Source organism: Serratia sp. C2(1) (assembly GCF_036352655.1).
In the GTDB taxonomy this organism is placed as follows: Bacteria; Pseudomonadota; Gammaproteobacteria; order Enterobacterales; family Enterobacteriaceae; genus Serratia; species Serratia inhibens.
The window spans coordinates 1-113517 of the sequence record NZ_JAZFBA010000007.1 but is presented as its reverse complement, the minus strand read 5'-3'; the positions used below and the strand labels follow the sequence as shown (position 1 = coordinate 113517).

General features: G+C 56.5%; 105 protein-coding genes and 1 riboswitch. Of the genes, 46 read left to right on the top strand and 59 right to left on the bottom strand.

Going from position 1 to position 113517, the window contains the following annotated elements; all coding sequences use genetic code 11:
- Positions 1–22: 22 nt before the first annotated feature.
- The 3 genes from glnG to glnA all read right to left on the bottom strand — a co-directional run bounded on the left by glnG (position 23) and on the right by glnA (position 4090).
- Positions 23–1435 carry a nitrogen regulation protein NR(I) gene (gene glnG, locus V2S86_RS24390; RefSeq protein ID WP_330764494.1) on the bottom strand — a complete coding sequence of 471 codons (1413 nt, stop codon included), beginning with the start codon at positions 1433–1435 and terminating at the stop codon, positions 23–25.
- Positions 1436–1443: 8 nt separating this feature from the next.
- Positions 1444–2493, bottom strand: a complete 1050-nt coding sequence (gene glnL, locus V2S86_RS24385; protein ID WP_330764493.1) for a nitrogen regulation protein NR(II) — start codon at positions 2491–2493, stop codon at positions 1444–1446.
- A gap of 187 nt (positions 2494–2680) precedes the next feature.
- The gene (gene glnA / locus V2S86_RS24380; protein ID WP_004953429.1) at positions 2681–4090 is read right to left on the bottom strand and encodes a glutamate--ammonia ligase; all 1410 of its coding nucleotides are present in this window, start codon (positions 4088–4090) and stop codon (positions 2681–2683) included.
- Between the two features lie 370 nt (positions 4091–4460).
- Here glnA and typA point away from each other — a divergent pair, with 370 nt between their 5' ends.
- The 5 genes from typA to fabY all read left to right on the top strand — a co-directional run bounded on the left by typA (position 4461) and on the right by fabY (position 9390).
- Entirely contained in the window at positions 4461–6284 is a 1824-nt protein-coding gene (gene typA, locus V2S86_RS24375; RefSeq protein ID WP_126486128.1) for a ribosome-dependent GTPase TypA, read from the top strand.
- Positions 6285–6454: 170 nt separating this feature from the next.
- Positions 6455–7045, top strand: coding sequence for a glucose-1-phosphatase (gene yihX / locus V2S86_RS24370; protein WP_311995451.1), 591 nt, complete (start codon positions 6455–6457; stop codon positions 7043–7045).
- A 49-nt stretch (positions 7046–7094) separates the two neighbouring features.
- Positions 7095–7985, top strand: coding sequence for a virulence factor BrkB family protein (locus tag V2S86_RS24365; RefSeq protein ID WP_330764492.1), 891 nt, complete (start codon positions 7095–7097; stop codon positions 7983–7985).
- Positions 7982–8419, top strand: a complete 438-nt coding sequence (gene dtd, locus V2S86_RS24360) for a D-aminoacyl-tRNA deacylase (RefSeq protein ID WP_330764491.1) — start codon at positions 7982–7984, stop codon at positions 8417–8419. Before V2S86_RS24365 ends, dtd begins: the two co-directional genes overlap by 4 nt.
- Positions 8420–8442: 23 nt before the next feature.
- The gene (gene fabY / locus V2S86_RS24355; RefSeq protein WP_330764490.1) at positions 8443–9390 is read left to right on the top strand and encodes a fatty acid biosynthesis protein FabY; all 948 of its coding nucleotides are present in this window, start codon (positions 8443–8445) and stop codon (positions 9388–9390) included.
- Positions 9391–9428: 38 nt separating this feature from the next.
- Here fabY and V2S86_RS24350 read toward each other — a convergent pair whose 3' ends face one another.
- Positions 9429–11090: an AsmA family protein gene (locus V2S86_RS24350; RefSeq protein ID WP_330764489.1), complete on the bottom strand. Its 1662-nt coding sequence runs from the start codon at positions 11088–11090 to the stop codon at positions 9429–9431.
- Between the two features lie 131 nt (positions 11091–11221).
- A complete protein-coding gene (locus V2S86_RS24345; RefSeq protein WP_330764488.1) occupies positions 11222–12622 on the bottom strand; it encodes a nucleobase:cation symporter-2 family protein in 1401 nt (466 codons plus the stop codon).
- Between the two features lie 241 nt (positions 12623–12863).
- Between V2S86_RS24345 and gltS the strand changes: the two genes are divergently transcribed.
- The gene (gltS, locus tag V2S86_RS24340; protein ID WP_330764487.1) at positions 12864–14075 is read left to right on the top strand and encodes a sodium/glutamate symporter; all 1212 of its coding nucleotides are present in this window, start codon (positions 12864–12866) and stop codon (positions 14073–14075) included.
- A 57-nt stretch (positions 14076–14132) separates the two neighbouring features.
- On the opposite strand, the gene recG is transcribed toward gltS, so the two are convergent.
- Genes recG through gmk form a run of 5 tightly spaced genes read right to left on the bottom strand, consistent with a single transcriptional unit; the run spans position 14133 to position 19995 of the window.
- Complete coding sequence (gene recG / locus V2S86_RS24335; protein WP_330764505.1) at positions 14133–16214, bottom strand: ATP-dependent DNA helicase RecG; 2082 nt, start codon at positions 16212–16214, stop codon at positions 14133–14135.
- Positions 16211–16906 carry a tRNA (guanosine(18)-2'-O)-methyltransferase TrmH gene (gene trmH, locus V2S86_RS24330; RefSeq protein ID WP_330764486.1) on the bottom strand — a complete coding sequence of 232 codons (696 nt, stop codon included), beginning with the start codon at positions 16904–16906 and terminating at the stop codon, positions 16211–16213. Before trmH ends, recG begins: the two co-directional genes overlap by 4 nt.
- A gap of 5 nt (positions 16907–16911) precedes the next feature.
- Positions 16912–19023 (bottom strand): bifunctional GTP diphosphokinase/guanosine-3',5'-bis pyrophosphate 3'-pyrophosphohydrolase, encoded by a 2112-nt coding sequence (gene spoT / locus V2S86_RS24325; protein WP_006320163.1) that lies wholly within the window; start codon positions 19021–19023, stop codon positions 16912–16914.
- A gap of 18 nt (positions 19024–19041) precedes the next feature.
- Positions 19042–19317, bottom strand: a complete 276-nt coding sequence (gene rpoZ / locus V2S86_RS24320) for a DNA-directed RNA polymerase subunit omega (protein ID WP_004953385.1) — start codon at positions 19315–19317, stop codon at positions 19042–19044.
- Positions 19318–19371: 54 nt separating this feature from the next.
- Entirely contained in the window at positions 19372–19995 is a 624-nt protein-coding gene (gene gmk, locus V2S86_RS24315; RefSeq protein WP_199637537.1) for a guanylate kinase, read from the bottom strand.
- Positions 19996–20307: 312 nt separating this feature from the next.
- Here gmk and ligB point away from each other — a divergent pair, with 312 nt between their 5' ends.
- Complete coding sequence (gene ligB, locus V2S86_RS24310) at positions 20308–21984, top strand: NAD-dependent DNA ligase LigB (protein WP_330764504.1); 1677 nt, start codon at positions 20308–20310, stop codon at positions 21982–21984.
- 7 nt (positions 21985–21991) lie between these two features.
- Here the strand turns inward: ligB and V2S86_RS24305 are convergent, their stop codons facing one another.
- The gene (locus V2S86_RS24305; protein WP_330764485.1) at positions 21992–23545 is read right to left on the bottom strand and encodes an MFS transporter; all 1554 of its coding nucleotides are present in this window, start codon (positions 23543–23545) and stop codon (positions 21992–21994) included.
- 116 nt (positions 23546–23661) lie between these two features.
- Here V2S86_RS24305 and V2S86_RS24300 point away from each other — a divergent pair, with 116 nt between their 5' ends.
- Complete coding sequence (locus tag V2S86_RS24300; protein WP_330764484.1) at positions 23662–24555, top strand: LysR family transcriptional regulator; 894 nt, start codon at positions 23662–23664, stop codon at positions 24553–24555.
- A gap of 6 nt (positions 24556–24561) precedes the next feature.
- Here V2S86_RS24300 and V2S86_RS24295 read toward each other — a convergent pair whose 3' ends face one another.
- Entirely contained in the window at positions 24562–25179 is a 618-nt protein-coding gene (locus V2S86_RS24295; RefSeq protein WP_330764483.1) for a trimeric intracellular cation channel family protein, read from the bottom strand.
- Positions 25180–25471: 292 nt separating this feature from the next.
- Between V2S86_RS24295 and V2S86_RS24290 the strand changes: the two genes are divergently transcribed.
- Complete coding sequence (locus V2S86_RS24290; RefSeq protein WP_330764482.1) at positions 25472–25906, top strand: DUF3574 domain-containing protein; 435 nt, start codon at positions 25472–25474, stop codon at positions 25904–25906.
- A 30-nt stretch (positions 25907–25936) separates the two neighbouring features.
- Here the strand turns inward: V2S86_RS24290 and V2S86_RS24285 are convergent, their stop codons facing one another.
- Both V2S86_RS24285 and V2S86_RS24280 read right to left on the bottom strand, forming a co-directional pair.
- Positions 25937–27121, bottom strand: a complete 1185-nt coding sequence (locus V2S86_RS24285) for a NupC/NupG family nucleoside CNT transporter (protein WP_006328931.1) — start codon at positions 27119–27121, stop codon at positions 25937–25939.
- A 419-nt stretch (positions 27122–27540) separates the two neighbouring features.
- Complete coding sequence (locus V2S86_RS24280) at positions 27541–28404, bottom strand: YicC/YloC family endoribonuclease (RefSeq protein ID WP_330764481.1); 864 nt, start codon at positions 28402–28404, stop codon at positions 27541–27543.
- 126 nt (positions 28405–28530) lie between these two features.
- Between V2S86_RS24280 and rph the strand changes: the two genes are divergently transcribed.
- Both rph and pyrE read left to right on the top strand, forming a co-directional pair.
- Entirely contained in the window at positions 28531–29247 is a 717-nt protein-coding gene (rph, locus tag V2S86_RS24275) for a ribonuclease PH (RefSeq protein ID WP_004953365.1), read from the top strand.
- A 98-nt stretch (positions 29248–29345) separates the two neighbouring features.
- Positions 29346–29987, top strand: a complete 642-nt coding sequence (gene pyrE, locus V2S86_RS24270; RefSeq protein WP_004953362.1) for an orotate phosphoribosyltransferase — start codon at positions 29346–29348, stop codon at positions 29985–29987.
- 47 nt (positions 29988–30034) lie between these two features.
- Here pyrE and slmA read toward each other — a convergent pair whose 3' ends face one another.
- From slmA to coaBC, 3 genes are all read right to left on the bottom strand, one after another.
- Positions 30035–30631 carry a nucleoid occlusion factor SlmA gene (slmA, locus tag V2S86_RS24265; protein WP_006320137.1) on the bottom strand — a complete coding sequence of 199 codons (597 nt, stop codon included), beginning with the start codon at positions 30629–30631 and terminating at the stop codon, positions 30035–30037.
- Positions 30632–31081: 450 nt separating this feature from the next.
- Entirely contained in the window at positions 31082–31540 is a 459-nt protein-coding gene (gene dut, locus V2S86_RS24260; RefSeq protein WP_330764480.1) for a dUTP diphosphatase, read from the bottom strand.
- A complete protein-coding gene (gene coaBC, locus V2S86_RS24255) occupies positions 31518–32735 on the bottom strand; it encodes a bifunctional phosphopantothenoylcysteine decarboxylase/phosphopantothenate--cysteine ligase CoaBC (RefSeq protein WP_330764479.1) in 1218 nt (405 codons plus the stop codon). The genes dut and coaBC overlap by 23 nt, the downstream gene beginning before the upstream one ends.
- A 181-nt stretch (positions 32736–32916) precedes the next feature.
- On the opposite strand from coaBC, the gene radC reads away from it, so the two are divergent.
- The 4 genes from radC (at position 32917) to mutM (ending at position 35168) form a co-directional block, all read left to right on the top strand.
- Complete coding sequence (radC, locus tag V2S86_RS24250) at positions 32917–33600, top strand: RadC family protein (RefSeq protein WP_311995433.1); 684 nt, start codon at positions 32917–32919, stop codon at positions 33598–33600.
- Positions 33601–33863: 263 nt separating this feature from the next.
- Positions 33864–34100: a 50S ribosomal protein L28 gene (gene rpmB, locus V2S86_RS24245; RefSeq protein ID WP_004931195.1), complete on the top strand. Its 237-nt coding sequence runs from the start codon at positions 33864–33866 to the stop codon at positions 34098–34100.
- An 11-nt stretch (positions 34101–34111) separates the two neighbouring features.
- Positions 34112–34279 carry a 50S ribosomal protein L33 gene (rpmG, locus tag V2S86_RS24240; RefSeq protein ID WP_002208990.1) on the top strand — a complete coding sequence of 56 codons (168 nt, stop codon included), beginning with the start codon at positions 34112–34114 and terminating at the stop codon, positions 34277–34279.
- 79 nt (positions 34280–34358) lie between these two features.
- Positions 34359–35168 (top strand): bifunctional DNA-formamidopyrimidine glycosylase/DNA-(apurinic or apyrimidinic site) lyase, encoded by an 810-nt coding sequence (gene mutM / locus V2S86_RS24235; protein ID WP_330764478.1) that lies wholly within the window; start codon positions 34359–34361, stop codon positions 35166–35168.
- Here the strand turns inward: mutM and coaD are convergent, their stop codons facing one another.
- The 3 genes from coaD to waaA are packed head-to-tail and all read right to left on the bottom strand — an operon-like array spanning position 35169 to position 37709.
- Positions 35169–35654 carry a pantetheine-phosphate adenylyltransferase gene (gene coaD / locus V2S86_RS24230; protein WP_330764477.1) on the bottom strand — a complete coding sequence of 162 codons (486 nt, stop codon included), beginning with the start codon at positions 35652–35654 and terminating at the stop codon, positions 35169–35171.
- Between the two features lie 3 nt (positions 35655–35657).
- Positions 35658–36431, bottom strand: a complete 774-nt coding sequence (locus V2S86_RS24225; RefSeq protein WP_330764476.1) for a glycosyltransferase family 2 protein — start codon at positions 36429–36431, stop codon at positions 35658–35660.
- Positions 36432–37709: a lipid IV(A) 3-deoxy-D-manno-octulosonic acid transferase gene (waaA, locus tag V2S86_RS24220; protein ID WP_330764475.1), complete on the bottom strand. Its 1278-nt coding sequence runs from the start codon at positions 37707–37709 to the stop codon at positions 36432–36434. It abuts the gene before it with no gap.
- A gap of 125 nt (positions 37710–37834) precedes the next feature.
- Between waaA and V2S86_RS24215 the strand changes: the two genes are divergently transcribed.
- Positions 37835–38848, top strand: a complete 1014-nt coding sequence (locus V2S86_RS24215; protein WP_330764503.1) for a glycosyltransferase family 9 protein — start codon at positions 37835–37837, stop codon at positions 38846–38848.
- Positions 38849–38880: 32 nt separating this feature from the next.
- On the opposite strand, the gene V2S86_RS24210 is transcribed toward V2S86_RS24215, so the two are convergent.
- Genes V2S86_RS24210 through rfaQ form a run of 3 tightly spaced genes read right to left on the bottom strand, consistent with a single transcriptional unit; the run spans position 38881 to position 42187 of the window.
- Positions 38881–39978: a glycosyltransferase gene (locus tag V2S86_RS24210; RefSeq protein WP_330764474.1), complete on the bottom strand. Its 1098-nt coding sequence runs from the start codon at positions 39976–39978 to the stop codon at positions 38881–38883.
- A gap of 2 nt (positions 39979–39980) precedes the next feature.
- Positions 39981–41108 (bottom strand): glycosyltransferase family 4 protein, encoded by a 1128-nt coding sequence (locus tag V2S86_RS24205; RefSeq protein ID WP_330764473.1) that lies wholly within the window; start codon positions 41106–41108, stop codon positions 39981–39983.
- Entirely contained in the window at positions 41105–42187 is a 1083-nt protein-coding gene (gene rfaQ / locus V2S86_RS24200) for a putative lipopolysaccharide heptosyltransferase III (protein WP_330764472.1), read from the bottom strand. Before rfaQ ends, V2S86_RS24205 begins: the two co-directional genes overlap by 4 nt.
- Positions 42188–42399: 212 nt before the next feature.
- Here rfaQ and V2S86_RS24195 point away from each other — a divergent pair, with 212 nt between their 5' ends.
- Together V2S86_RS24195 and V2S86_RS24190 are read left to right on the top strand one after the other, a co-directional pair.
- Positions 42400–43356: a polysaccharide deacetylase family protein gene (locus tag V2S86_RS24195; protein WP_330764471.1), complete on the top strand. Its 957-nt coding sequence runs from the start codon at positions 42400–42402 to the stop codon at positions 43354–43356.
- A 1-nt stretch (position 43357) separates the two neighbouring features.
- The gene (locus V2S86_RS24190; RefSeq protein ID WP_330764470.1) at positions 43358–44449 is read left to right on the top strand and encodes a glycosyltransferase family 9 protein; all 1092 of its coding nucleotides are present in this window, start codon (positions 43358–43360) and stop codon (positions 44447–44449) included.
- Positions 44450–44457: 8 nt separating this feature from the next.
- Here V2S86_RS24190 and V2S86_RS24185 read toward each other — a convergent pair whose 3' ends face one another.
- Genes V2S86_RS24185 through rfaD form a run of 6 tightly spaced genes read right to left on the bottom strand, consistent with a single transcriptional unit; the run spans position 44458 to position 50843 of the window.
- On the bottom strand, positions 44458–45441 hold the full coding sequence (locus V2S86_RS24185; RefSeq protein ID WP_330764469.1) for a glycosyltransferase family 2 protein: 984 nt from the start codon (positions 45439–45441) through the stop codon (positions 44458–44460).
- Between the two features lie 5 nt (positions 45442–45446).
- Complete coding sequence (locus V2S86_RS24180; protein WP_330764468.1) at positions 45447–46685, bottom strand: O-antigen ligase family protein; 1239 nt, start codon at positions 46683–46685, stop codon at positions 45447–45449.
- Between the two features lie 21 nt (positions 46686–46706).
- On the bottom strand, positions 46707–47876 hold the full coding sequence (locus V2S86_RS24175; RefSeq protein WP_330764467.1) for a glycosyltransferase family 4 protein: 1170 nt from the start codon (positions 47874–47876) through the stop codon (positions 46707–46709).
- Entirely contained in the window at positions 47873–48838 is a 966-nt protein-coding gene (gene rfaC / locus V2S86_RS24170) for a lipopolysaccharide heptosyltransferase RfaC (protein WP_330764466.1), read from the bottom strand. The genes V2S86_RS24175 and rfaC overlap by 4 nt, the downstream gene beginning before the upstream one ends.
- Before the next feature lie 6 nt (positions 48839–48844).
- The gene (gene rfaF, locus V2S86_RS24165; RefSeq protein ID WP_330764465.1) at positions 48845–49891 is read right to left on the bottom strand and encodes an ADP-heptose--LPS heptosyltransferase RfaF; all 1047 of its coding nucleotides are present in this window, start codon (positions 49889–49891) and stop codon (positions 48845–48847) included.
- A gap of 22 nt (positions 49892–49913) precedes the next feature.
- On the bottom strand, positions 49914–50843 hold the full coding sequence (gene rfaD / locus V2S86_RS24160) for an ADP-glyceromanno-heptose 6-epimerase (protein WP_330764464.1): 930 nt from the start codon (positions 50841–50843) through the stop codon (positions 49914–49916).
- 240 nt (positions 50844–51083) lie between these two features.
- Between rfaD and kbl the strand changes: the two genes are divergently transcribed.
- Both kbl and tdh read left to right on the top strand, forming a co-directional pair.
- Complete coding sequence (gene kbl, locus V2S86_RS24155) at positions 51084–52280, top strand: glycine C-acetyltransferase (protein WP_004953277.1); 1197 nt, start codon at positions 51084–51086, stop codon at positions 52278–52280.
- A 9-nt stretch (positions 52281–52289) separates the two neighbouring features.
- Entirely contained in the window at positions 52290–53315 is a 1026-nt protein-coding gene (gene tdh, locus V2S86_RS24150; protein ID WP_004953275.1) for an L-threonine 3-dehydrogenase, read from the top strand.
- A 34-nt stretch (positions 53316–53349) separates the two neighbouring features.
- On the opposite strand, the gene V2S86_RS24145 is transcribed toward tdh, so the two are convergent.
- The 3 genes from V2S86_RS24145 to gpmM are packed head-to-tail and all read right to left on the bottom strand — an operon-like array spanning position 53350 to position 57206.
- Positions 53350–54315 (bottom strand): divergent polysaccharide deacetylase family protein, encoded by a 966-nt coding sequence (locus V2S86_RS24145; RefSeq protein WP_330764463.1) that lies wholly within the window; start codon positions 54313–54315, stop codon positions 53350–53352.
- A gap of 2 nt (positions 54316–54317) precedes the next feature.
- Positions 54318–55652 (bottom strand): murein hydrolase activator EnvC, encoded by a 1335-nt coding sequence (envC, locus tag V2S86_RS24140; RefSeq protein WP_330764462.1) that lies wholly within the window; start codon positions 55650–55652, stop codon positions 54318–54320.
- Positions 55653–55661: 9 nt separating this feature from the next.
- Entirely contained in the window at positions 55662–57206 is a 1545-nt protein-coding gene (gene gpmM, locus V2S86_RS24135; protein WP_330764461.1) for a 2,3-bisphosphoglycerate-independent phosphoglycerate mutase, read from the bottom strand.
- Positions 57207–57503: 297 nt separating this feature from the next.
- On the opposite strand from gpmM, the gene V2S86_RS24130 reads away from it, so the two are divergent.
- The 5 genes from V2S86_RS24130 (at position 57504) to cysE (ending at position 60752) form a co-directional block, all read left to right on the top strand.
- Positions 57504–57938: a rhodanese-like domain-containing protein gene (locus V2S86_RS24130; RefSeq protein ID WP_004953261.1), complete on the top strand. Its 435-nt coding sequence runs from the start codon at positions 57504–57506 to the stop codon at positions 57936–57938.
- 28 nt (positions 57939–57966) lie between these two features.
- Entirely contained in the window at positions 57967–58215 is a 249-nt protein-coding gene (gene grxC, locus V2S86_RS24125; protein ID WP_006317728.1) for a glutaredoxin 3, read from the top strand.
- A gap of 59 nt (positions 58216–58274) precedes the next feature.
- The gene (gene secB, locus V2S86_RS24120) at positions 58275–58745 is read left to right on the top strand and encodes a protein-export chaperone SecB (RefSeq protein WP_006317729.1); all 471 of its coding nucleotides are present in this window, start codon (positions 58275–58277) and stop codon (positions 58743–58745) included.
- Positions 58745–59764: an NAD(P)H-dependent glycerol-3-phosphate dehydrogenase gene (gpsA, locus tag V2S86_RS24115; RefSeq protein ID WP_330764460.1), complete on the top strand. Its 1020-nt coding sequence runs from the start codon at positions 58745–58747 to the stop codon at positions 59762–59764. Before secB ends, gpsA begins: the two co-directional genes overlap by 1 nt.
- Before the next feature lie 166 nt (positions 59765–59930).
- Positions 59931–60752, top strand: coding sequence for a serine O-acetyltransferase (gene cysE, locus V2S86_RS24110; protein ID WP_330764459.1), 822 nt, complete (start codon positions 59931–59933; stop codon positions 60750–60752).
- 64 nt (positions 60753–60816) lie between these two features.
- Here cysE and V2S86_RS24105 read toward each other — a convergent pair whose 3' ends face one another.
- The 5 genes from V2S86_RS24105 to cpxR all read right to left on the bottom strand — a co-directional run bounded on the left by V2S86_RS24105 (position 60817) and on the right by cpxR (position 65037).
- Positions 60817–61488: a DUF3313 domain-containing protein gene (locus V2S86_RS24105; protein ID WP_330764458.1), complete on the bottom strand. Its 672-nt coding sequence runs from the start codon at positions 61486–61488 to the stop codon at positions 60817–60819.
- A gap of 131 nt (positions 61489–61619) precedes the next feature.
- Positions 61620–62369, bottom strand: a complete 750-nt coding sequence (locus V2S86_RS24100) for a CHAD domain-containing protein (RefSeq protein WP_330764457.1) — start codon at positions 62367–62369, stop codon at positions 61620–61622.
- Between the two features lie 62 nt (positions 62370–62431).
- Positions 62432–62905: a tRNA (uridine(34)/cytosine(34)/5-carboxymethylaminomethyluridine(34)-2'-O)-methyltransferase TrmL gene (trmL, locus tag V2S86_RS24095; RefSeq protein ID WP_006317734.1), complete on the bottom strand. Its 474-nt coding sequence runs from the start codon at positions 62903–62905 to the stop codon at positions 62432–62434.
- Positions 62906–62968: 63 nt separating this feature from the next.
- Positions 62969–64342: an envelope stress sensor histidine kinase CpxA gene (cpxA, locus tag V2S86_RS24090; protein ID WP_330764456.1), complete on the bottom strand. Its 1374-nt coding sequence runs from the start codon at positions 64340–64342 to the stop codon at positions 62969–62971.
- Complete coding sequence (gene cpxR / locus V2S86_RS24085; RefSeq protein WP_004953234.1) at positions 64339–65037, bottom strand: envelope stress response regulator transcription factor CpxR; 699 nt, start codon at positions 65035–65037, stop codon at positions 64339–64341. The genes cpxA and cpxR overlap by 4 nt, the downstream gene beginning before the upstream one ends.
- A gap of 148 nt (positions 65038–65185) precedes the next feature.
- Here cpxR and cpxP point away from each other — a divergent pair, with 148 nt between their 5' ends.
- The 4 genes from cpxP (at position 65186) to V2S86_RS24065 (ending at position 69071) form a co-directional block, all read left to right on the top strand.
- Positions 65186–65680, top strand: coding sequence for a cell-envelope stress modulator CpxP (gene cpxP, locus V2S86_RS24080; RefSeq protein WP_330764455.1), 495 nt, complete (start codon positions 65186–65188; stop codon positions 65678–65680).
- Between the two features lie 117 nt (positions 65681–65797).
- Entirely contained in the window at positions 65798–66700 is a 903-nt protein-coding gene (fieF, locus tag V2S86_RS24075; RefSeq protein WP_330764454.1) for a CDF family cation-efflux transporter FieF, read from the top strand.
- A gap of 232 nt (positions 66701–66932) precedes the next feature.
- On the top strand, positions 66933–67895 hold the full coding sequence (pfkA, locus tag V2S86_RS24070; protein WP_037425599.1) for a 6-phosphofructokinase: 963 nt from the start codon (positions 66933–66935) through the stop codon (positions 67893–67895).
- A gap of 186 nt (positions 67896–68081) precedes the next feature.
- A complete protein-coding gene (locus V2S86_RS24065) occupies positions 68082–69071 on the top strand; it encodes a sulfate ABC transporter substrate-binding protein (RefSeq protein ID WP_330764453.1) in 990 nt (329 codons plus the stop codon).
- 66 nt (positions 69072–69137) lie between these two features.
- Here the strand turns inward: V2S86_RS24065 and tpiA are convergent, their stop codons facing one another.
- Both tpiA and V2S86_RS24055 read right to left on the bottom strand, forming a co-directional pair.
- A complete protein-coding gene (tpiA, locus tag V2S86_RS24060) occupies positions 69138–69905 on the bottom strand; it encodes a triose-phosphate isomerase (protein WP_004953219.1) in 768 nt (255 codons plus the stop codon).
- Positions 69906–70032: 127 nt separating this feature from the next.
- Complete coding sequence (locus V2S86_RS24055; RefSeq protein ID WP_330764452.1) at positions 70033–70623, bottom strand: DUF1454 family protein; 591 nt, start codon at positions 70621–70623, stop codon at positions 70033–70035.
- Positions 70624–70823: 200 nt separating this feature from the next.
- Between V2S86_RS24055 and V2S86_RS24050 the strand changes: the two genes are divergently transcribed.
- Positions 70824–71249, top strand: a complete 426-nt coding sequence (locus tag V2S86_RS24050) for a DUF805 domain-containing protein (RefSeq protein WP_330764451.1) — start codon at positions 70824–70826, stop codon at positions 71247–71249.
- 10 nt (positions 71250–71259) lie between these two features.
- Here V2S86_RS24050 and fpr read toward each other — a convergent pair whose 3' ends face one another.
- Both fpr and V2S86_RS24040 read right to left on the bottom strand, forming a co-directional pair.
- Entirely contained in the window at positions 71260–72006 is a 747-nt protein-coding gene (gene fpr, locus V2S86_RS24045; protein WP_330764450.1) for a ferredoxin--NADP(+) reductase, read from the bottom strand.
- A gap of 3 nt (positions 72007–72009) precedes the next feature.
- Complete coding sequence (locus tag V2S86_RS24040) at positions 72010–72633, bottom strand: helix-turn-helix transcriptional regulator (protein ID WP_330764449.1); 624 nt, start codon at positions 72631–72633, stop codon at positions 72010–72012.
- A gap of 296 nt (positions 72634–72929) precedes the next feature.
- On the opposite strand from V2S86_RS24040, the gene emrD reads away from it, so the two are divergent.
- Positions 72930–74114, top strand: a complete 1185-nt coding sequence (gene emrD / locus V2S86_RS24035; RefSeq protein ID WP_330764448.1) for a multidrug efflux MFS transporter EmrD — start codon at positions 72930–72932, stop codon at positions 74112–74114.
- Between the two features lie 32 nt (positions 74115–74146).
- Here the strand turns inward: emrD and glpX are convergent, their stop codons facing one another.
- From glpX to V2S86_RS24020, 3 genes are all read right to left on the bottom strand, one after another.
- Positions 74147–75157 carry a class II fructose-bisphosphatase gene (gene glpX, locus V2S86_RS24030; RefSeq protein ID WP_126486037.1) on the bottom strand — a complete coding sequence of 337 codons (1011 nt, stop codon included), beginning with the start codon at positions 75155–75157 and terminating at the stop codon, positions 74147–74149.
- 130 nt (positions 75158–75287) lie between these two features.
- Positions 75288–76796, bottom strand: a complete 1509-nt coding sequence (gene glpK / locus V2S86_RS24025) for a glycerol kinase GlpK (protein WP_330764447.1) — start codon at positions 76794–76796, stop codon at positions 75288–75290.
- A 43-nt stretch (positions 76797–76839) separates the two neighbouring features.
- On the bottom strand, positions 76840–77685 hold the full coding sequence (locus V2S86_RS24020; protein ID WP_004953195.1) for an MIP/aquaporin family protein: 846 nt from the start codon (positions 77683–77685) through the stop codon (positions 76840–76842).
- A 540-nt stretch (positions 77686–78225) separates the two neighbouring features.
- Here V2S86_RS24020 and zapB point away from each other — a divergent pair.
- Positions 78226–78465, top strand: coding sequence for a septal ring assembly protein ZapB (gene zapB / locus V2S86_RS24015; RefSeq protein ID WP_330764446.1), 240 nt, complete (start codon positions 78226–78228; stop codon positions 78463–78465).
- Between the two features lie 57 nt (positions 78466–78522).
- Here zapB and rraA read toward each other — a convergent pair whose 3' ends face one another.
- The 7 genes from rraA to priA all read right to left on the bottom strand — a co-directional run bounded on the left by rraA (position 78523) and on the right by priA (position 86634).
- Entirely contained in the window at positions 78523–79008 is a 486-nt protein-coding gene (rraA, locus tag V2S86_RS24010; RefSeq protein WP_126486031.1) for a ribonuclease E activity regulator RraA, read from the bottom strand.
- A gap of 75 nt (positions 79009–79083) precedes the next feature.
- Positions 79084–80001: a 1,4-dihydroxy-2-naphthoate polyprenyltransferase gene (locus V2S86_RS24005; protein ID WP_330764445.1), complete on the bottom strand. Its 918-nt coding sequence runs from the start codon at positions 79999–80001 to the stop codon at positions 79084–79086.
- A 93-nt stretch (positions 80002–80094) separates the two neighbouring features.
- Positions 80095–81429 (bottom strand): HslU--HslV peptidase ATPase subunit, encoded by a 1335-nt coding sequence (gene hslU, locus V2S86_RS24000; RefSeq protein ID WP_006317752.1) that lies wholly within the window; start codon positions 81427–81429, stop codon positions 80095–80097.
- Positions 81430–81441: 12 nt separating this feature from the next.
- Complete coding sequence (gene hslV / locus V2S86_RS23995; protein WP_004953184.1) at positions 81442–81972, bottom strand: ATP-dependent protease subunit HslV; 531 nt, start codon at positions 81970–81972, stop codon at positions 81442–81444.
- 102 nt (positions 81973–82074) lie between these two features.
- Positions 82075–83055, bottom strand: coding sequence for a cell division protein FtsN (gene ftsN / locus V2S86_RS23990; RefSeq protein ID WP_330764444.1), 981 nt, complete (start codon positions 83053–83055; stop codon positions 82075–82077).
- 65 nt (positions 83056–83120) lie between these two features.
- Positions 83121–84149, bottom strand: a complete 1029-nt coding sequence (gene cytR, locus V2S86_RS23985; RefSeq protein WP_006317754.1) for a DNA-binding transcriptional regulator CytR — start codon at positions 84147–84149, stop codon at positions 83121–83123.
- 289 nt (positions 84150–84438) lie between these two features.
- Entirely contained in the window at positions 84439–86634 is a 2196-nt protein-coding gene (priA, locus tag V2S86_RS23980) for a primosomal protein N' (protein WP_330764443.1), read from the bottom strand.
- Positions 86635–86835: 201 nt separating this feature from the next.
- On the opposite strand from priA, the gene rpmE reads away from it, so the two are divergent.
- The gene (gene rpmE, locus V2S86_RS23975) at positions 86836–87051 is read left to right on the top strand and encodes a 50S ribosomal protein L31 (RefSeq protein WP_004953176.1); all 216 of its coding nucleotides are present in this window, start codon (positions 86836–86838) and stop codon (positions 87049–87051) included.
- Positions 87052–87129: 78 nt separating this feature from the next.
- Here rpmE and metJ read toward each other — a convergent pair whose 3' ends face one another.
- Entirely contained in the window at positions 87130–87447 is a 318-nt protein-coding gene (gene metJ / locus V2S86_RS23970) for a met regulon transcriptional regulator MetJ (protein WP_006317756.1), read from the bottom strand.
- Positions 87448–87764: 317 nt separating this feature from the next.
- Between metJ and metB the strand changes: the two genes are divergently transcribed.
- The 4 genes from metB to V2S86_RS23950 all read left to right on the top strand — a co-directional run bounded on the left by metB (position 87765) and on the right by V2S86_RS23950 (position 93252).
- Complete coding sequence (gene metB / locus V2S86_RS23965; protein ID WP_330764442.1) at positions 87765–88925, top strand: cystathionine gamma-synthase; 1161 nt, start codon at positions 87765–87767, stop codon at positions 88923–88925.
- Between the two features lie 2 nt (positions 88926–88927).
- Complete coding sequence (locus tag V2S86_RS23960; RefSeq protein ID WP_330764441.1) at positions 88928–91363, top strand: bifunctional aspartate kinase/homoserine dehydrogenase II; 2436 nt, start codon at positions 88928–88930, stop codon at positions 91361–91363.
- Between the two features lie 234 nt (positions 91364–91597).
- Positions 91598–92491 (top strand): methylenetetrahydrofolate reductase, encoded by an 894-nt coding sequence (metF, locus tag V2S86_RS23955; protein WP_330764440.1) that lies wholly within the window; start codon positions 91598–91600, stop codon positions 92489–92491.
- Positions 92492–92619: 128 nt separating this feature from the next.
- Positions 92620–93252, top strand: coding sequence for a LysE family transporter (locus V2S86_RS23950; protein ID WP_330764439.1), 633 nt, complete (start codon positions 92620–92622; stop codon positions 93250–93252).
- On the opposite strand, the gene V2S86_RS23945 is transcribed toward V2S86_RS23950, so the two are convergent.
- The 3 genes from V2S86_RS23945 to argE form a co-directional block, all read right to left on the bottom strand.
- Positions 93249–94037 (bottom strand): AraC family transcriptional regulator, encoded by a 789-nt coding sequence (locus V2S86_RS23945; protein ID WP_330764438.1) that lies wholly within the window; start codon positions 94035–94037, stop codon positions 93249–93251. The genes V2S86_RS23950 and V2S86_RS23945 overlap by 4 nt on opposite strands.
- Positions 94038–94112: 75 nt before the next feature.
- Positions 94113–96749 (bottom strand): phosphoenolpyruvate carboxylase, encoded by a 2637-nt coding sequence (gene ppc, locus V2S86_RS23940; RefSeq protein WP_330764437.1) that lies wholly within the window; start codon positions 96747–96749, stop codon positions 94113–94115.
- A 387-nt stretch (positions 96750–97136) separates the two neighbouring features.
- Positions 97137–98282 carry an acetylornithine deacetylase gene (argE, locus tag V2S86_RS23935; RefSeq protein ID WP_006317763.1) on the bottom strand — a complete coding sequence of 382 codons (1146 nt, stop codon included), beginning with the start codon at positions 98280–98282 and terminating at the stop codon, positions 97137–97139.
- A 216-nt stretch (positions 98283–98498) separates the two neighbouring features.
- On the opposite strand from argE, the gene argC reads away from it, so the two are divergent.
- The 4 genes from argC to argH all read left to right on the top strand — a co-directional run bounded on the left by argC (position 98499) and on the right by argH (position 103124).
- The gene (gene argC / locus V2S86_RS23930; protein ID WP_330764436.1) at positions 98499–99503 is read left to right on the top strand and encodes an N-acetyl-gamma-glutamyl-phosphate reductase; all 1005 of its coding nucleotides are present in this window, start codon (positions 98499–98501) and stop codon (positions 99501–99503) included.
- A gap of 29 nt (positions 99504–99532) precedes the next feature.
- On the top strand, positions 99533–100306 hold the full coding sequence (gene argB, locus V2S86_RS23925) for an acetylglutamate kinase (RefSeq protein ID WP_004953149.1): 774 nt from the start codon (positions 99533–99535) through the stop codon (positions 100304–100306).
- A gap of 25 nt (positions 100307–100331) precedes the next feature.
- Complete coding sequence (locus V2S86_RS23920; RefSeq protein ID WP_004953146.1) at positions 100332–101552, top strand: argininosuccinate synthase; 1221 nt, start codon at positions 100332–100334, stop codon at positions 101550–101552.
- Between the two features lie 198 nt (positions 101553–101750).
- Positions 101751–103124, top strand: coding sequence for an argininosuccinate lyase (gene argH / locus V2S86_RS23915; protein ID WP_330764435.1), 1374 nt, complete (start codon positions 101751–101753; stop codon positions 103122–103124).
- Positions 103125–103187: 63 nt separating this feature from the next.
- On the opposite strand, the gene V2S86_RS23910 is transcribed toward argH, so the two are convergent.
- The gene (locus V2S86_RS23910; RefSeq protein WP_330764434.1) at positions 103188–104636 is read right to left on the bottom strand and encodes a dihydrolipoyl dehydrogenase; all 1449 of its coding nucleotides are present in this window, start codon (positions 104634–104636) and stop codon (positions 103188–103190) included.
- A gap of 75 nt (positions 104637–104711) precedes the next feature.
- Positions 104712–105443, bottom strand: coding sequence for a glutathione peroxidase (locus V2S86_RS23905; RefSeq protein ID WP_311995386.1), 732 nt, complete (start codon positions 105441–105443; stop codon positions 104712–104714).
- Between the two features lie 150 nt (positions 105444–105593).
- Here V2S86_RS23905 and oxyR point away from each other — a divergent pair, with 150 nt between their 5' ends.
- On the top strand, positions 105594–106511 hold the full coding sequence (gene oxyR, locus V2S86_RS23900) for a DNA-binding transcriptional regulator OxyR (RefSeq protein WP_013814983.1): 918 nt from the start codon (positions 105594–105596) through the stop codon (positions 106509–106511).
- Here oxyR and sthA read toward each other — a convergent pair.
- Entirely contained in the window at positions 106494–107891 is a 1398-nt protein-coding gene (gene sthA, locus V2S86_RS23895) for a Si-specific NAD(P)(+) transhydrogenase (RefSeq protein WP_006317770.1), read from the bottom strand. The two genes, oxyR and sthA, sit on opposite strands and share 18 nt — an antisense overlap.
- A 216-nt stretch (positions 107892–108107) precedes the next feature.
- Here sthA and fabR point away from each other — a divergent pair, with 216 nt between their 5' ends.
- Together fabR and V2S86_RS23885 are read left to right on the top strand one after the other, a co-directional pair.
- Positions 108108–108740, top strand: coding sequence for an HTH-type transcriptional repressor FabR (fabR, locus tag V2S86_RS23890; RefSeq protein WP_006317771.1), 633 nt, complete (start codon positions 108108–108110; stop codon positions 108738–108740).
- A gap of 12 nt (positions 108741–108752) precedes the next feature.
- A complete protein-coding gene (locus V2S86_RS23885) occupies positions 108753–109121 on the top strand; it encodes a YijD family membrane protein (RefSeq protein ID WP_330764433.1) in 369 nt (122 codons plus the stop codon).
- Between the two features lie 41 nt (positions 109122–109162).
- Here V2S86_RS23885 and trmA read toward each other — a convergent pair whose 3' ends face one another.
- Positions 109163–110266, bottom strand: coding sequence for a tRNA (uridine(54)-C5)-methyltransferase TrmA (gene trmA / locus V2S86_RS23880; protein ID WP_330764432.1), 1104 nt, complete (start codon positions 110264–110266; stop codon positions 109163–109165).
- A 120-nt stretch (positions 110267–110386) separates the two neighbouring features.
- Positions 110387–110598, top strand: a riboswitch (cobalamin riboswitch).
- Positions 110599–110666: 68 nt separating this feature from the next.
- On the opposite strand from trmA, the gene btuB reads away from it, so the two are divergent.
- Positions 110667–112538, top strand: a complete 1872-nt coding sequence (gene btuB, locus V2S86_RS23875; protein WP_330764431.1) for a TonB-dependent vitamin B12 receptor BtuB — start codon at positions 110667–110669, stop codon at positions 112536–112538.
- Positions 112483–113346, top strand: coding sequence for a glutamate racemase (murI, locus tag V2S86_RS23870; RefSeq protein ID WP_330764430.1), 864 nt, complete (start codon positions 112483–112485; stop codon positions 113344–113346). The genes btuB and murI overlap by 56 nt, the downstream gene beginning before the upstream one ends.
- The last annotated feature ends 171 nt before the right edge of the window (positions 113347–113517 follow it).

Sequence of the window (113517 nt, the reverse complement as noted above, 5' to 3'; positions counted from 1 at the left end):
TTTTTATAATCAATGACGCAAACTATTCCATTCCCAGCTCTTTCAATTTCCGCGTTAAGGTATTGCGCCCCCAGCCCAGTAGCCGGGCGGCTTCTTGCTTATGCCCTTGGGTATGACGTAGCGCGGTGGTGAGCAGCGTACGCTCCATCTCCGGTTGGGCTTCCGACAAGAGGTTTTGATGACCGGAACGCAGGGCGCGATCGGCCCACTGCGCCAGCAGCGTAGCCCAACTGTCCGGCAGGCTGTGGCCGGCGGCTTCCGGTGCGGAGGTTTCAAACAGCTCGCTCGGCAGATCCTGGATCAGCACTTCCTGTCCGGCGGCCATCACGGTCAGCCAGCGGCAGGTATTTTCCAACTGACGCACGTTCCCTGGCCATGGCAGGCGGGTCAGTGCGGTTTCGGTTTCCGGATGCAGATTCTTCGCTTCAACGCCCAGCTCTTTTGCCGCTACCTGCAGGAAGTAGCGCGCCAGACGCGGAATATCCTCACGACGCTCGCGCAGAGGCGGCAGGTGCACGCGGATCACATTCAGGCGGTGGAACAAGTCCTCGCGGAATTTGCCTTCCTGGACCCGCTGCTCCAGGTTTTGGTGCGTGGCGGCGATGATACGTACGTCCACCTTCACCGGCGCATAACCGCCGACCCGGTAGAATTGGCCGTCTGCCAGCACACGCAGCAAGCGGGTTTGAACGTCCAGCGGCATATCGCCGATTTCGTCCAGGAACAACGTGCCGCCGTCGGCCTGCTCAAAACGGCCCTGACGGATTTGATTGGCGCCGGTAAAGGCCCCTTTCTCATGGCCGAACAGTTCGGATTCGATCAGGTCTTTGGGGATCGCCGCCATGTTCAGCGCGATAAAAGGCGATTTGGCGCGCGGGCTGTGGCGATGCAAGGCATGGGCCACCAACTCTTTACCGGTCCCTGATTCGCCGTTGATCAGCACGCTGATCGACGAACGCGACAGACGGCCGATGATGCGGAAAACATCCTGCATCGCCGGCGCCTCACCGATAATGTCCGCCGCCGGATCGTTGGCCGGCTGGCTGCGCGCCGGCTGTTGCTGTTCCTGATAGTGGCTGATGGCGCGTTCTACCAGCGCCACCGCTTCATCGATATCAAAGGGTTTGGGCAGATAATCGAACGCCCCTTGCTGGTAGGCGCTGACGGCGGCGTCCAGATCCGAATGTGCGGTCATTATGATGACCGGTAACATAGGGTGGCGCTGTTTGATCTGCTTGAGTAACGCTAAACCATCCATACCCGGCATGCGGATGTCAGACAGCAACACGTCGGGAGTTTGCGTGGCCAATGCTTCCAGCACTGCATTGCCACTGTCGAAGGTGGCGCAGCTCACACCCGCTCCAGTGAGCGCGCGTTCAAGCACCCAGCGGATGGAGCTATCGTCATCGACGATCCAGACTATCCCTCGTTGCATAGAAAACCTCACTGGCGAATAGGCAGGTAAACCGAAAATTCGGTATGTCCTGGCCAACTGTTAAATTCAATTTTTCCGCAATGCTGATCGATAAGATTACGGGCGATGGATAAACCCAGGCCGGTACCGCCTTCGCGGCCGCTGACCATCGGGTAGAACAGGGTGTCCTGTAACTGCGCCGGTACGCCGGGGCCGTCATCTTCTATATCGATACGTGCCGCCAATCGATAGCGAGTGCCGTGCAGGGTTATCTGGAACGCGGTGCGGGTGCGCAGCGTGATAGTGCCACCTTCCTCGCCCAGTGCCTGCAGAGCATTGCGGGTAATGTTCAGTAATACCTGTTCGATCTGGTCCGGATCGTGCGCCATTTCCGGCAGGCTGGGGTCATAGTCGCGCACCAGCGTCACGTTGTCCGGTTTCTCCAGCGACACCAGCTGGCATACTCGTTCCGCCACCTGATGAATGCTCTGGGTAATGTGCTGGCCTGGCCGTTGCGGCCCCAGCAAACGATCGACCAGGTTGCGCAGGCGATCGGCCTGTTCAATGATCACTTTGGTGTATTCGGTCAGCGCCGGGTCGGGGAGTGCCTTGGCCAGCAATTGTGCTGCGCCGCGCAAGCCGCCAAGCGGATTTTTGATTTCGTGCGCCAGGCCGCGTACCAGATCGCGGGCCGCCACCTGCTGGGCGTGTTGCAATTGTTCCTGGCTCAGACGGCGTTGGTTATCCATGGGCGCCAGCTCAACCAGAATAAAGCCTTCAGGCAGCGCCTGAGCGGTCAGGGAGAGGATATGCGCACGGCCGTCAACCACCAGGGTGACTTCGCTATCGGTAAAACCCTGGCCGGCACGCAGGCTCTCACGCATCAGATCGACGTTCAGCGAGAAATAACCCAGCAGGTCGGGCAGTGGTGTACCGAAAAGTTTACGGGAACTTTGCGCCAGCAGTTGTTGTGCCGCCGGATTGGCATAATGAACCGCCAGATCATCATCCAACAGCAGGATGCTGTTGATGAGAGAATTGAGGATCTGCCCAGCATCGGGCAGCTTGCCAGTTGCCATACAGCAGACTCCTGCACCTTTTTAGTGCATCTATGCTACCCCATCCGCGATGCGTGCGGTATGGAATAGTTTTGCAGAAAATACGGTGGAGAAAAAAACCCATCCGAAGATGGGCTGAAAGTTTCCACGGCAACAAAAAAACGACAACTAAAATGTGGTGCGCCATCCGCAGATGGCGCGGTAAGGCTTAAACGCTGTAGTACAGTTCGAACTCAACCGGATGCGGCGTCATGCGAACGCGGTCCATTTCTTCTTTGCGCAGGTCGATGTAAGCGTCGATTGCGTCGTCGGTGAATACGCCACCACGGGTCAGGAACTCACGGTCTTCGCTCAGTGCAGCCAGCGCTTCGTCCAGAGAACCTGCAACTTTTGGAATTTCAGCTTCTTCTTCCGGCGGCAGGTCATACAGGTTTTTGTCCATCGCATCGCCAGGGTGGATTTTGTTAATCACGCCATCCAGGCCTGCCATCAGCAGAGCCGCGAAGCACAGGTATGGGTTAGCCGCTGGATCCGGGAAACGGGCTTCGATACGGCGCGCTTTCGGGCTGGCAACCACTGGGATACGGATGGAAGCGGAACGGTTACGGGCTGAGTAAGCCAGCATGACCGGCGCTTCGTAGCCTGGGACCAGACGCTTGTAAGAGTTGGTGGTCGGGTTGGCCAAGGCATTGATCGCTTTAGCGTGCTTGATGATACCGCCGATGTAGAACAGGGCAGTTTCAGACAGGCCGCCGTATTTGTCGCCAGCGAACAGGTTGGTGCCGTTCTTGGACAGCGACATGTGGCAGTGCATACCTGAGCCGTTATCACCGAACATAGGTTTCGGCATGAAGGTCGCGGTTTTGCCAAATGCGTGAGCCACGTTGTGAACCACGTATTTGTAGATTTGGATTTCGTCGGCTTTCTTGGTCATGGTGTTGAAGCGGGTTGCCACTTCGTTCTGACCCGCGGTTGCCACTTCGTGGTGGTGCGCTTCGACCACCAGACCCATTTCTTCCATGGTCAGACACATGGTAGAACGGATGTCCTGTGAAGAATCGACCGGAGGAACCGGGAAGTAACCGCCTTTTACAGCCGGACGGTGGCCTTTGTTGCCGCCATCGTATTTGGTGCCGGAGTTCCATGCGCCTTCGACATCGTCGATAGCCACGTGAGAACCACGGATGCTGCTGCCGAAACGGATATCGTCGAACAGGAAGAACTCAGGCTCTGGCCCGAACAGTACGGTGTCCGCGATGCCGGAAGAGCGCAGGAAGTCTTCTGCACGCTTGGAAATGGAACGCGGGTCACGGTCGTAGCCCTGCATGGTGCCTGGCTCGAGAATATCGCAGCGAATAATCAGGGTGGATTCTTCGAAGAACGGATCCAGCACCGCAGTACTGGCGTCTGGCATCAGCACCATGTCAGATTCGTTGATGCCTTTCCAACCGCCGATCGAGGAGCCGTCAAACATTTTACCTTCTTCGAAGAAGTCGGCATTCACCTGATGAGCAGGGATGGTGACGTGTTGTTCTTTACCCTTGGTGTCAGTGAAACGCAGGTCTACGAATTTCACTTCATGCTCATTCAGCATCGTCAAAACGTGTTCAGCGGACATACTTAACTCTCCCGGATTTATCATTGTCGTCGTCGTGGAACGAATCTGTGGAACTGGCTGTTTTTGCCTTGAATAGACTAAAGCGAAAACTGTGCCAACTTTGCAAAAGCGCTTTAATGGCCTCCCTGCGCGGGTTTTGCACAGAATCAGTATGCACCATTAGTGATGCATTGCACTTAAATGGTGCAATTAGAGTGGTGTGGGGCACTGCAATGGTGCAAAAGTGCACCAACTGCTGCTTTTTGCACCGTGAAAGGGATCACAAACTGACCTGTACACAGTTGTTTATAAGAGACTGTTGTGATCTTGTTTAGTACCTCGCTTAATACGTGTACAATAGCGCGCTATTTCTAATGCCTGAGGCAAAGCTGTGATCGAAAATTTGCGTAACATCGCCATTATTGCCCACGTTGACCATGGTAAAACCACCCTGGTTGATAAGCTGCTGCAACAATCCGGTACTTTCGGAGAGCGTGTAGAAGCCACCGAACGCGTAATGGACTCCAACGATTTGGAGAAAGAGCGTGGGATTACCATCCTCGCAAAAAACACCGCCATTAATTGGAAAGACTACCGCATCAACATCGTGGATACCCCAGGACACGCCGACTTCGGCGGTGAGGTTGAGCGTGTGATGTCAATGGTTGACTCGGTGCTGCTGGTTGTGGATGCAATGGATGGCCCAATGCCGCAAACCCGCTTCGTGACCAAAAAAGCCTTCGCTAATGGTCTGAAGCCGATCGTGGTAATCAACAAGGTTGACCGTCCGGGCGCACGTCCTGACTGGGTTGTCGATCAGGTCTTTGACCTGTTCGTTAACCTCGACGCGACCGATGAACAGCTCGACTTCCCAATCATCTATGCTTCTGCATTGATGGGTATCGCGGGCACCGACCACAACGAGATGGCGGAAGACATGACTCCGCTGTATCAGGCGATCGTAGACCACGTGTCTGCGCCGCAGGTTGAGCTCGAAGCGCCGTTCCAGATGCAGATCTCTCAGCTGGACTACAACAACTACGTTGGCGTTATCGGTATCGGCCGTATCAAGCGCGGTAAGGTCAAACCTAACCAGCAGATCACTATCATTGATAGCGAAGGCAAAACCCGTAACGGTAAAGTCGCAAAAGTTCTGACCCACATGGGTCTGGAGCGTATCGAAGCGGCCGTGGCTGAAGCTGGCGACATCATCGCTATCACCGGTCTGGGCGAGTTGAACATCTCCGACACCATCTGTGACACCAACGCCGTTGAAGCGCTGCCTGCACTGTCTGTTGATGAACCGACCGTTACCATGTACTTCAACGTCAACACCTCTCCGTTCTGCGGTAAAGAAGGCAAGTACGTGACTTCACGTCAGATCCTCGACCGTCTGAACAAAGAGCTGGTGCACAACGTGGCACTGCGCGTTGAAGAAACCGAAGATGCTGACGCGTTCCGCGTATCGGGCCGTGGTGAGCTTCACCTGTCGGTTCTGATCGAAAACATGCGTCGTGAAGGTTTCGAGCTGGCGGTTTCCCGTCCTAAAGTTATCAACCGTAAAATCGATGGCCGCATGCAAGAGCCATTCGAGAACGTGACGCTGGATATCGAAGAACAGCACCAGGGTTCAGTCATGCAAGCCATGGGTGAGCGCAAAGGTGACGTTAAGGACATGATCCCAGACGGCAAAGGTCGTATTCGCCTGGATTATCTGATCCCTGCGCGTGGCCTGATCGGCTTCCGTACCGAGTTCATGACCATGACTTCCGGTACCGGTCTGCTGTACTCCACCTTCAGCCACTACGACGATGTGCGCCAGGGCGAAATCGGCCAGCGTCAGAACGGCGTGCTGATCTCCAACGGCCAGGGTAAAGCGGTAGCGTTCGCCCTGTTCGGTCTGCAAGATCGCGGCAAGCTGTTCCTGGGCCACGGTGCGGAAGTGTATGAAGGCCAGATCATCGGTATTCACTCACGTTCCAACGACCTGACCGTAAACTGCCTGACCGGCAAGAAGCTGACCAACATGCGTGCTTCCGGTACTGACGAAGCCACTACTCTGGTTCCGGCTATCAAGATGACTCTGGAGCAAGCTCTGGAATTCATCGATGATGACGAACTGGTAGAAGTAACGCCAACGTCCGTACGTATTCGTAAACGTCACCTGACGGAAAACGATCGTAAGCGTGCAAGCCGCGGTCCTAAAGACGCTTAATCGCTGATTTAGTGTTCCATGCTTAGGGCGCAGTTGATTCTTGCGCCCTGAGTTTTTTCCTCTACCTTTCCCCCTTTCTGCCGCGCGCTATGCGCTTTTCCACCTGCTCTCTGTTCAGCTCCTTCTTTTCCCGCTACAGTGAAATCTCACCGGCCCATCAGGAGAGGACTATGCTGTATATCTTTGATTTAGGTAATGTGATTGTCGATATCGATTTCAAACGTGTACTGGGTGTATGGAGCAATTTGAGTGGCACGCCGCTGGCGGTTTTGTCCGAGCGTTTCGCCATGGGCGAGCTGTTCCAGCAACATGAACGCGGTGAAATCAGCGACGAAGATTTCGCCGAACGCCTGAGTGATGAAATGGGCGTCGCCCTCAGTTTTGAGCAGTTCGCCACTGGCTGGCAGGCGGTGTTTGTCGCCCTGCGCCCAGAGGTGATCGACATTATGAAACGCCTGCGCAGCGAAGGTCACCGGGTGGTGGTGTTGTCGAATACCAATCGTCTGCACTGCAACTACTGGCCACAGCACTATCCCGAAGTGGCCGAGGCCGCCGATCATCTGTACCTGTCTCAGGACATCGGCATGCGCAAGCCGGACGCCAACATCTATCTGCACGTTTTAAACGCCGAAAATACGTCGCCGGAAGCCGCTGTGTTCTTTGACGATCATCCGGCCAACGTCGCCGCTGCACAGGCGCTGGGCATCAAAACGGTACACGTGACCGATCGTGACGTGGTGCCGGCTTATTTTGCCCAATGAACGCGAAGGGGTAAGCTTAAGGCGTACAAACTGACATCAAGGAGTGACCATGTCGTTTTTCCGCCGTAAAAAGCTGCCTTCCGCGATCAAGCCCAGCATCACCTTCGGGCGGTTGCTGCTCAAACGCGTCGACAGCGACGGCCTGACCATGCTGGCGGGCCACCTGGCCTATGTTTCCCTGCTGTCGCTGGTGCCGTTGATTACCGTGGTGTTCGCGTTGTTTGCCGCGTTCCCGATGTTTTCCGACATCAGCGTTCAGTTGAAAAGTTTTATCTTCTCTAATTTCATGCCGGCCGCCGGCAACGTGATCCAAAGCTATCTGGAACAGTTTGTCGCCAACTCCAACAAGATGACTGCCGTCGGGACCTGCGGGCTGATTGTCACCGCGTTGCTGCTGATTTCCTCGGTCGATAGCGTGCTGAACACTATCTGGCGCAGCAAGAACAAACGGCCAATCGTATTTTCGTTTGCGGTGTATTGGATGGTGCTGACCCTGGGGCCGTTGTTGGTGGGTGCCAGCATGGCCATCAGCTCTTACCTGCTGTCGCTCAACTGGCTGGCGCAGGCGGGCGTGAACAGCCTGGTGGATCAAGTACTGCGAATTTTCCCGCTGATCCTGTCCTGGATATCGTTCTGGCTGCTGTATTGCATCGTGCCGACGGTGCGCGTACCGCCTAAAGATGCGCTGATTGGCGCGCTGGTGGCCGGGATATTGTTTGAACTGGGCAAGAAGGGCTTTGCGCTGTATATCACCATGTTCCCGTCTTATCAGCTGATTTACGGCGTGCTGGCGGTGATCCCGATTTTATTCCTGTGGGTCTACTGGAGCTGGTGTATCGTGTTACTCGGCGCGGAAATCACCGTTACCCTGGGGGAATACCGTGACTACCGCCGGCAAAAGACGGAGCAAGAGGATCAGACACAAGAAGGGCAGTTATGATTGCGTTAATTCAACGGGTGCTAAACGCCAGCGTCACGGTCAAGGGAGAGACGGTAGGCAAGATTGGCCCCGGTTTGTTAGTGTTATTGGGCGTGGAGCAGGACGATAACGAGCAAAAAGCCGTGCGTCTGTGTGAGCGCGTACTGGGGTACCGCATCTTTGGCGACGAGAACGACAAGATGAATCTTAATGTCCAGCAGGCGGGAGGCAGCCTGTTGGTGGTTTCGCAGTTCACACTGGTGGCCGATACCCAAAAAGGCATGCGCCCAAGTTTCTCACGCGGTGCAGCACCGCAGGAAGCCGATCGGTTGTATCGATATTTTGTTGGTCAGTGCCGCGAACGCGGCATAGAAACCCAGACCGGCGAGTTCGCCGCCGACATGCAAGTGGCGTTGGTGAACGACGGGCCGGTGACGTTTTGGCTTCAAGTCTAAGCATTTTGAGAGAGAAGGCGTCTATGTATCACCTACGAGTACCCGTAACAGAACAAGAGCTGAAGGATTATTACCAGTTTCGTTGGGAAATGCTGCGCAAGCCATTGCACCAACCGGTGGGTTCGGAAAAGGATGCCTACGACGCCATGGCGCACCATCAGATGGTGGTGGATGAGGGCGGTAAAATTGTCGCTATCGGGCGGCTGTATATCAATGCCGACAACGAAGCGGCGATCCGCTTTATGGCGGTAGACCCTACGGTGCAGGACAAAGGTCTCGGCACGCTGGTGGCGATGACGCTGGAATCCGTGGCACGCCAGGAAGGGGTAAAGCGGGTGGTATGTAGCGCCCGTGAGGATGCGGTGGCGTTCTTTGCCAAGCTTGGCTTCGTCAATCAGGGCGAGATCACCGCGCCGCAAACCACCCCGATCCGCCACTTCCTGATGATTAAACCGGTGGCGACGCTGGACGATATTTTGCATCGCCCCGACTGGTGCGGCCAACTGCAGCAGGCTTGGTACGATCATATCCCGCTCAGCGAGAAAATGGGGGTGCGCATCAGCCAGTATACCGGCCAGCGTTTCGTCACCACCATGCCGGAGATTGGCAATCAGAACCCGCATCATACGCTGTTTGCCGGCAGCCTGTTCTCTCTGGCCACGCTGACCGCCTGGGGGCTTATCTGGCTATTGCTGCGTGAGCGCCATCTGGGCGGCACCATTATTCTGGCAGATGCGCATATCCGCTACAGCAAACCGATCACCGGCAGACCGCGGGCGGTGGCGGATCTCAGCTCGCTGAGCGGCGATCTGGCTCGTTTGGCGCGGGGCCGCCGTGCACGCGTGCAGGCTGAGGTGCATTTGTTCGGTGACGACGATAAAGGCGCGGTATTTGAAGGCACTTATATGGTGCTGCCGGCCGAGTCGGACGCGCCCCTGGATCAGGGCGGTTCCGAGGCGATAGAAAGCTGAGTCATCGGCCCTCTTCCCCGGGAAGAGGGCGTGAAAGCCTAGGGTAACTGTTGGTTGACCGTCCGACCATCGCCGGCGGTGGCCTGCAGTTCGCCCTTAAGTGAAGATTTAAACGGCCCATCGCTGTTCAGCAACCCTTTCAACTGCAGCTGCAGATTTCCGTCACCTTCCAGCGGAACCGACTGCCACCCCCATTGCTGCAAGGTATTCACCGGCACCGAGCGGCCGTTCAACGACAGCGTAAACGGTTTGCCCGGCAGCTGTTCGACTGTGGCTTTGGCTTCCAGTAGTCCTTTTGGCATAAAGGCGCTTAGCTCGGTGACGTTGATCTGCCCGTCATTAGCGTTTAGCGCCAGCGATGGGCGCCGAACGTCAATCTTGTTGAAGGTGGCTTCGCTGCCATTCAGGTTCAGCGTGCCGGACCAAATACCCCACTGGTGGTCGCGCGCCAACAGCAGATTGCCGCCGTAGCCGTCCAGCGCAGTGATCTGGAACGGGAAGTTCGGATTGATGTCGATGATCAGGTTGCGATTGGTGGTCAGTTTGTTGATGTACACCTCCGCCAACCAGTGCGGCAGCGGTTGCAGCCACAAGGCGCGCCAGTCTTGCGGCAAGGTGTACTCGAGTGCGGCGACGGCCACTTCGTCCAGTTGCAGGCGGTTGTTGGCGCGTAGCCAACTGCCGGAGGTACGCAGCAGCCCGCCTTCCCAACGGCTGGTGAACTGTTGAATGGCGATACCCGCCGGTGAAAGCCGCATATTCATGATCGGATCGATCAGGTGGAAACCGCCGTTGATCAGATCGCTGGCGTTGAAGTTCAGCGATCCGTCCTCACTGCTCCAGTCGCCTTGTTGGAAGGTCACGTTTTGCAACGACAGATCGAGATCGTTGAACGCCCATTCTTTGCCTTCCAGCCGCGCGTCGATCAGATCAAAACGTTTGAGAGTGACCGGCGGCAGGGCCGTAAAGCGTTGCCAAAACTCAGCCAGCGTCAGCGGGGTTTGCATGCGTACGCCACTCAGCCGCAGGCGTTCCACCTGCCAGCTGCCGTCGGCGGCGCGGCTGGCTACCCCGGTCAGGTCACCCTGCGCCAGATCGGCACCGAAGTTGTTGAGCTTCAACTGGTTCTGTTTAAGTTCACCCTGTACCAGCACCTGTGAAGCCGGGATGCCATTCAGCGTTATCGAGCCGGCGCTGAACTGGAACTGATTATTTTCTCCCAGCAGATGCCCGGCCTTGGGTTGCCAGGGCGTAATGCCGGCATTGACCTGCTGCGCGTTGAGCTGCCAGGTTTCATCGTTGGATTGCAGCGCCATATTGCTCAACTGCAACACATCGGCCTGCACCGGCAATGTCGCGGCTTGCGGCTGAACGGTAAGCATGCCGTCGCGCAGGGTTACGCTGTGAAAATAGCGCGGTTCGGTGATTTGGCGCAGGCTCAGGCCGAGATCTACCCGTTTGGCGATCAACGCCTGCGGCTGATTATTTTTGGCCAGTTGGACGTCTTCCAGGCTGATTTGGCCCGGCTGATTCCATGAGTGCGAGATTTTTGCCACCGACAGGCGGTATTCGCTGTTATCGCTGATCCAACGACTTAACCAGCCCGCTGCCCAGCCGGTTTGCCCCACAACGTACAACAGCACAATGGCAAGCACTACCAGCAGCAGCAACGTCAGCAACAGTTTTCCGATAAATTTCATCGTTTACATCCGCGTCGGTCAAAAAAGATACCCTGTTTATGCCGCAATTGGCCGGGCATCTCAAGTGCAATGGTCTGATAGGCAATAAAAAACGGCCGCAAGCGGCCGTGTGTGGCAGGCAGCGCGGCGGATTATGGCTTCTCGTGTTCGTGCGGGAACACCAGGTTGAGCACGATGGCGGTGATGCCGCCGGCGGCAATGCCTGAAGAGAGCAGTGTTTTCAGCCAGTCGGGCGCGAACTGCAAGATAAGCGGTTGCTGGGAAACGCCCATGCCGACGGCCAGCGACAGCGCCATGATCATGATCGCGCGGCGGTTCAGCCTTTCGCGTGACACGATACGCACGCCGGAGGCGGCGATGGTGCCGAACATCACCAGGGTAGCGCCGCCAAGCACCGGCTCAGGAATATGTTGCACGAAATTGGCCACTGCCGGGAACAAACCCAGCGCGATCAGCATCAGCGCCACCACAAAGCCGACGTAACGGCTGGCAACCCCGGTCAGTTGGATCACGCCGTTGTTCTGACCAAAACAGGAGTTGGGGAAGGTGTTGAACACCGCCGACAGCATCGAGTTCAGACCGTTGGCCAGCACGCCGCCCTTCAGGCGCTTCATATACAGCGGGCCGCTGACCGGCTGTTCCGACACGTCTGAGGTGGCGGTGATGTCGCCGATGGTTTCCAGCGAGGTGACCATAAAGATCAGCATCAGCGGCAGCAGCAGGCTCCAGTCAAAGCCCAGGCCGTAATACAGCGGGATCGGAAGGGTGACAGCCGCCGTTTGCGGAGCCGGCTGGCTTGCCGGCAGCATGTCCATCGCCCAGGCCAGCAGGTAGCCGACCGCCATGGCGATCACCAGCGAGGCGACGCGCAAGTACGGATTGCGCTGGCGATTAAGCAGAATAATCACCGCCAGCACCGCACCGGCCAGCAGCAGATTTTTCGGCGCGCCGAAGCTGCCCCCGTTCATCGCGGCATAACCGCCGCCGATGGAGGTCAGCCCGACCTGAATCAGCGACAAACCGATAATCATCACCACAATGCCGGAGACCAGCGGGGTGATGATACGCCGCGCCAGGTGGAGCACGCGCGACAGGAGGATTTCGGTACAGGAGGCGACCATCAGCGTGCCGAACAGTGCAGCCATCATGGTGGGGACGTCGGCACCGCCGTTTTTCAGCGCCAGCCCGCCCATAATCAGAGGCGAAACAAAGTTAAAACTGGTGCCCTGAATCGACAGCAGGCCCGAACCGACAGGTCCCCAGGTTTTAATTTGCAGAATGGAGGCCAGGCCGGAGGCAAACAGCGACATGCTGATAATGTGCTGAGTATCCTGTGCCGGCAGACCGAGCGCCTGACAGATCAACAGGGCCGGGGTGATCACCGCCACAAACATCGCCAACAGATGCTGACCGGCGGCAAACAGCGTTTGCGGCAGCGGCGGGCGGTCTTCCAGGCGATAAATCAGTTCGCTGGCGTGGGGAGTGACGGCGGCTTTTTGCACTGCATCAAGCTCGGTGGATGGCATGGTCATGATGTGGCATTTCCAGAAACGGCAAAGCAGGCATTTTAATGATCCACCCCGCAAAAGCAAACGGTTGCGCCCTGGTGTTACGTCAGGGGCATCAACGCGCATGTCGCATTTTCGTTCATTTTTTCTTGTTTTATCAGCGTTTTTTACTTCTAATCCCGCATTCATCAAGTTTTAAAAACTAAGCGGTTTTCTATAACTTATTATTTCTTATTGGATCTTTTCCGTTACAGGGAGTACCTGGATGTTTCATCTCGATACTTATGGCACGTTAGTCGCGGCAACGCTGGTTTTGCTCCTTGGGGGCAAATGCGTCAGAAGCATTCCGCTGTTGCGAAAATACACTATTCCCGCACCTGTCGCCGGTGGTTTGCTGGTGGCGCTCCTGTTGTTAGCCTTGAAAAAGTTTGCTAACTGGGAAATCAGCTTCGATATGTCGCTGAAAGACCCGTTGATGCTGGCCTTTTTTGCCACCATCGGCCTGAACGCCAACCTGGCGCGATTGCGCGCGGGCGGCAAAGCGCTAATGGTGTTCCTGTTTGTGGTGCTGGGCCTGTTGGTGGTGCAGAACGCCATCGGCATCGGCATGGCGAAAATACTGGGTCTGGATCCGCTGATGGGCCTGATCGCCGGTTCAATTACGTTATCCGGTGGTCATGGTACCGGCGCAGCCTGGAGCAAGCTGTTCATCGAACGTTATGGGTTTGAAAACGCCACTGAAGTCGCGATGGCCTGCGCGACTTTCGGTCTGGTGCTGGGCGGCCTGATCGGCGGCCCGGTGGCGCGTTACCTGGTGAAACACTCCTCCACGCCGGAAGGCACACCGGAAGATAGCGTGCAACCGAGCGGTTTTGAAAAGCCGGAGAGCGGCCGGCTGATTACCTCGTTGGTGATGATAGAAACTATCGCGATGATCGCCATCTGCTTGAGCCTGGGGCAGTTTATTGCCGGCCTGTTGAATGGCACGGTGTTTGAACTGCCAAACTTTGTCTGCGTGCTGTTTGTCGGGGTGATCCTCAGCAATACGCTGGCGTTCAGCGGTTTTTACACCGTGTTCGAGCGGGCGGTATCGGTGCTGGGGAACGTCAGCCTGTCGCTGTTCCTGGCGATGGCGCTGATGAGCTTGCGCCTGTGGGAACTGGCGTCGCTGGCGCTGCCGATGTTGGCGATTCTGGCGGTGCAGACGCTGGTGATGGCGCTGTATGCGATTTTCGTCACTTACCGGGTGATGGGCAAAAACTACGATGCGGCGGTACTGGCGGCGGGCCACTGTGGTTTTGGCATGGGCGCTACGCCTACGGCGATCGCCAATATGCAGGCGATTACCGATCGCTTCGGTCCATCGCATCTGGCGTTTCTGGTGGTGCCGATGGTGGGGGCGTTCTTTATCGATATCGCCAACGCGATCGTGATTAAGCTGTATCTGTTGTTGCCGGTGTTCCCGGCGGTGGGCTGAATAACGTTCAATATATAAAGCAAGGGCGCCATTGGCGCCCTTGTCTCTGGCAGAAGATCAGGCGTTGGAGTAGCGCGCTTTCTCCGGCAGCCAGCGTTCAATCAGAGCGCGGGCATGTTCCGGGTACTGCTGATGAATATGGCGGGCGACGCGTTGCACTTCCGGTATCATCGCCTGGTCGCGCAGCAAATCGGCCACCTTGAATTCCGCACTGCCAGTCTGGCGCGTGCCGAGCAGCTCGCCTGGGCCTCTGATTTCCAGATCGCGCTGGGCAATCACAAAACCGTCGTTGCTGTCGCGCAGCACCTGCAGACGTTTCTGCGCCGTTTTGCTCAGCGGGGTTTTGTACAACAGCACGCAATGTGACGCCACGGCGCCACGGCCCACGCGGCCGCGCAACTGATGCAGTTGCGCCAACCCAAGCCGTTCCGGGTTTTCGATGATCATCAGGCTGGCGTTCGGTACGTCGACGCCTACTTCGATCACTGTGGTTGCCACCAACAGCTGTAACTCACCCTGTTTAAAGGCCTGCATTACCGCCTGTTTTTCCTGCGCCTTCATGCGGCCGTGAACCAGCGCGACTTTCAGCTCGGGCAGCGCAGTTTTCAACTCTTCCCAGGTAGCCTCCGCCGCCTGCGCTTCCAGCAGCTCCGATTCCTCGATCAGCGTACAGACCCAGTACGCCTGCCGGCCTTCTTCCATACAGGCGCTTTTCACCCGCTGAATAATATCGGCGCGCCGGGTGTCTGGAATGGCGACGGTGGTGACCGGCGTCCTGCCTGGCGGCAGCTCGTCGATCACCGATGTATCGAGATCGGCATAGGCGGTCATTGCCAGCGTGCGTGGGATTGGCGTGGCGGTCATGATCAACTGATGAGCATGGAAGCCTTGCTCCTCGCCCTTTTCCCACAGAGCCAGCCGTTGGTGCACGCCAAACCGGTGCTGTTCGTCGATGATTACTAGCGCCAGCCCGGAAAACTGTACCTGTTCCTGGAAGATGGCGTGCGTACCGACCACCATCGACACTTTTCCGCTGGCGATCGCTTCCTGCTGAGCAATGCGTGCCTTGCCTTTTTGCTTGCCGGCCAGCCAGCCGACTTCAAGCCCCAGCGGTTCAAACCACTGGCGGAAGTTATTGGCGTGTTGTTCGGCCAGCAGTTCGGTGGGCGCCATCAAGGCCACCTGTTTGCCGTGGGCGATGGCGCGTAGCGCCGCCAGCGCCGCCACCAGCGTTTTGCCTGAGCCGACATCACCTTGCACCAGCCGCATCATCGGGAAGCCTTTTTGCATATCGGCTTCGATATCGGCTACCACGCGATCTTGCGCGCCGGTCGGCGAGAATGGCAATTCGGCAAGAAACCGTTTTTTCAGTCGATCATCCGGCATCAGCGGCAGCGCCTGATAACTCTGCGCGCCGGCGCGCACCGCCAACATGCTGAGGTTATGCGCCAGCAGTTCTTCCAGGATCAGGCGTTTTTGCGCCGGATGCTTACCCTGCTCCAAATCTCCCAACTGGATATCCGGCGGTGGGCGGTGCAGGGTGTGCAGCGCCTGCGGCAGGCTCATCAGCCCGCTACTGAGTTCTGGTGGCAGCAGCTCGGCGATGGCGCAGGTGTCCAGCAGCTCCAGCGCCTGATCGGTTAGCTTGCGCAGCGTGGCCTGCCTGATGCCTTCGGTGGTCGGATAGACCGGCGTCAGCGATTCCTGTAGCTCAACCTCGCTGCTTTCCCCCTGAATGCGGTATTCCGGGTGGATGATTTCTGCGCCGTGGTTGCCGCGTTTGATCTCACCGTAAGCGGTTACGCGCCGGCCTGCGGCCAGGCTGTTTTTCATCGCCGCGTTGAAGTTAAAGAAACGCATGGTGAGCAGGCCGGTGCCGTCGCTGATCTGGCAAGTCAGCATGCGCCGACGACCAAAACTGATATCGCTGCGCAGCACTTCGCCTTCCACGGTGGCAAAAATGCCCGGCAGCAGGTCGTTGATCGGATAGAGGCGGGTACGGTCTTCATAACGCAGCGGGAGGTGCAGCAGCAGGTCCTGAATGGTTTCCAGGCCAATTTTTGCCAGTTTGCCCGCCTGGCTGGCACCAACTCCGGAAAGCGTGGTAAGAGGGACAGCGTCCAGCAGGCGGCCTTTCATCGGCGTACCGTTGCCTGCATGGTCGCCCACCATTCGGCGTCGGCGACCACCTGGCCCTGTTGGTCGATCTGCGGACGCGGCAACCCTTTGCGTTTGGCGACGTTGGCCAGAACCGGGTAGCCGCCCTCGAACAGCAGGCGTTGTTGTTCTTCTTCGTCCAGCGCGCTGCGGGTGCGCAGGTACATGCCGGCGTTGTGGCGCTGGCGCTGCGCTTCGTACAGGATCAAGGCCGAGGCGACCGACACGTTGAGGGATTGCACCATGCCGATCATCGGAATGACGATGTCCTGGTCGGCCAGGGCCAGCGCTTCTTCGGTGATACCGGTTTTTTCCTGCCCCAGCAGCACGCAGGTTGGGCGGGTGTAATCCACCTCGCGGAAATCAACCGCGCGGGCGGAAAGGTGGGTCGCCAGAATCTGCATGCCTTGAGCTTTCAGATGGATCACCGCGTCAGAGATGGTGCGGTGGGTTTTTACATTGACCCAGCTGTTGCTGCCGGCAGCGGAGGAAACCAGGGTACGCATGCGTGAAGTCGGCCACACGGCATGGACCTGATGCACGCCGACGGCGTCGGCGGTGCGGATAATGGCGGAGACGTTATGCGGTTTGTGCACCTGTTCCAGGCAGACCGTCAGATCCGGCTGCCGGGTTGCCAGCATTTCACAAATCCGCGCATAGCGTTCAGGGCTCATAGGCGCTAATTTCGGTTACGGTTAACTTTAATCACATCCGGCATGATACGGATTTTACGCATAATATTTGCCAGATGGATGCGATCGCGGGTGGTCAGGCGAATAAAGGCGCTATAAACCCGGCCGTCTTTCTCTTCGGTATTCAGGCTCTGAATATTGGACTCGGCTGCGTTGATGGCCGCCGTCAGGTTGGCCAGCGCACCCTGATGGTTAAACATGTCCACTTTAATCTCGGCGATGAACTCCTGCTCGATATCTTTATCCCACTCTACCGCCATGAATTTCTCAGGCTCTTTCTGGTAACCGCGGATGTTCCGGCAGGATTCATGGTGGATCACCAGCCCTTTGCCTGGGCTGACGTGGGCAATGATCGGGTCGCCCGGAATAGGCCGGCAGCATTTGGCGAAGGTGATCAGCACGCCGTCTGCGCCTTTGATCGCCAGGTTGCGAACCCCGGAGGAGGTGCCCAGGTTGGATTGGTCACCTTGCAGGTTTTTCGCCACCACCACGCTCATGGCATTGCCGAGGCCGATTTCAGCCAGCAAATCATCCAGCGTTGCCAGCTTCATGCGATCCAGTTCGTGCTGGATATTTTCCGGTGGAATCTCTGCCAATTTGCGGCTGCCGCCCAACGCATGGTTCAGCAAGCGGCGGCCGAGACCGACAGAATCATCGCGCTTGAGGTTCTTCAGCATCTGGCGGATTTTGGCGCGCGCTTTCGAGCTGACGACAAAATTCAACCAGGCGGCGTTTGGCCGCGCGCCTGGTGCTGTGATGATTTCGACCGTTTGACCGCTGCTCAGCGACTGCGACAAGGGGTACGGCTGACGGTCGACTCGCGCGCCGACGCAGGCATGACCGATATCGGTATGCACCGCATAGGCGAAGTCGACCGGGGTTGCGCCCGCAGGCAGTTCGACGATGCGGCCTTCCGGGGTGAAAACGTAAATCTCATCCGGGAACAGATCGGATTTTACGCTCTCGATAAATTCAAATGAACTGCCGGCGCTTTGCTGCAACTCCAGCAAGCTTTGCATCCAGCGCTGTGCGCGGATTTGCGCGGTGGTGCCGGTTTCGCCCTGTTCTTTTTCTTTATAAGCCCAGTGCGCGGCCACCCCCATTTCTGCCATCTGATCCATATCTTCGGTACGGATCTGCACTTCAACCGGCACGCCGTGAGGGCCGATCAGGGATGTGTGCAGCGATTGGTAGCCGTTGGCCTTGGGAATGGCGATATAGTCTTTGACCCTGCCCGGGCGTGGTTTATACAGGCTGTGAGCCTGGCCCAGCACGCGGTAACAGGTATCGACTTCCTTCACGATCACCCGGAACGCGTAGATGTCCATAATCGAATGGAAACGCTGCTCTTTCAGGTGCATCTTGAGGTAGATGGAATACAGGTGTTTTTCTCGCCCGCTGACGCGACAAGGAATGCCGGCTTCGTTCAATCGGCCTTCGATCTCGGAGAGAATCTTTTGGATCATCTCCTTACGGTTACCGCGAGCGGCTTTCACCACTTCTTTGATTACACGGTAGCGGTTCGGGTACAACGCCTCGAAACCCAGCTCTTCCAGCTCGGTCTTCAGGTGGTGAATACCCAGGCGATGGGCCAAGGGGCTGTAGATTTCCAGGGTTTCACGCGCGATACGCCGACGTTTGTCAGGACGCAGCGAACCCAGGGTACGCATATTGTGCGTGCGGTCGGCCAGCTTGATCAGCACGACGCGAATATCCTGCACCATCGCCATGATCATTTTGCGGAAGTTTTCCGCCTGAGCTTCTTTTTTATCCTGGAACTTCAGCTTGTCGAGCTTGGATACGCCTTCAACCAGTTCAGCGACGCTCTTGCCGAACAGTTGTTCCATATCCTGGTAGGTGGCCGGGGTGTCTTCGATGACGTCATGCAGCAGCGCCGCCATCAGCGTCTCATGATCGAGACGCATTTCCGCCAGAATGCAGGCCACGGCGACCGGGTGAGTAATGTAGGGCTCACCGCTGGAGCGTGTCTGTCCCTCGTGAGCATCACGTGCAACGAGGTATGCCTGTTTGAGGCGCTTAATCTGCTCCTCAGGCAGGTAACGTTGAATCAGCAGATTCAGGCTTTCAAACAGGTACAAGGCAGACTCGCAGTCTAATTAACGACGACCTTCAGCAATCGCGGTAACCGCTTGAATTTCTGCGGCTTCCTGCTCTTGCTGCTCTTGACGATCACGAACATCGAGGATTTGGCTGGTGATCAGGCCTTCTTCGATTTCGCGCAGAGCGATAACGGTGTACTTGTCGTTTTCTTCCGGAACAAGTGCATCTTTACCGCCGGTCTGGATTTGACGTGCCCGACGAGCAGCGACCAACACCAGGTCAAAACGGTTACCAATTTTCTCTACAGCGTCTTGAACAGTTACGCGTGCCATATTTGTGCTACTCCACAGGTGACGAAAAGACTGGGCATAATACTGAAACTGCCTTCAGTCTGCCAATAGTTTGCTGATTAAAGCGTCATGCCGCAGTAATTGCCGGCCTAAACGCAGGCGCTCGGCGCGAATAATGGTTTTCAGATCGGACAGGGCCAGATCGAAATCATCGTTCACGATTAAATAATCATACTCCGCGTAGTGCGTCATTTCTGCCACGGCTTGCGCCATGCGTTTGGCGATCACCTCTTCAGAGTCTTGCCCGCGGCCACGCAGGCGGCGGCCGAGTTCATCCTTTGACGGCGGCAAAATAAAGATGCTGCGCGCCTGCGGCATTTTAGCGCGGATCTGCTGCGCACCCTGCCAATCGATATCCAGGAAGACGTCTACGCCGGTCGACAGCACCTGCTCAATGGCGGCACGTGAGGTCCCGTAATAGTTGCCGAACACTTCGGCGTGCTCAAGAAACGCATCCTGCTCAATCATCCGGCGGAATTCATCTTTTGAGACGAAGAAATAATGCTCGCCGTGATGTTCACCCGGGCGGCTGTCGCGCGTGGTGTGCGAAACCGAAACCTGCGTGTCGTACAGCGGTTGCGTCTTTAACAAAGCCTGAATCAGACTTGATTTCCCTGCGCCACTGGGTGCAGAGACAATAAAAAGCGTGCCTTGAGCCATGATGATGTTCGTTGATAGCGGTTGATGTGCCAATAACAGCGGATGTGTATTTTCTCCGCACAGTATACACGGCTAACGCGCCAGGTGCAGCGTTAGCTCGCATTTTGCCCGTCGCTTTGTGCTGAAAAAACCTCTAAACGGCGGTTTTGCGCAGCAGATCGGTAAATTTCCGCGGTTTCATGCAACCTATATCTGCCTTTCTCGAGCCGCTCGGCAGATCGGGCAATTGACCGTTGCCGAAGCCTTATCACCCGGTTTTACTGCCGGTTATCAGGGAGGTGCAGTATGCGGAAATGCGGAATGCGGATCGGAATGGCGCTGTTGGGCGGGATGATGTTTTGTGGTGTGCTGCGGGCAGAAAGTTGCCCGACGTGGCGACCGGAGCGGCTGCAACTGGAGATAACCACGTTAAAAAACCAGCTGGAACGCTGGGATGTGGCTTATTACCAACAGGGCGACAGTTTAATTGAAGATGAGGTCTATGACAGCCTGCGGCAAAAACTGCAGTTGTGGCATCGTTGCGCCGGTCTGGAAAGGGCTGAGGAGCCCAGTCCGCTTTTACCTGCGGGTAAAACGCCCCACCCGGTGGCGCATACCGGGCTGCATAAATTGGCGGACTCTGCCGCCGTGGCTCAATGGCTGCGTGGTCGCAGCGATGTCTGGGTTCAGCCTAAGGTGGACGGCGTAGCCGTTACTTTGGTGTATCGCGATGGCGAACTGGCGGCGGCTGTCAGCCGGGGAAATGGGCTAAAGGGGGAAAATTGGCTGGAAAAGGTGCGTGCTATTCCATCGATACCGGCGGCGGTGAAGGGCGCTCCGGCGACGTTGATTCTGCAGGGGGAGCTGTTTTTGATGGTGAACGATCATCAGCAAAAGCTTCATGGCGGCATCAATGCCCGAGCCAGGGTCGCCGGTGCGCTGATGAAAAACCGGCTTTCGCCGATCTTGCAACAGATTGGCCTGTTTGTCTGGGCATGGCCTGATGGCCCACAAGAAATGACGCAGCGTTTACAGCAGCTTGCCGCAATGGGGTTCCCTCTCGCATTGGCTTATTCACAACCCGTGAGTTCACTGGAAGACGTGCGGCAATGGCGCGACCGTTGGCATCGCGAAGCATTGCCCTTCGTCACGGATGGCGTGGTGATTCATCAGGCGCAGTCACCGTCGGGGCATTATTGGCAGGCAAAGCCCGGTGATTGGGCGGTTGCCTGGAAGTATCCGCCAGTGCAGCAGATTGCCAGGGTCAATGATGTCGAGTTCAGCGTAGGCCGCACCGGAAAGATTGCCGTGGTGCTGAAGCTTGATCCCCTCAGGATGGATGATAAATGGGTCTCGCGGGTTAACCTGGGATCGCTGCCCCGTTGGCGGCAGTGGGCGGTTGTGCCCGGTGACCAGGTGGCAATCAGCCTGATGGGGCACGGGATCCCGCGTCTGGATAAAGTGGTCTGGCGGGCCGCAGAAAGAGTAGAGCCTGATGCGCCAACCGCAGATCGTTACCATTCTTTGAGTTGCTTTAGCTGGCTGCCGGAGTGCCGCCAGCAGTTTCTGGCCCGACTGGTGTGGTTGGGCGGCCCACAGGGATTAGGTTTGCACGGCGTCAGTGAATCTACCTGGCAGGTGTTAATTGATCGGGGGCTGGTGCGGCATTTGCTGGATTGGCTGGTGTTGACGCCGGAGCAATTGATGTCAGCGCCCGGCATGGGTGACAAGCGTGGGCGCAGTATCCACCGGCAATTTCAGTTGGCGCGGCAACAACCCTTTGCTCGCTGGTTGATAGCGTTAGGCGCACCGCTTAACCCGCAACAAGCGCGGGCATTGAAAAACTGGCACCAGATACAGCAATTACCGGCCGGAGAGTGGCGTAAAATGACCGGGATAGGCGCAAAAAAGGCTGAGCAGATTACCGGCTTTCTTCAACACCCACCATTTCTGGCGCTGGTCAACACGCTGGAGGAGCAGGAAATAGCGGGTTTTGCCGGAACCCGGTGATGTGTCGTTACTCCGTAGGTTTCTCAGCCAGGGAATTTACGTCGGTTATTCGCGTGTGGGCGATCGGTGAGGGTGAGGCATGACGCAGGAAAATAAAAACGATGCCTGCTGAAATCGCCGTCATTAGCGCCAGAATATACAACAGATTATGAAATGCGGCTTCGTAGCTCTGTTTCAAGGCGGCGGTATCGACGTTCAGCAATGCCGCCGCTTGCTGCAGGTCACCCATTGCCAGCCGATGGGCGCCGGCGGCAGCATTGGCCAGAGGAGAACCCGGCAGATGCTGTTCAACCAAGGCGGCCAGCAGCGCGCCCACCACGGCGAGGGCGATGCCTTCGCCCGCCACGCGGACAGTGCTGAAAATGCCGGTGGCCATGCCTGCGCGATCCTTCGGCACCACGCTGACCGCCAGTCCGTCCATTAATCCCCAGGGCAGGCTGATGCCACTGCCAATGGTCAACAGCGGCAGGATCAATAGCAGGAAGGGTTGCCCAGGCGCATATTGCGCCAGCCATAGCAGGCCGAAGGCGCAGATCAGTAAACCCAGGCTGGAAATGATACCGGCGGAAAACCGGTGCGCCAACATGCCTGCCAGCAGCGGCAATATCAGCATTGGCGCTGAGAGTGCGAACATAACGATACCCGCCTCCAGGGTGCCGTAACCTTCGATGCCAATAAAGCGCAGCGGGAGTAAAACCAGCAGAACCACATAGGAATAGGCTGGGGCAGCAGCCAGAAACTGTACGCCGACGAAACGCGGATAGCGGAATAAAGACAGTTCAAGCATCGGTCTGCGTACGCGTTTCTCGATCAGGATAAATGCTGCCATGGAAAGCAAAGCGCCGCTGAACAGGGCGATGATTTCACTGCTGCCCCAACCGCTGTCGGGGGCTTGCAGTACGGCATAAGTCAGCAACGTAAGCGCCAGCGTAAAGGTGGCCGCGCCGGGCCAGTCGAGTTTGGCCGCTGCAGGATCGCGCGACTCATGCATATAGCGTATACCGGCGAACAGGGCTATGGCGCTGAGCAGCGACACGCTGATAAAAATCGCGTGCCAGCCAAAATGCTGTACCAAAAAACCGGCCAGCAGCGGGCCAAATGCCAGGCCGATGCCAAAGGTGGTTCCCAACAGGCTGAAGGCTTTGGCGCGTTCTGTTCCATCGAATACCTGAGCCAGGCCGGCAGTTCCTCCGGCAAACGCCGCTGCTGCGGCAACACCCTGCAGCGCACGTATCAAATCAAATGCGATGATGTCCTGCACCATCAGCATAACCAATGAGCTTAAGGTAAGCACCGCCAGGCCGCTGATGAACACGCGTTTTCGGCCAAAGCGATCGGCGAGCGCGCCGGCAATCATCAGGCTGCAGCCAAAGGTCAGCATAAAGGCGTTGGTGACCCAGTTGAGGGCGACTACGCTGCCCCCCAGGCTGGCGGCGATAGCGGGTAAAGAGACTGCCGGGCCGGTAAAGTTAATCGGCATGATCAACCCCGCCAGGCAGACGGAAAACAAGATAATCCAGCGCTGCGGATCGGGATCTGGAAGACGGTGAGGATGGTTCATGATGAGCTCCAGCGACAGTATTGTCGGTTGGGATGGATGATAAAGTGGATTTAATTGGCCAGAAATGGGGCTATATTCCACTCTTTAAGGACAATAACGCTCTAATTGGAGATCCTATGGACAGCCTCAGTGGCTTATTGGCTTTTGTACGCGCTGCCGAGCTACGCAGTTTTGTCGCCGCAGGTGAACGGCTGGGCGTATCCGCCTCTGCCGTTGGGAAAAGCGTGGCCAGGCTTGAGGAATCATTGGGGGTCAGGCTGTTTAACCGCAGCACCCGGCGTATCAATCTCACCGATGAGGGCGCGTTGTTTTTTGAACGCTGCCAACGCATCGTCAGCGAAATTGAAAATGCCGAAGCCGAAATGGCGAGGATCTCCGATGCGCCGCGCGGCAAGCTGCGCGTGAGCATGCCGGCTATCGGCTATCGAATGTTGGTACCTCTGCTTGCGGATTTCAGCGCGCTTTATCCCGAGGTTGAGCTGGACATGGACTTCAATGACCGGATGGTGGATCTGATAGCCGAGGGAATTGACGTGGCTGTGCGCAGCGGTGAGCTGGCGGATTCCCGGCTGATGGCCCGGCGGCTGGGGCCGTTTCGGTTGATACTGGCGGGTGCGCCTGAGTATTTACAGCGTCGGGGCGTGCCGCAGCGGCCGGAAGATTTGCTCAACCATGCCTGCCTGCGCTACCGCTATCCGGGGGGACAGCAATTGCAGGAGTGGAGGTTGTTTTCTGATGGAGAGCCGGTTTCCCAACGGATCCCGGTGACGCTGAGCTGCAACAGCATTGAAGCCCTGATCCACGCCACCCTGGAAGGATTGGGTATCGCTTACCTGCCGGATTTTACGCTGTGTTCGGCCATTAACGCCGGGCAACTGGTGGCGGTGTTGGATCAACACACGCAGGAGCAGGGGTTTTTCTCAGCCCTGTGGCCGTCAAGCCGGCATATGCTGCCCAAGGTGAGGGTTTTTGTAGACTACCTGGCGCAGCATATGTTGCCTCTGAGGTGAGCTGTATTAATGGTCTGGATGCTGGTAGTTAAATACCGGCAGCCCCAGACGAAAGCGGAGGGCGATCAAGCGTGCGCTCAGGCCGACGACCAACGTGATGATGACGACCAGATTGTGCGGCAGGCTGAAGTGTTGCAGGCCGATGTACAACCAGGCGGCGGCGAAGGAGATACCGGCATAGATTTCCTTCTGAAAAACCAGAGGGATGCGGTTGCAGAGCATATCGCGCAGCACGCCACCGAATACGCCGGTGATGACAGCCGCAATGGCGGCGATGATAGGGCCGTGGCCCATATCCAAAGCGACCTGAGCCCCGATGATTGAAAATACAATCAGGCCAACGGCATCCAGCACCAGGAACAGGCGGCGCAAGTGGCGCATCAGTGGCGCGACCCAGGTAGTGACAATCGCGGCAATGGCGACAATCACGATATATTCAGGATGTTTGACCCACCCCAACGGAAAGTGTCCGAGCAGCATATCGCGCACCGAGCCGCCGCCAATCGCTGTGGCCGAAGCGATAATAATCACGCCAAACATATCCATCTGGCGGCGGCCGGCGGCCAGTGCGCCGGTCATGGCTTCGGCGGTGATGCCGATGATATAAAGAATGCTCAGTAACATAAGATATTCACAGGGTGGGCGGGAATGAGTGTAAGGCCAAAAGGGTAATCGCCGACGGGACAAGTTGCCACTGAGTTTTTCTAACCAATGTCATTTCGGATTACTTTAATTAATCTTTATTTGCTTTATCTGGCTTGTGGTTAGCCTTTTTTAACCTTTCAATGCTTATGCAAACATTAGATATTTCGTGTTAGTTTCTCTTGCTGACTATGCTTTTTGCATTCTATCTTTACGCCGCGCATCAGCAATGTCTCTAAGGCTGATGACGGGTTTGTTCACCGAGGAATATAAAATGAAAAATACGCCCATGCTGGCGGCGGGCCTGGCGGCAGCCATACTGTTGAGCGGCTGTGTCGCCACGGCGCAGAATGCCGCGCAGCAAAAAACGAAGGTTTGCGGTGTCGGGGAGCCGATGGTCCAGACTACGCTTTATTTTGGTCTGAACCGCCCCACCGGGCCGGTGATTACCGCAGCAGAGTGGCAGGGTTTTGTCGACCGGCAAGTGACGCCGCGCTTTAAAGACGGCCTGTCGGTGTTTGATGCCAAAGGGCAGTGGCTGGGCAATGATGGCAAGCTGGCGCGCGAGAACAGCAAGGCATTGATGCTGATCCATACACCGGGCAAGGGCAGTGAAACCAACATCGAGGCGCTGCGCAGCAGCTATAAGCAGCAGTTTGCGCAGGATTCGGTGATGCGCGTTGATGCGCCGGTGTGCGTCGCGTTCTGAGGTTATCCCGGCCGGAGCCGGGATATTGACTTACAGCACCAACCCGGCGATGGCTGCCGAGAGCAGGCTGACCAGCGTTGAACCGTAGACCAGTTTCAGGCCAAAGCGGGATACCACGTTGCCTTGTCGTTCATTCAGCCCTTTGATCGCCCCGGCGACGATGCCGATAGAAGCAAAGTTGGCAAAGGAGACCAGGAACACGGACAGAATACCCAGGCCACGCGGCGACAGTTCCGCCGCAATTTTCTTCAGCTCGATCATCGCCACAAATTCATTGGCCACCAACTTGGTCGCCATGATGCTGCCGGCCCGCAACGCATCCTGCGCCGGGATGCCGATCAACCAGGCCAGCGGATAAAACACGTAGCCCAGAATTTGCTGGAAGCTGATGCCGAACACGGCGGAGAACAGAGCATTCACCGCAGAGATCAGCGCAATAAAGCCAATCAGCATCGCGGCGATAATCATCGCAATCTTGAAGCCCGCCAGAATGTATTCACCCAGCATTTCAAAGAAACTCTGATCTTCATGCAGCTTGTTCAGCTTCAGCTCAGGTTCATCGTCCAGTTGATAAGGGTTGATGATCGACAGAATGATAAAGGTGCTGAACATATTGAGGATCAGCGCCGCGACCACGTATTGCGCATCGATCATCGACATGTAGGCGCCAACGATGGACATGGAGACTGTCGACATGGCGGTTGCGGCCATGGTGTACATACGGCGCGGCGAAATATCGCCGATAATACCCTTATAGGCGATAAAGTTTTCCGACTGACCGAGCACCAGCGTGCTGACGGCGTTGAAAGACTCCAGCTTGCCCATGCCGTTAACCTTGGACAGCAGGGTGCCGACCAGGCGGATAATCAACGGCAAAATACGAAAGTGCTGCAAAATACCGATTAGCGCGGAAATAAAGATAATCGGGCACAAAACCCCCAGGAAAATGAACGCCAGCCCGTCCTTGCTCATGCCACCGAAAACAAAGTCGGAGCCTTGCGCTGCGTAGGTCAGCAGCGTTTCAAAGAAGCCGGCGACGTGTCTGATTACGCTGAGGCCACTTTCTGAATGCAGGAAGAAATAGGCGAGTGCACCTTCAATGACCAACAGCTGAATAATATAGCGCAGGCGGATTTTCTTGCGATCGTTGCTGACCAGCAACGCCAGGGCGATGATCACCACCAGGGCGAAAATAAATTGCAGAATTTGCGGCATAAAGGGTCCGTACGGCTTGCGGGCATGAAAAAAACACATTTAGCCACAGCTTAGCCCGCCTTTCATTACCTTACGTGATAATTAGAACAAAATACTTCGGGCGGCCGGTATGAGTTATGGATTGTCATTCTCTGCGTGATCGTCGCAGTTTTTCGTAAAAGCATCGCTTTTACGGCGGAGATGCCTGCGGCGAAATCATATTTCCCATAGGCAGAGGAAGAAAAACAGCGGCTGCAGGAGAGCTATGCAGAGGGCGGAACGCTTGAGGCATTGAGCGGCGAATTTGAGCGCACCACTTGGGCCATTGCCGTTCAACTGCAAAAATGGGGTTGATTACCGAGCAGCAGGCGGCCAGGTATGTATAGGGCTAGTTCATAAAAAAACCCGCATAGCGCGGGTTTGGGTTCGTGAAGAATACATCACTCGATATTCTGGATCTGCTCGCGCATTTGTTCGATCAGCACTTTCAGTTCGATAGCGGAAGTGGTGACTTCGGCATTAATCGACTTGGACGCCAGCGTGTTCGATTCGCGGTTAAACTCCTGCATCATAAAGTCGAGGCGGCGGCCCACGGCTTCTTTCTTCTTCAGGATGTTATGCGTTTCTTTTACGTGGGCTTCCAGACGGTCCAGTTCTTCGGCAACGTCAATACGTTGCGCCATCAACACCAGCTCCTGCTCCAGGCGAGTGTTTTCCAACTGCACCTGAGCTTCTTCCAGCTTGCTGACCAGGCGCTCACGCTGCCATTGCAGGATGTTTGGCATCTGGGCGCGCACCTTGATCACTTCGGCGCTGACGCCGTCCAGGCGCTGTTCGATCAGGGCTTTCAGCGCGGTGCCTTCGCTTTCGCGAGCGGTGATGAAATCATCCAGTGCGTCATCCAGAGCCTGCATCAGCTGTGCGCTGATGGCATCCAGATCCTGCTCCTGAGCAGACATCACGCCCGGCCAACGCAAGACGTCGATAGGATCGATTTCCCCTTCATCGCTCTGCATTTTCACCCAGTTGGCGGCTTCAACCAGCTGTTTAGCCAGTTTTTCGTTCAGGATCAGCGAGCTTTGCGCGCTCGGGTCCAGCTCGAAGCGCAGGTTGCATTCCACTTTGCCGCGGGTCAGACGGCCACGGATACGTTCGCGGATCACCGGCTCCAGGCTGCGAAATTGTTCCGGTAAACGGATGTAGGTTTCTAGATAGCGTTGGTTAACGGAACGCAGCTCCCAAGCTGCGCTGCCCCATTCACCCTTGATTTCACTCCGTGCGTAGGCGGTCATGCTGCGGATCATTGATGCGTACCCGTAATAGGAAAAGATGGAACGATTATAACGTTGGACCTCCGGGCAGGATAGGCATTACGTCACGAAGCCCGTATAATGCGCAGCCAATCGTAGATTAGAAGCCGGAGAGAGCCCATGCGTCCTGCAGGCAGAGCACCACAACAAGTTCGCCCACTGACACTGACCCGTCACTATACCAAACACGCTGAAGGCTCAGTGCTGGTTGAGTTTGGCGATACCAAAGTTTTGTGCACCGCCACGGTAGAAGAAGGCGTTCCGCGCTTCCTGAAAGGTCAGGGCCAGGGTTGGATCACCGCAGAGTACGGCATGTTGCCGCGCTCCACCCACAGCCGTAACGCTCGCGAGGCCGCAAAAGGCAAGCAGGGCGGCCGTACGCTGGAAATCCAGCGCCTGATCGCCCGTTCGCTGCGTGCGGCGGTCGATCTGAAAAAACTGGGTGAGTTCACCATCACCCTCGACTGCGATGTGCTGCAGGCCGATGGCGGCACCCGTACCGCCTCCATTTCCGGTGCCTGTGTAGCGCTGGCTGATGCGCTTAATGCGTTGGTTGCTGCGGGCAAACTGAAGGCCAACCCAATGAAAGGGCTGGTGGCTGCGGTGTCTGTCGGTATCGTCAAGGGCGAAGCGCTGTGCGATCTGGAGTACGTCGAGGACTCTGCGGCAGAAACCGATATGAACGTGGTCATGATGGAAGACGGCCGCATGATCGAGGTGCAAGGCACCGCCGAGGGCGAACCCTTCAGCCACGATGAGCTGTTGGCGCTGCTGGCGCTGGCCCGAGGGGGCATCGAAACCATCTTCCAGGCGCAGAAAGCGGCGCTGGCAGAGTAATTTTTAAGGCGACTGAAGAGTCGCCTTTTTTACGCCCGACGGTCGGGCGGCAGTGCAGTAATGACAGATCTAACAGACCCAGACGAGGAGAAGCAGTAATGAAAGCCTATCAGCGCCAGTTTATCGAGTTCGCGCTTAACAAGCAGGTATTGAAATTCGGTGAGTTCACTCTGAAATCGGGCCGTACCAGCCCGTATTTCTTTAATGCCGGCCTGTTTAATACCGGGCGTGATCTCGCGTTGTTAGGACGCTTCTACGCCGAAGCGCTGATGGACTCCGGCATCGATTTTGATCTGCTGTTTGGCCCGGCATACAAAGGTATCCCGATCGCCACCACCACGGCGGTAGCGCTGGCGGAACACCATGAACGCGACGTGCCTTACTGTTTTAACCGTAAAGAAGCCAAAACCCACGGTGAAGGCGGCACTTTGGTGGGCAGCCCGCTGCAGGGCCGAGTGATGTTGGTGGACGATGTGATCACCGCCGGCACCGCAATCCGCGAATCGATGGAAATCATCGGCGCCAGCGGTGCGACTTTGGCCGGGGTGTTGATCTCTCTGGACCGTCAGGAACGCGGGCGTGCGGAGATTTCAGCTATTCAGGAAGTCGAGCGCGACTATCACTGTAAGGTGATTTCTATCGTGACGCTGAAGGATCTGATTGCTTATCTGGAAGAGAAACCGGAAATGGCGGCGAGTCTGGCGGCGGTGCGCGCCTATCGTGAACAGTACGGGGTTTAACGCGCTATTCACGTTGTCAGGCGCGCCAAAACGCGCCTGACAACGGTTTATTGCAGCTGTGCCGCCAGCAGCGGCCAGCGGCCGTCGAAGTCTTGCGTAGGACGGTAACGGAACTCGGAGCGCACGTAGCGTGACAGCATGCCTTCGCAGAAGGCCAGCAGTTGGCTGGCCAGCAGCGTTTCATCCACGATAAAGCCTTTGCCCTCCCGCAGCTTACGTTCTTTCAGCACCTGCCGCAGTTGCGCCTCTATACGTTCAAACAGCTGGCTGATCCTGCCCTGCAAGCGATCCTGCTCAAACATCAACGCATGGCCGGTCATGATGCGCGTCAGGCCAGGGTTACGTTCGGCAAACCCCAAAATCAGCAACAGAATCAGGCGCAGGCGGTTAAAGGTTTCTTTTTCGTCCTGCAGGATCAGGTTGATGCGCGTTATCAGGCTGTCTTCAATAAATTCGATCAGACTGTCGAACATCCGTGTTTTGCTGGGAAAATGCCGATACAACGCAGCTTCGGAGACACCGACGTTAGCGGCCAGCTTCGCGGTGGTGATACGCTGGCTGCCGTCGCTGGATTCCAGCATCTGGGCTAACGCCTGCAGTATTTCCTCGCGCCGGTTCCTTTTGGTATTTTCTTTTTCTGCCATGTCTGATTAGACCCTTGCTAAAACTGCTTAGACTTTCGGAAACCCGCGCACCGGCCATTGCAGAGAGATCTCTGTGCGGCTTATGTGATAGCTTTTTTTACGATGCTGGGGTCAGCGGCCTTAACGACCTGTGTTCTCCGCGCGACCTGGTGTGCGCTGTAATCGTTGCCGGACAAACCTTGCCATATACCCGTCATGCTTGAAGCTGCATCTGTGTTGGCTGCGTTATTCGGCCCATCTCCGGGCCTCACCCCTGACGGGGCCGCTGCAAGCAGCGTTCAAATCTGCTCCCGGCTGATTTGTCACTCACCCGAATCACTTACCACAGTAAGCTCATTGCTTACGGTCTTGATGCAACGCCAATTATTTTGGGTATAGAAATGTCCTTCTCTCTGGGCGGCAAGGTTTCGGACGACATTTCCCTGCCGGCCATCAAGCCTTGGGCTGCGCTTAGTGGCGACCCGAGTGGCCAAAGCCACCTGCGCCACGTTCGCTGCTGTCGAACTCTTCTACCAGATTGAACTCAGCTTGCACAACAGGCACAAAGACCATTTGCGCGATACGTTCGCCGGGTTCAATGGTGAAGGATTTCTGACCGCGGTTCCAGACGGAAACCATCAGTTGGCCCTGATAATCGGAGTCGATCAGGCCAACCAGGTTGCCCAACACCACGCCGTGCTTATGGCCCAACCCTGAGCGCGGCAAGATCACCGCCGCCAGATCGGTATCGGCAATGTGAATAGCCAGACCGGTAGGCAGCAGCGTGGTTTCACCTGGAGCCAGTTCAATCGCACTGTCCAGGCAGGCACGCAGATCGAGGCCGGCTGAACCTGGAGTGGCGTAGGTCGGTAAAGGGAAATCCTGTCCGATACGCGGGTCGAGGATTTTAACGTCGATTTTTTTCATCATAACGGCTGACTATCTCGTCTATTAAACGTTGGCCAAGGAGTGCCTTATCGCTCAGCGCCAGGCGCTTTTCTCCATCCTGCCAAAAAAGGTGCAAGGCATTGGTGTCACTGTTAAACCCGTGCTCTGCAAGCGATACATCGTTAGCGCAAATTAAATCCAGTTTCTTACGCGCCAGTTTTTGTCGCGCGTATTCTTCCACATTCTGGGTTTCGGCGGCAAACCCCACGACAAAGGGGCGATTTTTAGTCATTGCGGCGACGCCGGCAACGATGTCGGGGTTTTTTACCATTTTGAGGATGATTTCATCACCCTGTTTTTTTATTTTTTCACCGGCGATCTGCCCGGCACGGTAATCGGCTACGGCGGCACAGGAAATGAAAATATCCTGCTGAGCGGCGCGCTGCTGCACAGCCTGCTCCATTTCCAGCGCGCTGACGACGTCTACCCGGGTTACCCACGGCGGCGTCGGCTGGTTGACCGGCCCGGTCACTAACGTGACTTGCGCACCGCGTGCGGCGGCGGCCCGGGCGATAGAGAAGCCCATTTTACCGGAACTGTGGTTGCTGATGAAACGCACCGGGTCCAGCGCTTCACGCGTTGGGCCGGCGGTGATCATAATCTTTAAATGTTGCAGATCTTGCGAAGCGGAGAAATAACCGTTCGCCAGATCGACGATGTCCAACGGATCGAGCATGCGGCCAGGGCCAACGTCACCGCAAGCCTGGCTGCCGCTGTCCGGGCCCCACAGCAACATGCCGCGTGCCTGTAGCGTTTGCAGATTGGCCTGGGTGGCGGTGGCGCGATACATCTGCTGGTTCATGGCGGGTGCTGCGGCTATCGGCGCGTCGGTCGCCAGGCAAAGGGTCGTCAGCAGATCGTTGGCCATGCCGGCGGCGACGCGTGCCAGCAAATCGGCGGTGGCCGGGGCAAGAATCACTAAATCTGCCCATTTGCCGAGCTCTATGTGGCCCATCGCGGCTTCGGCGGCGGGATCCAGCAGATCGTCGGAGACCGGGTAGCCTGAAACTGCCTGCAGCGTCAGCGGCGTGATAAACGCTTTCGCCGCACTGGTCATTACCACACGCACTTCCGCGCCTCTGTCACGCAGGCGGCGCACCAGCTCTGGGCATTTGTACGCGGCGATGCCGCCACTGATGCCAAGCACAATATGTTTGCCGGAAAGTCCCGTCATCATGATTGTCCGATTGAAAACCGAAAGATGCGCCATTTTAGCATAACCGCCCGCCAGGTGAGTGATTCCGCTGCTTCTGCAGCTCGTTACATTACGCTTTGCGTAGCACTTCGCAATGTTATCAAACACCTGTCGTTACCCTTCGCGCTGCGTGGCATGCTTTGACGCTTTCGGGGGGATGATGATGAGCAGTCAGGTAATAACCTTGTGGCCGGGAGCGCTGGCGCCCCGGGAAAAGTTGCTGCGTTACGGGGCGGCGGCGCTGTCCGATGTGGAGTTGCTGGCCATTTTTCTGCGCACCGGGTTCCCCGGTCTGCATGTCATGCAACTGGCGGAGCAACTGTTGGAGCAGTTTGGCTCGTTGTACCACCTGATGTCGGCGGATCATCAGGTTTTCTGCAGCCACAAAGGATTGGGCAATTCGAGTTATGCGCAGCTGCAGGCGATTTCAGAATTGGCGTTTCGCTTCTTTTCCAGCCATCTGGCACAGGAAAACGCCATGCTCAACCCAAAAATAACTCAGCATTATTTGCAAAGCCTGCTGGCGCACCGTGAGCGGGAGGTATTTCTGGTATTATTTTTAGACAATCAGCACCGCGTTATTCGCCATCAGGAGATGTTTGCTGGTACCATCAGCAGCGTCGTCGTGCACCCGAGAGAAATTGTGCGTGAAGCGTTGAAGGCTAATGCGGCCGCCATTATTCTGGCGCATAATCACCCTTCGGGTAAGGCTGAGCCCAGTCACGCTGACCGTTTGATAACAGAGCATGTGGTTAATGCCTGCCTGTTATTGGAGATCCGAGTGCTCGATCATTTGGTGATAGGTCGGGGTGAGTGCGTCTCTTTTGCCGAGCGCGGATGGCTTTAAGCGATTTTTTCGCGATCCTTGAGGGATCTTTAGCTGTTCGGGACTTGAGCACTTACGCCTCAGAGCGTATACTACGCCACCTTTGAGAATCTTGGGTTTGGCGTAAGGGCCTATCTCAGCAGGTTTCTAACCTGATGTGTGGTTTCTGACCTGATGACGGGAGTCTCCTCAGTATGGAGTTTGCTGAGATGGGCTCTAAAAGCCTGACGAGGCGGCCATACCCTATACGAAGCTCGAGCTGATTTGATTTTTGGAGAATAGACATGTCCCGAGTCTGCCAAGTTACTGGCAAGCGCCCGGTGAGCGGTAACAACCGTTCCCACGCAATGAACGCGACCAAGCGCCGTTTTCTGCCGAACCTGCACTCACACCGTTTTTGGGTTGAGGCTGAGAAGCGCTTTGTAACGCTGCGTGTATCTGCTAAAGGTATGCGTGTTATCGATAAGAAGGGTATTGAGACGGTCTTGGCCGATCTGCGTGCCCGTGGTGAGAAGTATTAAGGAACTGCATCATGGCTAAAGGTGTTCGCGAGAAGATCAAGCTGGTTTCTTCTGCTGGTACTGGTCACTTCTATACCACCACGAAGAACAAGCGTACTAAGCCGGAAAAATTGGAACTGAAGAAATTCGATCCAGTTGTCCGTCAACACGTACTGTACAAAGAAGCTAAAATTAAATAATTTTAGTGGATTAATAAAAACCCGGCTTAGGCCGGGTTTTTTGTTTTATAAGGGTAGGAAACCGACGGGAGAGTGCCAGATGCCTGAATTACCAGAAGTTGAGACCAGCCGACGTGGGATTGAACCTTATCTTGTTGGCCATAGCATTCAATATGCTGTGGTGCGCAATGCGCGGCTGCGCTGGCCTGTTTCCGAGCAAATTCTGGCGCTGAGCGACCGGCCGGTACGCAGCGTACAACGCCGCGCCAAGTATCTGCTGATTGAACTGGACCAGGGCTGGATTATCGTCCATTTGGGGATGTCCGGCAGCCTACGCATGCTGGCTGAGGAAACCGAAGCCGGTAAGCACGATCACGTTGATCTGGTGATCAGTAACGGTATGACGCTGCGTTATAGCGATCCCCGCCGTTTTGGCGCCTGGCTGTGGTGTGACGATCTGGCAACCAGCAACGTGCTGGCGCATCTTGGGCCGGAACCGCTGAGTGAAGCCTTTACTGGCGCCTACCTGTACGAAAAATCACGCAACAAGCGTACGTTGATCAAACCCTGGCTGATGGATAACAAGCTGGTCGTGGGGGTTGGCAATATCTACGCCAGCGAATCCCTGTTTACCGCCGGGATCCTGCCCGATCGTCCGGCCGGCTCGCTGAGCAAAACGGAAGCTGAACTGCTGGTGGAAACCATCAAAGCGGTATTGCTACGCTCGATTGAGCAAGGTGGCACCACGCTGCGCGATTTCCTGCAGTCGGACGGCAAACCAGGCTATTTCGCGCAGGAGTTGCAGGTGTATGGCCGGGCGGGTGAACCTTGCCGCGCGTGCGGCACGCCGATTGAATCCGCTAAACACGGGCAGCGCAGCACCTTCTTCTGCCGGCGCTGCCAGCGCTGATTATTGTGCGGCGAGCTTTTCCATCAGTGCCCGGGTGACCACGTCCGGCAGGAAAGGTGCTATATCGCCGCCGTGGCGCGCCACTTCCTTCACCAGAGAGGAAGAGATAAACGACCACTCTTCGGAAGGCATCAGGAACACGCTTTCCAGCGTTGGCATCAGGTGGCGGTTCATGTTCGCCAACTGCAATTCATATTCAAAGTCAGAGACCGCACGCAGGCCGCGCACCAGAATGTTGGCATTTTGATGGGCGGCAAAATGCGCCATCAGTTCACTGAATCCCAACACTTCGACATTATCCAGATGCGATGTCACCTGGGTGGCTAACGCCACGCGTTCTTCCAGCGTGAACAGCGGTTTTTTGCTGGGGCTGGCGGCAATGGCCAGAATGACGTGATCGAACATCAATGACGCGCGCGTCACCAAATCCAGGTGGCCGTTGGTCAGGGGATCGAAAGTACCGGGATAAATGGCTTTACTGGTCATGATTCACTTCTCTGAAGAGTTGCGGCCCAATGCCCACAATGCGGCATATTTATTGAAGGTATATTGCGCGTTGACCACGGCTAACAGCAACCCCTGTTTACCGTCGAGGAAGCCGGCGCGCAGCAGCCAGGTTTTGCAGAAGGCGCCGAGCGTATGGGTCAGTATTGAGGAATAACCGCAGCGCTTGCCGGCCTGATGACGCTGATTGGCCCATTCTTCGGCATAACGCAGCTGTTTGCGCTGGAAGGCGAAAAAGTCGCGACAGGTCAGGTGCAGCAGATCGCCGCTGAGGGGTACCACTTTCGCGGCGCCTATATCGAGCGATTCGTGCACCAGATCGTCGTTATAGCGATAGCGTCGGTTGGCGTACAGCCGGTTGACGCGATCCGGATACCAGCCGCTGTGACGCATAAAACGCCCAAGGAACAGGTTGCGGCGCGCACAGCTGTAGACCTGATTGTCGTCGGGTGCGGCCAACGTCTGTTCAATTGACTGGCGCAGTTCAGGCGTGACGCGCTCATCGGCGTCGAGCATCAGAATATAGTCGTGGCTGGCGTAGCTTTGGGCTCGTTGGCGCTGTTTGCCGAAGCCCTGCCAGTCGGTATGGACGAACACTTTGGCGCCGAGGCTTTCGGCAATGGCGATGCTGTCATCCTGGCTGCCTGAATCGAGAATGACGACTTCATCCGCCCAGGCCACAGAGTGCAGGCAATCCGGCAGCAGCCCGGCTTCGTTCTTGGCGATGATCACCACCGACAGGCTTTTGCGGTGGCTCATTTAATGGCTCCGTGGCGGCAGATGCGGTTCCAGCAGCTGCAGCAGGCGCTGCAGCGCTCCCTGATTCTGATACAGCACCTCCACTGCGTGGCGGCCGTAATAGCGGCGATAGTCTTCGTCGGTGAGCAGGGTGGCGACTTCCTTGACCAGAGAGTCTTCGTCGGTCACGGTGATCAGCCCTTCGGCCTGCGACAGCTTGGCGCAGATATCCTTGAAGTTGAAGATATGCGGCCCCATCAGCACCGGAATTGCGTGTGCTGCGGCCTCCAGCGGATTATGCCCGCCGCGTTCTACCAGGCTGCCGCCGACAAAGGCCAGATCGGCAATGCCGTACAGCAGCATCAGTTCGCCCATGGTATCGCCAATTACCACCTGGGTGCTGCCGGAAGGGATTTCACCGCTGCTGCGCAGGGTGTAGCTGAAACCGGCTTTCTGCACCAGTTCTTTGGCGGTAGGGAAACGCTCAGGATGACGCGGCACCAGAATCAGCAGCAAGTCGGGGTGCTTTTCCAGTAACTTGCGGTGCGCCGCCAGCAGAATGGTTTCTTCACCTTCATGGGTGCTGGTCGCGATCCACACCGGGCGACGCGGTGCCCATTGGCGGCGTAACGTGATCGCGCGCGCAGCCAGCTCGGGAGTGACGGAAATGTCGAATTTCAGGCTGCCGGTCACGGTCAGCTGTGAGCGCTTCAGGCCAAGTTCGATAAAACGTTCGCCATCTTCCTGATTTTGCGCTGCGATCAGCGTGATGCGGCGCAGCATGTCGCGGACAAAACCGCCGATTTTTTTATAACCGGCTGCAGATCGGGCAGAAAGGCGTGCGTTGGCGATCACCAGCGGGATCTGGCGCTGATGCAGCGCGTTAATCAGATTTGGCCACAGCTCGGTTTCCATGACGATAACCAGCTTGGGATTCACCTGATCGAGAAAACGGCGCATGGAGCCGGGCAGGTCGTAAGGCAGATAAACATGATGAACGTCTTTACCGAAAGCGGACTGAACGCGCTCTGAACCTGTTGGCGTCATCGTGGTCACAGTAATCGGTAAATAGGGATAGCGGTGGCGTAGCGCGCGGACCAACGGGATGGCGGCCAGCGTTTCCCCCACGGAGACGGAGTGCAGCATGATGCCGCCCGGCACCACTTTTCCGGCGCAGAAGCCATAGCGTTCTGCCCAGCGTTTACGGTAGGCTGGAGCTTTGCGGCTGCGCAACAGTAAGCGGAGCCAGATCAGGGGTTGGATGAGGTAGAGTAGTACCTGATATAAACGCAGCAACATTCTATCAATTTCATTTATATGGGTTAGTCAGAATAGTACCATAACCGCAAGGGAAAGGCGCTAATTTGGTAACCTTTGGTGTCAGTTTCAGACAACAAGCGAGAGATTTCGCTGATAGGCTTGGAATGAAGAATATTTTAATTATTCGCCGCGACAATATTGGCGATCTTGTTTGTACGACTCCTCTGATTGAAGGGGTGAAAATTGCCTATCCGGATGCCAAACTTTATCTGTTAATCAATAAAGTCAGCCAGGATGTTGTTAAAAACAATCCGCACCTTGAAAAGGTTTTTGTCTATAAAAAGGCAAAGCACAAGACGAAAAATGAAACCACATTAGGGGTTTATTTCGAACGTCTGATGATTTTTCTTAAGCTGCGTAAAATAAAATTCGACGCGGCGATCCTGGCCAATCCGGTTCCTTGCAAGTACAGCCTGCGTTTGGCGAAAATGGCGGGGGTAAGCAATATTATTGGCGCAGATTTAGGCACGACTGATATTCATCATCCTTTCCGTAAGCAAGATTTCAGCGGCAAGCATCAGGTAGAGCATACCTACAGCTACTTATCGGCGATTACCGATCAGCGCATCCCGATCCCGCCGGTCCGGGTGTTCCTGACCCCGGAAGAGCGCCAACAGGCGGCGCAACGTTTGCAGAAACTCTTGCCGCCGGTCGGGCGAGTTTGCGCGGTCCATATCAGTAGTCGCAGCCCTAAACGTCGCTGGCCGATAGAGCGCTATGCTGAAATTATCAATCGCTTAGTCGCCGATCAAAACACCGCCGTGCTGATTTTCTGGTCCCCGCAAGGCACGCTGACGCCTGACGATATCGGTGACCAAAAACGTGCAGAACAGCTGTTGGCGCTGTGCCAGAATGAACGCGTGGCGCTTTACCCGACGGCCTCGGTGCGGGAATTACTCGCCGGTTTTGATTTATGCGACAGGGTGTTGTGCAGCGACGGCGGGCAGATGCATCTGGCTGCGGCGTTGAATAAAGATATGGTGGTGTTCTTTGGCGATACGGATAAAGAATCCTGGCACCCATGGACTGGGCGTTATCATATTCTGCAAACCGAATCGGGTGATTGTATTGATGTCACTGTTGATGATGTCTGGCAAAAGCTAAAAACGTTCGATTAATTAAAATAAGGGCAGGGGATCCCCTGCCTTATTTATTTCTTAAGTGACAAATAGCTCTGGCAAATAGGTTCAAGCCCGTAGTTCAGCAACTGTTGGTGATTAATTGCAGGCGGTTGGGCGTAAATTTTCGCCATTTTTTCTGCCAGCGATTTTTCATTGAGTTCCGCCAGTGCACTACCCATTCCGGCATTTTCCAGAATTTCCGCAGGTCCACCCGGGCAGCTTGTACTGACCACCGGCGTGCCGCATAGCAATGCCTCCACCAGCACATTGCCAAAGCCTTCGCTGTCGGAACTGAGCACCAACAACGACGCGTGCCGAATAAACGGATAAGGGTTGGCCTGGAAACCGAGGAACAGTACGCGGTCGGCGATACCCAACTGGCTTGCCAGCTGTTTCACTTCCCCTACGTTGGCTTCGCTACCGGCGCCAATCAGTGCCAGCGGCGCCTGTATGCCCGACTGCGCATAGGCTTTCAGCAGGCGATCGTGCCGCTTGTGCGGATGAAAGCGCCCGACGTGTACCAGATACTCCTGGCCTGCCAGCTCACAGGGTTCTGCCGCCTGTTGTTCGATGGCGGCAATATCAAACGGGTTGTTGATTACCGCCAACCGGTTCGGGCGGATAGCCAGGTTTTGTTGCAGGTCTTCACCGACGGCTTTCGAGACGACAACGATATTTTGGCTCTGGTAAACGCCGGCGATTTTCCGCTGTTTCAACCAACGATCCAGGCCCTTGCGATGACCGAGATAAGAGGTCGATAGCATGCCGTGGATGCAAAACCACAGGCGATCCGAAGAGAGCAGCTTGCTGCGGCTGACGATGCGATCGGTTTTATGCAGGTTCGAGAACACCAAATCATAGGCGCCCTGCCGGCGTTCGTTGTCGGCAATCACCCGATCCAACGCGGCGGCGCGGCGCGACAGTTCGGTCAGTTTGCGCCAGGGTGAGCGGCTGCGATCCGCCACCACCTGATAATGAACGCCAGGAGGGATAGGGTAGTTACAGACGTCGCGAAGCGAAATCAGGCTGACGTCATTGCCCATTTGCCGCATGCCCTGACACAGTGTCAGCACCACTTTTTCTGCGCCGCCGCCGGGCAGGCCGTCGATAATCATCAGAATACGCATCGTTAATCCAGCAACCGGTTATAGAGGGAGATCAGCTGTTCCGACAGGTGCGCCGGGGTGGCAGACATAATACGCGACCTCGCGGCTTCGCCCATAGACGAGCCCAATGCCTGACGAGGCAATGCTTTGATCGCCGCGACCAGGGCGGGAACATCCAGCGCATCGGTCACGAAGCCGTTTTCCCCCTGGACGATAAATTCCGCGCCGCCGCAGGTGGTGCTGGTGATGACCGGCAGGCCGCAGGACATTGCTTCCAGAATCACATTGGGGAACGGGTCGTACAGCGTGGGCAGCAGCAGGGCATCAGCCACCTGATAGAACGGCAGCGTCTGTTTTTGCACGCCCATAAACCGCACCCGATCGCCGCATCCCAGCGACTGTGCCAGCGCCTGATAGCGCTTTTCAGCCTTGTCTTTACCGACGACCAGCAGATAACTGTCCGTGGCCGCGACGGCGCGGATGGCGGCGGTCAGCCCTTTGCGTTCAAAGCCGGAGCCAACAAAAATCAGGCAGTGCGCCTGTTGAGGGATCTGGTATTGCCGGCGTAATTGTTGCCGCTGATCGAGCGTGGCGGGCAGAAATTTTTGATTATCGATGGCGTTGTAGATCACCGTGATTTTATCGGCCGGCACCCCAAAGTCGTCGATGATCTCCTGCTTAATCATTTCTGCGTTGCAGATGACCGCTTTCAGTTCCGGTGCGGCATACATCGCACGTTCCGCGCACATTACGTAACGGTGATAGCGGTTGGAAAACAGCCATTTGCGGCGCCATTCGGGCAGCAAGCGCGCTCTCTGCAACAGCCAGCGGCGGTGCACGCCATCACCGGCGCGGTAAATATCGCAGCCGGGAATACGTTCGTGGCTCTGCACCAGATCGAATTTCTCTTTCTGCCATAGCGCTCTGGCGGCCTCGGCAAAGCCGCGTTCACGGCTGATGCGGCCAAGCTTTATCGGATTGCACAAATGAATATGCCAGTTCGGATGGGTGTCACCCTGCCATTCGCGGGTGATAACGTTCAGTTCGAGATCCTGCTGCTCCAGCGCTTCCAGGGCGCGTGAGACGAAACGCTCCGCTCCACCGTCCGGGCGGTACTTTTGACGAACGATCGCCAAACGAAATGCTTTCATGCTAGCTGGCTCCGCGCGGCTGCAATCACCGCGTCTGTAGGTATAAGGTCCAGGTAACGTTCATCAGTGCCGGTATTGATGGCGTCCGGATCGGGCAGGGTTCCGAAGTCGCCGGCCCATATCACGCAGCCGTTAACCTGCCATGGGCGCCAAAACACCAGTTTGGAAGGGCCAAACAGCGCAATGCAGGGGGTCTGCAGCGCAGCGGCCATGTGCATGGGCACCGAATCTACACCGATAAACAGTTTAGCGTGGTCGATCAGGGCGGCAAGCTGACGCAGCGTTAACTGGCCGGCCAGAGAAACTATGCCCTGCGGGGGACAGAGTGCCAGAATGCGCTCCACCATTTCCCGCTCTTTTGTGTCCGGCCCCGAGGTGATCACCAACCGGTGGCCGTCGGCCTGCAACGCGCTGACGGTGGCGGCCATTTTTTCTTCGCTCCAGCATTTGAAGAACCAACGGGACGTGGGTTGTACCACGATATAATCGCCGCTAATGCCCTGTTGCCGTAACAGCTGTTCGCAAATCTGCCAGTCCTGCGACGGATAGCTCATGGTCACCTGCTGGCTGAGGGCGGGCAGGCCGAGCGGTTGTAACAGCGACAGATTCTGCTCAACGGTATGCAGCCGCGCGTGATCGCTTACCGGCACCAAATGCGTGTGGCAATGGCGCCATAAGAAGCCTCGCCGCTTGGGAAAATCGAACCCCAGCCGAATACGCGCTCCGGTCAGGCGGGCGATAATGGCGCTACGCCACTGATCGGCCAGATTGACCACCAGATCGTAGTCTTGGTTTTTGAGCTGCCGGATCAGAGTAAGCTCGTGGCGCAGATGGGCTTTCGTACCCTGTTTTTTCCACTGGCGATCGATAACGAAGATATTCGACAGCGCCGGGTGGCTGGCCAGCATATCCTGGGTTTCTTTATACAGCAGCACGTCGATCTGCGCCTGCGGGTAGTTTTGCTGCAGGGTATTGATGACCGGAGTGACCAGCAACATGTCGCCGTGATGGCGAAGTTTAACGATCAGAATACGCTGTATTGAAGTATCAGGAGCTAGGGCTGGCGCGTCGTTCATCATGAGTCGCTTTCAGGGAAACCAATCTTTGATTCTAAATGACCCGATCGCATGTGGCTACTGTTGCACGGTTTTCTTGCCGCGAAGTGAAAAAATAGCGTGAAGGAGAGACAAAAGGCCTTCAACGTTGTCCAAACCAGGCAGCAAAGTCGTTTGCCCTGGCGAAACGCCCTGCGTAACATATATGCATTCTGTTGATATCAGGCCCGATATTTATGACCAAACCGGCGTTTCTCATCACCATTGATACCGAAGGCGACAATCTGTGGCAAAACCACGATCGTATTTCGACCGAAAACACGCGCTTTTTGCCGCGCTTTCAGGCGTTGTGTGAGAAATATGGCTTCAAGCCGGTGTATCTCACCAACTATGAAATGGCGGTAGACGTCGAATATGTCGAGTTTGCCCGCGATGTGATTGCGCGCGGTACCGGGGAGGTAGGCATGCACCTGCACGCCTGGAACAGCCCGCCCCTGACGCCGTTGACCGACGATGACTGGCGGCACAAACCTTATCTGATCGAATACCCGGCCGATCAAATTCGCGCCAAGGTCGATCATATGACCAAACTGCTGGAAGATGCTTTCCAGACCAAAATGCTCAGCCACCGTGCCGGGCGCTGGGCGTTTAACGAGTATTATGCGGCGTTGTTGCTGGAATACGGCTATCAGGTAGATTGCTCGGTCACGCCACGCGTCAACTGGCAATATTCGCCGGGCAACCCGCAAGGGAATGGCGGCACCGACTACCGGCACTTCCCGTCACAGGCCTATTTTATCGATCCGGAAAATATCGCCGAAGCAGGCACCTCAACGCTGCTGGAAGTGCCGATGAGCATCCAGTATAAGCATTCGCCGCTGATGAATACGATCAAGCAGGGTTATGATCGGTTGCGCGGCAAGCAGCGTTCGCCGTCGGTAAACTGGCTGCGGCCAAGCGGCGGCAATCTGGAAAAAATGCAGCGGGTGGTTGAGCGTTGTTTGGCGCAGGGGCATGATTACGTTGAATTTATGCTCCACTCTTCCGAGTTTATGCCCGGCGGCAGCCCGACGTTTAAAACCGGGCAGGATATTGACGTGTTGTACCGCGATTTGGAGCAGCTGTTCGCCTGGCTGCAACAGCGTACGGTCGGCATGACGCTGGCTGAATACTATCAACTTAAAGTGAACTGACATGTCGAAAAAATGGAAAATTAAGGTCGCGGATTGGTTTTTGCGACGTTATACCGCAAAGTTTGGCCGTTTCCAGGATAAGGCGACTTTCGACAGTCGGCTGCAGTTTGACAATATCGTCATCTATTCGACCACGGCGTTGGGCGATTTTATGTTCAACACCCCCGCGCTGCGGGCGATGCGGGAGCGCTATCCCGATGCACATATTACGCTGGTAGTGCACAAGAAGAATCAGGAACTGGTGGAAAACGGCCGTTACTACGATCGCGTAGTGTATTGGGACAGTAAAATAAAAACCATGCGTCCGTTGTTGAAGTCATTGCGCGAACATCAGCCTGATTTGGCGCTGATCCTGCATTCACATCTGCCGTACGACATCATCAGCGCGGTATTATCCGGCGCCAAATATATTATCCGGGATAACTACAGCTCCGGGATTTGCGGGCTTGAACCCTGGCTGACCAATTATATCTTCCATTATTACGGTCATTTTATTCGCCGCAAGCTGGAGCTGATTTCAGTTTTGGGTTGTCGCAGTGACGATCCCACCATGGAAATCCCTGCGCCTTATCAGCCGGGCATCAAAAGTAGCGAGCACTGTACTATTGGTTTTCAGCTGGGAGCCTCTACCGAGTCACGCTGCTGGCCGGTCTCGCATTTCGTACGACTGGCCGACGAGCTGGTGGCCAAACACGCCAATGTGCGTATTGTGCTGATTGGCGGCCCTTTTGATGAGGGGAAAGCGCAACAGTTCCTGAGCCAGGTGAACCCGGAAACCCGGGCTTGTGTGGACAACCGGATTGGTAAAACGGGATTGCAGGCGCTGTTGACGCTGATCGACAGCTTCCACGTGCTGATCACCGGTGATACTGGGCCTCTGCATCTGGCGGTGGCGCTGAAGGTAAAAACCATCAGCCTGTTTGTCACGGCGGATTCACGTTCTACCGGCCCGATTCAGGATCCTGAACTTCATCGGATTATTCAGGTTTCCCGCACCGGTTACACAATGCCGCTGGAAGCAGAAAGCCCGATGGGTGTAATCCAACCGCAGCGCATTTATGCTGAGGTGGTGGATCATCTGTCGTTGAGTTAATCGTGTTTTTAGCGCTTTTTCAGTCGCCAGCGGATTTTTGACAGCCAGGTATCTACCCAAGCGTACCGCATTTGCCGGATTTTTTTTCGCGGTACGCCGCTATTACGGCAGACGTCAGCCACGTGTTTGAAGGTGCGCAGCGCTTCCGGTTCATAATGGTAGTAGCCGTACAGCGCTTTCGACATGCTTTTCACTTCCGAGAAACAGTTGGCGAGCATTAAGGCCGCCAATCGTCGCAATGGCTCATCATGCGGGTGCCGCTCGATAAAACCCAGCGTTTTGCTGATGGCAAACAGCATATCTTCAATATCTTTGGTTTTGACGTTGCGGGTGATCCCCCGGCTGTTATCCCGATAGAAATAGAGCACATGGTCGAGATGGGCGATTTTCCGGGTTTTGAAATACTGGAACGGCGTGAAAATAACGTCTTCATAGCGCCGGCCGTTTTCGAAAGACTCCCCTTCCAGCAGCGAACGTCGGTAGACCCGGCTCCAGAGATGCCACATTGAACGGGCAAACAACGGGGCGAGGCAGGCCAGACCCTGGTTGTCAAAATCATAAAGGCTGCGGCGAACGCTTGTCTGGTGGGGCAGCACTGGCGGGGCATCGATAAACTTTTGATAGTTAAAATCGATCAGGTCGTCTTCATCGGCCTGCAGCAACGGCCGCAGAATGGCCAGGTAGTCAGCGCTCAGCAAATCGTCCCCGTCAAGGAAGGTAATAAAGCGCCCGCGTGCGTGCTGCAGCCCGACGTTACGGGCACAGGCGATACCGCCATTTCCCTGCGAGATAAAAGTCACATGCGGATGCGGGAAGGCTGTCAACAATTGGCGCACTCGATCGGCGGAAGCATCGGTTGAACCGTCGTCAATAATGACCACTTCAATATCGTCGCCGATCTGGTTGAACAGTGAACTCAGGCTGGCGACAACGAAATCCTCATTATTGTAAAAGGGCACAATAAAACTGAGCAGCAGCGGGGATGAGTTCATATCGTTCAATCCTGGGAAACCGGCATTTTCTTCATCGACAGCACGCTGGCAATGATCGCCAGGCAGAATATTGCCGTGCCTTCGGTGCTGAAGAAGATAACGTCGCTGAGTCCGTAAACAAACAGACTGAATGTCACCCCCAACAATAACGCATTACGATGCGGCTTAAGAGCACTGATGAATAAGCCAACGTAGAGCGCGAGTAAAAACAGCACGCCCCAAACACCTTTTAGCGAGTAGGTTTCCAGCAGCTCGTTATGCAGATGCACATTGATATAAGGCATGACGCCGGACAGATGGGGTTCGTGGGCAACCATGGCGCGGATTTCTTCTCCGCGTTGTTCTGCTGATTGGCCTAGCGGTGCCGCCGAGCCGGTGCGTATTGCGACGATCTGCATTGAGATGCGGGAAATAATCGAGTTCTCGGTCTGCGGTTGATCGATCAGCCGCATGTCGGTCTGAAATGCCGCGATACGCTGCTCTATCTGTGATTTGAAGACCATACCGCAGGCGAGCAACAACAGTGGCACTGAGGCTATCAGCAGGATCTTGTGCTTATGTGAAATCAGGTTTTTCGTCGCCAGTATCGACAGGCCAATCGCTACCGGATAGACCAGCATGGCAGCCCGCGTTCCGGTGAGCACCAGCGTGGAAAACGTAACAAGGAAGCCGATGATATACAACGGGATACGGTATTTACTGCGCAGCATCAGTATCGCCTGCAGCATCACCAGATTGATGGCGGTAATCAGGTAGGCGGCGACTGTGGCGCGGTCGAAGTTGATTTCTATACGCGGAATATCCAGCCACAGCCCTTGATAAAGCGAATAACCGTTGACCGCGATACCGGTCGCCAGCGCGACGACGATAAATGCGCGCTGCATGCAAAGGCGCTCATTTAACGCAATCAATAAGATAAACGCGGTGGCGATCAGCAATTTCCCGGTCGACATATAAGAGCGGTAGATGTTGATGTATTCTCCGGGCTGCTTGAAATGGTTCATCCAGAAAATCGTCGACATACCTACGCAGAAAAACAGGACGGGCAGAATCAAATTTCTTTTGTTTTTAACAAAATACTTTAGGTTCAGGCAAACGGCGATGAACGAGATATAGCTGGAAATATAAAATAAATTTCGTCCGGTAGCGGAGCCGAAAGGGATGGTGCAAAAAGCGATGGCGCACCCCAGATAGATAAGGTAACTGAAGGCGGGATGCGGTGTGGTTTCTTTCAGTAGTAACATGGGCTGTGTTTCCGGCTCGCATTACGAGTGGGCAATAAATGATTTCAGCGTGTCATCAAACTCGGCTTTGAACATCGTGTAGCTGAAATGTTCGACCGGGTAACGTTGCGCATTTTTACTCATGTTTTGATAGGTTTCCGGCGTCATCAACCTTTCGACTGCATCCGCGCACTCCAGGTGCGACAGCAGCTTCGGCACCACCAGAGTATCGGTAACCGGATCGTAAACATCGTGAGGGAAATCCACTTTGATACCGCTCAATCGTTGATGTTCTTCAACCGTTACCGAGGGCGTTAGCCCAATGCCGCAGTATCCGTCTTTAATCACCTCAGGCTGGCCATCGACCTGCGGGAAAATCACCGGTACGCCAAAATAAAGCGCTTCCATACAGGATAAGCCGAAGGGTTCGGTAATCGGCGTGCTCATATAGATATGGGTACGGTTGAAGAAGTCGGCCACGTTATCCTGAAAACCGCTGAAAGTAACCCGATCGCCCAGCTCAAGCTTTTCTGCCAACGCTTCAAACGCCGCTCGATCCGGCCCCTTGCCGGCGATTTCTAAGGTGACATCATGTCCGCGGCGCAGTAGCTCCTGCATCATTAACAACGAAACGCTAATGCCTTTCAGGCTCACCAGGCGAGACGCCGTACCTATCCTCACCGGTCGGCTCAGTGGTTTCAAACTATCATGGATACCGATAGGGGTTTTAAGCCGGTTAATCACCACGTGATTTGGGCAAGGCAGGTTAAAGCGCAGCGCCATCACACGCTTTGAGGCGTAAGATGCAGATATGCAGCCGTCCAGCATGGCGAGAAATCGCAATGTCTTGGGGTTCTTCGGGTAGCGCCAGGAACAGCCGTGATCGTAATAAACCAGTTTGCTGCGTTTAGGCTTCGCCGCCAGTCCGGGGACCAGATCCCAGACAATCACTACGTCGGCATTGGCTTTCTCGATTTTTCTTTTCAGCAGGTACTTGCGCAAGAATTGGGGGCAACGCAGTGGCAGCGCATTGATAAGCCGGTTGGCAAACGTGACCTTTTGGTCAGGCATTTGCCGGCGGATCTCTTCGCCGATCTCACTGCTAATGCAAATCACCTCATTACTGCCGTCGGTCGTATCGTTGATATACTGCAGGAACAGGCGCTCAACGCCCCCCATTTTCCCTAAATTGATAACATGTAGTTTTTTCATCCAATAACCTTTTGTAACTCGGCCCTTACTGCGTCGGCAGAGAGGGTCGCCATACTTTTTTCTGGGGAAATCAGTGGGTGCTGATTTTGCCCATAGCCGCCGATCAATCCCGGATCTGTCGGGCCGAACAACGTGATGTTAGGCCTGTCGAGCGCCGCAGTCAGGTGGCTGAGACCGGTATCGACCGAGACTACGCCTTTCGCGCCAGCCAGCACCTCGGCTACCTGCTGCAGGCTGAGTTTTGGCAGCACCTCGACGTGCGGGAAGCCTTCCGCCAAACGCAGTGCACGCAGGCGTTCGTGTTCCGCACCCCACGGCAATTTGATCTTCAGCCCGCTTGGCGCCATCAGTTCAATCAGTTCGCGCCAGTGCGACTCAGGCCAATGTTTCTCGTCGCGGGTCGTTGCGTGCAAAAACACCAGGTATTGCCCGGCGTCGGCCGGCAGGTGGTTGAGAAAGCGCGCCGCAATGGCGTAATCGCCGTAGCTTTCCGGCTTGTCGTAGCCCAGACTTTTGGCAAACAGTTCACGGGTGCGCTCCACGGCGTGCTGTTGTTTGTCGATGTCATGACGGTGGTTGTAGAACCAGCTGGCAAAGGGTTCGCGAGCGCTCTTGGCATCCTGGCCATGCTTGCTGCCTTTGGCGATGCGGGTGATCAATGCGGCGCTTTTGATTAACCCCTGGGCGTCGATCACCACGTCGTAGGTGCGTTCCTGCACCAGACGTTTAAAATCGCAACGCTCCTGACGGGTCTCGCTGCCAAACCAGTTTTTACGCCAGCGGCGGATCGCTACCGGGATCACGCGGTCTACCGCCGGGTGCCAGGTGGGGATCTGGCTGAACCCTTCCTCCACCACCCAATCGAAGCGGATGCCGGGAATCGCCCGCATGGCGTCGGTCAACGCCGGTAGCGTATGGAGCACGTCTCCCATCGAGGAGGTTTTTACAATCAACACCTGCATGCTTACTTAATCCTCGCTGGCGGCAAGCAACGGCGTCAGCGCGTCCAACACCTGCTGTGGCTGAATATCAATCAGGCTCTGATGGTAACCCTGATCGGCATCGCCTTTGCGTATCTTATGGTAACCGCTGATTAAGCGGATCACCTTGGCTTTATCGGACAGCGGCGGCGTGAAGTCCGGGCTGCTTGGCCCGTACAAGGCTATCAGCGGCTTTTTCAAGGCCGCGGCAACGTGCATCAGGCCTGAGTCGTTGCTGACCACCGCCTGGCAGGACGCCAGCAGGATCACGGCCTGTTCCAGCTGGGTTTCCCCGGCCAGATTCATACAAAATACTCGAGCGTCGTCATCCAGCGCCGCGCGGATTTGTTCGCCCGCTTCGTGATCCTTGGCCGAGCCAAACAGCGCGATTTGATAACCCTGGTCGATCAGCATCTGGGCCAACCGGGCGTAGTGGTAGTGCGGCCAGCGTTTGGCCGGGCCAAATTCGGCCCCCGGGCAGAAACCGATAATCGGCCGGTGATCGGTCAGGTTGAAGGCTGCAGTGGTTTCGGCAATTTCTTCGTCGCTCACCTTCAACTGCGGCCACAGCAACGGCTGCGGCAGATCTTCGGCGCGCTGAATGCGTTGCTTGTCATAAGCCAGCGCCACATAGCGCTGTACCATCAGCGGAAAGGCCGCCTTGTCCAGCACCCGAAGGTCATTCAGCAGGCCGTAGCGCATTTCGCCACGCCAACCGGTACGCTGCGGCACCTGAGCAAAGAACGGCACCAACGCGGATTTGAACGAATTGGGGAGTACGTAAGCGCGATCGTAGCCGTTGGCGCGCAGTGCGCGCCCCAGACGCCGACGTTCACCGAGCGCCAGCGCGCCGTGGCCTAACGGCATCGACAGAGCCTGATTGACCTCCGACATACGCGCCAGCAACGGACGGCACCAGGCGGGTGCCATCACGTCAATTTCCGCTGTCGGGTGCTCGGCCTTCAGGGTGCGGTAGAGACTTTGCGACATCATCATATCGCCAACCCACGAAGGGCCGATAACCAGTATTTTCATACCCTGAATGATTTCCTTCAGCTTAAGCGGTGCGGTTCAACCAGGCCATATACTCTTTCACGCCTTCGGCGACCGTTTTGAACGGTGCATCATAGCCGGCAGCGCGCAGCTTGGTCAGATCGGCCTGGGTAAACGCCTGGTAGCGGCCTTTGAGTTTTTCCGGGAACGGGATATTTTCCACCGCGCCTTTCTGGTGGAAATCGACCACTGCGTCGGCTACCGCCTGGAAGGTCTCTGCACGGCCGGTGCCGCAGTTGAAAATGCCGGACACGCCGCTTTTCCAGAACCACAGGTTTACCGCCGCCACGTCGCCGACGTAGATAAAGTCACGCTTGAAGTCCTGGCTGCCGTCGAACAGTTTCGGGTTCTCGCCGCGGTTGATCTGGCTGTTCAGGTGGAATGCAACGCTGGCCATGCTGCCTTTGTGGCCTTCGCGCGGGCCATAAACGTTGAAGTAACGGAAGCCGCAGATCTGTGAATCCGCCTCAGGCAGAATGTCACGCACGTACTGATCGAACAGGAATTTGGAGTAACCGTACACGTTCAGCGGCTCTTCAAACTGGCGCTCTTCGATAAATTCTTCACGGCCGCCGTAGGTGGCTGCCGATGAGGCGTACAGGAACGGGATTTCGCGATCCAGGCAATAATGCAGCAGGTCTTTGGAGTACTGATAGTTGTTGTCCATCATGTACTTGCCGTCCCACTCGGTGGTGGACGAGCACGCGCCTTCATGGAACACCGCGTCGATTTCACCCAGATCGTCACCGGCCACGATGTTGGCGATAAAATCTTCTTTATCGATATAGTCGGCGATATCCAGATCGACCAGGTTGGCGAATTTGGTGCCGTCTTTCAGGTTATCTACCACCAGGATATCGCGATACCCTGTGTCATTCAGCGCCTTAATGATATTGCTGCCGATCATGCCGGCGCCACCAGTAACGATAATCATTGGGTTACCCCTATTATTCTGCCCGGTGGGACAGGGTGCCCCACGCTCAATGCCGCTTATAATAGCATTTCATGCCGCCGCAAACATCGGACGGGCTCTGAATATCCCGCGATGTCGAGCATCAAAGCACTTTGCCGTGATATCTGCTGCAATTTTCATATTCTCTCCTGTGTATTGTCGTCAGTTTGGTTACAAATCAGTAAAATATGTGGAAAACAGACCCATCCTGGAGATAACCGAATGTCCGCGTCTTTTTATCAGCAGTTGGAACAACAGCTTGCAACCGCCCGTAGCGAAGGGTTGTTCAAGGAAGAGCGCATCATCACCACCGCTCAGCAGGCTGATATCGCCGTTGCCGACGGTCGCCACGTGATCAACTTCTGCGCCAACAACTACCTTGGCCTGGCCAACCATCCGGCGATGATCGCGGCGGCCAAGGCCGGTATGGACAGCCACGGTTTCGGCATGGCGTCGGTGCGCTTTATTTGCGGCACCCAGGACAGCCATAAGCAGCTGGAGCGGAAATTGGCCGATTTTCTCGGTATGGAAGACGCCATCCTGTATTCCTCTTGCTTCGATGCCAACGGCGGGCTGTTCGAAACGCTGCTTGGGCCGGAAGACGCGATTATCTCCGACACGCTGAACCACGCGTCTATCATCGACGGCGTACGTTTGTGCAAGGCGAAGCGTTATCGCTATGCCAATAACGACATGAACGAGCTGGCTGCGCAGCTGAAACAGGCCAAGGCCGATGGTGCGCGCCACATCATGATCGCTACCGACGGCGTGTTCTCCATGGACGGCGTGATCGCCAACCTGAAAGGGGTATGCGACCTGGCGGACCAGTATCAGGCGCTGGTGATGGTGGATGATTCTCATGCGGTAGGTTTCGTTGGCGCCAATGGGCGTGGTACCCACGAGTATTGCGACGTGATGGGCCGCGTCGACATCATTACCGGCACCTTGGGCAAAGCGCTGGGCGGCGCTTCCGGCGGTTATACCGCGGCGAAAAAAGAGGTGGTGGAGTGGTTGCGCCAGCGTTCGCGGCCTTATTTGTTCTCCAACTCGCTGGCGCCGGCGATTGTCGCCGCTTCGATCAAAGTGCTGGAACTGCTCGAGCAGGGCGATGCGTTGCGCGATCGCCTGTGGGCCAATGCGAGCCTGTTCCGCGAAAAAATGACCGCGGCGGGCTTTGAGCTGGCCGGGGCCGATCACGCCATCATCCCGGTGATGTTGGGGGAAGCAAAGCTGGCGCAGGAGTTCGCCAACGCGCTGCTCAAGGAAGGCATTTATGTGACCGGTTTCTTCTATCCGGTGGTGCCGAAAGGCCAGGCGCGCATCCGTACGCAGATGTCTGCCGACCACACCCCGGAGCAAATTGAACGTGCGGTCGCGGCGTTCATTCGTATCGGTAAGGATCTTGGCGTTATTGCATAAGGTAAAACCATGAAAGCATTGTCAAAACTGAAAGCGGAAGAAGGGATTTGGATGACCGATGTGCCTCAGCCGGAGCTGGGCCATAACGACATCATGATTAAAATCCGTAAAACCGCGATCTGCGGTACCGATGTTCATATTTATAACTGGGATGAATGGTCGCAGAAAACCATTCCGGTACCTATGGTGGTCGGCCACGAGTACGTGGGTGAAGTGGTCGCCATGGGACAGGAAGTTAAAGGGTTTAACGTCGGCGACCGCGTTTCCGGCGAGGGCCACATCACTTGCGGCCACTGTCGTAACTGCCGTGGCGGCCGCACTCATCTGTGCCGCAACACCATTGGCGTAGGCGTGAACCGCCCTGGCTCGTTTGCTGAATACCTGGTGATCCCGGCGTTTAACGCTTTCAAGATCCCGGACAATATTTCCGATGAGCTGGCGTCAATCTTCGACCCGTTCGGCAATGCGGTGCATACGGCGCTGTCGTTCGATCTGGTTGGCGAAGACGTGCTGGTTTCCGGTGCCGGCCCGATAGGCATTATGGCCGCGGCGGTGTGCAAGCACGTTGGTGCCCGCCATGTGGTGATCACCGACGTTAACGAATACCGGCTGGAACTGGCGCGTAAAATGGGCGTGACCCGTGCGGTGAACGTCAGCAAAGAAAACCTGAACGACGTGATGGCCGAACTGGGCATGACCGAAGGGTTCGACGTGGGGCTGGAAATGTCCGGCGCACCGCCGGCGTTCCGTACGCTGCTGAATGCGATGAACCACGGCGGGCGTATCGCCATGCTGGGCATTCCACCGTCGGACATGTCGATCGACTGGAACCAGGTGATCTTCAAAGGGCTGTTTATCAAAGGGATTTATGGCCGAGAGATGTTTGAAACCTGGTATAAGATGGCGGCGCTGATCCAGTCAGGCTTGGATTTGACGCCTATCATCACTCACCGTTTCTCGATCGATGAGTTCCAACAGGGCTTTGACGCCATGCGCTCCGGACAGTCCGGAAAAGTGGTTTTGAGCTGGGATTGACAATAAAAAGGGCCGGAATTTTCCGGCCCTGATTTTATGCTTTCGGTTTGTCTGGCGCTGAGTCGGTCCAGCGATGCCACTGGCGCTTGATAAACTCGACCGCCGCGGACTGAGCCACGCTTTCGCCGATCACGCTTATCGCCTTACCTGCGTTGACTTTTTCCTTCGGCAATTTGACTTTGCACTGCTTGATACCGCCGGTGAACGGGTTCTTCGGCTGCGGTTTCTGCGGCTTGACCGGCGGTGGAACGTAACCGCCGCCACCGCTGTTGCCCTGGGGTTCATTCAGCAGCGAGCTGGGTTTCACCAGCACGATATCGGCCGGCAGCGTCGGCAGCATTTGCTGCAACACCTTCACCGTTGCCGGGCGCGGGTGGCCAATCGCGATCGCGGAGCCGTTGCGCCGTGCCAACTCGACCGCACGGTTGAACTGGCGGCGAATATCGGCCTCGTTGGCCGTATCGTCCAGGAATACCTTGCGTTTGATGACCTTCACTCCGGTGCCTGCGGCGGCGCGGGTGGCCTGGCTATTGCCGATGGTCATACTATCGAGAAAATACAAACGGTAGCTTTCGAGCGCCTGCATGACTTTCTGCATGCCCGGCAGGCTGGAGGTCATGGCGCTGCCCATGTGGTTGTTCATCCCCACCGCGTAAGGCACGTTATTCACCGCATTGCGGATGATGCGCTGGATCTCTTCGCTGCTCATGGAGGGCTGCAGCGTATCGCGCTCCAACGGCTGTTTGCTGAGCGGAGCCATAGGCATATGGATTAGCACTTCGCGGCCCTGGCTGTGGGCGCGGGTGGCCATTAAACGGGCGTGGGGGGCGTTGGGCAGCACGGCAACGGAGATTGCCGTCGGCATTTGCAGCACGGCGCCTTCCTCATGTGGCCGATAACCCACGTCATCGATAACGATGGACAACTTCCCCGCCTGCGCGGCGCAAACCTGCAGCAGACAGCCAATCAATACGACAGTACGGGTTTTGATATAGCGCAAATCTATCTTCCCAACCACGGTAGTGGGTTAACCGCCTGACCCTGACGACGGATTTCGAAATAAAGCGACGGCGTTCCCTGACCTCCGCTGGTACCGACCAAGGCTATCGGCTGGCCGGCGCGGACCTGCGCCCCGACATTGACCAACGCGCTCTGGTTATAGCCATACAGGCTCATGTCGCCCTTACCGTGCTCGACCACCACCACCAGACCGTAGCCTTGCAGCCAGTCGGCCAGCAATACGCGGCCGTCGGCAATGGCTTTCACTTCGCTGCCTTCGGCAGCCGAAATCACCATGCCTTTCCAGCGTAACTCACCCTGCAATTGTTCGCCGAAGCTGTGCAAGGTGCGGCCACGAACCGGCCATATCGCCTGTCCGCCCGGCCTGCCGAGGCCGCCGGTACGGGCCATCAGCGAGCGGTCGGCTTCGCTGGGTTTGTAGCTGGTGCCGGTTTTCTTCGCCTGCTGTTCTTTGGCGCGCACTTGCTCGCGCACCTTGGCGGCTTCACGCGCTTCGCGTTCGGCACGGGCGCGGGCTTCACGTTCAGCACGGGCAATTTTATCGCGCATGCGGGTTTCGTTCTGGCGCAGTTCCACCAGCCGCTGCTGATCTTTTTCCAGCGAGGCTTCCAGTGCGGTCAGGGTTTTTTTACGTGCCCCACGTGCCTGCTCCAGCTTCTGCTGTTGCGTCTGCTGTTGGCCCAGCAGCGATTTCTGTTGGCCCTGTTTGGCCACCAGCGTGGTTTTTTGCTTTGCCAGCTCGGCGCGGGTTTGCTTCAGCTCTTCGATGGTTTGCTGACGCGCTTCGTTCAGATAGCCGAAGTAAGCCAGAATACGCTCGCTGCGTTGGCTCTCCTCACCGCTGAGGATCAGTTGCACTGCGCTGTGTTGCCCCTGGCGGAAAGCGGCGTCGAGCTGTTTGGCGAGGATCTCTTGCTGAGCGGACTGCTGCTTTTGCAGCTTGGCGATGGAGGCATTCAGGCCGGAAATGTCTTTCCCCAGTTGGCTCAGCGTGCCCTGGGTGTCACGCAGCAGGCGGCTGGCCTGCGCGATGGTTTTTTCTTGCTGTTTAAGCTGATCCTGCAACGAGCTGCGTTGCTGCTGCTGCTGTTTAACCGCCTTTTCTTTTTCGGCGATGCTTTGCTGGATGTCTTTGAGCTGGGATTTGTTGTCTTCCGCCGCCTGTCCGGCTAACGGCAACAGCAAGACGCCAGCGCAAAATACGCTGGCGCACATGGTGGTCAACTTCCTTGGCGCGGTGCGTTCAGGCAGCGGTTGGCTGCCTGCGTTTGCGCTTCGGGTTACCCTTGATAGTGCAAAAAACGCCTTCTCCCTCATAGAGAAGGATTATTCCACGATGAACAGCGGCTTACCAGTCATCTCTTTCGGGATTTCCATTCCCATCAGCGTCAGCATGGTTGGCGCGATGTCGGAAAGCTTGCCGCCGCTGACCGCGTGAGCAGGCTTACCGACGTAAATCAGCGGCACCGGCAGGCTGGTGTGGGCGGTATGTGCCTGGCCGGTAGCCGGATCGCGCATTTGTTCGGCGTTGCCGTGATCGGCGGTGATCAACAGTTGCCCGTCAACGGCCTTAACGGCCTCCACGACTTGCGCGATGCAACTATCGAGGGTTTCCACCGCTTTCACCGCCGCATCATAGACACCGGTATGGCCCACCATGTCGCCGTTCGGGTAGTTGCAGATAATGGCGTCGTATTTGCCGCTGCTGATGGCAGTCAGCAGTTTGTCGGTCAGCTCGGCCGAACTCATTTCCGGTTGCAGATCGTAGGTGGCGACCTTAGGCGAGTTGATCAACACGCGTTCTTCGCCTTTGAACGGCTCTTCCACACCGCCGTTATAGAAGAAAGTGACGTGCGCGTACTTTTCGGTTTCCGAGATACGCAACTGGGTTTTGTCGTGCTTCATCAGCCATTCGCCGAAAGTGTTGCTCAACGATGCAGGCGGGTAAGCGCAAGGGGTTTTGATGTCGGCGGCGTATTCGGTCAGCATCACGAAATCACCGAAGTTCACAATCTTGGCGCGAGGGAATCCGTCGAAATCGGCATTCACGAAGGCGCGAACGATCTGGCGCGCGCGATCGGCGCGGAAGTTCATGAAAATCAGCGCGTCGCCATCCTGCAGAGCGGCCGAGGTTTCACCGGCGGCCTGGAGCACGGTCGGTTTCACGAATTCGTCGTTTTCGCCACGCTCATAAGCGGCCTGCAGAGCGGCAACGGCGTTATCGGTCACGTAGTCGCCCTGAGCCTGAGTCAGCAGATCATAAGCCAGTTGGACGCGGTCCCAGCGGTTGTCGCGGTCCATGGCGTAATAGCGGCCAATCAGCGAGGCGATGCGCCCGGTGCCCAGTTTGGCAAAGGCGCCGCTAAAGCGCTGCAGCGAGTTTTCTGCGCTGCGTGGCGGGGTGTCGCGGCCGTCCAGAAAAGCGTGCAGGTATACGGCTTTCGCGCCACGTTGAGCGGCCAGTTCAATCATGGCCAAAATATGGTCTTCGTGGCTGTGCACGCCACCCGGCGACAGCAGGCCCATGATGTGCACCGCTTTGCCTGCCTGCACGGCCTTGTCGACCGCCGCCGTCAGCGTTGGGTTAGCGAAAAAGTCGCCGTCTTTGATTTCTTTGTCCAGTCGGGTCAAATCCTGATAAACGATGCGCCCGGCGCCCAGGTTGACGTGGCCGACCTCCGAGTTGCCCATCTGGCCGTCAGGCAAGCCCACATCCAGGCCTGAAGCGGCAATCAGGGTATGGGGCTGCTGTTGCCACAGGCGATCCATCACCGGCGTTTTGGCGTTCAGAATGGCATTGTCCTGCTGCTCCTCCCGGTGGCCGTAGCCGTCCAGAATCACCAGCACCATCGGCTTTTTGTTACTCGACATTGCATTAACCTCGTTATGAACTTTTAAGATTTGAATAGCCATCGGCCCGCAGCCGGAATGATGGCTATTCACCCTAAAACCGCCTGATTTTACAACGCGTACGATTAAAAAGAGCCCCGAGAGATCAAAGTTGCGGCGAACAAGGCCGGCTTTTATGCTCTGATGCCGGCAATTTCTCAGCGTACCCCGCAGTTTCTGCAATAGCGTTTGCTTATTGGCTGTATTTGCCGCACTCGGCAGGTATACTCTGGAGCCTTGACTTATTTTTCCCTTAACTGACGGGAGTTGTTACACCCCATGCTGCAAGAAATTATGCAATTCGTTAGCAAGCATCCCATACTGAGCCTGGCTTGGATTGGCTTGCTCGTTGCCGTGATCGTCATGACGTTCAAAAGCCGTTTCTCCAAGGTGAAAGAGATCGCTCGTGGTGAAGCCACCCGCCTGATTAATAAAGAAGATGCGGTGGTGGTTGATACCCGCAGTCGTGATGATTTCCGTAAAGGCCACCTGGCCAATGCCATCAACCTGACGGCGAGTGAAATCAAAAGCGGCAGTCTGGGCGAACTGGAAAAACACAAGGCTCAGCCGATCATCGTGGTTTGCGCCAACGGCACTGCGTCCCGCGAGCCGGCGGAAAACCTGAGCAAGGCCGGTTTTGAAAACGTGGCCATGCTGAAAGACGGTATTGCCGGCTGGAGCGGGGAAAACCTGCCGTTAGTGCGCGGTAAGTAATTCTTTAACGTATTTTAGGTGGTAATCCATGGCTAACATTGATATCTACACCAAAGCGACCTGCCCGTTCTGCCATCGCGCCAAAGCGCTGCTGAACGATAAGGGTGCAGCGTTTAACGAAATCGCCATTGATGGCGATAATGAAAAACGCGAAGCGATGATTGCGCGCAGTGGGCGCACCACCGTGCCTCAGATTTTCATCGATGGCCAACACATCGGCGGCTGCGATGATTTATATGAACTCGATGCTCGTGGTGGTCTGGATCCGTTGCTTTAAACGGGCCGCTGCCGGTTACTGAGTATCAATAAGGACGTTTAACCAAGGATATTACACACATGTCAGAACAAAACAGCACAGAGATGGCTTTCCAGATTCAGCGCATTTACACCAAGGATATCTCCTTCGAAGCGCCAAACGCTCCGCAGGTTTTCCAGCAGGAATGGCAGCCAGAAGTTAAACTGGATCTAGATACCGCTTCCAGCCAGCTGGCTGATGAAGTGTATGAAGTTGTACTGCGCGTAACCGTGACTGCGTCTCTGGGCGAAGAAACTGCGTTCCTGTGTGAAGTGCAGCAGGCGGGCATCTTCTCCGTTGCAGGCATTGACGGCACGCAGCTGGCGCATTGCCTGGGTGCATACTGCCCGAACATTCTGTTCCCGTATGCGCGTGAGTGCATCACCAGCCTGGTTTCTCGCGGCACATTCCCGCAGTTGAACCTGGCACCGGTTAACTTCGACGCGCTGTTCATGAACTATCTGCAACAGCAGTCGGAAGGCGAAGGTGCCGCACCACATCAGGATGCCTGATGAACACCGTCAATGCTTCAATGACTGTTATCGGTGCCGGCTCGTACGGCACCGCATTAGCCATTACGCTGGCGCGTAACGGCCACCCCGTGGTGCTGTGGGGGCATAACCCCGAGCAAATTCAAACATTGCAGCGCGACCGCTGCAACCAGGCGTTTCTTCCCGACGTTGCCTTCCCCGACACGCTGTTGCTCGAAGCCGATCTGGCACGTGCGCTGGCTGCCAGCCGCGATGTGCTGGTGGTGGTGCCAAGCCATGTGTTCGGTGACGTATTGCACCAGTTGAAACCGCATCTGCGCCCGGATGCCCGCATCGTGTGGGCGACCAAAGGGCTGGAAGCGGAAACCGGCCGGCTGTTGCAGGACGTGGCGCGAGAAGTGCTGGGCGAGGATATCCCGCTGGCGGTGGTCTCAGGGCCAACGTTCGCCAAAGAGCTGGCCGCTGGGCTGCCGACCGCGATTGCGCTGGCTTCCACCGATGCTCAGTTCGCCGAAGATTTGCAACAGCTGTTGCACTGCGGCAAAAGTTTCCGCGTTTACAGCAATCCCGATTTTATCGGCGTGCAGCTGGGCGGGGCGGTGAAGAACGTGATTGCCATCGGTGCCGGGATGTCGGACGGCATCGGCTTTGGCGCTAATGCGCGTACAGCATTGATAACCCGTGGCCTGGCGGAAATGAGCCGCCTCGGTTCCGCGCTGGGTGCCGATCCGTCGACCTTCATGGGCATGGCAGGCTTGGGCGATCTGGTGCTGACCTGCACCGATAATCAATCGCGCAACCGCCGCTTCGGTATTATGCTGGGGCAGGGAAAAGGCGTGCAAGAAGCGCAAGACAGCATCGGTCAGGTGGTCGAAGGCTATCGCAATACCAAAGAGGTTTTGGCGCTGGCGCAACGGCACGGTGTGGAAATGCCGATTACCGAGCAGATTTATCAGGTGCTGTACTGCCATAAAAATGCCCGGGAAGCCGCGTTGAGTCTGTTGGGGCGAACCAAGAAAGACGAAAAGCACAGCGTCTGATCTCCATACCCTGGGGATTTCAGGCCACTGCCAACAATGGCTGGGGCCTGAAAGGCGACAAGTATAAAACCGATATGCAGGGCAGCATGCTGACCCGGCAATTGATGTGGGCTGCCTGACCGTGATGCGGTGAGGCAGCCTGTTTTGCAAGGTGGAGAGGAACCTGATGTCGTCAGAAGAGTTAGAGCAGGTCTGGAAGAGCATCAAATCAGAAGCGAGAGAGCTGGCTGAGTGTGAACCGATGCTGGCTAGCTTTTTCCATGCGACGTTGCTCAAGCATGAAAACCTGGGCAGCGCGCTCAGCTATATTCTGGCAAACAAGCTGGCAAACCCGATTATGCCGGCTATTGCGGTGCGCGAAGTGGTGGAAGACGCCTACCTTGCCGATAAGCAAATGATCGTCTCGGCTGCGCGCGATATCTTGGCGGTGCGCCTGCGCGACCCGGCGGTAGATAAATACTCGACGCCGCTGCTGTATCTGAAAGGTTTCCATGCGCTGCAGGCTTACCGTATCGGCCACTGGTTGTGGCTGCAGGGGCGTCAGGCGTTGGCGATTTACCTGCAAAATCAGATTTCGGTCGCCTTTGGCGTAGATATCCACCCAGCGGCTACCATCGGCTGCGGCATTATGCTCGACCATGCCACCGGCATCGTTATTGGTGAAACCGCAGTAGTGGAAAACGACGTATCTATCCTGCAGTCGGTCACCCTTGGCGGTACCGGCAAAACCAGCGGCGATCGTCATCCGAAGATTCGAGAAGGCGTAATGATTGGCGCAGGAGCTAAAATACTCGGCAATATCGAGGTGGGCAAAGGCGCAAAAATCGGTGCCGGCTCGGTAGTATTGCAATCGATACCGCCGCATACCACCGCCGCCGGGGTGCCGGCGCGCATCGTCGGCCGACCGGAAAGTGATACGCCTTCGATGGATATGGACCAGTACTTCAACGGCACCAGCCAGGGTTTTGAGTACGGCGACGGCATTTAAACCGGTTTGCTGATGCATGAAGTTGGGGGAGCTTTTTGCTCCCCCGATGTTTTCCGGCAGAGAATTAACCCTGTTTCGGGAATTTCACGATATCGGTAACCATGTTATCGATCGCCGCTTTGACCTCGTTCGCCGTCACCGGCGCGGAGTCATTACTGACGGTCTTGCCATAGCCCTTGCGCACCACTTCCATCACCGTTTTGCCGGTATCCTGATCGATCAATTGCGCTTCGAGGAACAGCGTGGTGTTTTGCGTGCGGTGGCCGCTGACGGCCATGGTGCTGGCGATCACTGCGGTAACCGGGGTCACCTCATAGAACTTCAGATCTTCATTTTCAGCCGACACGGCGGTGATCGCCACTTTGGCGAGCAGCACGCGCGAGCCTGACGGGCTTTGCAGCACGGTCATTCGTTCGCTCAGCGCGGCGTTGATTCGCTGATTGGCGTAGTCTTTGATTTTGTTCAGCGTATCCTGGCTGACGCGTGCCGTCGGTTTGGCCGCCGGGTAATAGGTTACAGGAGAAAAATAGACACCCCGGTAATTGGATTCTTTAAAGGTAGGATCGATCCAACGCAGCGTTTTATGGCCGGTGGCCGACTCGGTTTCCTGCAGCTTGCTGTAATCGCTCAGAAAACCTGAATACTGCTGCGTATTTGCTACTTTAGACGAACAGCCTGCCAACAAAAGGCCCGCTGCCAGCACCGCCATGGCAACGCTCAAGCGTTTTTTTTTCATACGATTTCCTATGATGAGTGTCTATTACCCTTACAAAACATAGCTCATTATCCTCTGTCGCATCGAATGTTTTGGGGCCAGACGTGCACTGCCTTTACAAAGTTTGTCAGGATCGTGATGCGTCGCGGGTTTTAGAGGTGGAGTGTCCGCGAAAGCACCAACAATGCCATTTCCGCTCTCTCCAGCGCTGTTTCCTGAGCTTCCTGCCATTTTGGCAGCAGTGGCCAGAGATCCTGCTGATTTTCGGCTTGCCGACACCAGATAAAACGATCGTGCCAGTCGCCCAATGCGCTTTGCGCCGCCTTCAGGCTAGCAGTGGTTTCCGGTGTGATAAGCGCGAACTGGGGGTAGGCGTCGGCCGCATAGCGCACCCGTTTGATCAGCAGGCGTAGCCGGTGGCGATCGTAGTACGTGTCGGCCAGCGCCAGACGCAATTGTTTAACCTGCCGGGACAGGCGATGGACAACGCGGCGTTTTGTGTGCCGGCGTTTGGCCTGCCGGAAGCTTTTCGGCCAGCCATGCAGCAATTTGGGAAAGCGGAACAGCAAGGGATGTGACGCCAGGGCGAGGTTGCGGCTTTGCAGTTCGGTTTTGCGGACGTTGGTCTGCCACTCTAGTTGATGTCGCGTCAGCTCGGCAATCAGTACTTCCAAATCGCGTATCGGCGTGGTGAGTTTCCCCAAACTGGCTGCAGCGTTGTCGAGCCGTGCGACGCCGGATATGCCACGCAAGGGCCTCAGCAGGCTTCTGATACGCCGCAGGTTGATGCGTACATCATGCAGAGCCTCGGTATCCGTCGGGTCCTGCAAACGCGACAGCGCCTGACTCAGCGCGTTTTCGAGCCTGCGGAACTGGGGGATGATACTCTCTGTGAAAGCCATGTGATGTCCTCGGAGAGGTTATCCATTCAGATTATCCTCCCCGTAGGGCCGATTGTCACCGCTTAAGGTTTAATCAGTGCGCCGGCATAGTCCAACTGCCGCCAGGCTTCGTATACCACCACTGCGACGGCATTCGACAGGTTCATGCTGCGGCTTTGCGCCTGCATCGGAATGCGGATTTTCTGTTGTGCAGGCAAGGCCTCGAGGATCTCGGCGGGCAAACCCCGAGTTTCTGGTCCGAACAGCAGGTAGTCGCCGGCCTGATAGCTGACCGCGCTGTGCGCTGGAGTCCCCTTGGTGGTCAGGGCAAACAGCCGCTGCGGATTTTCGCTGGCGATAAAAGCGGCGTAATCGGCGTGGCGCCGGATATTGGCGAATTCATGATAATCCAGCCCGGCGCGGCGCAGCCGTTTGTCATCCCATGGGAAGCCCATCGGCTCTATCAGATGCAACTGAAAGCCGGTATTGGCGCACAGGCGGATAATATTGCCGGTATTGGGTGGAATTTCAGGTTCAAATAAAACGATATTCAACATGTAAAAGGCCCCTCATGAAGAGGGGCGCAGAATAGCAAAATCTTGCTGACCTGTCTTAGGCGATCAACGCTGGTGCAGTGGTAGCCATAGCACCAGTCGCAGACCGCCAAGCGGGCTGTCTTCCGCTTTCACCCAGCCGCGATGTTGATTGACTGCCGCCTCTACAATCGCCAGGCCCAGACCGGTGCCGCCCGAAGCGCGATCGCGTGCTTCGTCGGTGCGATAGAACGGCCGGAAAATCTGCTCGCGATCTTCCTCGCTGACGCCAGGACCGTCGTCGTCGACCACAATAGTGATGCCCTGATTGTCGGCGCTGAATGCCACGGCAATGCGCGTGTGCGAATAGCGCAGAGCATTACGCACGATGTTTTCCAGCGCGCTGTCTAAAGCGCCCGCGTTGCCGAACAGTGTCCAGGGCCCTGGAGGGGAGGTGACTTCCAGATGTTTACCCATTTGCTCGGCTTCGAATCCGGCGTCATCCAGCACGTCGGCCCACAGTTCGTTGGCCAGTAGCCGCTCACGCGCCAACTCGCTTTTTTGCTGCCCGCGCGACAGCACCAGCAGATCGTTGATCATCGAGTCCAGACGTTGAGCCTCGGTTTCGATGCGCGCCAACTCATGCCCTTCGCCGTGACGACGGCGCATCAGCGCTGTGGCCAATTGCAGGCGGGTGAGCGGTGTGCGCAGCTCATGCGAGATGTCGGAGATTAGCCGCTGCTGGGCGGTCATCATACGTTCCAGCGCACTAACCATCTGGTTGAAACTGGCGCCGGTGGCCAGAAACTCTTGTGGCCCGGCTTCCAGCTCCGGATGCTGTTTCAGGTTGCCGCGCGCGACGTCATCGGCGGCGTTTTTCAACTTGCGCGCCGGTTTCGCCAGGCTCCAGGCCAGCCACAGCAACAAGGGAGCGCTGATCAGCATGGTGACGATCAGCAGCAGTAGCGGCCGGTCGAACATCAGGTTGATAAAATCGGATTGCGGGCTGTTGGCGGGGCGAATGAGATACAGCTGATAATTATCCTCGCCGTCGCGTACTGAGAACGGGCCGACCAGTTCGACGCGGCCGTATTTTTTCTTCTTCGGATGATCAGAATTATCAGACTGGCCGATAAAGTTACGCACCAACTGCATTTCGTTGCGTTGCATGTTGCCAATCACGCGGCCTTCGCTGGTGACCAGAAGCAGGCGCTGCCCAGGCGGGGCCCATTTTTCGATGGCGCGGAATAAACGCCGCCACCACATCAGGTCATTGGCCGGATCGTTTTGCAACTCGGCCTCGACGTGCTGCTCCACCATTAATCCTTGCCGCTGCTCGCTGTCCAGCAGCGAGGTCATTTGGCGGGAGTCGAGCTTGGGCACCATCAACACCAGCATCAGCACCAGGGCTAATGTGAACCAAAATATGGCGAAGATGCGTGCCGTCAAACTGTTGATCATGTTGCTGATACCATTAAATACCCCCGGCCGCGCAGGGTCTTGAACCACGGATGGCCGTCTTTGCGGTTCGGCAATTTACGCCGCAGATTGGAGATATGCATATCGATGGCGCGATCGAATGGCGTCAGGCGTTTACCCAGCACTTCCTGACTCAGCAGCTCACGCGACACGACCTGGCCGAGGTGTTGTGCCAGCAGATACAGCAGAGTAAATTCGGTGCCGGTGAGATCCAGCGTTTGGCCGTCAAAGCTGGCTTCCTGTCGACCCGGATTGAGCTGCAGGCCGTCAACGTCCAGTGTCGGTGCGCCGGTATCGACATTCTGCTGCTGTTCACTCCAGTTGGAACGACGCAGGATAGCGCGGATGCGCGCCACCAGCTCGCGATCGTTAAAGGGTTTCGGCAGGTAGTCATCGGCACCCAGTTCCAGGCCCAGCACGCGATCCAGTTCGCTGCCGCGTGCGGTCAACATAATGACCGGCGTCTGGTGATGCTGGCGCAGCTCTTTCAAGGTATCGATACCGTTTTTCTTCGGCATCATGATGTCGAGCAGCAGCAGATCGATGGAGCTGTCGAGCAGCGACAACGCCTGTTCGCCATCGTAAGCAACGACGATAGTAAAACCTTCCATTTCAAGCAGTTCTTTTAACAACGAGGTCAGCTCGCGGTCGTCGTCAACTAACAGAATTTTATTCATTATGTTTTACCTCCTGACGCAAAATACGTCATCAACTGTTGGCATTCCATGACTTTACGTAGTTTTACATGCACTGACGCATGTTTGCAGGTGCAGCAGTACACTGCTCCTCGTTGATTCGCAAAGTGAGAAAGAACGAGGAGTTAAAATGCGTAAGGCGACCGCATTAGTTATGGCATCAATGCTGGCAATAGGTTCTACCGCTGCGTTTGCTGCCGAGACTACATCGGAAACTGCACCGACTCCCGGAAATGATGCGATAACCAGAGCCCCTGGCCAGCACCACATGTTTGACGGTGTCAGCCTGACTGAACAGCAGCGCCAGCAAATGCGCGATTTAATGCGCCAGGCGCGCCACGATCTGCCTGGTGTCAATGTAGCTGAAATGGAAGCCATGCATAAACTGGTGACCGCAGACAAATTTGATGAAGCCGCCGTGTATAGCCAGGCGGAAAAGATGGCTCAGCAACAGGTTAAACGCCAGGTCGAAATGGCCCGGGTGCGCAATCAAATGTATAACCTGCTGACGCCACAGCAAAAAAATGTTTTAGACCAGAAACATCAGCAGCGCATGCAGCAGATGGAGCAACAAATTTCTGGTTTGCAGCAAACTTCTGCCCAGAAGTTGAGTATGACTGAGTAATCCCCTGTTTTTCCTTGCCATAGACACCATCCCTGTCTTCCCCGCCATGATGGCGGGGCTTTTTTTGCCTGTCATTCCGTTATACTGGCCTTCTCACGTGTTACCCAGGGTTAGGTTATGGAACCGCAATATGCGCGTCTGGTGAAGTCTGCCGCGTTAGCCGCCACCGTGTTGGCCTCCACGCTGTTACTGATAAAGATTGTCGCCTGGTACCGCACTGGTTCGGTGAGCCTGCTGGCTGCGCTGGTGGATTCCCTGGTGGACATTGCCGCATCGCTGACTAACCTGCTGGTGGTGCGCTACTCGCTGCAACCGGCCGATGAGGAACACACTTTTGGGCACGGCAAGGCGGAGTCGCTGGCGGCGCTGGCGCAAAGCATGTTTATTTCCGGCTCGGCGCTTTTTCTGTTTCTGACCGGTTTTCAGCATCTGTATTCGCCGGAAACCTTGCGCGATCCTGGCATCGGTATGGCCGTGACGATCGTTGCACTGTTCAGCACCCTGATCCTGGTCACATATCAGCGTTGGGTGGTAAGAAAAACTCGCAGTCAGGCAGTACGCGCAGATATGCTTCATTATCAGTCAGATGTCATGATGAATGGTGCTATTCTTATTGCGCTTGGGCTAAGCTGGCACGGTTTTCAGCGTGCAGATGCGCTGTTTGCGTTGGGAATTGGCGTCTACATTCTCTATAGCGCGCTGCGGATGGGCTATGAAGCGGTACAATCGCTGCTGGACAGGGCATTGCCGGATGACGAGCGTCAGGCGATTATCGACGTCATTTCTTCCTGGCCGGGGGTGAAAGGCGCGCACGATCTGCGTACCCGCCAGTCCGGCCCGACGCGTTTTATCCAGTTGCATCTGGAGATGGACGATGCGTTGCCGCTGAGGCAGGCGCATATTCTGGCCGAGCAGGTGGAGCAGGCGCTGCTGCATCGTTTTCCGGGGGCGGATGTCCTTATCCACCAGGACCCTTGTTCCGTGGTGCCCACGGGCCGTCAGGGGCGTTGGGAGCTATAATTAATGCAGGGCAGTCAGGGTAAGTACGGCGGGCGAATGGCGAGTTAGCTCAGCGTGCCATGTCGATTTTTTACCGTAATATTGCGTGACTTGAATCAATTCAGCTGGGTGTTTTTGTTATAATATCCAGTAATAAAAGCCGTAACGCTGGTTTTCTGCAGCCGGAGAGGTTCCAAGGCAATCGGCGAATACAGAATTCTTAAGAAATTGCATCTACAGTTCAGAGGTAGTCATGATCAAGAAAATCGGTGTACTGACGAGTGGCGGTGATTCGCCGGGTATGAATGCTGCGATCCGTGGTGTTGTGCGTGCCGCGCTTTCGGAAGGTCTGGAAGTTTTTGGTATTTACGATGGCTACCTTGGTTTGTACGAAGATCGCATGGAACAATTGGACCGTTATAGCGTGTCCGATATGATCAACCGCGGCGGTACCTTTCTCGGATCCGCGCGTTTCCCGGAGTTCAGAGACGACAGCGTACGTGCCAAGGCGATTGAAAACCTGCAAAACCGCGGTATCGATGCGCTGGTAGTGATTGGGGGCGACGGTTCCTATATGGGCGCCAAACGTCTGACGGAGGAAGGTTTCCCTTGTATCGGTCTGCCGGGCACCATCGATAATGACGTGGCCGGCACCGACTACACCATCGGCTTCTTCACCGCGCTCGAAACCGTGGTCGAAGCGATTGACCGCCTGCGCGACACCTCATCTTCACATCAGCGTATTTCCATCGTTGAAGTGATGGGGCGTTATTGTGGCGATCTGACGCTGGCGGCGGCCATCGCCGGCGGCTGTGAATTTATCGTGTTGCCTGAAACCGAATTCAACCGCGAAGACCTGGTCTGTGAAATCAAGGCCGGTATCGCCAAAGGCAAAAAACACGCGATTGTGGCGATCACCGAGCACATCTGCGATATCGATGAACTTGCGCGTCATATCGAACAAGAAACCAAGCGCGAAACCCGTGCTACCGTGCTGGGGCATATTCAGCGCGGCGGTTCGCCGGTGGCTTACGACCGTATTCTGGCTTCCCGCATGGGCGCTTATGCCATCGAACTGCTGTTGCAGGGTTATGGCGGCCGGTGCGTCGGTATCCAGAACGAGAAGATGGTGCATCACGACATCATCGATGCGATCGAAAACATGAAGCGTCCGTTTAAAGGCGACTGGCTGGATACGGCGAAAAAACTGTACTGATCTCCTTTCAGTCCGGCAATAACGAGCCTCCGCGTGCGGGGGCTTTTTTTTGCTTGTTGCGGTTATATTCCAGAATCGTCTAGCCCAAAATTTTTTATTCTTTAATTGGAGAGAGAGTTTCTGGCAGGCTCTGATGCTAAATCAACCGATTGAGGTTGCGATTATTTTTCCTGGGAGAGCGAGTCGATGCGTAAATGGGGTGTAGGTCTGACAATAATGCTGCTGGCGTCCGGCGCCATGGCGAAAGATATTCAACTGTTGAACGTTTCATACGACCCGACGCGTGAGTTCTATCAGGAATACAACACCGCATTCGGTAAATACTGGCAGCAGCAGACCGGCGATAAAGTGACTGTGCGTCAGTCGCATGGCGGTTCCGGCAAGCAGGCCACCTCGGTGATTAACGGTATTGAGGCCGATGTGGTCACACTGGCGCTGGCCTATGATGTGGATGCCATCGCCGAGCGTGGGCGCATCAACAAAGACTGGATCAAACGTCTGCCGGACAACTCCGCGCCTTATACCTCGACCATTGTGTTCCTGGTGCGCAAAGGCAATCCAAAACAAATTCACGACTGGGCCGATTTGATTAAACCAGGCGTGTCGGTGATTACACCGAATCCGAAAACCTCCGGGGGCGCGCGTTGGAACTATCTGGCTGCCTGGGGTTACGCGCTGCACCACAACAATAACGATAAAGCCAAGGCGCAGGAGTTCGTGAAAAACCTGTATAAAAACGTTGAAGTGCTGGATTCCGGTGCGCGTGGCTCAACCAATACTTTCGTCGAACGCGGTATCGGCGATGTGCTGATCGCCTGGGAAAACGAAGCGTTGTTGGCGGAAAAAGAGCTGGGCAAAGACAAGTTTGAAATTATCACCCCGAGCGAATCGATTCTGGCGGAGCCTACCGTCTCAGTGGTAGATAAAGTGGTCGATAAGCGCGGCACTCGCGATGTGGCTACGGCTTACCTGAAGTATCTTTATACGCCGGAAGGGCAGACCATCGCGGCGAAAAACTACTATCGCCCGCGTGATGCGGCGGTGGCGGCCAAATTTGCCGACCAGTTCCCGAAACTGAAGCTGTTCACCGTGGATGATACCTTCGGCGGCTGGACTGAAGCGCAGAAGGTGCACTTTGCCACCGGCGGCGTGTTCGACGAGATCAGCAAGCGCTGATGCTTTTGTGACTGCAATAAAAAACCCCGGCATGCCGGGGTTTTGTTATTTATGAGCCGAATGAAATCAGGCTTTTTTAGCGGCTGCAGCGGCTTTGACGATCACGGCGAAAGCGTCAGCTTTCAGTGATGCGCCGCCAACCAGCGCGCCGTCGATGTCCGGCTGGGTGAACAGCTCGGCAGCATTTTTATCGTTCACGGAGCCGCCGTACTGGATGATCACTTCTGCAGCGACGGCTGCGTCCTGCTTGGCGATGTGATCGCGGATAAATTTGTGTACTGCCTGTGCCTGCGCAGGGGTAGCGGACTTGCCGGTACCGATGGCCCACACGGGTTCATAAGCGATAACGGTGCCTTTGAACGCTTCAGCACCCTGAGTTTTCAGCACGGCGTCGATCTGGCGTGCGCAAACTTCCTCGGTTTTACCCGCTTCGTTTTCTGCATCGGTTTCACCGATACACAGCACCGGGATCAGACCGGCCGCTTTCAGCACGGCAAATTTTTCGGCGATCGCCGCGTCGGTTTCTTTGTGGTAAGTGCGGCGTTCGGAGTGGCCGATAATGATGTATTGCGCGCCTACATCTTTCAGCATGTCAGCGGAAACTTCGCCGGTGAATGCACCGGACAGGTTCACGTCTACGTTTTGTGCGCCCAGAGCAATGCGGCTGCCAGCCAGAGCGTGCTTGGCCTGATCCAGGTACATTACCGGCGGTGCAATAGCGACGCCACAACCGTCAACGCTGCTCAGTTCATTGCGCAGAGCGGCAATGAGTTCGTTAACCATGTGAGTGCTGCCGTTAAGCTTCCAGTTACCCATAACTAATGGATGACGCATGTTTTTTCCTCCAACAAGGGAACGCGAGAGTCGAAATAACCACTGCCGGACCGGCAGTTTACCTGGCCAACAGTATAGAGATGATTAAGCGCGAAGGCTTTGCTTTTCGTCATTAAATGCCGTGCTGTTAAGGCTCGGATAGCGCCAGCTTAACCGGTTCAACCGCGAAAGTTATCCCTTTATCGCCGTTGTCCGATACCACGTAGCGGATCGCGCCGACCTGCTGTTGGTGGAAGCGTGAGCCTTTGCCCTTTTCCAGCAGGCTGGTTACTTTGGCCAGGCTTTGTTCCACCGTCAGCACAGGTTCAAATTGGCGCATCAGCGCAGCCATGTAGTTGACGGCAACGCTGCGAGCAGCCTTCTCTTCGCTGCTTTGTTGCAGCGGCAGGTGAGTGATCTGCAGCGTTTTGATTTTACCGGTGCCTTTTTCCAGCGCGGTGGAGGCATAGAGGTTTTCATTCAACTTGCTGGCGGCGCGCGTCAGCAGTGGCGAGTCATCTTCTGCGGTTGCGATGGCGCGAAATTCGCCGATCGGCAGCGTTGGATTATCGCGGTTGTATTTTTCGCGAAATTTTACCACCGTCAGATCAAACGTCGGTGCACCGGCCAGCAGGTACGGTGCGGTGGGCGAAGCACTGGCGGCGGCATCCGGAGGATCGGCCCAGGCGTTGCCGATACTTAGCAACAGGCAGGCGAAGGCGGTGGTTTTTCTCAGCATGGCATACATGGCATCAAGAACAAAGATGGCTCCGATTAAAGCGATAACCAAGGGGGATTGTCAAAGATTCCGCGCCATTATCGCTTGCTGACAGGAAAGCTGTGCGTTACTCCGCGTAATGCAGGGCGTTAATCTCTGCCCAGCTGCGCCTATGTTACACTGCGCGACAGAATATGGGCAGGCAAAGAGCACAGGAATCGATGACGTTACAGCAGTGGTGTTTTTCTTTTAAGGGCCGCATCGGGCGGCGTGACTTCTGGATCTGGATGGGGGCCTGGCTGGTATTGATGGCCGTAGCCTTTACTTTGGCGAACTACCAACTGGTGGCGATCCAGTCGATCGCATTCTTTATTGTTGCGTTGCTGTGGCCAACGGCGGCGGTGCTGATCAAACGCCTGCACGATCGTAACAAGGCCGGCTGGTGGGCGCTGTTGTTGATACTGGCGTGGATGTTGGCGGCGGGCAATTGGCAGATGCTGGCGCCAATCTGGCAGTGGGGCGTCGGGCGTTTTATCCCGACGCTGATTATCATCATGATGATGATTGATCTCGGCGCCTTTGTCGGCACTCCAGGGAACAACCGTTTCGGCCCGGAAGCCGAGCCGGTCAGGTTCCGCAGTAAATAACCCTGTGGGGTTACCAGTAGTGCTCGCTGGTCATATGGCCCGGCTTGCGGCGCAGGTGCTTGCGCATCTGCCGCTGATCCTTCAACGTCTGCTGGGTATCTCGCACCATCTGCGGGTTACCGCACAACATGACGTGGCAGGTTTCGGCATCAAGGGGCAGCCCCACCGCCGCTTCCAGCCGGCCGTCTTCGATCAGCGCCGGCACGCGTCCGGTCAGTGAACCCGCGGCGTCTTCACGGCTGACGACGGTCTGAATGCGCAGTTTACCGTTGTAGCGCTGCTGCAATTGCTGCATCAGCGGCAGGTAGCTGAGATCGCGCGCAAAGCGGGCTGCATGCACCAGCACCACATTTTTGAAGCGCTCCAGGTCTTTGCCTTCCTGCAGGATGGACAGGTAAGGGCCGATGGCGGTGCCGGTCGCCAACATCCACAAAGTGTCGCATTCCGGCACTTCTTCCAGCACGAAGAAACCGGCGGCCTCTTTGGTCACCATCACTTCCGAGCCCGGCCGCAGCTGATTGAGCCGTGGGCTCAGTTTGCCTTCCGGCACGGTAACCAGGTAAAACTCCAGATTCGGATCGCTGGGGGCGTTGACGTAGGAATAGGCGCGCTGCACGCGCTCACCGTCAACTTCCAGCGCCAGTTTGGCAAATTGCCCGGCGGTAAAGGTATCAATAGGGGCATCGACGGTAATGCTGAACAGCCCGTCGGTCCACTGCTCTACCTGCGTAACCTTGCCATTAACCCAGTCAGCCATACTCTAAAGCTCCAATGGTCGAATCAAATAAGCGCAATGTCGTGAGCCGGAAATGGCATGCGCAGCGCGTTCTATCCGGTAGCCGTGGCCAAACAGGCGGTGAAACAGCCGCAGTTCCGAATTGCACAGGCTGCTGCAGGCGGTGGCCGCCACGCCGATCGGGCAGTGGTTTTCCACCAGCAGCATGCCCTGCGGATGTTCGAACAGCTCGGCCAAGTAACCATCGTGCTGCCGCAGGCGCACCAACCGGGCGAGTCGGCCCTGATGGCTGGTTTCTTCCGACAACTCTTCGGCATAGCGCTGATAAAGCTTTTCTTCACGCTCGCTAATCAGCTGTTCCACCCCTTCATCGCCAAACAGCGGGTGGGCGGACTCCAGCAACGCCGTGGCAAGCGTATCGTGGCAATCGGCGAACTCGGCGTGGCCCTGATGGGTCAGCGACCAGTAACGCGTGGGGCGGCCCACTTTGGTTCGCGCCTCTTCGTAGCAAACCAGCTCACGTCTTTCCAGGGATTGCAGATGCTGACGAATACCCATTGGGGTGATGTCCAGACGCTCAGCCAGCATTTTGGCGGAATGCGGCCCCAAGGTTTTCAACTGCAACAAAATCAGCTCTGGTGTTTTCATGAACCAAATCCCTATGGTGTTATTTTATTTCAATATGATGAAAATAATTATCGATTAAATGCTAAAGCCAAAATACGGCGAGTTCGCCATTTTTACCCCTTAAGCGTTAGACGTACAGTTTAATTTACGAGGCTGGTTGCCTTTGCTGCCAGTGTGACCGGGATCAATATCTGTCTGAAACTCGCTAAAAAAATCAGATTTGTTAGCTTATGCCGCCATAGAGGGCTGCTCGCCGTTCTGGCTCAATCTGGAGTCATACCGAGACGCTATGACGAGTTAATACGTTAACGAAGATAATGAGAAAAATAGACAACTTTCACCTGCTGGTGATGCTTACCCTGTTGGTGGCCGTCGGTCAGATGGCGCAAACCATTTATGTTCCCGTCATTGCTGACATAGCCCGAGATCTGTCGGTGCGCACCGGTGCGGTGCAGCGCGTGATGGCGGCATATCTGATGACCTACGGTTTTTCACAGCTGATTTACGGTCCTCTGTCGGACCGCATTGGCCGCCGCCCGGTGATCCTCGCCGGGATGATGATTTTCCTGGTTGGCGCTCTGGGCGCGCTCTTGTCCAATAGCCTGACGATGCTGGTCGCCGCCAGCGCCATTCAGGGCATGGGCACGGGCGTGGCGGGGGTGATGGCGCGAACCATGCCGCGTGATCTGTATGCCGGGACCTCACTGCGCTATGCCAACAGCCTGCTCAATATGGGCATTCTGGTGAGCCCGCTGTTGGCACCGATCATCGGCGGAGCGTTGGCGATGATCTTTGGCTGGCGTGCTTGTTACGCCTTCCTGTTGGCGCTTTGCGCCGGCGTTGCCTTCGCCATGTTCCGCTGGCTGCCGGAAACCCGGCCGCAACAGACAGAAAAACGGCGCATGTTGGCGAGTTTCGGCAAGCTGCTGGCGGACGGCACTTTCAGCTGTTATCTGGTGATGCTGATCGGTGCACTGGCGGGGATCGCGGTGTTCGAGGCCAGCTGCGGCGTGCTGATGGGCGGCGTGTTGGGCTTGAGCGGGCTGACCGTCAGTATCCTGTTTATCCTGCCGATCCCTGCCGCGTTTTTCGGTGCCTGGTACGCCGGCCGTGACGGCAAAACCTTCCACAGCCTGATGTGGCATTCGGTCATCAGCTGTCTGTTGGCTGGCCTGATGATGTGGATCCCGGGTTGGTTTGGCGTGATGAACATCTGGACGCTGATCGTGCCGGCGGCGCTGTTCTTTTTCGGCGCAGGGATGTTGTTCCCGCTGGCTACCACCGGCGCGATGGAGCCTTTCCCCTATCTGGCGGGGGCGGCGGGCGCCTTGGTGGGCGGTATGCAGAATATGGGATCGGGTTTGGCGACCTGGCTCTCCGCCATGCTGCCGCAGACCGGGCAGTTCAGCCTCGGCCTGCTGATGTTTGCGATGGCGCTGCTGATTTTGCTGTGCTGGTGGCCGTTGTCAAATCGTCTTCAGCATCAGGGACATACCGCATAAAACCAACAGGGCGCCAATGGCGCCCTGTTTAATTACAGCAGAAACTCGTGCAGCGCCGGATCTTTACGGTCCAGATAATGGGTTGAGCGAATGCGGCGGATAGTGCGGGACTTGCCGCGGATCAGCAAGGTTTCCGTGGTGGCCATATTGCCCTGGCGGCTAATGCCTTCCAGCAGGTCGCCCTTGGTGATGCCGGTGGCGGAGAAAATGACATTGTCGTTGCGCGCCATTTGGTCCAATACCAACACCTTGCCGGCCTCAATCCCCATCTCTTTGCACCGCACCAGTTCTTCTTCACCGATGCGGCGGTTCTCGGCGCTGTCGCCTTTCACCTGATGGCGCGGCAGCAGTCGCGCCTGCATATCGCCGTCAAGCGCTCGGATCACCGCAGCGGAAATCACCCCTTCAGGTGCGCCGCCGATACCGTACATCACGTCGACTTCGCTTTCCGGCATGCAGGTCAGGATGGAGGCCGCTACGTCGCCGTCAGGGATAGCGAAAACCCGTACCCCGAGCTGTTGCAGCTGCGCGATAACGCCGTCGTGGCGCGGTTTGGCCAGAATGACTACCGTCAACTGCGCCAGAGGCTTGTTCAGTCGGGCTGCGACCTGGTTCAGGTTTTCTGCCAGCGGCAGGTTGAGATCGATAGCGCCGCGCGCAGCCGGGCCCACCACCAGCTTTTCCATATACATGTCCGGCGCGTGCAGGAAGGTGCCGCGATCGCCCACTGCCAGCACTGCCAGCGCGTTGGGTTGACCCATGGCGGTCATGCGCGTGCCTTCGATGGGATCGACCGCGATATCCACCGCATCGCCCTGGCCGCTGCCGACTTGTTCGCCGATATACAGCATGGGCGCTTCATCAATTTCGCCTTCGCCGATCACGATGCGGCCATCGATATCCACTTTATTGAGCATAATGCGCATTGCGTTGACCGCAGCGCCGTCGGCGGCATTCTTGTCGCCGCGCCCCAGCCATTTGTAGCCCGCCAGCGCGGCGGCTTCGGTAACGCGGGAAAATTCGATGGCTAATTCACGTTTCATGGCAAAACCCGTTGTGAGAAAGGAAGAAAATATCGGCAAAGTTTATCACAGCAGGGCGGTGGCGGGGCGGGGCAAAAAAAACGCGCCGCCCGAGGGCAGCGCGTGATTCGGTCAACAACGCAAAAGGGCGTTAGTCGTGCTCTTCCCATGCCTGGGCACGGGCAACCGCTTTTTTCCAGCCGCTGTAACGGAAGTTACGCTCGGTGGTTTCAATGCTTGGACGGAACTCACGCTCGATAACGGCTTTGCTCTTCACCTCGTCCAGATCGTTCCAGTAGCCAATGGCCAGGCCCGCCAGGAAAGCTGCGCCCAGTGCCGTCGATTCACGCACTTCAGGACGCTCTACGCGAGTGCCGAGGATGTCGGACTGGAACTGCATCAGGAAATTGTTGGCAACCGCGCCACCATCCACACGCAGCGATTGCAGGCGGGTGTTGGAGTCAGCCTGCATGGCATCCAGCACGTCGCGGGTCTGGTAGGCGATGGACTCCAGCGTGGCGCGGATGATGTGATTGCTGTTCGCGCCGCGGGTCAGACCGAAGATGGCGCCACGGGCATAGGGGTCCCAGTAAGGGGCGCCCAGGCCGGTAAAGGCCGGTACTACGTAGACGCCGTTGCTGTCCTTCACCTTGGTGGCGAAGTATTCGGAGTCGGCCGCATCGCTGATCAGTTTCAGCTCATCGCGCAGCCACTGGATAGAGGCACCGCCGATAAATACCGCGCCTTCCAGCGCATAGTTCACTTCACCGCGCGGGCCGCAGGCGATGGTGGTCAGCAGGCCGTGGCTGGATCGAACCGCTTCTTTGCCGGTATTCATCAGCAGGAAGCAACCGGTGCCGTAGGTGTTTTTCGCCATGCCCGGTTGAACGCACAGTTGGCCGTACAACGCCGCTTGCTGATCACCGGCGATACCGGCGATAGGAATACGCGTGCCGCCTTTACCGCCGATATTGGTCTGGCCGTACACCTCGGAGGATGGGCGGACTTTCGGCAGCATGATGCGCGGAATATCCAGCGCTTCCAGCATGCGATCGTCCCAGTCCAGCTCATGGATGTTAAACATCATGGTGCGCGAGGCGTTGGTGTAATCGGTCACATGCACCCGCCCCTGGGTCATTTTCCACACCAGCCAGGTGTCGACGGTGCCGAACAGCAGCTCGCCGCGCTTGGCGCGTTCGCGGGCACCTTCAACGTTATCGAGGATCCATTTCACCTTGGTGCCGGAGAAGTAGGGGTCAACCACCAGGCCGGTGTTGTGACGAATGTACTCTTCCAGACCGTCGCGCTTGAGTTTTTCGCAGATCTCGGCGGTGCGGCGGCACTGCCAGACGATGGCGTTGTAAATCGGCTTGCCGGTCTCTTTTTCCCAGACGATGGTGGTTTCACGCTGGTTGGTGATGCCGATGCCGGCAATCTGATCGGAGTTGATGTCGGCTTTTGCCAGCACTTCTACCAGCGTGGAGCTTTGCGATGACCAGATCTCCATCGGATCGTGTTCAACCCAGCCGGCTTTCGGGTAAATCTGCGTGAACTCGCGCTGAGACACCGCAACGATGTTGGCATCGTGATCGAGCACTACGGCGCGTGAACTGGTGGTTCCCTGGTCGAGAGCGACAATGTATTTTTTTTCTACTGTCATGATCTTAATCCTGCTGTTGTTAACCGTTTTAAAACTGTGTCAATCACGCTTTGCGCTGCTGGGCCTTGGTAGCGGGTTCTTCTTCCTCTACGCAGACGTCGCACGGCAGATGGCGGCCAATCAGTGCGCGGTAGCCGAAGGCACCCAGGCCGGCACCGAGGATTGGGCCAAAGATTGGCACCAGGAAGTACGGGATGTCACGCGCGCCGGTGAAGGCCACTTTGCCCCAGCCTGCCAGATAAGCGAACAGTTTCGGGCCGAAATCACGCGCCGGGTTCAATGCAAAGCCGGTCAATGGTCCCATGGAGGCGCCGATAACGGCAATCAGAATACCGATCAACAGCGGTGCCAGCGGGCCACGAGGAATGCCGTTACCGTCGTCGGTCAGCGCCAGAATCAGGCACATCAGAATCGCGGTGATCACGGTTTCTACCAGGAAAGCCTGGCCGACGGAGATGTGCGCGTTAGGATAGGTGGAGAAGATACCGGCCAGAGCCAGGCTCTCGTCGCTGCCGCGCACCATGTGGTTGGCCGCTTCGAAATCGAAGAACAGGTTGTAATACAACCCGTAGACCAGGGCTGCTGCACAGAAGGCTCCGGCGATCTGCGCGACAATGTAAGGAAGTACTTTGCGTCCGTCAAAGCAGGCGAACAACCACAGCGCGATAGTAACGGCCGGGTTAAGGTGCGCACCGGAGATGGCAGCGGTCAGATAGATGGCCATGGCAACGCCCAGGCCCCAAATGATACTGATTTCCCACTGACCGAAACTGGCGCCTGCCAGTTTCAGCGCGGCAACGCAGCCTACGCCAAAAAAGATCAACAAACCGGTGCCGAGGAACTCGGCGATACACTGGCCTTTTAGGGTCGGACTGGTGGTTTGGCTCATAATGTTGTTGTCCTGCAAAAACGGCGGTTATAGGTTTATAGGCTCACTGGGATAATCCACCCGGCCTATGGGTACAGTTTTTTTCATCTCGTCCAATTATCAATTGAGGACGTGATGTAAATTTATCGTTAACGAACATAAACGAGAAATAGCGAAATCAAAATGTGTGTGCTTCGTCATAAAATTGAGCGAATTCGCGTCGTCCGGTGTTCTTTCTGCGCCATGAAAGTGTGATCTGACCAGTGGTTTGTCCGCCAATTGTTAACAAAGCGCTTTTTGTCCGGCGGGCATTTTCAGTTTTTGCTGATGGTGAAGGCAGGAAAATTGCAACAGACTTGCGCGATGAGCCGGTATGTTGCTAGACAGTCGGGGACAGGCTACTTACAATCGTTTTTATCGAAAGAAACGTTTTATCGAGACAGGCGCGTTTTTTCAATAAAAGCGCGTGTCACTTGGCGCGATGCATATTCGCAGCAGTTGCAACCGAGTTGCGGCCGTTAGCTATAGATGTACGCCTTGCTATCATGAGGGGACTGAAGAATGTCATTTGAAGTATTTGAGAAATTGGAAGCGAAAGTTCAGCAGGCGATCGATACCATCACCCTGCTGCAGATGGAAATTGAAGAGCTGAAAGACAAAAACAACACGCTGGCTCACGAAGTTCAGGCTGCCTCAGGCAACCACGAATCCTTGGTGCGTGAAAACCAGCAACTGAAAGAAGAGCAGCACGTATGGCAAGATCGCCTGCGCGCGCTGTTGGGCAAAATGGAAGAAGTCTGATTCCCTGATGCCAGGATCGAAAAGGGCGCCTCAGGCGCCCTTTTTCATCTCTGCGGATTACTCGATATCGAGCGGGTCCTCAGACAGAATGATCCCGGTATTGTCGGCATACAGATGATCGCCGGAGAAGAAGGTGACACCACCGAAGTTAACGCGGATATCGCTTTCGCCGACGCCTTCGCTGATGGCGCCCGCCGGAATGGCCGCCATCGCCTGAATGCCGATGTCCAGCTCTTCCAGATCGTCAACCTGGCGCACCGCCCCGTAAACCACGATGCCTTCCCATTCGTTCTGGGTTGCCAGACGCGCCAGCTCTGCGTTGATCAGTGCGCGACGCACCGAGCCGCCGCCGTCGATCAGCAGGACGCGGCCACGGCCGTTCTCGTCGAGCAGATCGAATAACAGGCCGTTATCCTCAAAGCATTTCACCGTGGTGATTTGCCCGCCAAATGAAGTACGCCCGCCAAAATTGGAGAATAGAGGTTCAACAACGTTCACCTCTTCATGATAGATGTCGCAAAGTTCGGAAGTATCGTATTTCATAGGATTTTACGTCTGTTTGCCGCTGGAATAACCAGTATATCCCTTTATTCGCCCTGTTGGCAAAATCATCAGTTTTTAACTGAGCGCCACGCCAATGGCGAACAGCACGTTGGCCAGCAGCGCCGCCTTGACCATATGCTCCAGCATGGGTCGCATGCCGGCCGGGGTCGGATCGCGCAGTACGTGCAGGCCATGACGCACCAACAACGGGATGGCCAGCACAAACAGCCAGCCCCAAAGGCTATGCAGATTAAGCAGTGTAAACAGAGCAAAGCACACCACCGCGCCGATCAGCAGCAGTGCGTGGTAATAGCGCGCCTTCTGTGGCCCGAGCCGCACCACCAGGGTATTTTTGCCGTTGGCGCGGTCGCTTTCGATATCGCGCAAGTTATTGATATTGAGTACTGCGGTTGCCAGCAGGCCACAGGCGGTGGCCGGCAACATCACGATGCTGTCGAAAGCGTGGGTTTGCAGATAGTAGGTGCCCGCCACGCTTAGCCAGCCAAAAAACACCAGCACCGAAATATCGCCCAATCCCAGATAACCATAGGGTTTATTGCCTACGGTATAGGTAATGGCGGCGACGATAGAAAGCCCGCCCAGCACCAGGAAACCTACAACGTCGCTGGGCTGCTCACAGCCGACAGCGATCAGCGAACAGCCCGCGATAGCAATCAACACCACCGTCACGACCAGCGCGCGTTTCATCTGCGCCTGGGTGATCACGCCTTTTTGCATGCCGCGCAGCGGCCCAATGCGATCTTCCTTGTCGCTGCCTTTTACCGCATCGCCATAGTCGTTCGCCAGATTAGAGAGAATTTGCAGCAAGCCGGCAGTCAGCAGCGCCAACAGCGCCACGCCGGGTTTCAGGCTGTCATGCCAGGCGGCAATGGCGGAACCGACGACGATCGAGGCAAAGGCCAGCGGCAGGGTGCGTGGTCGTAAACTTTCCAGCCAGGCTCTGGCCGGGGAGGTGGAGGTTGATGAGCTCATTTTTCGCTTCAGAGTAAGTGGCTGTGTCCGTTAGAAATAATTGTGGGAGGCAATGCCTCCCACACAGATGACCGACAGGACATGATTGAGCGATTATAGGATAAAACGACTCAAATCTTCATCCGCTACCAGTTCATCCAGATGATTACGCACGTAATCCGCATCAATTGTAATGGATTGGCCGTTAATTTCACTCGCATCGTAGGAAATATCTTCCATCAGACGCTCAAGCACGGTGTGCAGACGGCGTGCACCAATGTTTTCGGTGCTTTCGTTAACCTGCCACGCGGCTTCGGCAATACGACGGATACCTTCGGCGGTGAACTCGATATTGACGCCTTCGGTGCCCATCAACGCTTTGTACTGCTCGGTCAGCGAGGCGCTTGGCTCGGTCAGAATGCGCTCGAAATCTTCGGTGGTCAGCGCCTGCAACTCAACGCGGATCGGCAGGCGGCCCTGCAGTTCCGGGATCAAATCCGACGGGCTGGCGGTCTGGAACGCGCCGGAGGCGATAAACAGAATGTGATCGGTTTTCACCATGCCGTGCTTGGTGGAAACCGTACAGCCTTCCACCAGTGGCAGCAGGTCGCGCTGCACGCCTTCGCGGGACACGTCCGGGCCGGAGCTTTGGCCGCCGCGCTTACAGATTTTGTCGATCTCGTCGATAAACACGATGCCGTGTTGTTCAACTGCTTCGATCGCCTGCTCTTTCAGCTCTTCCGGGTTCACCAGCTTGGCGGCTTCTTCTTCGATCAACAGCTTGAAGGCTTCTTTGATCTTCAGCTTGCGCGGTTTGTGCTTCTGGCCACCCAGATTCTGGAACATCGACTGCAGCTGATTGGTCATCTCTTCCATGCCCGGAGGCGCCATGATTTCGACGCCCATTGGCGCAGAAGCCAGATCGATTTCAATCTCTTTGTCGTCCAGTTGGCCTTCACGCAATTTCTTGCGGAATGCCTGGCGCGCGGCCGACGGCTCTTGATGCTCGTCCGGCTGGCCCCAGTTGTTTTTGGCCGGTGGGATCAGTACGTCGAGAATGCGCTCTTCCGCCATTTCTTCGGCGCGAGTGCGGTTTTTCTCGATCGATTGCAAGCGCACCATTTTGATCGCGGCATCGGTCAGATCGCGGATGATGGAATCCACTTCTTTGCCGACATAGCCCACTTCGGTGAACTTGGTGGCTTCTACCTTAATGAACGGCGCGTTGGCCAGCTTCGCCAGACGACGGGCGATTTCGGTTTTACCGACGCCGGTCGGGCCGATCATCAGAATATTTTTTGGCGTGACTTCATGACGCAGCATCTCGTCGAGCTGCATCCGGCGCCAGCGGTTACGCAGGGCGATGGCAACGGCACGTTTGGCCTTGTTCTGGCCGATAATGTAGCTGTCCAGCTCGCTGACGATCTCGCGCGGGGTCATTTCAGACATAGTATTCGATCCTTACGCTTTGGAAGGCAATTCTTCGATGGTGTGGAAATGGTTGGTGTAAATACAGATGTCACCGGCGATGTTGAGAGATTTATCAACGATTTCGCGGGCGCTCAGCTCGGTATTTTCCAACATCGCACGAGCGGCAGCCTGGGCATATGGCCCGCCGGAACCGATCGCAATCAAATCATTTTCAGGCTGGATCACGTCACCGTTGCCGGTGATGATCAGCGAAGAGTGTTCATCCGCCACGGCCAGCAGCGCTTCAAGCTTGCGCAGCATGCGGTCGGTACGCCAGTCTTTAGCCAACTCAACGGCCGCTTTAACCAAATGGCCCTGGTGCATTTCCAGCTTGCGCTCGAACAGCTCAAACAGCGTGAAGGCATCCGCGGTGCCACCGGCGAAACCGGCAATCACTTTGTCGTTATACAGGCGACGCACTTTCTTGACGTTGCCCTTCATTACCGTATTGCCCAAGGTGGCCTGGCCATCGCCACCGATCACTACCTGGCCGTTGCGGCGTACGCTTACAATTGTTGTCACGAGCAGACCCTCGTTGAAGACGAAAAGAAGCCCTCGCAGCGTCTGCTTGCGCAGACACTACGAGGCATATTGAGAGTATAGATGGGGGGGGATTGACGCTTTTCAACCCCCAACGGAGAGGGGAATGCAACTTGACATGCCAACGCCCTTCAGGCGCGATAAGGTTTTGTCCGCCGTCGCGCGGCTGCTGTATGGGCCGAGCACCACGCGATTCCAGCCGCCACCTGCGGTGATGCGGCTTTCTATACCTTCAAACGCCAGGCGCGCACGGACGGATTCAGCCTGATCGGTGGCGCGGAACGAACCGCATTGCACCATCCACTTCTGTTTCTGCTCAGGCTTGGTTTCCTGCTTGGCCGTTTCCTGTTTCACTTCCGGCTTGGTTTCCGGTTTTACCTCAGGTTTTACCTCAGGTTTTGGCTGCGGTTTAGGCTCAGGCTGCTTAACCTGGACCGGCGGCGGCGTTACCGGCTGCGGCTTGGGTTTGGGTTTAGCCTGCTGCTGGTGCTGTTGCACCGGTGCCGTGGTTGCACCGTTGTTAAACGGATTACGCGGCTGGGTAACCTGTGGCTGCTGCACCTGTTGCTGAACTTGCTGCTGCATTTGCTGTTGTTGCATCTGCTGCTGACGGCTGTTGCCGCGCGCCGCAGCTTGAGAAGGGTCGTTATACGGCACTTCATTCAGCTGCGTTGGGCGCTGTTGCATATCCGCCTGCATCTGTTCCAGCAATTGGCGTTGTTCGGTGGTCAATTGAGTCTTGGAGTTGACTTCGCCGCCGGCCGTTGGCTCGGTCGGTGTTTGCACGCCAATCTGACGGTTCTCCAGCTCTTTGATATAGCGCCAACGCTCTTCCGGCTTCGGCGGCAGGCCATTGCCGGGGCGATTGCTGTGTGCAGGCAACAGCGGCACATCGTCCGGTTTGTTGTGCGTAATGAAATAGAGGCCACCGATAAAGATCACCACCAGTGCGACGGCCAACGCCAGCACGGTTTTGGATACTTTCGGAGAACTGCTTTTTTTACGGCTGGGGGTTTTGCGCCGCGCTCCTGTGCGCCCACGGCCTACATAGTCTTTTTGTGCCACTATTATTCCGCTGTGTCCTGATGAGGAGATAAGTCCTGCATGTTACTGAACCCTAAAATATTTGACTAGCGTTTAGGGGCAGCTGTGCTGCCTCTGATAATTAACTCACTGTCCAATAGCCGGGAGCCACTTGGTACTGCCTGTCCGTGCAGTTGTTCCAACAACAGCAGCATCGCTTGCCGGCCGATCTCATAGCGCGGTTGAGCCACCGTGGTTAACGGCGGATCGCAATACTGCGTCAGCTTGATGTCGTCAAAGCCAACGATGGAAAGGTCCTGCGGTATCCGCAGCCCCATTTTTTTCGCCTGCGACAGCACGCCGATCGCCATTACGTCACTGTGGCAGAAGATCGCCGTCGGGGGTTTTGGTTGCGCCATCAGCGCTGTCAGCGCCTGTGCACCGGCTTCGTAAGTGAAATCACCCCGGGTAATATAGCTGCTTTCGACGTTAATGCCATTACGACGTAGCGCCTGAATGTAACCTTGCAGCCGATAATGGCTGAGCGGCATCTGTTCCGGCCCGGCGACACAGGCGATTTGCTTGTGTCCGAGCTGGTGCAAATAATGTACGGCCTCGAAGGCGGCGGTCAGGTTATCGATGTGTACCGTCGGCAGCTCCAGCTCCGGGGCAAACTCGTTGGCCATCACCATCGGCGGCAGATTACGCTGCTCCTCCTTGCTGGCGTCAAAGGGCAGATTGGAGCCGAGCAGCAGCATGCCATCGATTTGCTTGGTGATAATCAGATTGACGAAGGTGCGCTCTTGCTGGTTCTGCTGAGCGCAGTCGCCAATCAGCACCAGATAACCTTGTTGCGCGGCGGTCTGCTCGATCCCCTGGATCACGTCGGCGAAGAAAGGATCGCAAATGTCGGGGACGATAACCAGAATGGTACGGGATTCATTACGCTTGATATTGCGCGAGAGGGCATGAGGAGAGTAGCCCACGGCCAAAACGGCCTGCTCCACTTTCTGACGCGTCGGCGTTGACACCTTCTCCGGGTTCATCAGTGCGCGCGACACGGTTGCCGTTGAAACGCCGGCCATCTCGGCAACGTCTTTCATGGTTGCCATGGGTAATTCTTTCTTGTGTTCCAACGCCTTTCTCCTTGCGTTAGCCCCATGCCAACGCGACTACTGCAGTTTGCTCACAAATTCTGGCGTACGGTGGTGTTGTTATCATTTAGCGCCATCCGCATTCGAACATTCTGTCACGGCGCTACTTTAGGTGACAAAATTGCCTTGGCAGACATTCTAAACAGAATGTGTCCCGCTTTTGTTACCTAATTTGCATAAAAAGTGTGACCTGGGAAGGTTTTTTAGCGTTCGCTCGCAATTTCAAGGGTAAACGTTTGCCTTGCCCGAACTGAATCAGACTTTTCCGGGTTCAGCTATCAATCGGATCGACGTCCAGCGTCCATTTCACCTTACGTGCCTGCGGCAGCGTGCCGATCAGCGGCAAAGAGCTTTTCATCAACTGTTGCAGCACGCGTCGCGAAGGGTGTTGCAACAGCAGTTGCCAACGGAAGCGGCCGCCGCGCTTTGACTGCAATGCCGGGACTGGCCCCATGACCCACAAAGCGTCGTCTTTCAGTGGGCTGGCCTCCAGCAGGTTGCGCAGCTGCTGCAGGAACAGCGGCGCCTGTTGGTTATCGTGATCTTCCGAACGCACGATAATATGGCTGGTGTAGGGTGGCAGGAAGACGCTGTTGCGCTCCGCCAGCGTCTGTTTGGCGAAGGCGTCGTAGCCTTGTTGCAGCAGAATTTGCAGCAACGGGTGTTCCGGGTGGTGAGTCTGCAGGAGGACCTCTCCCTGTTTGCCGGCGCGGCCGGCACGACCGGAAACCTGGGTATACAGCTGGGCAAAACGTTCGGCGGAACGAAAATCAGCCGAAAACAGCGCGCCGTCAACGTCCAGCAGGGCGACCAGCGTCACGTCCGGGAAATGGTGACCTTTTGCCAACATCTGGGTGCCGATCAAAATGCGTGAGCCACCACGGTGAATATCCGCCAGATGCTGCTCGAGCGAGCCCTTGCGGCTGGTGGTGTCTCGGTCAATACGGGTGATCGGCGTTTCCGGGAACAGCGGCGCCAGTTCGTTTTCCAATTGCTCGGTGCCGACGCCGACCGAAACCAGATGCGTTGAACCACACTGCGGGCACTGATGCGGCACCGGGCGCTGGCTGTCGCAGTGGTGGCAGCGCAGCTGGCGCTGGTTTTGATGAAAGGTGTAGTAATGATCGCAGCGCTGGCATTCTGCAATCCAACCGCATTCGTGGCACAACAGCGCCGGGGCGTAGCCGCGGCGGTTAAGAAATAGCATCACCTGATTGCCGGCTTTCAGGTGGTGCTGCATGCTTTTCAGCAGTGGCTGCGACAGGCCGACCTTCAGCGGCAGGCCCTTCAGATCGATCAGGTGCTGTGCCGCCGGTTTGGCGTTGCCCGCGCGCTGGGTGAGCTTGAGCTGACGATATTTGCCGAGTTGCACGTTGTGCAGCGTTTCCAGCGCCGGCGTGGCGGACCCCATGACCATCGGGATGTTCTCTTCGCGGGCGCGAAACACCGCCAGGTCGCGCGCGTGGTAGCGCCAGCCTTCCTGCTGTTTATAGGAACTGTCGTGCTCTTCGTCGATAATGATCACGCCCAGGCGCGAGAACGGGGTAAACAGCGCCGAGCGGGTGCCTATGACGATCGCCGCCTCGCCGCTACGGGCGCGTAGCCATACCGCCAGCCGTTCGCTGTCGTTGAGGCCGGAGTGCAGCACGTCCACCGGTGCATTGAAGCGTTCGCGAAAGCGGGCGATGGTCTGCGGCGTCAGGCCGATTTCCGGTACCAGCACCAGCGCCTGTTTGCCCATGGCCAGAATATTTTCCAGCACGCTGAGATAGACTTCGGTCTTGCCGGAGCCGGTGACCCCGGCCAGCAGCCAGGCGGCGAACCGATCGTCTTCGCTGCGGATCGCCCCCACCGCGGTGGCCTGTTCGGTATTCAGTCGCAGCCGTTCGCCGAGCACTTCAAAGCCCGGCCGCCAATCCTGCGTCGCCAATGCCTGAGCCCGTAAGTCGATCAGCCCTTTGGCGCGCAATGCCTGCAGGGCGCTCTCGGTCAGTTCAAGTTCGCTGACCTGGTGGCGATACACCGGGCGCTGCAGCAGCGCGGCCAGCGCCTGCTGTTGTTTGGGGGCGCGTTTCAGGCTTTCCGGCGGCGTGGCGCGGCCCTGTTCAGTGGCGAACCATTGCCACAACGGCGCAGCTTCCGCCGGTTTCCCTTGCCTTAGCAGGATAGGTAACGCGTGGAACAGCACTTCGCCGATCGGGTAATGATAATAGTCGCTGGCCCAGCGCAGAATGCGCCACAGGCTGGGGGAGAACAGGGAGGCGTTGTCGATGATGCTGTCGATGGGCTTAAGCTTATCCAGCGGCAGTTCGCTGGTGTCGCTGCTGCCGGTGACGATGCCGATCGCCCGTTGCTTACCCCAGGGTACACAAACGCGCGCGCCGGCTACCGGTTGCAGGCCTTGCGGCAGCAGATAGTCGAAGGTGCGGGCGAGGGGAACCGGTAAAGCAACGTGTACAACGGGCATGTGACGGCCATCCAGATGGAAAAAGTGTCGGGTAGTTTACACTGCGGGCCGCAAAATGTACGGATCCAATTGCGCGCTACATTGAATTTCTGTATAGTTTGCCGCCTTTGGTATAATCCGATACCAAAATATATTATCAACCACGTGTGGTGTCTGGCGAAACAGGGCTGGATAGCGACACGGCCTTAACTGAGGTTTCCCATGAAACAAGGTATCCACCCAAAATACGAAGAAGTTACTGCTAACTGCTCTTGCGGTAACGTGATCAAAATCCGCTCTACCGTGGGTCACGATCTGAACCTGGACGTTTGTGGTCAATGCCACCCGTTCTACACTGGCAAGCAGCGTGATGTTGCTACCGGTGGCCGCGTTGACCGCTTCAACAAGCGCTTCAGCGTACCAGGCGCCAAGAAATAATATTTCTTATCGTCAGATGAAAAAGGCGCCTTCGGCGCCTTTTTTCGTTTCTGCCGCCTGCTTTCGCAGGCCGACCAGTCAGTATTCCCAGGTATCGGGATCCACACCCAATTCACGCATCAGCACTTTTGCGGCTTCCGGGATTTCATCGCTGCGTTCTTTGCGCAGGTCTTCATCGTTCGGCAGCGGCTGGCCGGTAAAAGCATGCAGGAATGCTTCGCACAGCAATTCGCTGTTGGTGGCGTGGCGCAGGTTATTGACCTGGCGACGAGTCCGTTCATCAGTGAGGATTTTCAGGACCTTCAGCGGAATGGATACCGTGATTTTTTTTACTTGCTCGCTTTTTTTACCGTGTTCAGCGTAAGGGCTGACATACTCGCCGTTCCACTCAGCCATGGGACACCTTAAATTTGTCAGAAAAATTACAAAATTCTAAAAACCGGCCAATTATGCCCGATCTTCACTGTTCTCACTAAATAAATGTCAATTTTACGCGACCAGGGTCACTGTATGCTCAGGATCAATAGGTGTCGCCTATGCATTTCGCGTTAACATCGTATCGTCATATCAAACTGGCATAATTTTAGCGGGTATTATCGCTTTGCTCAATCTATACGCAAAGAAGTTTAGATGTCCAGATGTATTGACGTCCATCTCTGCTGCGATTAATCTTTAGCCCTCATTCATCCGAATCCTGAGAGCCGAGCGACCCTATGACGCGTAAACCAGCCACGATTGCCGTACGTAGCGGCCTGAACGATGACGAACAGTACGGCTGCGTTGTCCCGCCGATCCATCTTTCCAGTACCTATAATTTCACCGATTTCAACCAGCCTCGCGCCCATGACTACTCACGCCGCGGCAACCCGACGCGTGATGTGGTGCAACGTGCGCTGGCGGAACTGGAAGGTGGCGCCGGCGCAGTGATGACCAGCAGCGGCATGTCGGCGATCCATCTGGTGACCACCGTGTTCCTGAAACCCGGCGATCTGCTGGTGGCACCGCACGATTGCTATGGCGGCAGCTATCGTCTTTTCGACAGCCTGAGCAAGCGTGGCGCTTACCGCGTGTTGTTTGTCGATCAGAGTAATGAAGAAGCGTTAGCGCAGGCGTTGGCGCAAAAACCAAAGCTGGTGCTGATTGAAAGCCCAAGCAACCCGCTGCTGCGCGTGGTGGACATTGCGGCGATTTGCGATGCGGCACACGCGGCAGGCGCGCTGACGGTGGTGGATAACACCTTCCTCAGCCCGGCGCTGCAGCAGCCGATTGAGTTGGGCGCCGATCTGGTGGTTCACTCCTGCACCAAATATCTCAACGGCCATTCCGATGTGGTGGCCGGCGCGGTGATCGCCAAAGACAAAGAGCTGGCGGTGGAACTGGCGTGGTGGGCCAATAATATCGGCGTCACCGGCGGCGCGTTCGACAGCTATTTACTGCTGCGCGGCATGCGTACCCTGTCGCCACGCATCAAGGCGGCGCAACAAAACGCCGAAGCGATTGTCAGTTATTTACAGCAGCAACCCTTGGTGAAAAAGCTGTATCATCCTTCTCTGCCACAGAACCCAGGGCACGAGATTGCACGCCGCCAGCAACGCGGCTTTGGTGCGATGCTCAGTTTTGAACTGGATGGCGACGAGGCGCTTCTTCGCCGTTTCCTCTCTGCCCTTGAGCTGTTTACTCTGGCAGAATCCCTGGGGGGCGTAGAAAGCCTGATTTCGCATGCAGCGACCATGACCCATGCCGGTATGGCAGCGGAGGCACGTGCGGCGGCCGGTATCTCCGAGAGCCTGCTGCGTATTTCCGTGGGTATTGAAGACAGTGAAGATTTGATTGCCGATCTGGAACGTGCTTTCCAGGCGGCGGCAACGAGGTAAGCATGAATGCAATTGCGGTAGCAGGGCCGGTGAGCGGGCGTCAACTGCACAAGTTTGGCGGCAGCAGCCTGGCGGACGTGAAGTGTTATCTGCGGGTGGCCGGGATCATGGCCGAATACAGTCAGCCGGGCGATATGATGGTGGTGTCGGCTGCCGGCAGCACCACCAACCAACTGATTAGCTGGCTGAAGCTCAGCCAGAGCGATCGCCTTTCTGCGCATCAGGTTCAGCAGGCGCTGCGCCGTTATCACAGCGAACTGATCGGCGGTTTATTGCCGCCGGAAACCGCCGAACCGCTGATCGCCGAATTTATTCAGGATCTGGAGCGTCTGGCGGTACTGCTGGATGACAAGATTGACGACGTGATCTATGCCGAGGTCGTCGGACACGGCGAAATCTGGTCGGCGCGGCTGATGGCAGCGGTACTGAACAAGCTGGATATGCAGGCGGCCTGGCTGGATGCGCGCGATTTCCTGCGTACGGAACGCTCTGCCCAGCCGCAGGTTGATGAAGGCCGTTCTTACCCCCTGCTGCAACAGTTGCTGGCTCAGCACCCGGGCAAACGCCTGGTGGTGACCGGCTTTATTTCACGCAACGACGCCGGTGAAACCGTGCTGTTGGGGCGTAACGGCAGTGACTATTCCGCTACCCAGGTCGGCGCTTTGGCGGGCGTGGAGCGAGTGACCATCTGGAGCGACGTGGCCGGGGTGTACAGTGCCGATCCACGTAAAGTGAAAGATGCCTGCCTGCTGCCGCTGCTGCGGCTGGACGAGGCCAGCGAACTGGCGCGTCTGGCGGCTCCGGTGCTGCATACCCGCACCTTGCAGCCGGTTTCCGGCAGCGATATCGATCTCCAATTGCGATGCAGCTACCAGCCGGAACAGGGATCAACGCGCATCGAGCGCGTGCTGGCTTCCGGCACGGGCGCCAAGATTGTCACCAGCCATGATGACGTGTGCCTGATTGAGCTGCGCGTCGCCAGCCAGCATGACTTCAAGCTGGCGCAGAAAGAGCTGGATCTGGTGCTGAAGCGCGCGCAGATCAAACCGCTGGCCGTGGGTATTCATCCGGACCGCAATCTGGTTCAGCTGTGCTACACCTCTGAAGTGGTGAACAGTGTGCTGCGTACCCTGCACGATGTCGGGTTGCCGGGCGAGCTGAAACTGCGCGAAGGGCTGGCGCTGGTGGCGCTGGTAGGGGCGGGGGTGTGCAAAAATCCGTTGCACAGCCATCGTTTCTACCAACAGTTGAAAGACCAGCCGGTCGAGTTTATCTGGCAGGCGGAAGACGGCATCAGCCTGGTGGCGGTGCTGCGTCAGGGGCCGACCGCCTTACTGATTCAGGGTCTGCATCAGTCATTGTTCCGTGCTGAAAAACGCATTGGTTTGGTGCTGTTCGGCAAAGGCAATATCGGGGCTCGCTGGCTGGAACTGTTTGCCCGCGAACAGAAAAATATTTCCGCCCGCAGCGGTTTTGAATTCACTCTGGCCGGGGTGGTGGACAGCCGCCGCAGTCTGCTGAATTACGACGGGCTGGACGCCAGCCGCGCACTGGCATTCTTCGAGGACGAAGCGCAGGAGCTGGACGAAGAGTCTCTGTTCCTGTGGATGCGTGCGCACCCGTTCGACGATCTGGTGGTGCTCGACGTTACCGCCAGTGAAAATCTGGCCGAGCAGTATCTGGACTTTGCCAGCTACGGCTTCCATGTGATTAGCGCCAACAAGTTGGCGGGCGCGTCGTGCGGCGATAACTACCGCCAAATCCGCGATGCCTTCGCCAAAACCGGCCGCCACTGGCTGTATAACGCCACCGTCGGTGCCGGTCTGCCGGTCAATCATACGGTGCGTGATCTGCGCGACAGCGGCGACAGCATTTTGGCGATCAGCGGTATTTTCTCCGGTACGCTTTCCTGGTTGTTCCTGCAGTTCGACGGCACCGTGCCGTTCACCGAACTGGTGGATCAGGCCTGGCAGCAGGGGCTGACGGAGCCGGATCCGCGGGTCGATCTCTCCGGCCAGGACGTAATGCGCAAGCTGGTCATTCTGGCGCGCGAAGCAGGCTATGACATTGAGCCGAATCAGGTACGGGTAGAGTCGCTGGTGCCTGCCGGTGCCGAGCAGGGCTCTATCGATCAGTTCTTCGAGAACGGCGATGCGCTGAACCAACAGATGCTGCAGCGCTTTGAGGCTGCCAGCGAAATGGGGCTAGTGCTGCGGCACGTGGCGCGTTTCGATGCGAACGGCAAGGCGCGTGTCGGGGTTGAGGCGGTGCGGCCTGAGCACCCGCTGGCTGCACTGTTGCCGTGCGACAACGTGTTTGCTATCGAAAGCCGTTGGTACCGTGATAACCCCTTGGTGATCCGTGGGCCGGGGGCTGGCCGCGATGTCACCGCCGGGGCGATTCAGTCAGACCTTAACCGTTTGGCACAACTGCTTTAATTTTGTTGCGGGCGCGGGTTCATCGCGCCCTTCGTTTTTCCTGCCATAATTCATTTTGTTCCGAACATGAAATTCTTTCTCTTTGCGGGTGAGGATTAATCATCTTATTCCCCCCAGTTTCCTGTTGACTCTTTAGTCAACATACGGCATTTTCTATTTAGACGTCTAAACGTATAGACGCTTATTAAAATAAAGCAAAATGCAAAACAGTGATCGATAAGGGGCGGACAGGGTATGAGTTTTTTTCACGCAAACCAGCGGGAAGCGCTGAATCAGAGTCTGGCGGAATTAAGCGGCCAGATTAACGTATCGTTCGAGTTTTTCCCGCCGCGCACCAGCGAGATGGAAGATACCCTGTGGCAGTCCATTGATCGTCTGAGCAGCCTGAAACCCAAATTTGTCTCCGTGACCTATGGCGCCAACTCCGGCGAGCGCGATCGCACCCACAGCATCATCAAAGGCATTAAAGACCGTACCGGTCTGGATGCGGCTCCGCACCTGACCTGCATCGATGCTACCCCGGCGCAACTGCGTGAAATCGCCACCGATTATTGGAACAACGGCATTCGTCATATCGTGGCGCTGCGCGGCGACCTGCCACCGGGTGGCGGCAAACCGGACATGTATGCGACCGATCTGGTTCGGTTGCTGAAAGAGGTCGGTGATTTCGATATCTCCGTCGCCGCTTACCCTGAAGTGCATCCGGAGGCGAAAAGCCCGCAGGCGGATCTGATTAACCTGAAGCGCAAAATCGATGCCGGTGCCAACCGCGCGATCACCCAGTTTTTCTTTGACGTGGAAAGCTATCTGCGTTTCCGCGACCGTTGCGTCGCCACCGGTATTGATGTGGAAATCGTGCCGGGCATTCTGCCTGTATCCAACTTCAAGCAGCTGCAACGTTTTGCCACCATGACCAACGTGCGCGTACCGAGCTGGATGACCAGCATGTTTGAAGGGCTGGACGACGACGCCGAAACCCGCAAAATGGTCGGTGCCAATATCGCGATGGATATGGTGAAGATCCTCAGCCGCGAAGGGGTGAAAGATTTCCACTTCTATACGCTGAACCGCGCCGAGATGAGCTATGCCATCTGTCACACGCTGGGTGTGCGCCCGGCCGCGGCATAATCCATTTGCTATCGAGAGGGGCGCTGCGTAAAAACAGCGCCCTTTTTGTTGGGCGCAATTTCTTCCAATACCTCTCTTTAGCGGCATGATGAGATGACGCATCGTCCCAATGAAAAGAGCTCGTCGCCATGTTGCCGTTTTCCAATGGTTTTTTACTCAGTCTGTCGCTTTGTCTGGATATTGGCATCGCCAATATCGCCATGATCACGCTGGCGATGCAGCGCGGCTATTTTCACGGTTTCTGGCTGGGCATCGGTACCTGCGTGGGGGACCTGATTTATGCGGTGCTGGCGCTGGCGGGCATGGCGGTGCTGTTGCAATACCCGGGTGTCCGCTGGGTACTGTGGATCGGCGGCTCAATGATGCTGCTGTGGTTCGCTTACAAGATGCTTCGTGCGGCCTTCGCCCAGGCGACCGAGCTGGCGGTGGCTGAGCCGGAGAGGCTGCGCTCGGTGCCGCGCAGCTTCCTGCGTGGCGTGATTCTGGCGATGTCTTCGCCAACGGCGATTTTGTGGTTTGCGGCGGTGGGGGGCGCACTGATTTCACGTATGGGTCAGGGGGGGCCGGCGGCAACGTCGTGGTTCCTCTCCGGCTTTTTTATTGCCGGCGTGGTGTGGACGGCAGTGCTTTGCTCCGTGGGTAGCCTGGGCGGCAAAATGCTGGGGGCCCGCCTGCTGAAATATTCTTACTTCGCCTCGGCGGTGATTTTTGGCTACTTCGCGCTGTACGTGGTGGTGTCGGGCTACCGCGAGTTTATTTAGCGGGTGAAGGATTGCAGGTAATGATGCGGCGTGATGCCCATAGTTTTGCGAAAAGCGTTAATAAAATGGCTTTGATCGTAAAAACCCAAGGCCAGCGCCACGTCCAGCGTGTGTTGATTCTGCCGCAGCAGGTTACGCGCCTCCAGCAGCCGCAGCTGCATGTGGTATTGCAGCGGCGGCATGCCGACGCGTTGTCGGAACAGCCGGACAAAATGATATTTACTCATGCCGCTGACCTGGGCCAGCGTGTCCAGACTGATTTTCAGCGTCAGGTTGTCGCGCATGAATTCCAGCGCCCGGCCGATGGTTTCAGCCGGTTGCAAGTGATCCGTGGTGCGATCGTCCAGCAGGGTCCCCAACAGCCACAGCAGATTTTGCTCTTGTTCAACGGCGTCGTGCGGGGTGCATACGTAGCGGCAAATGGCGTCGAACAGCGCCGGGTTGCGCAGCATACCTTCGGTCAGCACCGGCGCCTGGCGATCGGAACTCAGGTTATGGTTGCTAGCCAGGCTGCGCAGCAGTGATTGCGGTAAATGCACGCTGCAGAATTCGACTTTCTCACTGCCAAATAACGAGGACTGAATGCTGGCCGGGTTGTAAACGGTGATTTCGCCACCGCGTACCAGCGAGGTTTTGCCGTCCAGCCAAATCTGTTCGGTGCCGCTCAGATTGGCGCTGATCACGTATTCATCGTGGGTGTGACGAGGGAAAGAGGCATTGATCGCCGTCAGGCGCGAGCACTCGATATCGTTGGCAACAAACCAGTCTGAGAGGGATAACGCCATCGCGCGCCTCCGAGCCCGTCTGCGACGGAGAGAAAAACGGCTCCTGTGAACAGGAGCCGTGCTTTGGCGCGCAACCTAGCCGGTATTGCGCATGCCGGCGGCGACGCCGGCAATGGTGACCATCAATGCCTGTTCAACGCGGGTATCCGGATGTTCCTGCTGGCGCGAGCGGTGCAACAGTTCTGCCTGCAGCACGTTCAGCGGGTCGGTATACACGTTGCGCAGCGCGATGGATTCGGCGATCCACGGCAGATCTTCCATCAGGTGAGCGTCATTGGCGATGGTCAACACGACCTTGATGTCGCTTTCGAGCTGATCGCGCAACTGCTGGCCCAGCGGCCACAGCGATTTGTCGACCAGGCGCTGATCGTAGTATTCAGCCAGCCACAGGTCGGCCTTGGCGAAGACCATTTCCAGCATGGCGATGCGGGTGGAGAAGAACGGCCAGTCGCGGCACATGGCTTCCAACTGATTCTGTTTGCCGGCTTTCACCGCTTCCTGCAAACCTGCGCCGGCACCCAGCCAGGCCGGCAGCATCAGGCGGTTCTGCGTCCAGGCAAAGATCCACGGAATGGCGCGCAGGCTTTCTACGCCGCCGTTTGGCTTGCGCTTGGCCGGGCGTGAACCCAGCGGCAGTTTACCCAGTTCCAGCTCCGGTGTTGCGGCGCGGAAGTAAGGCACGAAGTCCGGGTTTTCACGCACGTAGCCGCGGTACATTTTGCATGATGTCTCCGACAGGTCGTCCATCAGCGAACGCCACTCCTTCTTCGGCTCCGGCGGCGGCAGCAGGTTGGCTTCCAGAACCGCGCCGGCATACAGCGCCAGGCTGCTGATGGCCACTTCCGGCAGGCCAAACTTGAAGCGGATCATCTCACCCTGTTCGGTCACGCGCAGGCCACCTTTCAGGCTACCCGGTGGCTGCGACAGCAGGGCCGCATGCGCAGGCGCACCGCCACGGCCAATTGAACCGCCACGGCCGTGGAACAGCGTCAACGCCACGCCGGCCTTTTCACAGGTTTTGATCAACGCATCTTGCGCGCGATATTGCGCCCAGGAGGCGGCCATGACCCCGGCGTCTTTCGCAGAGTCGGAATAGCCGATCATCACCATCTGCTTGCCCTGGATAAAGCCGCGATACCAGTCGATATTCAGCAACTGAGTCATAACGTCGTCGGCGTTGTTCAGGTCGTCGAGGGTTTCGAACAGCGGCGCTACCGGCAGCGCAAACGGGCAACCGGCTTCTTTCAGCAACAGGTGAACCGCCAGCACGTCGGAAGGGGTGCGCGCCATGGAGATCACGTAGGCGGCGATGGAGCCTTGCGGCGCTTCGGCGATCACGCGGCAGGTTTCCAGCACTTCCTGGGTGTCGGCGCTCGGTTCCCACTTCAGCGGCACCAGCGGACGTTTGGAGTTCAGTTCGCGGATCAGGAATGCCTGTTTGTCGGCTTCTGACCAGCTTTCGTAGTCGCCAAGGCCCAGGTAACGGGTCAGTTCGGCGATGGCTTCGGTATGGCGGTTGCTTTCCTGACGGACGTCGATACGCACCAGCGGCACGCCAAAGCAGCGGACGCGACGCAAGGTATCCAGCAACTGACCGTTGGCAATGATGCCCATACCGCAGGCCTGCAACGACTGGTAACAGGCGAACAAAGGGGCCCACAGTTGATCGTTGCTCACCAGCAGATCCTGTGGCTTCAGCACGCGTTCGCCTTTCAGGCGGCCTTCCAGATAGGCCTGAGATCTCATCAACTGGCCGCGCAGCTGTTTCATGATCTCGCGATACGGTTCCTGCACTTCGTCGCCACCTGCCAGCGCGCGCAGTTCCGGGGTACATTCGGTCATCGACAGCTCGGACACCAACACCTGAATATCGCGGGTGAACAGGTCGCAAGCTTTCCAGCGGCTGAGCAGCAGCACGTGACGGGTGATTTCGGCGGTCACGTTCGGGTTGCCGTCGCGGTCACCGCCCATCCAGGAGGTGAAACGCACCGGCACGGCTTCCGCCGGCAGGCTGTAATCGATGGAGTTTTCCAACTGCTCGTTGAATTCGCGCAGGAAGGCGGGCACCCCTTCCCACAGGCTGTTTTCCACCACCGCGAAGCCCCATTTGGCCTCATCGATAGGCGAAGGGCGATTTTTACGGATCTCATCGGTGTGCCATGATTGAGCAACCAGCTGGCGCAGGCGCCGCATGATCTTGTTGCGCTCGTAATCGGCCAGATCGTTATGATCGAGTTGGCTCAGGCAGGTATTGACCTCAACCAGCTTGTGGATCAGGGTGCGGCGGGTGATTTCCGTCGGGTGCGCCGTCAGCACCAGCTCGATGGAGAGCTGAGAGACCGCATTTTGCAGCTCTTTGGTGCTGAGCTTTTTGTCTTTCAGCCGGGTGAACAGTTGGGCCAGCGCTTCCGGATTGCTGGCGGCTTCGCCATTGGGCGAAATGCTGTGGTACTGCTCGGCGACGTTGGTCAGATTAAGGAACTGGCTGAAGGCTCGTGCGACCGGCAGCAACTCGTCGTTGGACAGGTTCTGCAAGGTGGAAAGCAGCTCCTGACGGTGCGCCTCGTTGCCGGCACGTGAAGATTTGGAAAGCTTACGGATAGTTTCAACGCGATCGAGAATATGCTCGCCCAGCGCATCTTTGATGGTATCGCCGAGCAATTTGCCGAGCATACTGACATTACTTCGCATTGCCGAATATTGTTCGTTCATATAACCCCTGGCCCAGTTCTGTATTTACCCTGCATCTTTCAAGCCGCATCTGCGTTGGCTTCACACTTTCGCCCCGGTCACTTGGTTGATCCAAGCTCGCGGGGACTCACGCGTTTGCCGCCTGGCTGCAACTTGAAATCTATTGGGTAGATGATTTTTATCTTGTAAGTAAATTTCACGTGTCAGGCGAAGAGCGCCTGTTTCATCTCGCCACGTTCCTGTCCAATCGTCAATTGACACTATTTTTAGCAAAAAAACATCAAAATCGGCGCATTTTCTGAAATTTAATTACGGCGCGCCGGTTATCAGTCTGGCTTATTTCATTGTATTGATACTTCTTAAGAGGTAGGGGGAATGATAAATCATTAACCCTACCTTGTGTCTGGTTTATTGATGGCAAAAGTGCTCGACCAACTGGCCCAGCAGCTTGCGCGTCGGCTCGATAAACGCCGTATCAATGTATTCATCCGGTTGATGCGCCTGGTTGATTGACCCTGGACCAAGCACCAGCGTCGGGCACACCTGCTGGACGAACGGCGCTTCGGTGCAGTAGTTGACCACCTGAGTACGGGTGCCCAACAGTTGCTCAATCACCGCCACCATATGGTGATCGGTCGGGCACTCGTAGCCCGGGACCGAGGCGTGGAGTTCCTCAATGTTCAGGCGGCCCGGCCAGCGCTGGCTGATCGGCTCCAGCGTCTGGTGCATCAGTTCGTTGATATTGTCGAGCGTCATGCCCGGCAGCGGGCGAATATCCAGGTGCAGTTCACAACAGGCGCAAATGCGGTTGGCCGCGTCGCCGCCGCTGATATGGCCGAAGTTCATCGTCGGATAAGGCACGGCGAACGCCGGATTGTTGTAGCGCTCCTGCAGCGTTTTGCGCAGTTCCATCAGGCGGCCGATGGTGTCGTGCATCAAATCGATGGCGTTGACGCCGCGTGCCGGGTCGCTCGAGTGTCCGGACTGGCCGACAATGCGGATGGCGTTGGCCATATGCCCTTTGTGCGCGCGCACCGGTTGCAGTGAGGTGGGTTCGCCGATAATGGCGAAATCCGGGCGGATGGCTGTCGAGGCGGCGAAATAACGCGCGCCAGCCATCGTCGTTTCTTCATCTGCGGTTGCCAGAATGTACAGCGGCTTGGTCAGCTTGCCGGCATCGATGTCGCGCACGGCATCCAGAATAAAGGCAAAGAAGCCTTTCATGTCCGCGGTGCCCAGGCCGTACAGCTTATTGTCGTGTTCGGTCAGAGTGAAGGGATCGCGTGTCCAGCGGCCTTCGTCATAAGGGACGGTGTCGGTGTGGCCCGCCAAAAGCAGGCCGCCGCTGCCTTCGCCAATGCTGGCGAGCAGGTTGAATTTGTTGCGGGTATCGGGCACCGGCTGTACGTCGACGCGGAAGCCCAAATCGGCAAACCATCCGGCCAGCAAGTTGATTAACGCTTCATTACTTTGATCGAGGGCGCCATCGGTGGCGCTGATCGACGGAGTGGCGATCAACGCCCGGTACAGCTCAATAAATGGAGGTAATTTCATCTTCACTGTTGACAGCCTTTGGTTAGGGTAGTATCAATATTCATGCATTTATTTTGAATAAAAATACAGTAAGCTAGAGCGTAAGGGAACCCGATTCCCGGATGATTATAAAAACATCAACGCTCGACCACGTGGGTGAACGGCGAAACAACGCTGGTGAGCCCGGTTACCTGAGTCGAATACGACCACTCGTAAGCCAAGAAGGTGAAAGGCCACATGTTGAATACGCTGATCGTTGGTGCCAGCGGTTACGCCGGAGCGGAGCTCACGGCCTACCTGAATCGTCACCCACATATGAACATAACCGCATTAGCGGTTTCAGCGCAAAGTGCAGATGCAGGAAAATTGCTTTCTGATTTGCATCCCCAGTTAAAAGGCATCGTCGATCTGCCGTTGCAACCGCTGGTTGACGTGGCTGCCGCCGCCGATGGCATCGACGTGGTGTTCCTGGCCACGGCGCACGAAGTCAGCCACGATATCGCGCCTTTGTTCCTGGCGGCGGGTTGCGTGGTGTTCGATCTGTCCGGTGCGTTCCGCGTGAAAGACGCCGGTTTCTATACCCAATACTACGGTTTCGAACATCAGTACCCCGAACTGCTGGAGCAGGCGGTGTATGGCCTGGCGGAGTGGCAGAGCGAAAAAATCAAACAGGCGCAACTGATCGCCGTACCGGGCTGCTACCCAACGGCGGCACAGTTGGCGCTGAAACCCTTGATCGAACAACAGCTGTTGAATCCTGACCAATGGCCGGTCATCAACGCCACCAGCGGCGTCAGCGGCGCGGGCCGCAAAGCCAGCGTGACCACCAGCTTCTGCGAAGTGAGCTTGCAGCCGTACGGCATCTTCAACCACCGTCATCACCCGGAAATCGTTGCGCACCTGGGCACGCCGGTCATCTTCACGCCACATTTGGGTAACTTCCCGCGTGGTATTCTCGAAACCATCACCTGCCGCCTGAAAGCCGGCGTTACCGAGCAGGACGTGGCTGCAGCCTATCACGCCGCCTACGACGACAAACCGCTGGTGCGGCTGTACGACAAAGGCGTGCCGGCGTTGAAAGCGGTGGTGGGCCTGCCGTTCTGCGATATCGGCTTTGCCGTTCAGGGCGAACACCTGATCGCCGTCGCGGCGGAAGACAACCTGTTGAAAGGCGCGGCCGCTCAGGCGGTGCAATGCCTGAATATCCGTTTTGGGTTCCCGGAAACCCAGTCATTACTTTAATGAATAACCAGCGTGGGATGTAAACAGCGATGAATCCGTTAATTATCAAGTTAGGTGGCGTGTTATTAGACAGTGAAGAAGCGCTGGAGCGTTTATTCACCGCCCTGGACAGCTACCGTCAGCAGCATCAGCGCCCGCTGGTTATCGTTCACGGTGGCGGTTGCCTGGTGGATGAGCTGATGAAACAACTTTCTCTGCCGGTGGTGAAGAAAAACGGCCTGCGGGTGACCCCTGCTGACCAGATCGACATCATTACCGGCGCGCTGGCCGGTACTGCCAACAAGACCCTGCTGGCGTGGGCCATCAAGCACCGGATCAATGCGGTGGGCCTGAGCCTGGCGGACGGCGGCAGCGTTTCCGTGACCCAACTCGATCCGGCGCTGGGCCACGTAGGCAATGCGCAACCGGGTTCACCGGTGCTGCTCAATACCCTGCTGGGCGCCGGCTACCTGCCGGTGATCAGTTCTATCGGCATCACCGCCGAAGGGGAATTAATGAATGTGAACGCCGATCAGGCGGCGACGGCCCTGGCCGCCACGCTGGGTGCGGATTTGATCCTGCTGTCGGATGTCAGCGGCATTCTCGATGGGAAAGGGCAACGCATTGCAGAAATGACGGCACAAAAAGCGGAACAACTGATTGCCCAAGGCATCATCACCGATGGTATGGTGGTGAAGGTGAATGCGGCGCTCGACGCGGCCCGCACCCTTGGCCGGCCGGTGGATATCGCCAGCTGGCGCCATGCCGATCAGCTTCCAGCTCTGTTTAACGGCGTGTCGATTGGCACCCGGATCCTCGCTTAAATTTAGAATTAAAAAGGAAAAGACCATGCAAAACCAAGGCATCAAAAAAATCGTTCTGGCGTACTCTGGCGGCCTGGATACTTCGGCCATCATTCCCTGGCTGAAAGAAAACTACGGCGGCTGCGAAGTGGTAGCGTTCGTGGCGGATATTGGCCAGGAGCGCAGCGATCTGGAAGGCGTGGAGCAAAAAGCCCTGCAATCCGGTGCCTCTGAGTGTCACGTGGTTGATCTGCGTGAAGAATTCATCCGCGATTACGTTTATCCGGTTCTGCAGACCGGTGCGCTGTATGAAGGCAGCTATCTGCTGGGCACTTCAATGGCGCGCCCGATTATCGCTAAAGCGCAGGTTGAGCTGGCGTTGAAAGTCGGCGCTGATGCGCTGTGCCACGGTGCAACCGGCAAAGGTAATGACCAGGTGCGTTTCGAAACCACCTACACCGCGCTGGCACCGCACCTGAAAGTGGTTGCGCCTTGGCGTGAGTGGAACCTGCGTTCCCGTGAAGCGCTGCTGGATTACCTGAAAGAGCGCAATATCCCGACGACGGCGTCGCTGGAAAAAATCTACAGCCGTGACGAAAACGCCTGGCATATCTCTACCGAAGGCGGCGTGCTGGAAAGCCCGTGGAATGCCCCGAACAAAGACTGCTGGGTTTGGACCGTGGATCCGCAGGAAGCGCCGGACCAGCCTGAGCAAGTGACCATCACCGTAGAAAAAGGCCGCGTCGTGGCGGTTAACGGTGAAGCCTTGAGCCCATACAAATGTCTGGAAACCCTGAACGTGCTGGGCGCCAAACATGGCGTGGGCCGGATCGACATCGTGGAAAACCGTCTGGTAGGCATCAAATCCCGCGGTTGCTACGAAACCCCGGGCGGCACCATCATGGTGGCGGCACTGCGCGGCGTCGAGCAACTGGTTCTGGATCGCGACAGCTTCAAATGGCGTGAGCAGCTGGGACTGGAAATGTCCTACGTGGTGTACGACGGCCGCTGGTTTGCTCCGCTGCGTCGTTCTCTGCAGGCCTCTGCGGAAGCGCTGGCCGAAGAAGTGAACGGCGAAGTGGTGCTGCAGCTGTACAAAGGCCAGGTGACGGCGATTCAGAAGAAATCTGCCAACAGCCTGTACTCTGAAGAGTTTGCTACCTTTGGCGAAGATGAGGTTTACGATCACAGCCACGCGGGCGGCTTTATCCGCCTGTTCTCGCTCTCTTCACGCATTCGCGCGTTGAACGAGAAAAAGAACAAGTAATTTCATTATTCGGCGTGACTTGTTAAGGGCGCAGCGTGCTGCGCCCTTTCGTATAAAATTTATACCCTAAATAATTCGGGTTGCAGGAAGGCGGCAAGAGCGAGAGTCCCGATGAGCTTACATTGGTAAGTGATTCGGGTGAGCGCTCGCAGCCAACACACCTGCAGCTCGAAGTATGACGGGTACAGGAGTAAAAGTATGGCACTTTGGGGCGGACGGTTCAGTCAGGCGGCAGATCAGCGGTTCAAACAGTTAAACGACTCTCTGCGCTTTGATTATCGCCTGGCGGAACAGGATATTGTTGGCTCTGTGGCCTGGTCGAAAGCGCTGGTCACCGTCAACGTGTTGACGGCAGCCGAACAGCAACAGCTTGAGCAGGCTTTGAGCGTGCTGTTGGAAGAGGTTCAGGCCGACCCGCAGGCGATTGTCAGCAGCGATGCGGAAGATATTCACAGCTGGGTGGAGCAGAAGCTGATCGATAAAGTCGGCGATCTGGGCAAGAAGCTGCATACCGGCCGTAGTCGTAACGATCAGGTCGCGACCGATCTGAAACTGTGGTGCAAACAGCAAATCGGCGAACTGCATCAGGCCATCGTGCAACTGCAGCAGGCGCTGGTGGAAACTGCCGAAGCCAATCAGGATGCGGTGATGCCGGGTTATACTCACCTGCAGCGGGCGCAACCGGTCACTTTCGCCCACTGGTGCCTGGCCTATGTGGAAATGCTGGCCCGCGATGAAAGCCGCCTGCAAGATACGCTCAAGCGCCTGGACGTCAGCCCGCTGGGCAGCGGCGCGCTGGCCGGTACCGCTTATCCGATCGATCGTGAACAGCTTGCCGGTTGGTTGGGCTTTGCCTCGGCCACCCGCAATAGCCTGGACAGCGTTTCCGATCGCGACCATGTGCTGGAGCTGCTGTCCAATGCCTCCATCAGCATGGTGCACCTGTCGCGGTTTGCCGAAGACCTGATCTTCTTCAACAGCGGCGAAGCGGCGTTTGTCGATCTGTCCGACCGCGTAACCTCCGGCTCTTCGTTGATGCCGCAGAAGAAAAACCCGGATGCGCTGGAGCTGATCCGCGGCAAATGCGGCCGTGTACAGGGCGCATTGACCGGCATGATGATGACGCTGAAAGGCTTGCCGCTGGCGTATAACAAAGACATGCAGGAAGACAAGGAAGGGCTGTTCGACGCGCTGGATACCTGGATGGATTGTCTGCAAATGGCGGCGCTGGTGCTGGACGGCATTCAGGTAAAACGTCCACGCTGTAAAGAGGCGGCAGAGCAGGGTTACGCCAACTCGACCGAACTGGCGGACTATCTGGTCGCCAAAGGCGTGCCTTTCCGTGAGGCGCACCATATCGTCGGTGAGGCGGTGGTCGAAGCCATCCAACAGGGCAAGGCGCTTGAGGCGCTGACGCTGACCGAGTTGCAGAAGTTCAGTGCGGTGATTGGTGACGACGTGTATCCGATTCTGGCGCTGCAATCTTGCCTGGACAAGCGCTCGGCCAAGGGCGGCGTTTCTCCTCAGCAGGTCGCCAACGCGATCGCCGAAGCGAAACAACGGCTGTTTTAAGCTAAGTTAGCTGGTTCATAAAGGCGCGGTTCACGGTGTGAGCCGCGCTTTTTTTATGATGGTTTACTCGCCCGGGCAGCGCTGGCAGCGTTCCGCCTCGGCCTCACCCAGCTTGAGCTTGGTCTGCAGGTCGCGCAGTGCGGTGCGCAGGCCTTCTTCGAGCACCGGGTGGTAGAACGGCATATCCAGCATCTGGTTAATGGTCATCTGTTGCTGATGCGCCCAGGCCAAGAGGTGGGCGATATGCTCAACGTCCGGTCCCATCATTTCCGCGCCGAGGAAACGCCCGGTGCCTTGCTCGCCGTAGACGTGCAAGAGGCCTTTATTACGCAGCATCACGCGAGAACGCCCCTGATTCTCGAACGAAACCTCGCCGACGTCGAAGCAGCCGCAAGCGCTGAATTTCTCGCTCAGTTCGCGGAAGGTCGAACCGACCATGGCTATCTGCGGATCGGAGAATACGACCGAGATCGCGCTGCGGCGCAGGCCTGGGGTGATTTCCGGGAAGCTGCCGGCGTTGGCCCCGGCAATGCGCGCCTGATCGCTGGCTTCGTGCAGCAGCGGGAGCTGGTTGCTGGCGTCGCCGGCGATGAAAATATGCGGTACGTTGGTTTGCATGGTCGAACGATCGGCCTGCGGCACGCCTCGGGCATCGAGTTTGAGGCCGGTGTTTTCCAGGCCCAGTTTATCGACGTTCGGCCTGCGGCCGGTGGCGGCCAGTACGTAATCCACCATGATTTCCTGTGGCCGGCCCTGCAGATCCTGATAGCGGATAAACACGTTGTCGCCTTCGCGCTGCATCATCTCGACCTTCACGTCGGCATCCAGATAAAACTCTTCGCCCAGGGCTTTGGCGGCATAGTTGCGCACCGCACTGTCGGTTAATGGGCCGACGGCACCGCCGACGCCAAACACTTTGGTGTCGACGCCCAGGCGGTGCAGTGCCTGACCCAGCTCCAGGCCAATGACTCCTGGACCAAACACCGCGACGGACTGCGGCAAATCATCCCAGTTAAACACGTCGTCATTGACGATCAAGCGGTCGCCCAGTGCGTTCCACTGTGCCGGCCAGCTTGGGCGGGAACCGGTGGCGATAACGATACGCTGCGCCACGATGCGGGTGTGTTCATCGACCTGCAGGGTATTGTCGTCGAGAAAGCGGGCGTAGCCGTGAATTTTGTCGGCGGCCGGGATTTCATCGACGCCTTCCAGCACAAAGCCGACAAAGCGGTCGCGCTCGCGTTTGACGCGGTCCATCACTTCACGGCCGTTAACGGTGGTTTGACCGGTGGGGTATACGCCGAAGCCCGGTGCGCGTTCGATTTGATGCACCGCTTCGGCGGCGGCGATCAGCAATTTGGATGGCATGCAGCCGACGCGCGCGCAGGTGGTGCCATAAGGCCCGCCCTCGATCATCACCACGCTGGGGGTAGAAAGTTTGGCTGCGCGATAGGCACCCAGACCGGCGGTGCCGCCGCCGATAACCGCAACGTCAACATTCAACTGTTTCATGCCTACTCCTGAAAGGTAAAAAAGGCGGGCCATAGCCCGCCAAAGGTTCACGTTGGCTTCGTTATTATTTATCGATCAGGCTGACAGGAAGGTTTCCAGGTCATCGCTGCCGCCGATGTGACGGCCGCCGATGAACACTTGCGGTACGGTGGCGCGGCCACTGACGGCGCGCAGGCTGACGGTGGTGGCGTCTTTGCCCAGCACGATCTCTTCATACTGGATACCACGTTCTTGCAGCATTTGTTTGGCTTTGGCGCAGAACGGGCAGCCGGGCTTGGTGAACAGCGAAACCGATTCCTGCACTTTGAATTCCGGCGCCAGATATTTCAGCATGGTGTCGGCATCAGAGACTTCAAACGGGTCGCCCGGCTTGTTCGGCTCGACGAACATTTTTTCGACCACGCCGTTGCGCACCAGCATCGAGTAACGCCATGAACGTGGACCGAAGCCCAGATCGGCTTTCTCGACCAGCATGTTCATGCCTTTGGTGAACTCACCGTTGCCGTCCGGCACGAAGGTGATGTTCTCGGCGTGCTGATCGGCTTTCCAGGCGTTCATCACGAAGGTGTCGTTCACCGAGACGCACAAGATGCTGTCGACGCCGTGCTGTTTGAATACGCTGGACAGCTCGTTGTAGCGTGGCAAATGGCTGGAAGAGCAGGTTGGGGTAAACGCGCCCGGCAGCGAAAACACGATGACGGTTTTATCTTTGAACAGGTCATTGGTGGTGACATCAATCCATTGGTCGCCCTGACGGGTGTGGAAAGTAACCTGAGGAACTTTTTTGCCTTCTTGGCTGGTAAACATGGATTAACCCCTTAATTAGGAAAATAATTTTTGGCTGTTAGCGCGGTATCGCTTCGTTGGGACACATTATTGACGTCGGGGCTTGATAGATCTAATCGCTCATTGCTATCTTATCTATCGCCATGAGCTATCATGGTCTGGAGGGAAAAAATGAATATTCGTGATTTAGAGTACCTGGTCGCCTTGGCCGAGCATCGGCATTTCCGCCGTGCCGCCGATTCATGCCATGTTAGCCAACCTACGCTGAGTGGGCAGATCCGCAAGCTGGAAGACGAACTGGGCGTTATGCTGCTCGAACGTACCAGCCGCAAGGTGTTATTCACCCAGGCGGGCTTGTTGCTGGTGGAGCAGGCGCGTACCGTGCTGCGCGAAGTCAAAGTCCTGAAAGAGATGGCCAGCCAGCAAGGGGAAGCGATGTCGGGGCCGCTGCATATCGGCTTGATCCCGACCGTCGGGCCTTATTTGCTGCCGCAGATCATCCCTACGCTGCATAAAACCTTTCCCAAGCTGGAAATGTACCTGCATGAAGCACAGACCCATCAACTGCTGGCGCAACTCGACAGCGGCAAACTGGACTGCGCCATTCTGGCGCTGGTGAAGGAAACGGAAGCCTTTATCGAAGTGCCGCTATTTGATGAGCCGATGAAGCTGGCGGTGTATTCCGATCACCCATGGGCGCAGCGCGATCGCGTAGCGATGCCGGATTTGGCAGGGGAAAAACTGCTGATGCTGGAAGACGGCCACTGCCTGCGCGATCAGGCGATGGGCTTTTGCTTCCAGGCGGGGGCGGACGAGGATACCCATTTCCGCGCGACCAGTCTGGAAACGCTGCGCAATATGGTGGCGGCGGGCAGCGGCATTACCCTGCTGCCAACGCTTGCGGTACCGCCGCAGCGTGAGCGAGACGGCGTCTGCTACCTCGACTGTTACAAACCGGAACCGAAGCGCACCATAGCGCTGGTGTACCGCCCCGGCTCCCCATTGCGCAGTCGTTATGAGCAATTGGCCGAGGCGATCCGCGAGCACATGCAGAATTACTTCAGTACCACGTTAAAACAGGCGGTTTAAGCCGTTTAGCGCTGCCACCCGGTAGGCTTCGGCCATGGTCGGATAGTTGAAGGTCGTATTAACGAAATATTCGATAGTATTGCCTTCACCTTTCTGTTCCATGATCGCCTGACCGATATGGATGATCTCTGCCGCACGCTCGCCGAAGCAGTGGATCCCGAGGATCTGCAGGGTGTCGCGATGGAACAGGATCTTCAGGCTGCCGACGCTCATCCCGGCAATCTGCGCACGTGCCAGATGCTTGAACTGGGCGCGGCCCACTTCATACGGCACTTTCATCGCCGTCAGTTCTTGCTCGGTTTTGCCGACGGAACTGATTTCCGGAATGGTATAGATACCGGTCGGGATGTCTTCGATCAGATGCCCGCTGGCTTCGCCGGAGGCGATCGCCTGTGCGGCGATGCGGCCCTGATCGTAAGCGGCGGATGCCAGGCTCGGATAACCAATCACGTCACCCACGGCGTAAATGTGCGACAGCGCGGTCTGGTACATGCTGTTTACTTTCAGCAGGCCTCGGCTGTCTGACTCCAGACCGACATTCTCCAACCCGAGTGAATCGGTGTTACCGGTACGCCCGTTGGCGTACAGCAGGCAATCCGCTTTCACTTTCTTGCCGGATTTCAGGTGAACAATCACGCCGTCTTCGGTGCCTTCGATCTTCTCGAACTCTTCGTTGTGACGGATCACCACGCCGTTGTTCCAGAAGTGGTATGACAGCGAGTCAGACATTTCCTGATCGAGGAAGGCCAACAGGCGATCGCGGGTGTTGATCAGATCCACCTTCACGTTCAAGCCACGGAAAATAGACGCATATTCACAACCGATCACACCGGCGCCGTAAATGATCACGTGGCGCGGTTCGTGGCTCAGTTCGAGAATGGAATCGCTGTCATAGATGCGCGGATGGTTAAAGTCGACGCTGGCCGGGTGGTAGGGACGCGAGCCGCAGGCGATCACGATATGATCGGCGCGGATGGTGTCCTGAGTGCCATCCATGTAGCTGACGCTGACGGTGTTGGCGTCGATAAAGCGTGCATCGCCGGCAAACAGTTTGCACTGGTTGCGTTCATAGAAACCCTGACGCATTCGGGTTTGTTGATTAATGACGTTATCGGCGTGGCGTAAAATGTCAGGGAAGGTTGCACTGAGCGTGCGTGAATTATTGTAAAGCGGGTTCTGGTTGAATTCGATAATGCGGCTGACGGCGTGGCGGAGGGCTTTGGACGGAATGGTACCCCAATGAGTACATCCGCCGCCCACATTATTGTACCGTTCGATAACGGCCACGCGAGCGCCCTGTTTCACCAGCCCCATAGCGGCACCTTCACCACCAGGGCCCGAGCCAATTACAATGGCATCAAATTGATAGTGCTGTTGCATGTAGGAGAGACCTGTTTTTATACAAAATTACAACGGTATCTTAACATCATAGCGCTGAGCGCCCAATCACCATTAGGCTTTTTGAGGCAAAGCACAAATGGTACAGGCTGAAACTGTGACAGGACGCGTTTGTATAAATGCTGTTGCAATAAAATTTGCTATATTGCCGACTCAGCGGCGTTAGACTCAATGAATGGATCTTATCTGGATATGCATATGGGCGTCAGAGCACAACAAAAAGAACGGACTCGTCGTTCCCTCATTGAGGCGGCATTCAGCCAGCTAAGCGCCGAACGCAGCTTTGCCAGCTTGAGTTTGCGCGAAGTCTCACGCGAGGCGGGTATCGCACCCACGTCATTTTACCGCCACTTCCGTGACGTGGACGAGCTTGGGCTGACCATGGTCGATGAGAGCGGCCTGATGCTGCGCCAACTGATGCGGCAGGCGCGCCAGCGTATCGCCAAGGGCGGCAGCGTCATCCGCACCTCGGTCTCCACTTTTATGGAGTTTATCGGCAATAATCCCAACGCCTTCCGCCTGCTGTTGCGTGAGCGTTCCGGTACTTCGGCCGCCTTCCGTGCGGCGGTGGCACGCGAGATCCAACATTTTATCGCCGAACTGGCGGATTACCTCGAGCTGGAAAACCATATGCCGCGCAGCTTCACCGAAGCGCAGGCGGAAGCCATGGTGACTATCGTGTTCAGTGCCGGTGCCGAAGCGCTGGACATTGACATCGACCAACGGCGTCGGCTTGAGGAACGTTTAGTGTTGCAACTGCGGATGATTTCCAAGGGCGCTTATTACTGGTATCGCCGCGAGCAAGAAAAAGCTTCTGTGTCCCACGTATAAAGGTAGAAAGTGATGGAAAAATCAGGCCGTGAGAATGGCACTTTACTGCTGGCGTTGATTGCCGGTCTTTCAATCAACGGTTCGTTTGCCGCGTTGTTCAGCTCGGTAGTGCCGTTTTCTATTTTCCCGATAATCTCTTTGGTTCTGGCGGTGTACTGCCTGCACCAGCGTTATCTGCATCGCGCCATGCCGGACGGCATGCCAAAGCTGGCCGCCGCCTGTTTCCTGTTGGGGGTGCTGTTATACAGTGCGATCGTGCGTGCTGAATATCCGCAGATTGGCTCTAACTTCTTGCCGGCGATTGTCGCTGTGGCGTTGGTGCTGTGGATTGGCGTGAAGCTGAAGGCGCGCAAGGCGCTGGAAGGAAATACGCAGGTATAAAGGTGACCGGGCAGGGGCGCAGCAACGTCGCCCCTGTTGGGTTAAACGCGTTTTTCCAACAGCACGCCGCATTCCATATGATGGGTGTACGGGAACTGATCAAACAGCGCCAGGCGACTGATACGGTGCGTCTCCTGCAGCGTTTCCAGATTGGCGGACAGCGTTTCGGGATTGCATGAGATATACAGAATGCGTGGATAGGTTTGCACCATTTTCACCGTTTCATTGTCCAGCCCGCTACGCGGTGGGTCGACAAAAATGGTTTCGCAGTTATAGCTGCTTAGATCGATACCTTTCAGCCGGTTAAACTCCCGCACTCCGTTCATCGCCTGGGTAAAATCTTCCGCCGCCATGCGAATAATCTGTACGTTATCGATATGGTTGGCCGCAATGTTGTACTGCGCCGCCGCGACCGAAGGTTTGGCTATTTCGGTAGCCAGCACCCGCTCGAAGTTACGCGCCAGCGCCAACGAGAAGTTACCGTTGCCGCAGTAGAGTTCCAGCAAATCGCCTTTAGAGCCTGCCGTTACGTCCAGCGCCCATTCCAGCATCTGTATATTCATTGCTGCGTTCGGCTGGGTGAAGCTGTTTTCCACCTGGCGGTAGATCATGTCGCGGCCGGCGACCGGCAGGATTTCGTCTACGTAATCCTGATCCAGCATGATTTTCATTTTCGACGCGCGGCCGATCAGCTGCAAATCAAAGCCCTGTGCGCGCAGGCTGTCACGCAGCTTTTCCGCGTGTTGTTGCCAGGCCTCATCCAGCTTACGGTGATACAACAACGAAGCAATGATTTTGCCGCTGCGGGTCGACAGATAGTCAATCTGGAACAGCTTGTGGCGCAGGATGGGCTCCGGCTTGATGGCGGCGATCAGTGCACTCATCAGGCGGTTAATCAATTCGCTGGCGGCCGGGAACCGATCGACGCGGATGCGTTGCTTGGTCTGCTGGTCAAACATGATGTGATACATCTCGTCTTCATCATGCCAGATGCGGAATTCGGCGCGCATGCGGTAATGCTCGACTTGCGAGCGGAACACTTCCGGCTCGGGTGCCGTGAACGGTGACATCAGCGTCTTCAGCCGGGCAGTTTTCTCCGCCAGTTGGTCATCGTAACGTTCAATAGGCAAATTCTCGGGCGTCATGTTTCTTCTCGTCAGGCAAATTTGATCAGCGGGGATTGTAGGGAATCAGCCCGTGAAGTCCAGTTTTGTCGTGTTTATTATTTGTAACATTGGTGGAAGTCTAGACATCTATTTACATTGATCGTAGCATTGCCGTCCGGCCTCAAGCAGCGAGTGAAAAGGGAATCCGGTGTGAATCCGGAGCTGACGCGCAGCGGTAAGGGGAAGTCACGGCGATAGCGTTTTTACGCAGACACTGTCCACTGCAGGATGGGAAGTCATCGCCTGGTGCAGGTTGCCTATGCAGCTTGTAACTCCCAAGCCCGAAGACCTGCCGGTATTACGTCGCAATGTCCATGGCCGTCGCGAATTACCGGCCATGATCCTGCGGCATCCGCCAATTAAGTTTGGATGCTTTTTCATGACAATTACAAAAAATACACTGCTGGCGGTGGTTTCATCCATCACGGCTTTTTCTGGATGGGCGCAAGACAACACCACAGCCAATAACAGCGATAACCTGGTGGTTACCGCCAACCGCTTCCCGCAGCCGGTTTCTTCCGTGCTGGCACCAACCTCTGTCGTTACCCGTGATGATATCGATCGCTGGCAGGCCAAAAGCCTGACTGACGTGATGCGTCGTTTGCCGGGTGTGGATGTCGGGCAAAATGGTGGTCTGGGGCAAAAAAGCTCGCTGTTTATCCGTGGCACCAATTCCAGCCATGTGCTGGTGCTGATTGACGGCATTCGCCTTAATCAGGCCGGTATCAGCGGCTCTTCCGACCTCAGCCAGATCCCGATCTCGCTGGTGCAAAAAGTTGAATATATCCGTGGGCCGCGTTCGGCAGCGTACGGATCTGATGCCATCGGCGGGGTGGTCAACATTATTACCACCCGCGAGAAGAATGGCGCCACACTTTCCGCCGGAGCAGGCTCAAACGGCTATCAAGCCTATGACGCCTCTACTCAGCAACAACTGGGCGACAGTACGGTTGCAACAGTCGCCGGTAATTACACTTATACCAAAGGCTATGATGTGGTGGCCTACGGCAGCACTGGCATGCAAAGCCAGCAGGATCGCGACGGCTTTATGAGCAAGTCGCTGTACGGTGCCGTTGATCATCAGTTCAGCGAGGCTATCAGCGGTTTTGTTCGTGGTTATGGTTATGACAACCGCACGGCTTACGACGCTTACTACGCCTCTCCAACCAGCCCGCTGGTCGATACCCGCAAGTTGTACAGCCAAACCTGGGATACCGGCCTGCGTTATAAGGAAGGTATCTACGCAACGCAGTTGATCGGCAGCTACAGCCACAGCAAGGATTACGATTACGATCCACGTCTGGGCATGCATGACAGCTCGGCAAGTTTGGTCGACTCCGAGCAATACAATCTGCAGTGGGGGAACACGCTTCAGGTAGGTCAGGGGACGGTCAGTTCAGGGATTGACTGGCAACACCAGCAAATCAAGCCAGACTCTACTACGGTTAACGGTGAAAAAACCCAACGCAATGCCGGTGTTTACCTTACCGCGCAGCAGTTGGTCGGACCGGTAACCCTGGAAGGGGCAGTTCGCGGCGACGATCACTCCGAATTTGGTTGGCATGGCACTTGGCAAACCAGTGCGGGCTGGGAGTTTATTGAAGGATACCGTTTCATCGCCTCCTACGGCACGGCATTCAAAGCCCCTAATATGGGTCAGCTGTATGGCAACTTCGGCAATAATACCGATCTGAAGCCGGAAGAAAGCAAACAGTGGGAAGGGGGTTTTGAAGGGCTGACTGGGCCGGTAACCTGGCGCGTGTCCGGCTACCGCAACGATATCGATAACCTGATTGATTCTACCGGAGAGACCAATTACGTTTATTACAATATCGGTAAGGCCACTATTAAAGGTATTGAGGCTACGGCTTCATTCGACACCGGTCCATTAACCCATCACATCGGTTACGACTATGTCGATCCACGCAATGCCAAAACTAATGAAGTTCTGCTGCGTCGCGCCAAACAGCAGGTGAAGTATGAGCTGGATTGGCAGGTCTATGATTTTGACTGGGCAGTCACCTATCAATACCTGGGTGAGCGTTATGACAAAGACTACAGCACCTACCCAGAGCAAAGCGTTAAACTCGGCGGCGTCAGCCTGTGGGATCTCGCAGTTTCGTATCCGGTCACATCTCATCTGACAGTTCGTGGTAGAATTGCCAACCTGTTTGATAAAGATTATGAGACGGCTTATGGCTACGCTACTCCAGGAAGAGAATACTACCTCACTGGAAGCTATACCTTCTAACACCACCGCGACGCCCCGTCCGACGGTGCTGGTATTTGATTCCGGCGTCGGCGGGTTATCGGTGTATCAGGAGGTTCGGCAATTGCTGCCGGACCTCCACTATATTTACGCCTTCGACAACGTGGCGTTCCCCTACGGCGAGAAATCCGAAGAGTTTATCGTTGAGCGCGTGCTGGAAATTGTCAGCGCGGTGCAGCAACGCCATCCTCTGGCGATTGTCGTTATTGCCTGTAATACCGCCAGTACCGTATCTCTGCCGGCGCTGCGAGAGCGCTTTACCTTCCCGGTAGTGGGCGTAGTGCCTGCGATTAAACCTGCTGCCCGCTTGACCGCCAATGGCATCGTGGGCCTGTTGGCTACCCGTGGCACGGTACAACGCACCTATACTCATGAACTGATTGCCCGCTTCGCCACCGACTGCAAGATCGAGCTGCTGGGTTCTTCAGAACTGGTGGAGCTGGCGGAAGCCAAGTTGCATGGCGAAGCCGTGTCGCTCTCCACGCTGAAGAAAATTCTTCACCCATGGCTGAGTATGCGTGAGCCGCCGGACACGGTAGTGTTGGGTTGCACCCACTTCCCTTTATTAGCAGAAGAGTTAATGCAGGTGTTGCCTGAGGGCACCCGGCTGGTCGATTCCGGGGCTGCTATTGCCCGTCGCACCGCTTGGCTTATCTCTTCGCAGGAAAATCTGGTGTCGACTCAGGAAGATAATCTGGCGTATTGCATGGCGTTGAATGAAGACACTGATGCTTTATTGCCCGTTTTGCAGGGATATGGCTTTAAATCGTTGAAAAAATTGCCTCTTTAATAGGGTTCTGGTTAAACATTCAACGGTTGGAAAAAATATTGAAATTAGGGGTTGCGGCCTTCTGAGAACTCCCTATAATGCGCCTCCACTGACCGGGAACAACGACTCCTCTAACGAGAACCAGTCGCCCAGCCAGGAAGAAGCAAGCCGGTGAAAACACCGTTTCTTAAT

Coding starts and splice junctions, on each gene's coding strand:
- V2S86_RS24175 (WP_330764467.1), bottom strand. CDS start 47,876: ATGAAAAAACTACATGTTATCAATTTAGGGAAAATGGGGGGCGTTGAG.
- V2S86_RS24195 (WP_330764471.1), top strand. CDS start 42,400: ATGACCAAACCGGCGTTTCTCATCACCATTGATACCGAAGGCGACAAT.
- rfaC (WP_330764466.1), bottom strand. CDS start 48,838: ATGCAGGTGTTGATTGTAAAAACCTCCTCGATGGGAGACGTGCTCCAT.
- emrD (WP_330764448.1), top strand. CDS start 72,930: ATGAGAAAAATAGACAACTTTCACCTGCTGGTGATGCTTACCCTGTTG.
- V2S86_RS24290 (WP_330764482.1), top strand. CDS start 25,472: ATGAAAAATACGCCCATGCTGGCGGCGGGCCTGGCGGCAGCCATACTG.
- dtd (WP_330764491.1), top strand. CDS start 7,982: ATGATTGCGTTAATTCAACGGGTGCTAAACGCCAGCGTCACGGTCAAG.
- metB (WP_330764442.1), top strand. CDS start 87,765: ATGACGCGTAAACCAGCCACGATTGCCGTACGTAGCGGCCTGAACGAT.
- glpK (WP_330764447.1), bottom strand. CDS start 76,796: ATGACAGTAGAAAAAAAATACATTGTCGCTCTCGACCAGGGAACCACC.
- V2S86_RS24295 (WP_330764483.1), bottom strand. CDS start 25,179: ATGTTACTGAGCATTCTTTATATCATCGGCATCACCGCCGAAGCCATG.
- argB (WP_004953149.1), top strand. CDS start 99,533: ATGAATCCGTTAATTATCAAGTTAGGTGGCGTGTTATTAGACAGTGAA.
- V2S86_RS24345 (WP_330764488.1), bottom strand. CDS start 12,622: ATGACCATGCCATCCACCGAGCTTGATGCAGTGCAAAAAGCCGCCGTC.
- fpr (WP_330764450.1), bottom strand. CDS start 72,006: ATGGCTGACTGGGTTAATGGCAAGGTTACGCAGGTAGAGCAGTGGACC.
- argE (WP_006317763.1), bottom strand. CDS start 98,282: ATGAAATTACCTCCATTTATTGAGCTGTACCGGGCGTTGATCGCCACT.
- rfaF (WP_330764465.1), bottom strand. CDS start 49,891: ATGAAAATACTGGTTATCGGCCCTTCGTGGGTTGGCGATATGATGATG.
- V2S86_RS24205 (WP_330764473.1), bottom strand. CDS start 41,108: ATGAAAGCATTTCGTTTGGCGATCGTTCGTCAAAAGTACCGCCCGGAC.
- V2S86_RS24130 (WP_004953261.1), top strand. CDS start 57,504: ATGCTGCAAGAAATTATGCAATTCGTTAGCAAGCATCCCATACTGAGC.
- V2S86_RS24100 (WP_330764457.1), bottom strand. CDS start 62,369: ATGGCTTTCACAGAGAGTATCATCCCCCAGTTCCGCAGGCTCGAAAAC.
- rpmG (WP_002208990.1), top strand. CDS start 34,112: ATGGCTAAAGGTGTTCGCGAGAAGATCAAGCTGGTTTCTTCTGCTGGT.
- gltS (WP_330764487.1), top strand. CDS start 12,864: ATGTTTCATCTCGATACTTATGGCACGTTAGTCGCGGCAACGCTGGTT.
- trmH (WP_330764486.1), bottom strand. CDS start 16,906: ATGAGCCCTGAACGCTATGCGCGGATTTGTGAAATGCTGGCAACCCGG.
- tdh (WP_004953275.1), top strand. CDS start 52,290: ATGAAAGCATTGTCAAAACTGAAAGCGGAAGAAGGGATTTGGATGACC.
- V2S86_RS24180 (WP_330764468.1), bottom strand. CDS start 46,685: ATGTTACTACTGAAAGAAACCACACCGCATCCCGCCTTCAGTTACCTT.
- glnA (WP_004953429.1), bottom strand. CDS start 4,090: ATGTCCGCTGAACACGTTTTGACGATGCTGAATGAGCATGAAGTGAAA.
- cpxA (WP_330764456.1), bottom strand. CDS start 64,342: ATGATCAACAGTTTGACGGCACGCATCTTCGCCATATTTTGGTTCACA.
- rph (WP_004953365.1), top strand. CDS start 28,531: ATGCGTCCTGCAGGCAGAGCACCACAACAAGTTCGCCCACTGACACTG.
- metF (WP_330764440.1), top strand. CDS start 91,598: ATGAGTTTTTTTCACGCAAACCAGCGGGAAGCGCTGAATCAGAGTCTG.
- oxyR (WP_013814983.1), top strand. CDS start 105,594: ATGAATATTCGTGATTTAGAGTACCTGGTCGCCTTGGCCGAGCATCGG.
- pfkA (WP_037425599.1), top strand. CDS start 66,933: ATGATCAAGAAAATCGGTGTACTGACGAGTGGCGGTGATTCGCCGGGT.
- trmA (WP_330764432.1), bottom strand. CDS start 110,266: ATGACGCCCGAGAATTTGCCTATTGAACGTTACGATGACCAACTGGCG.
- rpmB (WP_004931195.1), top strand. CDS start 33,864: ATGTCCCGAGTCTGCCAAGTTACTGGCAAGCGCCCGGTGAGCGGTAAC.
- tpiA (WP_004953219.1), bottom strand. CDS start 69,905: ATGCGTCATCCATTAGTTATGGGTAACTGGAAGCTTAACGGCAGCACT.
- ligB (WP_330764504.1), top strand. CDS start 20,308: ATGGCGCTGTTGGGCGGGATGATGTTTTGTGGTGTGCTGCGGGCAGAA.
- cysE (WP_330764459.1), top strand. CDS start 59,931: ATGTCGTCAGAAGAGTTAGAGCAGGTCTGGAAGAGCATCAAATCAGAA.
- mutM (WP_330764478.1), top strand. CDS start 34,359: ATGCCTGAATTACCAGAAGTTGAGACCAGCCGACGTGGGATTGAACCT.
- dut (WP_330764480.1), bottom strand. CDS start 31,540: ATGATGAAAAAAATCGACGTTAAAATCCTCGACCCGCGTATCGGACAG.
- cpxP (WP_330764455.1), top strand. CDS start 65,186: ATGCGTAAGGCGACCGCATTAGTTATGGCATCAATGCTGGCAATAGGT.
- V2S86_RS24210 (WP_330764474.1), bottom strand. CDS start 39,978: ATGCGTATTCTGATGATTATCGACGGCCTGCCCGGCGGCGGCGCAGAA.
- yihX (WP_311995451.1), top strand. CDS start 6,455: ATGCTGTATATCTTTGATTTAGGTAATGTGATTGTCGATATCGATTTC.
- murI (WP_330764430.1), top strand. CDS start 112,483: ATGGCTACGCTACTCCAGGAAGAGAATACTACCTCACTGGAAGCTATA.
- rfaQ (WP_330764472.1), bottom strand. CDS start 42,187: ATGATGAACGACGCGCCAGCCCTAGCTCCTGATACTTCAATACAGCGT.
- argH (WP_330764435.1), top strand. CDS start 101,751: ATGGCACTTTGGGGCGGACGGTTCAGTCAGGCGGCAGATCAGCGGTTC.
- hslU (WP_006317752.1), bottom strand. CDS start 81,429: ATGTCTGAAATGACCCCGCGCGAGATCGTCAGCGAGCTGGACAGCTAC.
- rpmE (WP_004953176.1), top strand. CDS start 86,836: ATGAAACAAGGTATCCACCCAAAATACGAAGAAGTTACTGCTAACTGC.
- sthA (WP_006317770.1), bottom strand. CDS start 107,891: ATGCAACAGCACTATCAATTTGATGCCATTGTAATTGGCTCGGGCCCT.
- rpoZ (WP_004953385.1), bottom strand. CDS start 19,317: ATGGCACGCGTAACTGTTCAAGACGCTGTAGAGAAAATTGGTAACCGT.
- secB (WP_006317729.1), top strand. CDS start 58,275: ATGTCAGAACAAAACAGCACAGAGATGGCTTTCCAGATTCAGCGCATT.
- argC (WP_330764436.1), top strand. CDS start 98,499: ATGTTGAATACGCTGATCGTTGGTGCCAGCGGTTACGCCGGAGCGGAG.
- V2S86_RS24105 (WP_330764458.1), bottom strand. CDS start 61,488: ATGAAAAAAAAACGCTTGAGCGTTGCCATGGCGGTGCTGGCAGCGGGC.
- V2S86_RS23910 (WP_330764434.1), bottom strand. CDS start 104,636: ATGAAACAGTTGAATGTTGACGTTGCGGTTATCGGCGGCGGCACCGCC.
- coaBC (WP_330764479.1), bottom strand. CDS start 32,735: ATGATGACGGGACTTTCCGGCAAACATATTGTGCTTGGCATCAGTGGC.
- rfaD (WP_330764464.1), bottom strand. CDS start 50,843: ATGATTATCGTTACTGGTGGCGCCGGCATGATCGGCAGCAATATCATT.
- metJ (WP_006317756.1), bottom strand. CDS start 87,447: ATGGCTGAGTGGAACGGCGAGTATGTCAGCCCTTACGCTGAACACGGT.
- V2S86_RS24055 (WP_330764452.1), bottom strand. CDS start 70,623: ATGCTGAGAAAAACCACCGCCTTCGCCTGCCTGTTGCTAAGTATCGGC.
- waaA (WP_330764475.1), bottom strand. CDS start 37,709: ATGTTGCTGCGTTTATATCAGGTACTACTCTACCTCATCCAACCCCTG.
- recG (WP_330764505.1), bottom strand. CDS start 16,214: ATGAAAGGCCGCCTGCTGGACGCTGTCCCTCTTACCACGCTTTCCGGA.
- V2S86_RS24280 (WP_330764481.1), bottom strand. CDS start 28,404: ATGATCCGCAGCATGACCGCCTACGCACGGAGTGAAATCAAGGGTGAA.
- kbl (WP_004953277.1), top strand. CDS start 51,084: ATGTCCGCGTCTTTTTATCAGCAGTTGGAACAACAGCTTGCAACCGCC.
- ppc (WP_330764437.1), bottom strand. CDS start 96,749: ATGAACGAACAATATTCGGCAATGCGAAGTAATGTCAGTATGCTCGGC.
- btuB (WP_330764431.1), top strand. CDS start 110,667: ATGACAATTACAAAAAATACACTGCTGGCGGTGGTTTCATCCATCACG.
- V2S86_RS23885 (WP_330764433.1), top strand. CDS start 108,753: ATGGAAAAATCAGGCCGTGAGAATGGCACTTTACTGCTGGCGTTGATT.
- V2S86_RS23920 (WP_004953146.1), top strand. CDS start 100,332: ATGCAAAACCAAGGCATCAAAAAAATCGTTCTGGCGTACTCTGGCGGC.
- V2S86_RS24305 (WP_330764485.1), bottom strand. CDS start 23,545: ATGAACCATCCTCACCGTCTTCCAGATCCCGATCCGCAGCGCTGGATT.
- pyrE (WP_004953362.1), top strand. CDS start 29,346: ATGAAAGCCTATCAGCGCCAGTTTATCGAGTTCGCGCTTAACAAGCAG.
- gpmM (WP_330764461.1), bottom strand. CDS start 57,206: ATGTCGAGTAACAAAAAGCCGATGGTGCTGGTGATTCTGGACGGCTAC.
- V2S86_RS24365 (WP_330764492.1), top strand. CDS start 7,095: ATGTCGTTTTTCCGCCGTAAAAAGCTGCCTTCCGCGATCAAGCCCAGC.
- V2S86_RS23950 (WP_330764439.1), top strand. CDS start 92,620: ATGTTGCCGTTTTCCAATGGTTTTTTACTCAGTCTGTCGCTTTGTCTG.
- fabY (WP_330764490.1), top strand. CDS start 8,443: ATGTATCACCTACGAGTACCCGTAACAGAACAAGAGCTGAAGGATTAT.
- V2S86_RS24040 (WP_330764449.1), bottom strand. CDS start 72,633: ATGAAAACACCAGAGCTGATTTTGTTGCAGTTGAAAACCTTGGGGCCG.
- V2S86_RS24185 (WP_330764469.1), bottom strand. CDS start 45,441: ATGAACTCATCCCCGCTGCTGCTCAGTTTTATTGTGCCCTTTTACAAT.
- V2S86_RS24050 (WP_330764451.1), top strand. CDS start 70,824: ATGACGTTACAGCAGTGGTGTTTTTCTTTTAAGGGCCGCATCGGGCGG.
- V2S86_RS24300 (WP_330764484.1), top strand. CDS start 23,662: ATGGACAGCCTCAGTGGCTTATTGGCTTTTGTACGCGCTGCCGAGCTA.
- fieF (WP_330764454.1), top strand. CDS start 65,798: ATGGAACCGCAATATGCGCGTCTGGTGAAGTCTGCCGCGTTAGCCGCC.
- V2S86_RS24215 (WP_330764503.1), top strand. CDS start 37,835: ATGAAGAATATTTTAATTATTCGCCGCGACAATATTGGCGATCTTGTT.
- V2S86_RS24005 (WP_330764445.1), bottom strand. CDS start 80,001: ATGAGCTCATCAACCTCCACCTCCCCGGCCAGAGCCTGGCTGGAAAGT.
- priA (WP_330764443.1), bottom strand. CDS start 86,634: ATGCCCGTTGTACACGTTGCTTTACCGGTTCCCCTCGCCCGCACCTTC.
- coaD (WP_330764477.1), bottom strand. CDS start 35,654: ATGACCAGTAAAGCCATTTATCCCGGTACTTTCGATCCCCTGACCAAC.
- fabR (WP_006317771.1), top strand. CDS start 108,108: ATGGGCGTCAGAGCACAACAAAAAGAACGGACTCGTCGTTCCCTCATT.
- V2S86_RS24285 (WP_006328931.1), bottom strand. CDS start 27,121: ATGCCGCAAATTCTGCAATTTATTTTCGCCCTGGTGGTGATCATCGCC.
- zapB (WP_330764446.1), top strand. CDS start 78,226: ATGTCATTTGAAGTATTTGAGAAATTGGAAGCGAAAGTTCAGCAGGCG.
- V2S86_RS23960 (WP_330764441.1), top strand. CDS start 88,928: ATGAATGCAATTGCGGTAGCAGGGCCGGTGAGCGGGCGTCAACTGCAC.
- slmA (WP_006320137.1), bottom strand. CDS start 30,631: ATGGCAGAAAAAGAAAATACCAAAAGGAACCGGCGCGAGGAAATACTG.
- grxC (WP_006317728.1), top strand. CDS start 57,967: ATGGCTAACATTGATATCTACACCAAAGCGACCTGCCCGTTCTGCCAT.
- glnG (WP_330764494.1), bottom strand. CDS start 1,435: ATGCAACGAGGGATAGTCTGGATCGTCGATGACGATAGCTCCATCCGC.
- rraA (WP_126486031.1), bottom strand. CDS start 79,008: ATGAAATACGATACTTCCGAACTTTGCGACATCTATCATGAAGAGGTG.
- V2S86_RS23945 (WP_330764438.1), bottom strand. CDS start 94,037: ATGGCGTTATCCCTCTCAGACTGGTTTGTTGCCAACGATATCGAGTGC.
- trmL (WP_006317734.1), bottom strand. CDS start 62,905: ATGTTGAATATCGTTTTATTTGAACCTGAAATTCCACCCAATACCGGC.
- V2S86_RS24020 (WP_004953195.1), bottom strand. CDS start 77,685: ATGAGCCAAACCACCAGTCCGACCCTAAAAGGCCAGTGTATCGCCGAG.
- cpxR (WP_004953234.1), bottom strand. CDS start 65,037: ATGAATAAAATTCTGTTAGTTGACGACGACCGCGAGCTGACCTCGTTG.
- envC (WP_330764462.1), bottom strand. CDS start 55,652: ATGAGGGAGAAGGCGTTTTTTGCACTATCAAGGGTAACCCGAAGCGCA.
- gmk (WP_199637537.1), bottom strand. CDS start 19,995: ATGGCTCAAGGCACGCTTTTTATTGTCTCTGCACCCAGTGGCGCAGGG.
- V2S86_RS24350 (WP_330764489.1), bottom strand. CDS start 11,090: ATGAAATTTATCGGAAAACTGTTGCTGACGTTGCTGCTGCTGGTAGTG.
- glpX (WP_126486037.1), bottom strand. CDS start 75,157: ATGAAACGTGAATTAGCCATCGAATTTTCCCGCGTTACCGAAGCCGCC.
- V2S86_RS23905 (WP_311995386.1), bottom strand. CDS start 105,443: ATGTTTACCAGCCAAGAAGGCAAAAAAGTTCCTCAGGTTACTTTCCAC.
- V2S86_RS24065 (WP_330764453.1), top strand. CDS start 68,082: ATGCGTAAATGGGGTGTAGGTCTGACAATAATGCTGCTGGCGTCCGGC.
- V2S86_RS24225 (WP_330764476.1), bottom strand. CDS start 36,431: ATGAGCCACCGCAAAAGCCTGTCGGTGGTGATCATCGCCAAGAACGAA.
- V2S86_RS24190 (WP_330764470.1), top strand. CDS start 43,358: ATGTCGAAAAAATGGAAAATTAAGGTCGCGGATTGGTTTTTGCGACGT.
- glnL (WP_330764493.1), bottom strand. CDS start 2,493: ATGGCAACTGGCAAGCTGCCCGATGCTGGGCAGATCCTCAATTCTCTC.
- radC (WP_311995433.1), top strand. CDS start 32,917: ATGAGCAGTCAGGTAATAACCTTGTGGCCGGGAGCGCTGGCGCCCCGG.
- gpsA (WP_330764460.1), top strand. CDS start 58,745: ATGAACACCGTCAATGCTTCAATGACTGTTATCGGTGCCGGCTCGTAC.